The sequence below is a fragment of the Nocardioides euryhalodurans genome (assembly GCF_004564375.1).
Classification (GTDB): domain Bacteria; phylum Actinomycetota; class Actinomycetes; order Propionibacteriales; family Nocardioidaceae; genus Nocardioides; species Nocardioides euryhalodurans.
The window spans coordinates 1,275,100-1,387,074 of record NZ_CP038267.1 but is presented as its reverse complement, the minus strand read 5'-3'; the positions used below and the strand labels follow the sequence as shown (position 1 = coordinate 1,387,074).

Sequence of the window (111,975 nt, the reverse complement as noted above, 5' to 3'; positions counted from 1 at the left end):
GGCGAGCTGGTGGACCCGATCGTCGAGCTCGGCCTGACCCGCGACTTCGCCGTCGTCCTCAGCGGACCTGCCGGCGACTCGCGCATCGCCGACTCGGCGCAGTACACGCCCCGGCTGGACAAGACCAGCGTGCCGAGCGCCCTGGAGGAGCACTTCCAGGGCAACGCCACGACCGCGTTCACCTACACCGAGCTGCGTCGCGAGACCTCCGACGGCGACGTCGTCGCCGAGCCGGCGATCGCCGTCGGCTCCCAGGTGCGGCTGCCGGCCGACTCCCGGACGTACACGCTCTACTACCTGTTCCCACTGAGCGACGAGATCGCCACCCTGCAGCTGGTCGGACGGGCCATGCTCACCGCTGCCGGCCTGCTGCTGCTCCTCGTGGCCGGCCTGACCTGGCTGGTCACCCGGCAGGTCGTCACCCCCGTGCGGATGGCGCGCCGGGTCGCCGAGCGGCTGGCCGCCGGGCAGCTGCAGGAGCGGCTGCGCGTGAGCGGCGAGGACGACCTCGCCCGCCTCGCGACGTCCTTCAACCAGATGGCGACCAACCTGCAGCGCCAGATCCGCCAGCTCGAGGAGCTCTCCCGCGTGCAGCGCCGGTTCGTGTCCGACGTCTCCCACGAGCTCCGGACGCCGCTCACCACGGTGCGGATGGCGGGGGAGCTGCTCCACGACGCCCGTGGGGAGTTCGACCCCACGACGGCACGCGCGGCCGAGCTGCTGCTGTCCGAGCTCGACCGGTTCGAGACGCTGCTGGTCGACCTGCTCGAGATCAGCCGCTTCGACGCCGGTGCCGCGGTCCTGGAGATCGACGACCTCGACCTCGTCGACGTCGCCCACCGGATCGTCGACGCGACCTCCGCGCTCGCGGCGCAGAACGGCGTCATGGTGCGGATCGAGGCGGACGGCCCGTGCCGTGCGGAGGCCGACGTACGCCGGGTGGAGCGGATCGTGCGCAACCTCGTCACCAACGCCATCGACCACGCCGAGAGCGGGGACATCGTGATCCGGGTGGCCAGCGACGAGCACGCCGCGGCGCTCGCGGTCCGCGACCACGGGGTGGGGCTTGCGATCGGCGAGGCCGCGATGGTCTTCAACCGCTTCTGGCGGGCCGACCCGGCCCGCGCCCGCACCAGCGGTGGCACCGGCCTGGGCCTCTCGATCGCCATGGAGGACACCCACCTCCACGGCGGCTGGTTGCAGGCCTGGGGGCGGCCCGGTGAGGGGGCGCAGTTCCGGCTGACGCTGCCGCGGCGCAACGGGGGAGTGCTGCGGCGCAGCCCGCTGCCGCTGGTCCCCGTCGACGCGACGGAGCCGGTGGCATGACGCGGCGTCCGGTCGCGCTGGCGGCCTTCCTCGTCTGCCTGGCCCTCGCGGCGACGGGCTGCCTCGGCATCCCCGTCGAGGGGCCGGTCGTCGAGACCGAGACCGAGGTCGACCCCAACGAACAGCTCGGCTACTACAACGACCCGCGGCCCCCTGCTCCCGGCGAGCTCCCCGAGGACATCGTGAAGGGCTTCCTCGACGCGCTCACCGCGATCCCCGTGCAGACCAACACCGCGGAGCAGTTCCTGACCCGCGAGGAGGCGGCGTCGTGGCGGCCGCAGCGTCGGACCATCACGTACGCCGACGCGTCGGTGCCCGAGGGCAGCAACCGGATCACCGTCGAGCTCGGCGGTGCCAACCAGGTCGACAGCGGCGGCACCTGGCGAGGGCCGCTCCCCGCCGACGAGCGGCAGCTGACCTTCACCATGCAGCGTGAGGAGGGCGAGTGGCGGATCGCCGACGCGCCCGACGCCCTCGTCGTGCCGGAGTCGTGGTTCAGCCAGGCGTTCCGGCGGGTCTCGCTCTACTACCTCGACCCGAGCGCGCAGATCATGGTCCCCGAGCCGGTCTTCCTGCCGCGGGGTGACCAGCTCGCGACCGCGCTGGTGACGCGCCTGATCCAGGGACCCTCGCGACGGCTGCGCCGGGTGGAGCGCAGCTTCGTCCCCGAGGGCCTCGACGTGGAGCTCGGCGTCACCGTCTCCGACGAGGGGGTCGCCGACATCCGGTTGACCGGAGGGGCGCCGATGCCGGCGGAGCGCGACGCCTCGCTCATGGTCGCGCAGCTCGCGTGGACGCTGTCGCAGGACACCACGATCACGGGGATGCGGATCACGATCGACGGAGAGCCGCTGATCCTCTCGGAGGGATCGCCGGAGTTCGAGATGGACCGCGGCCGCTTCTACGACCCCACCGGCGTCCAGGCCACGTCGCTGCTCTTCGCGCTGCGCGAGGGGAGGCTGCTGGTCGGCGAGGCCGACGAGCTGCTCCCGGCCACGGGGCCGATGGGCACCGAGACCCAGGGCGTCTCCTCGATCGGCGTCGACCTGCCGGGCACGACCGTCGCGGGGGTGACCGAGGCCGGCGACCGGATCCTGCTGACCGACGTACGAGATGCGGAGGCGGGCGTCGCCGAGGTGGTCAGCGACGGGACCCGACTGCTGGCTCCCGCCTGGGACTTCGCCGACCGGATGTGGGTGACCGACCGGCCGGACGGCGGAGCAGTGCTGTCGGTCCGCTCCGGCGGCAGGCTGCGGCCGGTCACGATCCGCGGGATCTCCGGGAGGGACGTCTCCCAGCTGCTCGTCTCGCGCGACGGCTCGCGGGTCGTCGCGGTCGTCGACCAGCGCAACAACGACCGCATCGTCGTCAGCCGGGTGGAGTACGACGAGCGCGGCCGGGTGCTCGGCGGTACCCCGGCACGTGAGATCGCCTGGGCCGACCAGACCCGGATCTCGGTGCTCGACATCGGGTGGTCCTCGCCCACCTCGCTCACGGTGCTGCACCGCCTCGGCGGCGACCTGTCGCAGGTCCGGACGCTGCTGGTCGACGGTGCACCGGCCGGCAGCACGGCCATCGCGCTCACCCTGCAGGGGGTCGCACGCGACCTGGCGTCCTCGCCGCGGGCGACCGACCCGGTCCTGGTGCGCACCCGCGCCGGGCTGCTCGACGTCCTCGACAGCTCCGCCACCGAGATCAGCGGGACCGAGGGGCTCCGGTCGGTCACCTACGTCGGCTGAGGTGATCCACAGGCCCACCGGCCGCCCTTGTGCACGCGGAGGGGCCGGTGCTCCGATCGCGGCATGCGCGACGCCGTCCTCGACCTGCTGCTCGGCGGCCGGTGCGTGGGCTGCGGCGCGGCCGGCAGGTCGCTCTGCGCCGGGTGCCGCCCCGCGGCCGGCGAGGCGTGGCAGGCGTGGCCGACGCCCAGCCCGGAGGGGCTGGTGACGCCGTGGACCGCTGCGGTCTACGACGGGGTGGTCCGGGCCGCGCTGCTCGCCCACAAGGAGCGTCACGTCGCGGGGCTCGCGGGCCCGCTGGCAGGGCTGCTGGCCGCCGCCGCGGCCGCTGCCGCCCGGCCGCCGGTGCTCCTGGTGCCGGTCCCGAGCCGGCCCGGCGCGGTCCGCGCCCGCGGCCACGACCCGCTGCTGGCCGTCGTACGCCGGGCGGCGCGGTTGCTTCCCGGGGCCGAGGTCGCCCCGATGCTCCGGTCGCGGGGCGGGGTGGTCGACCAGGCAGGGCTGACGGCCGCCGAGCGCGCGGCCAACCTGGCCGGTTCCATGTGGTGCCCGTCGGCCTCGTTGCGGCACCGGGCCGGCCGCCCGGGACGGGTCGTCGTCTGCGAACGACGTGCTGACGACGGGGGCCACCGCGCGCGAGGCGCAACGCGCGCTGACCGCCTCGGGACTGCTCGTGGAGGGGGTCGCCACGGTCGCCGCGACCCACCGCCGCCTCGGCGGCGGAGGGGTCGGCGTCGAATTGTCGGGACCACGCCTTTCGCCGCGACCCCACCTCGACTAGCGTCACTCCATGGAGTCCGTCCGGGTCCGTGGTTGCGTCAGCGTGACGCCCCGGGTCACCGGAGCGTCATGTTGGCAAGCCGATGCCAGTCGCAGGCGAAGCGGTCCACGTAACCCCGCCCCCGGGTGGGGGATCACGGTGCGGCTTAGTCGTAAGTCCTGCCCCGGGCACGCCACCAGATGTGGTGTGTCCCGGGAGAAGGCCAGTAGTGGCAGAGAAGCTGCGAGAGCCTCAGCAGGCGGGTGTGGGGACGAAGACCAGGTCGGCCGGACGGACTCCACCCACGCCCCATCCATCACGAGGCAGCGGAGGTTCACATGGAAGTTGTCGTGACCGGTCGCCACATCGAGCTCTCGGACAGGTTCCGGGACCACGTCGCGGAGAAGCTCACCCGACTCGAGAAGCACGACCACCGCATCATGAGGGTCCAGGTGGAGGTGGAGAGTGAGCGCAACCCCCGCCAGCACGACCGGGCGATCAAGGTGGAGCTCACGGCCTTCTCCAAGGGCCCGGTGATCCGGGCCGAGGCCGCTGCCGACGACAAGATGGGGGCGCTCGACCTCGCGCTGGACAAGATGGCCGCGCAGATGCGCCGGGCGGCCGACCGCCGCCGCGTGCACCGCGGCCGGCCGCCGGCCTCGGTCGGCGAGGCGCTCGCCGGGATGGAGACCATCGACCCGTCGGCGGTCGACGACGAGCCCGACGGTGCGGCCGTCGAGGAGCGTCACGTCGGCCCGATCACCGTCACCGGCGACGGCCCGCTCGTGGTCCGCGAGAAGTCCCACGTGGCGCACCCGATGACCCTCGACCAGGCCCTCTACGAGATGGAACTGGTCGGTCACGACTTCTACCTCTTCGTCGACAAGGAGAGCGAGCGACCCTCCGTCGTCTACCGCCGCCGGGGCTACGACTACGGCGTGATCTCGCTGGACATCGACCTCGAGCCCTAGCGCCCACCGGGCCGCGTCTCGGCCCGCGAGGCGCATCGCCGTGTCATGATGCGTCCCGTGGAGCCGAACACGACCGAGTCCGGGGAGCCCATCCGGGTGCTGGTGGTCGACGACCAGGAGCTGTTCCGTCGCGGGCTGACGATGCTGCTGGCGAGCGAGGACGGCGTCGAGGTCGTCGGCGAGGCCGGTGACGGGGCCGAGGGCACCGCGCTGGCGGAGTCCGTCGCCCCCGACGTGGTGCTGCTCGACGTACGCATGCCCCGGCTCTCGGGCATCGAGGCGTGCCGGGCGATCAAGGAGCGGGTCCCCTCGGCGAAGATCATCATGCTCACCGTCTCCGACGAGGAGGCCGACCTCTACGAGGCGGTCAAGAGCGGCGCCTCCGGCTACCTCCTCAAGGACTCCTCGATCGAGGAGGTCGCGCAGGCGGTGCGGGTCGTGGCCGACGGCCAGTCCCTCATCAGCCCGTCGATGGCGGTCAAGCTGATCGACGAGTTCAAGCAGATGTCGCGCCCCGAGCGCACCAACGTCCCGGGCCTGCGGCTGACCGAGCGCGAGCTCGAGGTGCTGCGCCTGGTCGCCACGGGCATGAACAACCGCGAGATCGCCCGGCAGCTGGTGATCAGCGAGAACACCGTCAAGAACCACGTGCGCAACATCCTCGAGAAGCTGCAGCTGCACTCCCGGATGGAGGCCGTCATGTACGCCGTCCGCGAGAAGCTGCTCGACCTTCCTTGAGGTCCCTGACGCGCACCTGACGCCGGGACGACGGTGTCGGCGCGACGTGGTTGAGTTCGGTCCGTGATCGAGCTCAAGCGGGCCCAGGCGCGCCGGGTCGCCCTCGCCGCCCAGGGGTTCCTGGACCCCGTCCACGCCACGCCGACGATGCGGACCCTCGACCGGACGGTCGCGCGCACCGGCGTCCTCCAGGTCGACTCGGTCAACGTGCTGGCCCGGGCCCACCTGATGCCGCTCTACTCTCGGATGGGCCCCTACGACCCGGCGCTGCTCGAGCGGGCCGCGGCCGGGCGCGAGCGCCGCCGGCTCGTCGAGTACTGGGCCCACGTCCAGGCGCTGATGCCGGTGGACCTCTGGCCCCACATGCGCTGGCGCATGGAGTCCTACCGCGCCCAGCGGGGCAAGTGGGGCTTCACCGCCGACCCGACCCTCGAGCCGAGCGTGCTCGCCGCCGTGCGCGAGCGGGGTCCGGTCACGGCCCGCGAGCTGGACGCGGAGTTCAGCGGGCCGCGGACCAAGGAGCACTGGGGCTGGAACTGGTCCGAGGCCCGCCAGGTGCTCGACTTCCTGTTCATGGTGGGCGACGTCGCGATCGCGGGGCGTTCGAGCCAGTTCGAGGTGCGCTACGACGTCCCCGAGCGGGTGCTGCCCCGCGCCGTCGTCGAGGCGCCGACCCCGACGCCGCAGGAGTCGGCCGTCGAGCTGGTCCGTCGCGCGGCGCGCTCCCACGGCATCGCCACCGGCGCCTGCCTGGCCGACTACTACCGGATGCGCTACCAGCCCGCGACCGGTCCCGACCACGTCCCCAACGCCCGCGAGGCGATCGCCGTGCTGGTCGAGTCCGGCGAGCTCGAGCCGGCCCGCGTCGAGGGATGGGGCAGGCCGGCGTACCTCCACGTCGACGCGCGCCGGCCGCGCCGCGTGGCCGCGCGCACCCTGCTCAGCCCCTTCGACCCCCTCGTCTGGGAGCGCGCCCGCGCCGAGGCGCTCTTCGACTTCCACTACCGCATCGAGATCTACGTACCGAAGCCCCAGCGCCAGTACGGCTACTACGTGCTCCCGTTCCTGCTGGGCGACCGGATCGTCGGACGGGTGGACCTCAAGGCCGACCGGGTCGGCCGGCGGCTGCTCGTCCAGGGCGCGTACGCCGAGGCCGATGCGCCCGGCGAGACCGCCGAGGAGCTGGCCCTGGAGCTGCGCCGGCTGGCGGGCTGGCTCGGTCTCGAGGACGTCGTCGTGGCCGACCGGGGCGGGCTGGCCCCCGCCCTGTCCGTCCTGACCCGTTGATCCCTGCGGTTTGGCGAGGCGTGGGTAGCATGGCCGATGGCCCACCGGCCGACTGACGTCTCATTCCAGGAGTACATCCCCAGTGCCCGCCATCATCGACAAGATCCTCCGCATCGGCGAGGGCAAGATCATCCGCCAGCTGGAGTCGATCGCCCAGGCCGTCAACGCCATCGAGGACGACTTCGTCGCGATGACCGACGACGAGCTCCGCGGCATGACCGACGAGTTCCGCAGGCGGCTCGCCGACGGGGAGACCCTCGACGAGGTGATGCCGGAGGCCTTCGCGACCGTCCGCGAGGCGGCCAAGCGGGTGCTCGGCCTGCGCCCGTTCGACGTGCAGCTGATGGGCGCCGCCGCCCTCCACCTCGGCAACATCGCCGAGATGAAGACCGGTGAGGGCAAGACTCTCGTCGCGGTGCTGCCGTCCTACCTCAACGCCCTCGAGGGGAAGGGCGTCCACGTCGTCACCGTCAACGACTACCTCGCGCAGTTCCAGTCCGAGCAGATGGGCCGGGTCCACCACTTCCTGGGCCTCTCGGTCGGCGTGATCCTGCCGTCGATGAAGCCCGACGAGCGCCGCGAGGCGTACGCCTGCGACATCACCTACGGCACCAACAACGAGCTCGGCTTCGACTACCTCCGCGACAACATGGCCAGCGCGCTCGACGACTGCGTCCAGCGCGGCCACAACTTCGCCGTCGTCGACGAGGTCGACTCGATCCTCATCGACGAGGCGCGGACCCCGCTGATCATCAGCGGCCCCACCCAGGACGAGGTCCGCTGGTACGGCGAGTTCGCCAAGATCGCGGCCACCCTGGTCAAGGACACCGACTACGAGGTGGACGAGAAGAAGCGCACCATCTCGGTGCTCGAGCCGGGCATCACCAAGGTGGAGGACCACCTCGGGATCGACAACCTCTACGACTCGGTCAACACCCCGCTCATCTCGTTCATGAACAACTCCATCAAGGCCAAGGAGCTGTTCCGCAACGACAAGGAGTACGTCGTCATGAACGGCGAGGTGCTCATCGTCGACGAGCACACCGGCCGCATCCTCTCGGGTCGCCGCTACAACGACGGCCTGCACCAGGCGATCGAGGCGAAGGAGGGCGTGACGGTCCGCGAGGAGTACCAGACCCTCGCCACCATCACCCTGCAGAACTACTTCCGCCTCTACGACAAGCTCTCCGGGATGACCGGCACGGCCATGACCGAGGCCAGCGAGTTCGACAAGATCTACGGACTCGGCGTCGTGCCCATCCCGACCAACAAGCCGATGGTCCGCATGGACCAGGCCGACCTCGTCTACCGCACCGAGGAGGCCAAGTACGACGCCGTCGTCGAGGACATCGTCGAGCGTCACGAGAAGGGGCAGCCGGTCCTCGTCGGGACCGTCTCGGTCGAGAAGTCCGAGCACCTCTCCCAGAAGCTGCGCAAGCGCGGCGTCGCCCACACCGTCCTCAACGCCAAGCAGCACGCCGACGAGGCGAAGGTCGTCGCGCTCGCCGGCCACAAGGGTGCGGTCACGGTCGCCACCAACATGGCCGGCCGAGGCACCGACATCATGCTGGGCGGCTCGGTGGACTTCCTCGCCGACGCCGACCTGCGCAAGCAGGGGCTCGACCCCGTCGAGAGCCCCGAGGAGTACGACGCCGCGTGGCCGGCCGCCGTGGAGCGGATCAAGGCCCAGGTCGCGGCCGAGCACGACCAGGTCAAGGACCTGGGCGGCCTCTACGTCGTCGGCACCGAGCGCCACGAGTCGCGCCGCATCGACAACCAGCTCCGCGGTCGTTCCGGTCGCCAGGGCGACCCGGGCGAGTCCCGCTTCTACCTGTCCCTCGAGGACGAGCTGATGCGGCTGTTCAAGTCCGACTGGGTCGACCGGATCCTGCAGGTCATGCGGATCCCCGACGACGTCCCTATCGAGAACAAGCGGGTCACCAACGCGATCGCCAACGCCCAGGGCCAGGTCGAGTCGCAGAACTTCGAGTCCCGCAAGAACGTCCTGAAGTACGACGACGTGATGAGCCGGCAGCGCGAGGTCATCTACGGCGAGCGGCGCGAGGTGCTCGAGGGCGCCGACCTCGAGTCGCAGGTCCGTGGCTTCCTCGACGACGTCGTCGCCGAGTACGTCGCCACGACGACCCAGGACCTCCCCGAGGAGTGGGAGCTCGACGCGCTGTGGAGCGCGCTCGGCCAGCTCTACCCGCTGTCGGTGAGCGAGACCACGTACGTCGAGCAGCACGGTGGCCGCGAGGGACTGTCCCGCGAGAAGCTCGTCGAGGACCTCCAGGCCGACGCCCAGGCGGCGTACGACCGGCGCACGGCGCAGGTCGGCGAGGAGGTCATGCGTGAGCTCGAGCGGCGCGTCGTGCTCTCGGTCCTCGACCGGAAGTGGCGCGAGCACCTCTACGAGATGGACTACCTGCGCGAGGGCATCTACCTGCGGGCCTACTCCCAGCGCGACCCGCTGGTCGAGTACCAGCGCGAGGGCTTCGACATGTTCACCGCGATGATGAACGGGATCAAGGAGGAGGCAGTCGGCTTCCTCTTCAACCTCGAGGTGACGGTCGAGGAGGAGCCCGGGGACGACGTCGAGGGTGAGGTCGTGGAGGCGGTCGAGCCGATGCGGCAGCCGGTGCCGACCGCCGAGGAGGCCCGGGAGGCGCCGCAGATCCGCGCCCGCGGCCTCGAGGCGCCGTCGCGTCCGCAGAAGCTCACCTACGCCGGTCCCCAGGAGGGGGTCGCGGAGTTCGGCTCCGACGAGGTCGACGTGCGCAGCGAGCAGGCCGACGCCGACGACCCGTACGCCGGGATCGGTCGCAACGCGGAGTGCCCCTGCGGCTCGGGCAAGAAGTACAAGAAGTGCCACGGCGCGCCGGGTGGGCCGACCGGTCTGACGGCCCGCGCCAACGGCTGATCGCGGCGCCTGCCCGGCCGCGCGTCAGGGTCGGGTGGGCGACCAGTTGCCGTGGAACCCGGCCGGGACCCGGCCCGGCAGGTGCACGGCGGCCACGTCCTCCAGGGTCGCGGCGTCCAGCACCCGCAGGTCGCTGAGCCCCTCGGCCCGCCGGTGCACGTAGCCCAGGAGCACGCCGTCGTCCTCGGCGGTCCCGCCGGGGCGGGGCACGAAGCAGAACTCGCTGGCCTCGGCGCCTGCGCCGAGCCTGCGGACCTGCGTGGTGCCGGCGTCGAGGTCGTGCCGGAGCACCGTGTCCCCGAGGGTGCCGGCCTCGAAGCCGACGGCGTAGCCGTAGCGGTGCCGCCGCCCGGTCAGCCTCTCGTCGTGGCGCGGGAACTCCTGGGACCGCTGGTCGAGGCCCACCTCCCGGGCGGTCCCCGAGGCGAGGTCGAGGGTGAAGCGTGCCATCGTGGCGGCGCCCTCGTCGGGACCGTTGAGCACGGTCGCGAACATGCGGGGGTGCCGGATCACGTCGACCACGACCTGCTCGCCGTCGTCGTAGGCGTTGAGCGTGTGGAAGACGAAGCAGGGATCGATCTCGAACCACCGGATCGCCTCGCCGTCGGCGTCGCGGGGGAGCACCCCGATCCGCGCCGGGTAGTCGGGGTTCCACCGGTACGGCAGTGACGGTGAGCCGCCCCCACCGCGGGCGACCTGCGCGATCAGGCGCTCGGAGACCGGGTTGCGTCCGATGATCCGGTTCAGGACGCCTCGCACCACCGGGCGCACGGGGCGGGGGACGTCGGCGGTCGCCATGCCCACGTCGAAGGTGACGGGCAGGTCGAGGATGACGACGTGACGTTCGGTGAGGGCGAAGTCGTGCATCATCGGGCTGCCGTGGACCTGGATCTCGACGCTGCGGCGGATCCGCCCGGAGGTGTCGAGCACGGAGTAGTCGACCCGGTTTCCGCGCATCCAGGAGTACGACACGGCGTGCAGCTCGCCGGTGACCGGGTCCTCGTGCGGGTGGGCGGAGTAGCCCGGGCGGCCGGGGAGGCTGGGCAGGGTGCCGCCGAAGTCGCACGGGCCGACGGTGTCGAGGTCGTGGGTCAGCTCGTAGGGCGGCGACCCGCCCTCGACCAGCGCGAGGGTACGGCCGGCGTGCTCGAGCACGTTGGTGTTGGCGGCGAAGTCCGAGCCCCCGGGCCGGCCGCGGACCGGTTCGTCGAGCGCCGTCGCCACGTCGGCCGAGCGCACCCAGCGGTTGCGGTACCACTGGGCCTCGCCGTCGCGCAGCCGGACGCCGTGCACCATCCCCTCGCCGAGGAACCAGTGGTGCTGGTCGCCGGGGTCCCCGAGCGGGTTCGGCCCGATCCGCAGGTAGCGGCCGTCGAGGTGGTCCGGGAGGTCGCCGGTGACCGTGAGGTCCGTGGCGGTGAGCTCCTCCCGCACGGGCGCGAAGTTGTCGCGGAGGTAGCGGTTGGTGGTGCTGCGGGTGGTCGCGGTGAGGGACATGGTGTCTCCGGTGGGCAGTGACGGCCCCGAGAACCGATAACGTTGTTATCGCTCGACCATAACGCCGTTATGCCAGACTGTCCACCATGAGCACCGCGGTCGGTACCGGACAGCCCGACGTACGGCGTCGCCTGATCGAGGAGGCCGCGCGGATCCTGGGCGAGCAGGGGCCCTCGGCGCTCTCCGCCCGTCGCCTCGCCGCCACCGCCGGGACGTCGACGATGGCGGTCTACACGCACTTCGGCGGGATGTCGGCGCTGGTGGACGAGGTGGCGACCGAGGGCTTCCGGCGCCTGGTCGCCCTGGTGGACGCCGTCGGCACGACCGACGACACGCTCGCGGACCTGCGCCGGATGGCCGGGGCGTACCGCGAGAACGCCCTCGCGAACCCGCACCTGTACGCGGTCATGTTCGGGGCGATCAGCCTCCGCGGCCTCGGCGGGAGCGGACCCGACCGCGAGGTGAGCGGCGCGGCGTTCCAGCAGCTCGTCGCCGGGGTGTCCCGGGCGATGGCGGCCGGCGTCCTGCGGGAGGACGATCCTGCGGCGGTCGCCGCCCAGTTCTGGAGCGCGCTGCACGGCTACGTGATGCTCGAGCTCGCCGGCCTGGACCAGGTCGTCGAGGACCCGACCCACGCCGTGCTCTGGACGATGCTGGCCAACCTGCTGTCGGCGCTCGGTGGCTGAGGCCCGCGGCACGCGACCGGCGGATCAGGCGAACTGCATGGCGACGGCCTGCCAGCGCCCGGCCCGGTGCTCGAAGCGGATCGCGAGGGCACGTGAGCGGCGGCCGTGGCGCACGCGCGCGCTGACCTCCGCGACGGCGTCGTCGATCCAGCAGGTGTGCACGCTCTCGACCAGCGGACGGACCTGCTGCACCCGGCCGCCGTGGGCCTCGCGCTCGGCGGCGGCCCGGACCAGCAGGGCACGACGGGCGAGGTCGTCGTAGACGTCGGGCGCGGTCCAGCGCAGCAGCTGGCTGACGGGACGGTCGCCGCCGGCGATCTCTACCGCAGCCTGCGCGAAGCGGTGGGCCCACGACTCCAGCTTCCGGCGCTCCCGCACCTCGATCGCGTGCACGGTCGCCAGGGGTGGCGGCCAGGCGTCGTCGTGGCAGCCGAGGTCGAGGGCGAGCGTGCCCTGGACGGAGGCGACGGGCGTGGGGCCGCGAAGCGGGACCACCTTCTCGTGGAACGGCGACATGTCAGGTCTCCTCTCGGCCGGGTCAGGCGGGTGACGGTGGGTCCGGGGGCGGCAGGCGGAGCCACTGCCCGGGGGTGATCAGGTGGGGGTCGGGGCCGATCACGGCCCGGTTGGCGGCGTGGACCGCCCGCCAGTGCTCGTCGACCGCGGTCGCGGTGGCGCCCTGGTGCAGGTCGGCGGCCGCGATCGACCAGAGCGTGTCGCCGGGGGAGACGACCACCGTCCGGGTCCGGGCCGCCTCGGCGGCCGGCGTCGTCGAGGGTGGTTCCCCGGCCAGGTGCCCGAGCCGGAGCCCGGCGCTCGGCCGGTCGGGGAGCGGCAGCCCGGCGAGGCGGGTCGCCGGCGACTCCCCGGCGGAGCCCTGGCCGGCCAGCGCCGGCGAGGCCATCCCGCCGACGACCCCGAGGCCGCACGCGAGGAGCACGACGCGACGCAGCAGCGTGGGGGCCGCCGTGCGCCGCTCGGGGAGGCCGCGGGAGGCGTCCAGCGCGACGAGCGAGACCAGCGTCCACAGCCACGCGGCGCACACCGCAGCCGCCGCCTGGCAGCCGAGCACCAGCGCCGCCTCGAAGGAGGCGTGACCGGGGGAGTGCCGGAGCATGCCCGGCACCAGCCAGCCGAGCAGCGAGCCCGCGGCCACGGTCGCCGCTGACCAGACGGCGAGGCAGCGCGACACCGTCGCGGTCGTGCGTCCCCCGTGAACGGCCATCCCGACACTCCAAATCTTGCGTTTGCTTACGTTTGCCTGATTCAAACCCTCTTTGAGAGGCGTTGCAACCGTTGATCCACAAGGCCGCGAGATGTGGCAGGCTCACGGCGGTGAACTGGGACGAGCAGCTCTTCGCGGTGCTCGACGATCTCGAGCAGCAGGCCGAGGCGCTCTACGGCGCCGAACGGGACGCCGAGCTGGCCGACCGAAGCCGGGCCGAGTACGCATCGGTCACGCTCGCCAGTCGGCTGATGGCCTCGCTCGACCGCGACGTGGCGCTCTCCTTGCGCGGCGTGGGCCGCGTCGAGGGCACGCTGCAGCGGGTCGGCACCGGCTGGGCGCTGCTGCAGGGCGCCGGCGGCGACTGGGTGGTCCACCTCGACGCGGTCAGCGGGGTCGCGGGCGCCTCGCCGAGGTCGACCCCCGAGGTGGCCTGGTCACCCCTGACCCGGCTCGGCCTGGGCTCGGCGCTGCGCAGGCTCGGAGAGGCACAGGAGCAGTGTCTGCTCCACCTGCGCGACGGGGGCAGGCTCGAGGGCCGCGTCCGCCGGGTCGGCGCCGACTTCGCCGAGGTCGAGGTCGCGCCCGAGCGCGTGGAGCTGATCGCCTTCGCAGCGCTCGCCGCCATCCAGAGCCGCTGAGGTCGGGACCGGGTCAGGTAGCCTCGGCGTCGTACGGGGGGACCTCGCCGTCGGCGAGGGGGCGGGAGCCCTTCCGCTTGGGCCGCGACTCCTCCTCGGCCTCCTCCATCGCCTCGACGATGTGGCGGCGCACGACCGTGCGCGGGTCGAGGTCACGCAGCTCGAGATCGGCGTACGCCGGGCCGAGCTCGATGCGCAGCTCGTCGCGGGTGCTGGTCGCGAACGTGCGCAGCCGGTGCAGGAACCGTCCGGCCTGCCGGGCGAACTCCGGCAGCTTGTCGGGGCCGAAGACGACGACCGCGACCAGCGCGATCACTGCCATCTCGGGCAGCCCGACTCCGAACACAGGTCAGAACTTACTCGTCGGCGTGAGTCCCAGCTGCATTCCGGCAAGACCGCGTCCGCGGCCGGACAAGGTCGTGGCCACCTCGCGCAGCACCTGGGCGGCCGGAGCGGTCGGGTCGGCCTCGACGATGGGCTTGCCGACGTCGCCGCCCTCGCGCAGCCCGGTGTCGAGCGGGACCCGGCCGAGGACGGGGACGTCGTAGCCGAACCGCTGCGACAAGGTGCGGGCAACCCGGTCGCCGCCCCCGTTGCCGAAGAGCTCGAGCCGGTGGTCCTTGCCCTCCTCGGCGCAGTGGGGGCAGGCGAGGTAGCTCATGTTCTCGACCACGCCGACCACGCGCTGGTGCATCATCGATGCCATCGTGCCGGCGCGCTCCGCGACCTCGGCCGCAGCCTCCTGCGGCGTCGTGACCACGAGGACCTCGGCCCCGGGAAGATGTTGACCCAGCGAGATCGCGACGTCGCCCGTGCCGGGAGGCAGGTCCAGGAGGAGCACGTCGAGATCGCCCCAGTAGACGTCGGCGAGCATCTGCACCAGGGCCCGGTCGAGCATCGGGCCGCGCCACGCGACCACCTGGTCGCGGCGGGGCTTGAGCATGCCGATGGAGATGACCGAGACCCCGGAGGCCGTCGGCACGGGCATGATCAGGTCGTCGACCTGAGTCGGCCGAGAGTCGGCGACGCCGAGCATCGCCGGGACGCTGTGGCCGTAGATGTCGGCGTCGACGATGCCGACCTTGAGGCCCTGCGCGGCCATGCCGAGCGCGAGGTTGACCGTGACCGAGGACTTGCCCACGCCACCCTTGCCGCTGGCGATCGCGAACACCTTGGTGAGCGAGCCGGGCTGGGCGAAGGGGATCTCGCGCTGCGCCTGGCCGCCTCGCAGCGTCTCCTGCAGGCCGGCGCGCTGCTCGGCAGTCATGACGCCGAGGGTGAGGTCGACGCCCGTGACGCCGTCGAGGGCGGTGACCGCGGCGGTCACGTCGCGGTTGATGGTGTCCTTGAGGGGGCAGCCGGCCACGGTGAGCAGCACGGTGACCCGGACCAGGCCGTCGTCGCCGACCTCGACGGAGTCGACCATGCCGAGCTCGGTGATCGGGCGCTTGATCTCGGGGTCGTTGACCGTGGCCAGCGCTGCGTCGACCTGCTCGACCGTGGGGATGCTCATGATCACCAAGCCTAACGAGCAGGGCCAGAACGACCACGATCGGGACCGTTGCCCGGTACCGGCCCCGTGAGGTCCGGCACACAGATCGCGGTGCTGTCCCCCGGGAGCACCAGGTCCGCGAGGACGGCACGGTGGTTGGAGGCGGAGGAGGACAGCACCTGCGCGCTGGTCGCCTCCAGCGGCGGGGAGTACATCACGTAGTCGACGCGCAGCCGCGGGTTTCGGAGCGGGACCGTCAGCCCGGGCCCGCGTCCGGCGACGTCCCACGCGTCGGAGACGAAGCTGCGGAGCACCCCCAGCATCGGCGATCCGGGCTGCGAGTTGAGGTCGCCGCCGAGGATCACGGGGTGCCTGGTCTGGGCGACGATGCGACGGCTCGCCGACACCTGGCGCAGCCGCATCAGCTGCGACTTGTTCTCCAGGTGGGTGTTGTAGGTGCTGATGGTGGTGCCCGCCACGTCGATGTCGGCCCGCAGCAGGCCTCGCTGCTGGTAGCCGGGCGCGTTGGGGAGCAGGGTGTTGCGCTGCTCCACGATCGGGAACCGCGACAGGGTGGCGACGCCGTACTCACCGCCGTTGGGTCGCCAGTTCACCCCGTAGGCGAGGTCCATGCCGGTCTGCCGGGCCAGGATGGCCGGCATGTCGACGTAACGGCTGGCCCGGCGGCCGCGGTCGACCTCCTGCAGCAGGGCCACGTCGACGTCCCACTGCCGGAGCAGTCCGGCGATCCGGGCCACGTCGAGGCGGCCGTCGACCCCGCGGCCGGAGTGCACGTTGTAGCTGAGCACCCGCAGCACGCTTCCCTCCGCGGTGAGCTCGGGACACACGCTCGCGGTCGCCGAGGGCATCACGGGCGGCCGGGTCGGCCGGGGGGGACGGCTGCGGCCGGTGGGGGTCGCCGGCGGGGGAGTGGTGGCGGTCGGCGAGGACGGAGCCGTGGACGCCGGGGTCTCCGGCTCGGGCGCCACCACGTCGGGGGCCGGCGCCGTGCCGAGGAACGCGATGCCGAGGCCCGCGCCGACCAGCACCACGACGAGCGCGACGGTCAGCAGGACGTCGATCCTGCGGCCCCTCACTCGCCGTCCTTCCGGGGGCCGGTCTGGCGCAGCTCCTCGAGCTCGGCGAGCAGGGCGCGGATCTCCGAGCGGACGTAGTCACGGGTTGCCACCTCGCCGATCGCCATCCGCAGTGACGCCACCTCGCGGGCGAGGAACTCCATGTCGGCGTGGGCGCGCGCGTTGGCCTGCCGGTCGCGCTCGGCGATCACCCGGTCGCGGTCCTCCTGACGGTTCTGGGCCAGCAGGATGAGCGGGGCGGCGTACGACGCCTGCAGGCTCAGCATCAGGGTGAGGAAGATGAACGGGTAGGCGTCCCAGGCCCACTGCTCGGGGGTGGCCCAGTTCCACACCAGCCACACCGTGACGAAGAGCGTCATGTAGATGAGGAACCGGGCGGTGCCCATGAAGCGGGCGAACTGCTCGGCGAACGAGCCGAAGGCGTCGGCGTCGTACGCCGGCCGGCGCACGAGCGGCCGGCGGACGTCGGTCGGCGTGTCGAGGCGGTTGCGACGCGGCTCAGCCATGGGTCCCACCCGCCTCGTGGTCGCGCCAGTTCTCCGGCAGCATGTGGTCGAGCAGGTCGTCGACGGTGACCGCGCCGAGCAGGCGGCCCGCCTCGTCGACGACCGGTGCGGCGACCAGGTTGTAGGTCGCCAGGTGGGCGGCCACCTGGTCGATCGTGGCCTGGGGCCGCAGCGCGTCGAGGGCAGGATCGATCGCCGCGGCGGCCAGCGAGGAGGGTGGCTCGCGCAGCAGCCGCTGGATGTGGGCGCAGCCGAGCAGCCGGCCGGTCGGCGTCTCGAGCGGCTGCCGGCAGACGTAGACGACCGCAGCCAGCGAGACGGGCAGGTCGGGGTTGCGGACGTGGGCGAGCGCGTCTGCCACGGTCGCGTCGGGGCCGAGGATCACCGGCTCGGGCGTCATCATGCCGCCGGCGGTCTCCTCGGCGTAGGACATCAGCCGGCGCACGTCCTCGGCGTCCTCGGACTCCATCAGCCCCAGCAGTCGTGCGGCCGTCTCGGGCGGCAGGTCGGCGATCAGGTCGGCCGCGTCGTCGGCCGACATCTCCTCGAGCACGTCGGCGGCACGCTCGGAGTCGAGGTTGCCGACGATCTCGACCTGGTCCTCCTCGGGCAGCTCCTCCAGCACGTCGGCGAGGCGCTCGTCGTCCATGGCCGCGACCACGGCCGTACGCCGCTCGGCCGGCAGGTCGTGGATGACGCTGGCCGCGTCCGCGGGCTTCATCTCGGCGAGCTGGGCGATCAGGTGGGTGGCGCCCTGCCTCTCGTCGCGCCGGGTCAGGCCGTCGACCTCCCGCCACTCGAAGACATGGGTCTGGCCACGCCGGCGGAAGGTGCTCCCCGGCTCCTGGACGGCCACGCGGGACAGCACCCAGTCGCGGTTGCGCGCCTGCTCCATCCCGACGTCGTAGACCGCGCCTCGTACGTCGGTCCCGGGGACGGTCACCGAGCGGTCGAGCATCTGGCCCACCACGAGCGTCTCGGTCGGGCGCTGCTCGAAGCGGCGCATGTTGAGCAGACCGGTCGTGTAGACCTGCCCGCTGTCGATGTTGGTGACACGGGTCATGGGGACGAAGATGCGCCGCCGACCGAGCACCTCGGCGACCAGGCCGAGCACCCGCGGCTGGTTGACCTCGGAGCGCACCGCGGCGACCAGGTCGCGGACCTTGCCCACCTGGTCGCCCTGCGGGTCGAAGATCGGCAGGCCGACGAGCCGGGCGACGTAGACGCGCGTGGGGGTGGCGTTGCTCATCACACCTCCTCGACCGGGGAAGGGACGCACGGATCACGGTGCGCCCGCCGACGAAGGTTACCCGCTCCACGAGCCCCCGGAGACCGGTCGGTGAGCGGCGCGGCCGTGTCGCACCTGTCACTCGAGTGACCTAGACTCACACCATGTCGTCCACCTCCTTCTCGCGTCGCCTTCCGGCGGTCGCCGCGCTCCTGGTCGCCGTGCTCGTGACCGGCTGCGGCACCGACACGGGCTCCGAGGACCGAGCCGACGACCAGTCGCAGACGCCGACCTCCACCGCACCTGAGGCCACGGGCGCTGCCTGCTCCTCGGTGTGGGTGGACGGAGCCACGCTCCCGCGTGGCTACGACGGCTGTGACGACGGGGGTTCGTTCGTGACCAGGGACGTGCTGGAGTGCTCGTCGGGCCAGCGGATGGTCCGGTTCGACGACCACTACTACGCCGTGCTGGGTGGCACCATCAGCGAGACCGAATCGGTGCTGGACGACGACAGCGGGTACCGTGACGCGGTCGCCAGCTGCCGAGGCTGACGCCGTCCCCCGGCACCGGTGGGCCGCACCGCGGACCACCCGCACGATCGTCCAGCGACCACGTCGACCATGTATTGGGTGGATCACATGTTTCTCAGGCGAGTAGGCATCTGCCTGGCCGCAGCCATGCTGGCGTCCCTGCTGCAGGTGGCGACCGTGTCGTCACCGGCCGCCGCCGCGCGGGGGTTCACCCCCCAACCGGGCGTGACGTTCAACAGCGCCATCGGCAGCGAGGCGAAGCGTCGTCAGGTGATCACCAAGATCATCAAGACGATCAAGGCGACGCCGCGCCGCGAGGAGATCCGGATCATGACCTGGAACCTCCAGTCCACGGCCGCGGTCGACGCGATGCTGCGCGCCCAGCGGCGCAACGTCCGGGTGCAGCTGCTGATGGCGCGGACCAACGCGGTCCGGATCGAGAACGAGAGCTTCCGGCGGCTCCAGCGCGGCCTCAAGCGTGGCAACCGCGGCCGCCCGGCCGACCGGAGGAGCTGGGCCCGGCTCTGCGGCGGCTCCTGCCGCGGCGAGAACGGCACCGCCCACGCCAAGTTCTACCTCTTCTCGAAGTCCGGTCGCGCCCGCAACGTGCTGATCCAGGGCTCCGCCAACCTGACCGCGGCCTCGGCCCACAACCAGTGGAACGACATCTACACCACGACCCGCCGCAGCGGCCCCTACGGCTTCACCCGCAAGATCTTCACCCAGATGGCGAAGGACCGCCCGGTGCGGCCGCCGTACGCCTCGTGGCAGAACAACGGCGAGAAGCTCGCCTTCTTCCCGGGCGTGGGCCGTCGCAGCGGTGATCCCGTGATGCAGCTGCTCAACAAGGTGCGCTGCCGCGGCGCGACCAACACCGCGTCCGGCCGCACCCGGATCCGGATCGTCCCTGACGTGATCCGCGAGCAGCGCGGCATGGAGCTCGGCCGCAAGGTGCGTCGGCTCTGGCTCGACGGCTGCGACATCCGGATCGGCTACACCGTCATCGGGAAGGACGTCAGCCGGATGCTCCGGGCGCCGAGCCGGCGTGGCCCCGTCCCGCTGCGCCACATGGTCGAGGACGTCAACGGTGACGGCCAGTTCGACAACTACTTCCACATGAAGGCCATGACGATCGTGGGCAACGTCGGCGGTCGCCGCGCCAACCACGTGGTCCTCAACGGCTCGTCCAACTGGTCCACCGTCGCCGACCGCTCCGACGAGAACATCGGCGTCTACTGGCGCAAGGGCCTGACCAACCGCTACCAGGAGCACATCATCTACTGGCTGCGCCACTTCGACCGGCGCAACGCTGCCGCGGCAGCGGCGGACTCCCCGCTGGCCCGCACCACGGCCGCGCAGGGCGGACTGACCGACGACGGGCTCCTGTTCGGCACCGGCCCGGTCAACGGGGTCGACCCGTACGCCAACGTCGACATGGACTGACGGGTGGAGAGCTCCCTGCGCGTGCGTCGCGTCGACGAGCGCGGCGTGGCGGTGAGCAGGGCCGAGGACCGCCCGGTCGACGTCCTCTTCGACGGCCAGCGCGTGTGGTCGTTCCGGGTGGTGCGCGACACCCGGAACCACGGGCTCAGGGGGCGTCTCGCCCCCTGGCCCAGGCCGCTGGTTCGCTACCTCGACGGCCGTGCCAGGGTCGTGGTCCGCGACGCGTCGTCCGGTGAGGTCCACTTCGACGACGAGGTCCGCTTCGGCAGCTCCGAGGAGCGCGTCAGCGTGATCAACCGCGAGGGCATCGCCCTGGGGGTCGACAAGTCGGGGCGGCTGGTGCCGACCTTCGAGACCCGGGGCGCCGAGGACATCTCGGCCCTGGTCACCGCCACCCTCGCGGTGCTCGAGGCCGTCGCCGAGGGCGGTGTGCGCCCGTTCGTCGGCTACGGCACCCTGCTGGGTGCGGTTCGCGAGGGCGGGGTCCTCGGTCACGACAGCGATGCCGACATCGCCTACGTCAGCGAGCACCACACCCCGGTCGACGTGATCCGGGAGTCCTTCCGGCTGCAGCGGCAGGTGCGGCAGCGCGGCTTCGAGACCGTCCGCTACAGCGGTGCCGCCTTCAAGGTGCTGGTGCGCGAGGCCGACGGCTTCCGGCGCGGCATCGACGTCTTTGCCGGCTTCCTCGACGAGGGGCGCCTCTACCTCATGGGCGAGGTGGGGGTGCCGTTCGAGGAGGAGTGGCTCTACCCCCTCGGCACCGCCTCGTTCGAGGGCGCCGAGGTCCCGGTTCCGGCCCGGCCCGAGCGACTCCTCGAGGCGATGTACGGCCCGGGCTGGCGCCACCCCGACCCCGCCTTCAAGTTCGAGACGCCACGGGGGGTCACCAAGGCCCTCAACGACTGGTTCCGCGGACTGCGCCCCGGGTTCAACGACTGGCAGCGCCGCTACTCCGTGCGCAAGCGCCGTCCCGTCACGCGTGGGCCGGCCCACCTGGCCAAGCTCGCCCACGAGGAGGCGGTCCGTACGGGCGCGACGGTCCTCGACGTCGGTGCCGGCAAGGGCCCCGACGCGTGGTGGCTCGCCAGCAAGGGCGTCCCGGTGGTGGCCTACGAGTTCGTCCCGTTCGCACTCGACGGGGTCGCGGCCCAGGCTCGCGAGGGGGACCGGCCGCTCGAGGTCCGTCACCTCAACCTGACCGACACCCGCAGCGTCTTCTACGAGGGCGCCCGGCTCGCCCGTCGGCCGGGGCCCCGGATCGTGCTCGCCCAGCACGTCCTCGACGCGACCACGCCGGTCGGCCGTGACTCGTTCGCGCGGCTCTGCTCGATGGCACTGCGCGACGGCGGCACCGTCTACGCGCAGTTCCACACCGGCCCCACCACCAGCGAGGTGGAGTGGGCCAACGGGGTCGACCCGGAGGTGGTCGCCGACCTGCTGCGCAAGGCGGGCGCGCGGGAAGTGACGCTCACCGAGCACGGGCGGGGCGGTGCGCAGCACCCGGTCGTCCGAGTCGTGGCAGAGTGGTGACCGTGAACTTCAGGCAAACACTGAGCCTCTCGGGTCGCTCCGACTCGGTCGAGGACCTCGAGCAGCGGGTGGCCGACCTCGAGCTCGCCGTCGCCGAGATGCGACGGCACAACCTCCGGCTCGCGGAGCTGGCCGACGTCGTCCAGGAGCTGCTCGTCCCCCTGGCCTCCCGCGACGAGGAGCGGATCCGCGCCGCCATCGACGCGTTCGGCGAGAGCATCTGAGGCCGTGGGACCGAGAGGGGCGGCCTGATGGTCGACCGGGTCCTCGTCCACATCGGGCTGCCCAAGACCGCGACGTCCTACCTGCAGACCATCCTGTGGAGCAACCGAGACGCGCTGCGCGCCGCCGGGGTGGTCGTCCCCGGTGAGGAGCGGCGGGACCACCTCTGGTCCTCACGCGAGATCCGCCAGGACCCCGCCCACGCCCGCGCACCGCGCCGACACCAGACGGCCTGGCAGCGGGTCAGGGCGGAGCTGGAGTCCGCCGAGGGCACCGGCCTGATCAGCCACGAGTTCTTCGCGGCCGCCGACCCCGAGCAGGCGCAGCGCATGGTGGCCGACCTGGGGGTGGAGGTGCACGTCGTGGTCACGGCGCGCGAGCCGCTCGGGCTCTTCACCGCGAGCTGGCAGGAGAGCCTCAAGAACGGCTCGACGACGCACCTCGCCGACTACGCGCACGAGGTGTCCGACAAGCCGACGGCGATCTGGAACTGGCGCACGCTGGACCTCCGCCTGGTGCTGGAACGGTGGTCGCAGGCCGTGCCTCCCGAGCGGATCCACGTGCTGGTGCTCGACCCCGACGCGCCCCGTGACGACGTGTGGCGCCGGTTCGCCTCGGTGCTCGGCATCGACCCGGAGGTGTGCGACCTCTCCTCGTCCTTCCCCAACGCCTCCATGGGCGTCGCCGAGGCCGAGACGCTGCGCCGCATCAACGGTTCGCTCACCAACTTCACCCGCGGCTTCGACAAGGGCGTCTACATCCGCACCTTCCTGGCCGACGAGCGCCTGGTGCCGCGTCGGGGGGAGAAGTTCTGGCCGGAGCCGGGACAGGTCGCGGAGTGCCGCGAGCGCGGGCGCCAGCAGGTCGAGCACCTCGCGAGCCACCCGTACGCCGTCTCGGGCGACCCGGCCCACCTGCTGGTCCCCGAGGAGCTCGAGGAGCGGCGGGTGCCGGCGACCGTGACCGACGCCGAGGTGGCCGACGTCGCGGTGGCGCTGTCGGCGCAGATGCTCGGCGACGTCCGCGGCCTCCGCAACGACCTCGCCCGGCAGCGCCGACGTCCCCCGCCGGCGGCGGCCCCTCCCGCGACCGGACTGCTCGCGCGGCTGCGCAGTCGCCGCCGTCGCCGGCGACGCCAGCGGAACCCCCGCTAGGCCTGGCTTCGACCGATCCGGCGGCGCAGCCGGTCCAGCGTGCCGGCCTCCTCGGCCGCCTCGGGCTCGGAGTGGTTGATGTGGAAGGGCCGCTTCGGCTCCTCGCGCAGCCGGTCGAGACCCTGCTCGAGGGCGCTCCGGGTGGCGGCGCTCAGCTCGGCGGGGCGGTGGGTGCCCAGCGTGGGGTCGACCTGCTCCAGCAGCCGAAGGTCGGCCAGGGTCTCGACGGCGTCCTGGGTGGTGCGCTCGTAGACGGCCCGGAGGTAGGTCTCGGCGACCGCGGGGTCGAGGCCCTTGCCGACCAGGCTGCGCAGTGCCATCGCCACCGGCGCCCGGTCGGGACGGAGGCTCGTCGGGCCGGCCGCGACCATCGCCGTCCACTTGCGGATGAACTCCTGCCCGGACACTGCGTCGTAGTGCAGCACGGAGAGGCCGGGGTGCTCGAAGCGCTCGGGGGAGCGGAGCCGCCGGCCGTCGGGATGCACCGAGTCGTGGAGGGTGAGGTGGAGCCCCGCCCGCGGCCGGACCCCGGACTTCCCCAGCACGTGCCCGTGGAAGTAGGCCTGGTTGGTGGGGGCGTCCAGGACACCCAGCACCGTGAGCAGCTGCAGGTCCTCTGCTTCGAGGAGCCGCTTGAAGAGGGTGGGACGCTGCGGCGCCTCGAGGGTGCTGACGGCCTCGAGGGGTGAGAGCCACAGCGCTCCGGTGTCGGGAGGCACCGAGGCCAGGGCGTCGGCATCGGCGTGGACGACCTCGTCACCGTCCACGTGGACCACCCACTGCGCGTCCGGGACGTCGGCGAGGAGGGCGACGACGAGGTTGGCGTTGATCCGCTGCCGGACGTTCAGCCGGTTGGGACGGTCGCCCTGCCACCACGCACGGTCGGTGGGGATGCAGGTCACGTGGGGGTGGGCGGCCAGCTCGGCCGCCACGTCCTGCTGGACCGGATCCCGGGGGTCGTCGAGGAACACGACCATGTGGTCGACCCCCGACGCGAGGTTGGCGGCCACGAAGAAGCGGGTGTTCTCGGGCGAGTCCTTGACCGTCGAGGCCGTGAACAGCATGGGGCGACCCTAGCGACTCCCCGGCGCAGACCCGCGCCCACGTGCTAACTTGCCGCGGTGTCCTCCCCTCGCCACCAAGGCCCGCGCCGCCGTGCCCTGGGCGCGCTCGTCGCCCTCGGTGTGGTCGGTGCACTCCTGCTGACCTTCGCGGCCGTGATGACCCTGGACCAGCTGGTCCCGGTCGCCCGCGACACCGGCACGGTCGCCACCGAGCCGCCGGCTCCTGCGGCGGGCCAGCGCGACCGTGAGCCCACGCGTGCCGGCGCCCGGACGACGCCGGTCGTCGGCAAGGACCCCGCCCACGCCCGCATGGTCCGGGCGCGGGAGGAGAAGGCCGAGGCCGCGCGCCTGGCCCGGCTGGCGGCCGAGCGGGCCGAGGAGCGTCGTCAGCAGGCCGCCGCCGCACGGCGCGAGGCGCTGGAGCAGCAGCGTGAGGAGCGCGAGGCGCGCCAGGCGGCGATGAACGCCCCGGTCGACGTACGCATCGGCACGTTCAACGTCCTGGGCAGCCAGCACACCGATGCCGACGGCCCCCGCGACAAGTTCCCTCCGGCGTCCGTCCGCACCGCGCGGGCGGCCGGCCTGGTGGCCAAGCACGGCGTCGACGTCCTCGGGACCCAGGAGCTGCAGGACGACCAGCTGCGCGACCTCCAGTCACGCACCGGCATGGCGGCCTACCCGGGCTTCGCGTGGGGCGAGAAGGAGACCGACAACTCGATCCTCTGGGACCCCGGGGTCTACGAGATGGTGTCCGGCAGCCAGTTCACGATCACGTTCGTGGACCGTCCCCGACCGCAGCCGATCGTCAAGCTGCGCCACCTCGCCACCGGGCGTGAGATCTACGTCGTCAACACCCACCCCTCGCCGGGCGGGGGTCGCTACCTGACGCAGCGCCGCAACGCCCAGGCGACCCTGGTGTCGGTGGTCAAGGACCTGCGGGCCACCGGGCTGCCGGTGATGGTGACCGGTGACATGAACGACCGGGCGGAGTTCTACTGCCGCGTCGTGCCCGCCGCGAGCATGTCCGCCCCCAACGGGGGGAGCTACGGCGCGGGCTGCCAGCCGCCGCCCGAGCCGATGCCGGTCGACTGGGTCGTGGGCGGCGGCGTCGCGTCGTGGTCGGGCTACTGGCGCGACACCTCGCCGGTCGAGAACCGCACCAGCGACCACTTCTTCGTGAGCGCCACTGCCCGACTCCAGTGAGTCGGGTGGGGCCCGTGAGAATTACAGGTCTGTAGTTGTCCGGAACCTGTTGCCGGGTACTCGTGGGGCTGATGTGATGAATGGGATCAAGGCTCCCGGGTGGGGGCCTGTCGCCCCCCGATAGGAGTGCCCCATGCCGGCCCCCGCCAGCCCGCGCTCGCAGCGCCGACCTCGCCGACCGGTCCGCGTGGGCCTCGTGGCCGCCCTGGCCACGGCGTCCGCGATAGCGGTGCTCCCGGCCCTCTCCACGCCCGCCGTGGCGGCGACGGCTGCCGAGCCCAGCGACCTCACGGTCGTGCAGGCCAACCTGCTCTCGCCACAGACCTACCAGCGCTTCCAGCGGGACGCAGCCGAGGTGCTGCGCGAGGCCCCGGACCTGATCACCTACAACGAGGTGGCGTTCCGCAGCGACGAGTTCCTGGCCCCCCAGGGCTACGAGCTCTGGCGCTCCACCAAGGACCGTTTCACCAAGGCGACCCCGGTGGCGTGGCGCACCGACCGCTACACCGCGCTCGCCAAGGGCACCTCCATGATCAGCGACTGGCGGGGCCGTCCTCCGGGCCGCTCGATCGAGATCGGCCGCCGGCAGGCCAACTGGGTCACGCTGGAGTCGAACCAGGGCCGGGTGATCTCGCTGGTCTCGGTGCACATCGCGCCGAGGAGCACCGGCATGCCGGACCTGAACCGGCGTTCCGTACGCCGGCTGGGCGCGCTCGTCGGGCAGCTCGACGACCGCGGCCCGGTGCTGGTCGGTGGGGACTTCAACGTGCCGGTCGGCGGCAGCCGGTACCCGGCCGACCTGTTCGCCGCGGCCGGGATGAGGTCGACGTACGAGCTGCTGGGCACCCGGTTCGGGACCAGCGACCACGGTGACGGACGCGCCACCATCGACTACGTCTTCGTCAACGGCCAGGACCAGCTCGAGGTCGACCGTCACTACCCGCTGGAGCTGAACTCCGACCACGACGCGGTCGTGGCGAAGCTGTCGTGGACGACCGACCCCCCGTCGGCGTCGACCACGGTCGCCAACGACCCGACCGGCACCTACGGCGAGCGAAGGGCGGTCGCCTCGGCCGTCGTCGAGACGATCAAGGGGGCCTCGTCCGGTGACCTGGTGCAGGTGGCGACGCGGGGAACCGACCTGCGGCCCGTGGTGCGCGCGCTGACGCGGGCCGCCGACCGCGGCGTCCGGGTCCAGCTCACCACCCGTGGTCCGCGCCTCTCGGCCGCGGAGCGGCAGCTCGCCGAGCGGTTGCGGGGCGGGAACTGGGTGGAGCACTGCCAGCGGGAGTGCGCCCGTGAGTGGGAGGCGGCCCACCCGCCGTCGATGCTGCTGGTCTCCGACGCGAAGAACCGGCCGACGAAGCTGGTCACCGTGTCGCGACGACTGCGCCAGGCCGTGATCACGCAGCGGACCCGCGCGACGATCGACACCGGATCGGTGTCGTTGGAGGAGGCACGCGGCGCGTTCGCCGGCTGAGACGCCCCGGGTGTGGGAATGACCACGTCGGGGGCCGCAGCCGGGGACGGTGCGGAGGGACTACCATCCCAGCGTCGTCCAGATGAAGGAGCTGCCGATGGCGCGCCTGTGCCAGACCGAGGACCTCACCGAGGACCAGCGCGAGATCCTCAAGGCCGTACGGACGTTCGTGGAGGAGAAGATCCTCCCCGTCGCGACCGAGCTCGAGCACGCCGACGAGTACCCGACCGAGATCGTCGAGGGACTCAAGGAGCTGGGGATCTTCGGCCTGATGATCCCCGAGGAGTACGACGGCCTGGGTGAGTCCCTGCTGACGTACGCCTTGTGCGTCGAGGAGATCGCCCGGGGCTGGATGAGCGTGTCCGGTGTCATCAACACCCACTTCATCGTGGCCTACATGCTGATGCGTCACGGCACGCCGGAGCAGAAGAAGAAGTACCTGCCCAAGATGGCGACCGGCGAGGTCCGCGGGGCCTTCTCGATGTCCGAGCCCGGCCTCGGCTCCGACGTCTCGGCCGTCAAGACCAAGGGCGTCCGGACCGACGACGGGTACGAGGTCACCGGCCAGAAGATGTGGCTGACCAACGGTGGCTCCTCGACGCTGGTCGCGGTGCTCGCGGTGACCGACGAGGGCGACGACTCGGTCTACAAGAACATGACGACCTTCCTGGTCGAGAAGGAGCCGGGCTTCGGCGAGGTCGCGCAGGGGATCACCATCCCGGGCAAGATCGACAAGATGGGCTACAAGGGTGTCGACACCACCGAGATGGTGCTCGAGGGGCACAAGATCGGCGCCGACCAGGTGCTCGGGGAGGCCCCCGGGCAGGGCTTCTACCAGATGATGGACGGCGTCGAGGTCGGGCGCGTCAACGTCGCGGCCCGGGCCTGTGGGATCGCCAACCGCGCGTTCGAGCTCGGCATCGCCTACGCCCAGCAGCGCGAGACCTTCGGCAAGCCGATCGCGCAGCACCAGGCGATCCTCTTCCGCCTCGCCGAGATGGCGACGAAGGTGGAGACGGCCCACGCGATGATGGTCCGGGCGGCGCGGAGGAAGGACGACGGGCAGCGCAACGACGTCGAGGCCGGGATGGCCAAGCTGCTCGCCTCGGAGTACTGCAACGAGGTCGTCGAGGCGTCCTTCCGCATCCACGGCGGCTACGGCTACTCCAAGGAGTACGAGATCGAGCGGCTCTACCGGGAGTCGGCGTTCATGCTGATCGGCGAGGGCACCTCCGACATCCAGAAGATGATCATCGGCCGGAGCCTGCTCAAGGACTACGCTGCCCGCTGAACCGCCGCCGGCGTCCACCCCGAGGAAGTGCATGAATCCACGACCGACCCGTCGCCGCAAGGTGACGTTCCTGACGTTCAACGCCTTCGGCATCGGGGGAGTCGCGCGGGTGGTGGCCAACGTCGCGAGCGCGATGGCCGACCACCACGACGTCGAGATCCTGAGCATGCTCAAGTCCAACCCCGAGAGCACGTTCCCGATCGACGAGCGGGTCGCGGTGACCACGCTCTTCGACGCGACCAAGGCCGGGAAGAAGTGGCGGGCCAACCACCCGGACGACCCGCGGGCGCAGGAGGCCGAGCGGCCGCCCGTCACGCCGCTGCTGGAGCGTGACACCCGGCTCAACGCACTCGCCGAGCGCCGGCTCATGGAGCGGCTGGCCGACACGGACGCGGACGTCATCATCTCCTCGCGGCCGAGCCTGCACCGGATGGCGCTGGACATGGCCCGCCCCGGCGTCCCGATCGTCGGCTGGGAGCACCTCAACTTCGCGACCCGCTACGAGGGTCGCCACATGGGGCGGATGCTCGACGCGGTGGTCCCCGAGCTCGACGCCTGGGTGACGCTGACCGTGGAGGACGAGGAGGACTACCTCCGCCATCTCGGGGAGCGGGCGCCGTTGACCCGGACGATCCGCAACTCCTCCGGGATGGTCGGCGCCGCCACCAGGCCGCCGCGCGACAGCAAGATCGTGGTGGGGGCGGGCCGGTTGCAGGAACGCAAGGGCTTCGACCGGGCGATCGAGGCCTGGCAGCCGCTGGTCGAGCGCTTCCCCGACTGGCAGTTCCACATCTACGGGCACGGGCCCGACCAGGCCGAGCTCCAGCGGCAGATCGACGACGCGGGGCTCCACGACATCATCAAGATGATGGGGTACACCAGCGAGATCGAGCGGGTGCTCGCCGAGGCCGAGCTGTTCCTGCTGAGCTCGCGCGCCGAGGGCTTCGGGATGGTGCTGGTCGAGGCGATGAGCCAGGGCACCCCTGCGGTCAGCTTCGACTGCCCCCGCGGCCCCTCCGAGATCATCACCACCGGCCGCAACGGCGAGATCGTCCCCGACGGCGACATCCCCGGGCTCACCGACGCGCTGGCCAGGGTGATGGGCGACGACGAGCTGCGCCGCCGCTACGGCGAGCAGGCGCTCGTCGACTCCCGCGAGTACGAGATGGACCACATCGTCGCGCGATGGAACGAGCTGATCGACGAGGTGACCCGCACCGGTGCCGTACGGCGGGCGGCACGGCGGGTCGTGACCCGGCCGCTGCGCGTGCTGAGGCGCCGCCGCCATGGCTGAGCGCGTCTTCCTGCACGTCGGGGGTCCCAAGTGCGGCACCACCTACCTGCAGACCGTGCTCTGGTCCAGCAAGGCCCGGCTCGCCGAGGCAGGGGTCCTGGTCCCGGGCGAGAAGATGTTCCACCACAACCTCGCCGCGACCTGGGCCCGCACCCCGCGGCCGAGGCCGCGCGCCGCCCGCGCCTGGGAGCGGATGCACGCCCAGGTCGCCGACCATCCCGGCACGGCCGTCTTCAGCAACGAGTGGTTCACGATGGCGGACGCGGACGGCGCGACCCGCGTCCTGGACGCCTTCGGCGACTCCGAGGTCCACCTGGTCTTCACCGCCCGCGACCTGGTCGGCCTGGTGCCGGCGGCATGGCAGGAGGTGCTCAAGCTGGGCCTGGGTGGGTCGCTCGGCGCGTTCGTCGACGGGCTTGCCGACCCCGACCAGCGGTGGTGCTGGTGGACGCTCGACCCGGCCGAGGTCCTCGATCGGTGGGCGCTGCCGCCGGAGCGGATCCACGTCGTCACGATCCCGACGGTCCGGCGCGGACCGACCGACCTGTGGGACAACGTCGCGGGAGTGGTCGGCATCCCCGACGGGGTCGCCGACCTCGAGGCGGCCCGTCCCAACGAGTCGGTCGACGTCGTCAGCGCGCGGCTGCTCCAGGAGGTCGGACCGCGGCTGCGGGCCGCGATCGACCACGAGGGCGCCACCTGGCACGAGCCCTACCGCTGGCTGCGCCGCTACCTCGCCCACGAGCTGCTGGTGCCCCGCGGGGGCGCTCCCATCCGCCTCGACGAGGCGCGCTGGCAGCAGGTGCGTGAGCGGACGGTGTCCTCGGTCGACCGGCTGCGGAGCGCCGGCTACGACGTGGTCGGCGACCTCGCCGACCTGACCGCCCTCGAGCCCGACCCGCGGGCGGTGAGCCCCGACGACGTCACGGAGGCCGAGCTGCTCGAGGCGGCGTACGACGTCACCGCCGCGCTGCTCGGTCAGCTGCGCCGCACCGCCGACGACGGGGCGTCGGTGCCCGGCACCCTGTGACTGTGGGGGCAGCGGCGGGGTGTGACAGAATCCGCCGACGTGACCCCGCGACCCCTCTTCCTCCACATCGGGACCCGTAAGTCCGGCACCACCTCGCTGCAGGGGGCGCTCAAGACCTCCCGTCCCGCACTGCTCGCGGAGGGGGTCAACCACCCCTTCAACTCGCGGCCGCAGCACATGAAGAAGGTGCTCGCCCCGATGCTGGCGCTCGGCGTCGGCGACGGCGAGGAGGGCCGTCAGGGGATCCGCGAGCTGGTCCGCACCCTGCGGGACGCACCCGGTGACCGGCTGCTCCTCACCCTCGAGGACCTCGCCGAGATGCCCGAGGAGCCGGTGGCCCACCTCCTGGCAGCGCTCTCGGAGGACTTCGAGGTGCACGTGGTCATCACCGCGCGCGACTGGTCGAAGCAGATCCCCTCGGAGTGGCAGCAGCTGGTCAAGTCCCGGCTGACGCTGCCCTACGGAGACTTCGCGACCGCGGTGAGGGAGGAGCGGCCCGAGGTGGCCCTGTTCCGCCAGCGCCAGCACCTCCCGGGCATCGCCCGCCGGTGGAGCCAGGGCCTGCCGCCCGAGCACGTCCACGTGATCGCCGTCCCGTCGCCCAAGCGCGAGCCGATGGGCCTCTACGAGCTGTTCGCCGGCCTGGTCGGCTACGACCCCGCCGCCCTGGAGGTCTCCCGCGGCAGCTGGAACACCTCGCTGGGCTACGAGCAGGCCGAGATGCTGCGCCAGGTCAACGTCGCCCTGGGCGACCGGCTCTCCGACGTGCGGGGCGAGTACCGACCCGTCGTACGCCGGCTGCTGATCAACGGCGCCCTCCGCAAGCAGGAGCCCGGCCGGTCGCTCGGCCTGCCCGCGGGCGACGTGGCGTGGGTGACCGAGGAGTCGCAGCGGATGCTCGACGAGCTGCGGGCGGCCGGCCACGAGATCCTCGGCGACCCGCAGGACCTGCTGCCCGCGGAGGGTGGCCGGACCATGGACCTCGAGGTCGACCCCGACGAGGTCGCGCGGGTGGCCGTGCAGGCGCTCGCCGACGTGGTGGTCCGCAGCTCCCGCGCCGACGAGCCCGCCGCGCAGAAGCCGCAGCCCAAGGCGCGACCGAGGTCCGGCGCCAAGACCGCGGCACCGCGCCCGGCTCCGGCAGGCCCCGCCCGTCGGGCCGTACGCCGCGCCCGCCGGCTCGCCGGCCGGGTGAAGCGCCGCCTGGCCCGCTAGCGACGTCGCGAGATCCGGCGGAGCGCGCCGGCCAGGGTCGACCTCGTCCCGGGGCCCGGCGCAGCGGCGTCCAGCCGCCGCCTGAGGCGCCGCCGCTGGGCCTGCAGCTCCTCGATCCGGGCGCGCTGGTGGCGGTCGTGCACGACCATCCGCGCCAGCGCGGCGACCGCGACGTCCGCGACCTCGTCGGCGGTGACGTCGTCCGGCACCCGTCCCCGAGGGGCCGCGGCTGAGGGGACGAGGTCGTCGAGGTCGCCCACCACGTCGTGGCCGCGGTCCCGGAGCTGTTCGGCCATGAGGGTGCCGCGCTCGACCGCCCAACCGTGCACCTGCGCCGGAGGCACGAACCGGTCGCCGGGTCCGGAGGGGTGCAGCACGTCGCGGGTGAGGAAGCCCTTGGTGAGCCGCGACATCTCGAGCTGCTTCTCCTCCGCCGGCAGGGCGCCCTGGACCCGGCGCATCACCTCGATCTCGGCGATGCCGAGCGACTCGTTGGGGTTGCGCGCCTCGAGGTCGAGCCCGCCGACGTCGACGCCCATCAGGTCGGCGGTGTGCCGCCAGAGCCAGTCGCGCGGCGCACCCGGGGGGTTGACCACCACGTGGACCCGCTCGGGCGGCAGGCCCTGGCCCCAGCGGTCCGCCAGCGCCGGCACGTCGTGGAAGGTCCAGAACGGGTCGTCCGGGTCATGGCGGCGCACGTGCTCCCAGTAGTCGACCAGGGTGGCGTCGGAGTGGTGCTTGACCTGCTCCTGCCAGTGGGAGGGCAGCTGGCGGGCGAGGTCGCGCGCGGTCACGACCACGTGGACCTCGTCCGCGTGCTTCTCCAGCAGCCGCAGCGCCTGGCTCGCCTGCTCGGGGGTGGCGGGGGAGAAGAGCTCGTGGCTGACCAGGGCGTCGCCGGCCCACCGGCCGACCTCGGCGGTGAGGTCGCGCCAGGTCTCGTGCTCGGCGGGGGTCAGCTCGGCGAGGATCTGCTCCCGCCGGCAGACCAGGCTGGCGGAGACGAAGTGGTCGGCCAGCCGGGAACCGGGGAGCAGCAGGCCCCGCTCGGCCAGGATGTCGTGGTGCCGCCACCACAGCGACTGCAGGAACGAGGTGCCCGACTTCATCGTGCCCACGTGCAGGAACACGCGTCGTGCCATGGAGCGCCTCCCGGGTGGGGTCGTGCGGGTCGGCCCATTCTCGCACCGACGCCGCGAGACCGGCCGCACTGCCGCGCAGGGGTCGCCCCGTGTCCTCGGGACGTGACAGGGTGTGGGGACCAACCCCAGGAGGACGGCGTGGCGAACGAAGACCTGAAGGCGAAGATGCGCGATGCCCTCGAGAAGAAGAACGCGAAGGCCAAGGGCGTCGAGCAGGACGGCCCGCTGCACGAGAAGGCCCACGGCTCCGAGGTGGAGGGTGGTGCCGCCCCGCGGATGCACCGGCGCAAGGCCGGCGGCGGGGGCACCTGAGCTACGACGTCCCACGGTGCGACCGCGACCGTGAGGAAAGGCATACGGGCACCTGTGTCCTCGGCGAGTGCCGTCGGGCAGGATGTCCCGCATGCAGTTCGGGCGCACCTACGAAGAGTTCGAGGTCGGGGCGGTCTACCGCCACTGGCCGGGCAAGACGGTCACCGAGTTCGACGACCATATGTTCTGCCTGCTCACGATGAACCACCATCCGCTGCACCTCGACGAGCACTACGCCGGGGAGACGACCCAGTTCGGGCGCAACGTGGTGGTCGGCAACTACGTCTACTCGATCCTGCTCGGCATGTCGGTGCCGGACGTGTCCGGCAAGGCGATCGCCAACCTCGAGATCGAGTCGCTGCGCCACGTCGCGCCGACGTTCCACGGCGACACCCTCTACGGCGAGACGACCGTGCTGGACAAGTGGGAGTCGACCTCCAAGGACGACCGCGGGGTCGTCCACGTCGAGACGATCGGCTACAAGCAGGACGGCACGGTGGTGTGCATCTTCCGCCGCAAGGTGATGGTGCCCCGGCAGAGCTACCTCGACGCCCGCGGTGGCGAGCAGCCCGGACGCCCGGAGCCGCAGCCGGACCGGAACTGGCCCGGACGCCAGGAGCCGTGATCCGCTGATGGCCAGGCGCCTGTTCCTCCACGTCGGTACCCCGAAGTCCGGCACGACCTTCCTGCAGTCGGTCTGGTGGGCCAACCGCGACGCCCTCCTCGAGCAGGGCCTGCTGCTGCCCGGCCGGGGTGTCAACCACCACTACTGGGCCTCCTGCGTGGTGCGCGGCGGTCGCCAGGTCGACACCATCCCTGCCGCGGGCCTGGCCGCCTGGGACGAGCTGCTCGCCGAGGTGTCGGCCCACCCGGGCGACGCCCTGATCAGCCACGAGCTCTTCAGTCCTGCCCCGGACGAGCGGGCCGAGGCTGCGCTGCGTCGGCTGGAGGCCGTGGCAGACGAGGTCCACGTCGTGCTCACCGCTCGTGACCTGGTGCGCCAGATCCCGGCCGAGTGGCAGCAGCGGACCAAGCACGGGCGCTCCCAGACCTACGACGCGTTCCTGGACATGATCCAGAAGGACGAGCAGGCGAGGTTCTGGCGCGTCCAGGACGTGCCCGGCGTGCTGCGGCGCTGGGGTCAGGGGATCCCTCCGGAGCGGGTGCACCTGGTGGTCCTCCCGCCGCCGGGCGGACCGAGGACCTTCCTGTGGGACCGGCTCTGCGAGCTCACCGGCATCGACGGCACCGGCATGGCGGAGCGCGCGACGCGGAGCAACGAGTCGCTCGGTCTGGTCGAGGTGGAGACGCTGCGACGCCTGGCCGGGACGCTGCAGGACGACGGCATGCCGAAGTCGACCCAACGGCTGCTGAAGGACTTCGTGGCCGAGCAGGTCCTGCGGACGGCCGAGCCCGAGAAGATCGTCGTCCCGGCCCGCGCCTACCCGTGGGTGGTCGAGCGGGCGCAGCAGATGGTCGCGGAGCTCGACGGCCAGGGCTACGACGTCCTCGGCGACCTCGCCGGGCTCGTCCCCGGGTCCGAGCCGATCCCCGGCCGCGACGCCGCGGACGTGACCGACGCCGAGGTGGCCGACGCCGCCGTCGCGGCGCTGGCCCGGTTCGTCCGCCACGAGGAGCTGCAGCGTCGCCGGGGTCGCCGTCGGCCCCCGGAGAGCTCGCTGCGCTCCCGGGTGCGGCACGGCCTCGCCCGGCGCTGGACCGCCCTGCGGGCACGGGCCGGACGGAGCTGAGGAGGTCGCCGTGACGGACGTCGAGGTGTGGTTGGTGCGGCACGGCGAGACCGAGTGGAGCCGCGACCACCGGCACACCTCGACGACCGACCTCGAGCTGACCCCCTCCGGCGAGGAGGTTGCCCGGACCCTGGCGCCCCGTCTGGCCCGTCCCTTCGACCGGGTGCTGACCAGTCCCCGCCGTCGGGCGCGCGACACCGCGTCGCTGGCCGGCCACGCGGCGGCCGAGGTCGACGAGGACCTCGTCGAGTGGGACTACGGCGACTACGAGGGCATCACCACCCTCGAGATCCGCGAGTCCGTGCCGGGGTGGACGGTCTGGTCCCACTCCTCGCCCGGAGGCGAGACCGCCGACCAGGTCGCCACGCGACTGGACCGGGTCGTCGCGCGGCTCGCGGCCGGTGGCAGCACCCTGGTCTTCGGACATGGCCATGCCCTGCGGGCCCTCACGGCCCGCTGGCTGGGACTCCCCGTCGCCGACGGACGCCTGCTGCGCCTGGACACCGCGACGGTGTCGGTCCTGGCCCACGAGCGCGAGCAGCCCGTGGTGCTGCGATGGAACGCCTGACACGGCCGAGGCCGACCACCGACCCGGGGCCGGTGGCGACATGGGCCTGACCCCGTGGTGCCCGCGATGCCGTGAGCCGGTCGCCGACGGGGTGGCCGTGGCGGGGTGCGCCGGCCACGGGACCTGGCCGCCGCTGTGGCGGCCCGACGAGCCGACGTACGACGCGTTCGTGCTGCACCTGCGGACCGCCGCTGACTTCCCGACCTACCTGCCGTGGCCGCTGGGACCGGGCTGGGCGGTCTCGGACTTCGCGGTGGTGGCCGAGGAGGGTGGTCGTCCCTCCGCGACCCTGACCTGCGTGTCGGGCACCAGTGAGCTCGACGGGCCGGTCGATGCCCTCGTGGTGGCCGAGGAGGTCGGGGTCGGGCTGGGCGCCCGCTGCGCGGGGGTGCCGGGTGGCGACCCCGGTCGCGCCCTCGGCGACACGCCACCGGTCGTCCGCGTCCGGATCGGGTCGGCCTTGGTGCCGTTGTGGTCGGTCTCGACCAGCCAGGACGTCGAGGCGCCCGAGCTGGACCGGACGGTGCTCGCGGGGGAGGCGGCCGGTCGGTGGCTGTGGATCGTGCTCCGCCCGGCGACGGCGATGCTGCTGATGCGGGACGACTGGATCCTGCGCGACGTGTCCGGGCTCGGACCGTCCCTGGTCGCGATGCCCTTCGCAGGACCGGGGCCGGGCTGGTGACCACGGCACGGTCCTGCCGCCCGTAGGATCCTCCGGTGGACGTCGACGGCACCCGGGAGGTGGACGGGTGAGCGAGCTGGTCAACACCGTGCTGCTGATCGAGGTCTTCGTGACCCTGTTCGTCATCATGGACCCGGTCGGGACGATCCCGATCTTCCTGTCGCTGACCGGCGGCCGCTCGGCCTCGAGCGCCCGCCGCGCCGCCTGGCAGGCGGTGGCGGTCTCGTTCTTCGTGATCAGCCTGTTCGCGTTCTTCGGCCAGCAGATCCTCGGTTACCTCCACATCTCGCTGCCGGCCCTGCAGGGCGCGGGCGGCCTGCTGCTGCTCCTGGTGGCGCTCGAGCTGCTCACCGACAACGAGCAGGAGCCGACCGCCTCCGCCGGGACCAACGTCGCGCTCGTGCCGCTCGGCACCCCGTTGCTCGCCGGTCCCGGCGCGATCGTGGCCGTGATGCTCTTCGTCGAGTCCGTGGACGGCGTCGCCGACTTCGTCGCGGTCTCGCTCGGCGTGGTGCTCGTCCACCTCAGCCTCTGGGCGGCGATGCGCTACTCGCTGCCCATCCTGCGGCTGATCCGCGAGTCCGGCGTGCTGCTCGTGACCCGGATCGCCGGCCTGCTGCTGTCGGCGATCGCGGTCCAGCTGGTCGCGGACTCGGTCCGCGCCTTCGTCGCCGGCGAGGGCTGAGCCCCGGTCCGGCCTCAGCGGCGCCCGAGCGACTGCAGCCGTTGCAGGACGGGGGAGGGCACCAGCCGGGTGACGGCCACGATGGCGCGGTAGCGCCGCCCGGGGATCGAGAAGGCCCGACCCCGGTCGAAGTCGGCCAGCGCCTCGGAGACGAGGAAGTCGGCGTCGAGCCAGAGCGGCCCGCTGCCCCGGCGTACGCCCATGCGCTGGTGGAACTCGGTCTTCACGAAGCCCGGGCACAGGGTGGTCACCGTGACGCCGTGGGGGCGGTACTCGGCGGCGGCCCAGCGGCCGAAGCTGTTGACCCACGCCTTGGCCGCCGAGTAGCTGCCGCGCGGGAGGTACGCCGCCACGCTGGAGACGTTCAGGACGCCGCCGCGGCCACGGGACACCTGGGCGCCGAGCGCGGCGTGCGACAGCCGCATCACGGCCGTCACGAGGACGTCGAGCAGGCGCTGCTCGTCCGCGACCTCGTGGTCGAGGAACCGGCCCTTGAGCCCGAACCCGGCGTTGTTGACGAGGAGGTCGACCGGACGGGCGCGGTCGGCCAGCCGGGCCTCGACGGTCGCGAGCTGGTCGCGGTCGGCCAGGTCCGCGGCCAGCACCTCGACCGTCACTCCCGCGCGCCGCAGCGTCCCGGCGACGTCGTCGAGGCGCTGCCGGTCGCGGGCGACGAGGACCAGGTCGTGGCCGCGGGCGGCGAGCTGGCGGGCGAACTCCAGCCCGATGCCGGCGGTCGCGCCGGTGACGAGGGCGGTGCCGGGCGGGGAGGTCTGGGCGCTCACCCGGCCAGCAAACCGGTGTCGCCACGATTCCGGCAACTCGCTCGGGCATGATGGGAGCACCATGACCACCACACTCGCGGTCGCCAACCAGAAGGGCGGCGTCGCCAAGACGACCTCCGTCGCCTCCATCGGCGCGGCCCTCGCCGAGCAGGGCCAACGGGTGCTGCTGGTCGACCTCGACCCCCAGGCCTGCCTGACCTTCTCGCTCGGCATCGACCCGGAGGACCTCGAGGTCTCGGTCCACCACGTGCTGACGAAGGGGCTGGCGCCCGGCGACGTGATCCTGGAGACCGACGACGGCGTCGACCTGCTCCCCGCGACCATCGAGCTGGCCCGCGCCGAGGCGGACCTGCTGACCCGGACCGGCCGCGAGCACGTCATCAAGGCTGCCCTGGAGCTGCTCGAGGACGACGACCTCGCCTACGACTGGGTGCTCCTCGACTGCCCGCCCTCGCTCGGGGTGCTCACGGTCGCGGCGCTGACCGCGGCCGACGGCGTGCTGATCCCGCTCCAGTGCGAGACCCTCTCCCACCGTGGCGTCGGCCAGCTGCTCGACACCGTCCACGACGTGCGCCGTTTCACCAACCGGCGGCTCGCGGTGTGGGGCGTGCTCCCCACGCTCTACGACGGGCGCACCAACCACGCACGTACCGTCCTCGAGACGATCTCGGACACCTACGAGCTCGACGTCATCGAGCCGCCGATCCCCAAGACCATCAAGTTCGCCGAGGCGCCGGCCGCGGGCCGGTCGATCCTGGCGACGAGCCGCTCCAGCAAGGGCGCCAAGGCCTACCGCGAGGTGGCTGGAAACCTGATGACCCGGGCACGGAAGAAGGGCTGAGCATGGGCGCGCGCCGAGCCGAGGTCCGTCCCCGCTACGGGCGGCTGGCCGCCGCGGTCTCCTCGCTCGGCGTGACCGCCGTCGCCGTGCTCGGTGGCGTCGGGCTGCTGCCGTCCGCCGCGGAGGAGACCGCCGGCGCGCAGCCGGCGATCATGCCCGCCGGTGCCCGGGTCCAGCTCCCGGCCGCCACGGAGCGCCGGTCCGACGGGGGCGGGTCCACCGTCGAGAGCCCCGGCTCGACGCCGGGGGAGCGCGTCGTGACCTCCGAGCTGCTCCCGGCGGGGTCGGGCGAGGGTCGCCGCGTCGTCTTCAGCGAGGGCCGGCAACGGGTGTGGATCGTGACCGCCGACGGCCAGGTCCTGCGGACCTACCTCGTCTCGGGCAGCCTCCACGACAACCTCGACCCCGGCACGTACGAGGTCTACTCCCGATCGCTCGACGCCGTCGGCATCGACGACTCGGGGACGATGCGCTACTTCGTCCGCTTCACGCAGGGCGACTCGGGGGCCGCCATCGGCTTCCACGACATCCCCGTCGACGACGGGGAGCGGGTGCAGACGGCCGCGGAGCTCGGGACGCCCACGTCGCACGGCTGCATCAGGCAGCGCACCCGTGACGCCGAGCTGATGTGGGACTTCGCCCGGCTCGGCACCACGGTCGTCGTCGTGGCCTGACCCCGTCGCCGGGGCCGGGCCACGCGAGCGTCAGTCGCTGGTCGGCGCCTCGGTGGTGGACCCGCCGCCACCGGAGGAACGCCGACGGCGCCGGCGGTTGCGGCTGCGGTTGGCAGACCCGCCCTCACCGGGCTCCGAGGTCGCCGTCGCGGTGGCGGACTCGCCCTCGACCGGCTGGCCGCCGCGGGTGCGGCTGCGGTTGCGGTTCCGGTTGCGGGCCGGGCGCTCGCCGCGGTCGGAGGTCCGCTCGGGACGGTCGCGACGCTCGACGGGGGCGGGGTCGACGATCCGGCCCTTGGTGCCCGGCGGGATGCCCTGGTCGTGGAAGAGGTGCTCGGAGGTCGAGTAGGTCTCGGTGGGCTCCGGGAAGGGGAGGTCGAGCGCCTTGTTGATCATCTTCCAGCGGGCGACGTCGGCCCAGTCCACGAACGTGATGGCGATGCCGGTGGCGCCGGCGCGGCCGGTGCGGCCGATCCGGTGGACGTAGGTCTTGTCGTCCTCGGGGCAGGTGTAGTTGATGACGTGGGAGACGCCACGGACGTCGATGCCGCGGGCGGCGACGTCGGTGCAGACCAGCACCTGGATCTTGTCCTCGCGGAAGCGGGCCAGCGCCTTCTCGCGGGCGACCTGGGCCATGTCGCCGTGGAGCGGCGAGGCCTTGAAGCCACGCTCGGCGAGGTCCTCGGCGATCCGCTGCGACTGCCGCTTGGTGCGGGTGAAGACGATCATCTTGTCCGCGCCCTCGGCCTGGAGGATGCGGCCGATGATCTCGGGCTTGTCGAGGTCGTGGGCCTGGTAGATGAACTGGGCGGTCGCCGGCACGGTCGCGTTCTCGTACGACGACTCGGCGCGGATGTTCATCGGGTGGCGCATGTGGGTGCGCGCGAGCGCCACGATCGCGGCCGGCATCGTCGCCGAGAACAGCATCGTCTGCCGGGTCTCGGGCGTCTTGCTGATCAGCTTGACCACGTCGGGCAGGAAGCCGAGGTCGAGCATCTCGTCGGCCTCGTCGAGGACCAGCGCGTGCACGTGGGACAGGTCCAGCGCACGGCGGTCGGCCAGGTCGATCAGGCGACCGGGGGTGCCGACCACGATGTCGACGCCTGCGGTCAGCGCGTCGAGCTGGGTGTCGTAGCCGACGCCGCCGTAGACGGTCAGCACGCGCAGGCCGCGGTCGGCGCCGGCGAGCGCGAGGTCGCCGGAGACCTGGAGCGCGAGCTCGCGGGTCGGGGCGACGATCAGCGCCTGCGGCTTGCCCTGCGGCAGCTCGGCGTAGTCGGGGTCCTTCGGGGCGACCGAGCGCTGCAGCACCGGGATGCCGAAGGCGAGGGTCTTGCCGGTGCCCGTCCGGGCCTGGCCGATCATGTCGGTGCCGAGCAGGGCGACCTGGAGCGTCATCTCCTGGATGGCGAAGGGGGTCGTGATGCCGGCGCGTTCGAGGGAGTCACAAATCTCGGGCAGGACCCCGAGCTCTCGGAAGGTAGTCAGTGTTCTGTTCGCTTTCGGTGAGTGCTGTGTTTCCAGCCAGCGGCTGACACACACTCAGCCGCGCACATGCGGACTCGCGCCCGTGAGGAGCGAGTGGGGACGGTCAGAGGTGACGTCCCGCACTCCGAGCCTATCGCTACGCTGCGCGCATGACTGAATCCCGGGTGTCGGCGGCCTTCGAGGACGAGGACTACCGCCGCGCCGTGGTCGACCTGCTCGGGGCGATCGCGTACGGCGAGCTCGCGGCCTTCGACCGGCTCTCCGCCGACGCCAGGCTGGCTCCCACGCTGGAGGACAAGATCGCCATCGGGGCGATGGCCTGCACCGAGTTCCAGCACCTCCTCCAGCTGCGCGACCGGATCGCCGAGCTGGGCGACGACCCGTACGCCGCCATGGCGCCGTTCCGCCAGGCGCTCGACCTGTTCCACGAGCACACCGCGCCCTCGGACTGGTACGAGGGCCTGATCAAGGCCTACGTCGGGGACGGTCTCGCCGCCGACTTCTACCGCGAGATCGCGGCCTACCTCGACACCCGCACCCGCGACCTGATCGTCGCCTCGCTGGCCGATGCCGGCCACTCGGAGTTCGTCGTGGACCGTGTCCGCTCCGCGATCGCCGAGGACCCCCGCCTCGGCGGCCGGCTGGCGCTGTGGGGCCGCCGGCTGATGGGGGAGGCGCTCACGCAGGCGCAGCGGGTCGCGGCCGAGCGCGACGCCCTGTCCGCGCTGCTCGCGGGCGGCGTCGACAGACCCGCCCTCGACCTGGCCGCGATCGGGAGGATGTTCGCCCGGATCACCGAGCGTCACGCCGAGCGGATGGCCGTCCTCGGACTCGATTCCTGAGGGGCGGACGGCCCCCGCCGGTCAGACCTTCGTACGGCTGCGCCCGGTCACGGTCGCGGCGATCACCACGAGGATCGCCGCGAGGCCGACCTGCCACAGGTGGCGCCACCAGTCGACGCCCCGGGTGCAGTCGTTCATGTCGGCGCAGTCGAAGAGCGCGGCGTAGAGGTAGCTGCCGATCAGCATGCCGCCGATGCCGCACACGACGGTGAGCCAGAGCGGGATGTTGTCGCGGTGGCCGGGGGCGACGAACTTGCCGAGCAGTCCGATGATCGTGCCGCCGATGAGGGTGATGATGATCGTCCAGAGCATGGTGACTCCTCGTGACGTCCGGTGGCGGCCACGGTCGGCCGTCGCCCCCGAGCATCCTCCGCCGGAGGACGCGGGACAACGACCGCCGCGGCGTGGCGGTCAGGAGCGGAAGCCGACCTGACCGGTGACGCCGCCGCCGATCTCGATGTAGGCGAGCTTGGCGGCCGGGATCAGCACCTGGCGGCCCTTGGTGTCGACGAGGGACAGGATGCCGTCGCCGGAGCCGGAGACCGCCTCGGCCACCTTCTTCTGGACGTCGTCGCTGGACTCGTTCGTCTCCAGCACGAGCTCTCGCGTGACGTGCTGGACGCCGATCTTGATCTCCACAGGTGCTCCTACGTGGTCGTGGTCAGTGCTCGTCGGTGAGCGGGTAGCCGCGGATGCCCCGCCAGGCCAGTCCCGAGACCAGGGCGACGGCGTCTTCCTGGGTGATGCCGGCGGCGTCGGTCACCCAGAACCGCGCGCTGACCTGCGCCATTCCCACGAGGGACACGGCGAGCAGCCGGGACGCCTCGTCGGGGAGGCCGGTGTCGTCGTGGATCACGGCGGCGATCATCGATGCGCAGTCGTTGGTGACGCGGTCGATGGCAGCGCGGACGGCGGGCTCGTTGGTCAGGTCGGACTCGAAGACCAGGCGGAACGCGCCGTCGTGGCCGGCGATGTAGGTGTAGAACGCCTCCATCGCCGCGGCGACCCGCTGCTTGTTGTCCTGGGTGGCGTCGAGGGCGCGCCGGCAGTTGTCGATGATCGCGTCGCAGGAGGAGTCGAGCAGCGCGAGGTAGAGGTCGAGCTTGCCGGGGAAGTGCTGGTAGAGGACCGGCTTGGACACCCCGGCCCGCTCGGCGATGTCGTCCATCGCGGCGGCGTGGAAGCCCTGGGCGACGAACACCTCGAGCGCCGACTCCAGCAGCTGGGCCCGCCGCTCCTTGCGGGGCAGCCGGGCGCCGCGGACGGGGGCGTCGCCGGGGACGGTCACAGAGTTCCTCCAGGGGCTCACCGCCGGGGGATCCGGCGAGGTCCGAGCCTAGCGCCCGTGCCCCGGCCGGCCCGGCACCGGCCGTACGCCGGGCGAGGTCGGCGTGTCCGGGACGTGGACGGTCGGTCCGGATCGCGGGACGTGGCCGACGCCACCCCCGTCGCTGGGGAACATGGACCGTGCGTCCCGCGTTGCACCGGGACACCGCGCTTTTCCCCGACCCGAGGAGTCACCGTGTCGTTCGCCCCGCTCGTGGAGCCAGCCGACGAGCTGACCATCGACGAGGTCCGCCGCTACAGCCGCCACCTGATCATCCCCGACGTGGGCATGGACGGACAGAAGCGGCTCAAGAACGCCAAGGTGCTGGTCATCGGCGCCGGCGGGCTGGGCAGCCCCGCGCTGCTCTACCTGGCCGCGGCCGGCGTCGGCACCCTCGGCATCGCGGAGTTCGACGAGGTCGACGAGTCCAACCTGCAGCGCCAGGTCATCCACGGCCAGTCCGACATCGGCAAGTCCAAGGCGGTCTCCGCGAAGGAGTCGATCGCCGAGACCAACCCGTACGTCGAGGTCGTGCTCCACGAGGAGCGCCTCGACAACGACAACGTGATGCGGGTCTTCGAGGGCTACGACCTGATCATCGACGGCACCGACAACTTCGCGACCCGCTACATGGTCAACGACGCCGCGTACTTCCTGGGCATCCCCTACGTCTGGGGCTCGATCTTCCGCTTCGACGGCCAGGCGTCCGTCTTCGCGCCGATGCTCGGCGACGACCTGCCGTGCTACCGGTGCCTCTACCCCGAGCCGCCGCCGCCGGGCATGGTCCCGAGCTGCGCCGAGGGCGGCGTGCTGGGCGTGCTCTGCGCGAGCATCGGCTCCATCCAGGTCACCGAGGCGATCAAGCTGATCACCGGCATCGGCGACCCCGCCGCCGGCCGGCTGATGATCTACGACGCCCTGGAGATGGAGTACCGCAAGCTGGCCGTCCGCAAGGACCCCAACTGCGCGCTCTGCGGCGAGCATGCCACGGTCACCGGCCTGATCGACTACGACGCCTTCTGCGGCGCCGTGTCCGACGAGGCGGCCGAGGCCGCGGCCGACTCGACCATCTCGGTGGTGCAGCTCGAGCACATGCTCAAGGAGCGCGAGGAGGGCGCCCGCGACTTCGTCCTCATCGACGTCCGCGAGCCCAACGAGTACGAGATCAACCAGATCCCCGGCTCGGTGCTCATCCCCAAGGGGGAGTTCCTCAACGGCAACGCGCTCTCGCAGCTGCCGCAGGACAAGCAGATCGTCCTTCACTGCAAGGTGGGCGGGCGGTCCGCCGAGGCGCTGGCCGTCGTCAAGGGTGCCGGCTACGCCGACGCCGTGCACGTGGGCGGCGGCGTGGCGGCCTGGGTCAACCAGATCGACCCGTCGCAGCCGGCGTACTGAGCTGGCCGCTACCGGTCCGTAACCTCCCGCCCGAGCGGGCGTTGGTCCCCTTCGTCACCACTAGGCGTCGGGGGCCAGCCCCGACCGAGAGGGAGGGACCACCCATGCGCCTCGCGCAGACCACCACCCGCCGGCTCGCCGGCTCGGCCGCCGTCCTCGCCAGTGCGGTGCTCGCGACCGCACTGTCGACCTCGGCCCCCGCCACCGCCGTCGAGGCCGCTGCCTGGGCGCCGGCGGACACCGCCGAGATCACCCCGGGCGTGCAGATGTACACCGACGGGGCCCAGTGCACCGGGAACTTCGTCTTCTCCGACGGGGCCGGGAACACCTACGTCGGGTACGCCGCCCACTGCGCGGGCACCGGCGCCGCGACCGACACCGACGGCTGCGACGCCCAGTCGCTCCCGCTCGGCACCCGCGTCACCTTCGCCCGCGGCGGCTCGCTCGTCTCCGGCGGCACCGAGGTCGGCCAGGGCACGCTCGCGTACTCCTCGTGGCTCACCATGCAGCAGCGCGGCGAGACCGACGCGAACGCCTGTGCCTACAACGACTTCGCCCTGGTGAAGGTCGACGCCGCCGACGTGTCCAAGGTGAACCCCTCGATGCCGTTCTGGGGCGGCCCGGTCGCGCTGAACACCGACGGCAGCGCCGCCGGCGAGAGCGTCTACTCCTTCGGGAACTCCAGCCTTCGCGGGGGTGTCGAGGCGCTCTCGCCCAAGCAGGGGGCCAGCCTCGGTGCCGACGGTGAGGGCTGGACCCACCCCGTCTACACCGTGACGCCCGGCGTCCCCGGTGACTCGGGCAGCGCCTTCCTCGACGCCGAGGGCAACGCCCTCGGCACGCTGTCCACGCTGGCACTCGCGCCGCTCGCCGGCTCGAACGGCGTGGGTGACCTCAACCGCGAGCTCGGCTACGCGCAGCAGCACGGCGGCATCGGGGGCCTGGCGCTGGTGCCCGGCACCGAGCCCTTCTCGCCGCTGCTCTGAGCCCCTGAGCAGAGCCGCGGTGGCGAACCGCTGACAACCGGGGCCGCCCCGTCCGTGACCGGACGGGGCGGCCCTCGTTGTGCTGGTATGCGACCTCTCGGAGCACTGCTCGTGACCGCCCTCCTCGGCTCGCTGCTGCTGAGCGCCCCGGCCGGCCACGCCGCCGGGGACCGTCCGGCAGGCTGGCCACCCGTCGCGCGGGCGACCATCACGCCGGGCGTGCAGATGTTCACGCACGGGGCCCAGTGCACGGGCAACTTCGTGTTCCGCGACCGGGCCGGGCGGACGTACGTCGGCTATGCCGCGCACTGTGCCGGCAAGGGCGCGGCCACCGACACCAACGGCTGCGACACCCGATCGGTGCCGATCGGCACCCGCGTCCGCTTCGCCCGCGGGGCGACCGTGGCCGACCCCGGCACGACCGTCGGGCGCGGGCGGCTCGCGTACAGCTCGTGGCGCACGATGCGGGCGATCGGGGAGTCGCGCGGCCACGTGTGCGCCGCCAACGACTTCGCCCTGGTCCGCGTCGCCCGCGGGAGCGTCGACGAGGTCAACCCGTCGGTGCCGTTCTGGGGCGGGCCGACCGGGCTCGCCGGCACCGCGGCCGCGGGCAGCCAGGTCCACTCCTACGGCAGCTCCAGCCTGCGGCCCACCGACGTGCTGTCGCCGAAGACCGGCGCCACGCTGGGGGGAACCTCCCGCGGGTGGGGGCTGGAGGTCTACACCGCCACGCCCGGCGTCCCGGGCGACTCGGGCAGCGGCTTCCTCGACGAGCAGGGCCGGGCGGTCGGAACGCTCTCGACCGTCGCGCTCGCCCCGGTTCCCGGCTCCAACGGCCTGGGCAACCTCGCCCGGGAGCTGGCGTACGCGCAGCGGCACTCCGGCATCGCGGGCCTGCGGCTGGTGCGGGGCACGCGGGCGTTCAGCGCCCTCCCCTGACCGGACCTGGTCCGCGAGTCTCCTGCTTCGCCACTCATGCCTGCGTGACGAACCAGTGGTTTCCCCGGCCGGCCGGGGAAACCGACCGCGCAGTCACGCCTACCCTGACGCCGTGGCCCGCATCGACCCCGAGGAGTACGCCGAGCTGGTGCTGCGCTGCGTCGAGCAGGTGCCCCGCGGGCGGGTGACGACGTACGGCGCGGTCGCCGAGGTGGTCGGTGAGCTGGCCGGCGGGGGCGGTCCGCGGCAGGTCGGGTCGGTGATGGCGGCGTACGGCGGGTCGGTGCCGTGGTGGCGCGTGGTCCGCGCCGACGGCTCGCTGCCGCCCAGCCACCAGGACGAGGCGCGGCAGGCCTACCTCGAGGAGGGCACGCCGATGCGGCCGTCGGGGGCGATCGACCTCAGGCGGGCGTTCTTCCGGCCAGCTCCGCCAGCCGCGCCAGGGCCCGGGGGAAGATCTCGGCCGGAGGTGTGACCAGACCGGCGCCGACCTGTCCCACGCCGGCCCGCCGGCCGGCCATGCCGGTGTTGATCTGGGGGAGGATCCCGGTCCGGCACACGCGAGTGACGTCGATCCCGGTCGGGACGCCGCGGAAGTCGAGCACCGGCACCGACCAGCGCGGGTTCTCGCCCAGCGTGATCTCGTGCATCCGTCGGGTCGTGGCCAGCGCGTCGGGGACGGTCCCGCCCACCAACCGCACGATCGCGGGGGCGGTGGCCATCGCGAAGCCACCGATCCCGGCGGTCTCCGTGATCGCGGAGTCCCCGATGTCGGGATTGGCGTCGTCGGGACCGTAGTCACCGAGGAAGAGCCCGTCGGCGACCTGGGCGGGGCCGGTGAACCACTCGTCGCCGGTGCCGGCGGTCTGGATCCCGAAGTCGGTCCCGTTGCGGGCCATCGCGACCACCATCGTGGAGCCCTCGGTCCCGCGCGCCGCGTCCAGCGCGAGCTTGCACGCCGGCATCGCGAGGTTGAGGAAGAAGTGGTCGTTGCCGCCGACGAAGGCGAGCGCCTCGGCGACGTCGACGCTGTCGCCGCCGCCGGTCACCATCGAGGGGGAGAGGTCGCGCAGCAGCATCAGGGTGCCTGCGCGGTTGCGGTTGTGGGCCTCGTCGCCCATCTGCAGCATCTGGGTCAGGATCCCGGTCACGTCGACCGGGCCGTGGCTGTCACGCACCGCCCGGACCGCGCCCTGCAGCAACGGGCCGAGCACGTCGCCCATCCAGCGCAGTCGGGTCAGCACCTCCGGGCCGTACGCGCCGTAGCGCAGCACCTTGCCGAGTCCCTCGTTGAGGGTGCAGTGCGTCCGTCGCCCGGTGGCGAGGTCCTCGAGGACGAACATCCACATCGACGGCGTGACCACGCCGGCCATCGGTCCGACCGCGCCGTGGTGGTGGCACGGGTCCAGGGAGACCGAGCCACCGGACTCGAAGAGTCGGACGGCGTCCTCGGGGTCCTCGACCAGGCCCTCGAGGGCGGCGCCACCCATCAGCGCCCCCCGCAGCGGCCCGGCTGCCCGGTCCCACGTGATCGGTGGGCCTGCGTGGAGGAACTGGCCGGGCTCGAGGCCGAGCAGCTCGGAGGCGGGAGCGACGTCGACGAGGTGGGCGGTGACCCCCAGGACGGCGGCCAGCGCCGCCTCGTTGGCCGTACGCCGGCGCGGGTCGCCCGCCACGGTGGCCAGGTCCGCCTCGGTGCCGGCCATCGGCGGCCGCCAGTCGACCCGCTCGACGGGAACTGCCTGGGCCGCCACGGCATCGGCGAGCAGGTCGGCCCCGGTGGTCACGACGCGGTCGGGCACGGCAGTCATCGGGCGCCTCCGGCGAGCTCGACGGCACGGCGGGTGGCCGTGGCGTTGGACAGGTGGACCTCGGCCCCGGCTGCGACCAGGGCCCCGACCTGGCGGTCGCGGTCCTGGGGGTCGAGACCGGTGCCGACGACGGTGACGACGACGGGGACGTCGAGGCCCGTGATCGCGGGCGCGAGCGTCGCCGCGGGGTCGGGGTCGGCGCCGTGGCCCAGCACCACGTCGAGCAGCACGACACCGGTGCCCGGGTCGGCCGCGACCTGGCGCAGGTGCTCCAGGCGCAGCGTGGGGTCGATCATGGGGTGTGCGCGGCCCGAGGTGTAGTCGTCGGCCCCGAAGTCGGTGAAGCTGCTCCCTGCGGAGGGGACCCCGGCCTCCGCGGCGATCAGCCGTGACTCCTCGCAGAGGGTGCCGCCGGCGAAGAGGCCGTGCAGCCGACCACCGCGCCCGGCGGCGGCCGCACCGTCGACGGGCCAGGCGGGGGGAGTGGTCCCGAGTCGGTCGAGCACGGCCTCGGCGGCGACCGTCAGGTCGGGGCGGCCGGGCCCCAGCAGGGCGAGCTGGACCGGGGTGCCCAGCCCGGCGGCGTACTCCTCGATCCGGGTGGCGACCTCGTCGGCGGGTGGCTTCGATACCAGCACGACGAGCTCGACGGCGTCGTCCTCGTCGAGCCGCCGCAGCGCCTCGGTGGTGGAGAGACCACCGACCTCGGCCGACAGGTCGCGGCCGCCGACCCCGAGAGCGGTGCCGACCCCGACACCGGCGTGGTCGAGCAGGGCCAGCAGCTGCTGGCAACCGGTCCCGGAGGCCGCGACGATGCCGACCGGTCCCGGGCGGGTGGCGTTGGCGAAGCCCAGGCCGAGCCCTCCGACGACGGCAGTACCGCAGTCGGGACCCATCACGAGGCGCCCCCGCTCGGCGGCGGTCCGCTTGAGGGTGACCTCCTGCTCGACGGGGACGTTGTCGCTGAAGACCATCACGTCGCAGCCCGCGTCGAGGGCGTCCATCGCCTCGACGAACGCGCTGGCACCGGGGACGGACACGAGGGCGAGGCCGGGGGCCTCGGCCAGCGCCGAGGCAGTGGTGCGGTGCGACTCGACGGCGCCACCGCCCGCAGCGGGTCGGCGGGGAGCCAGAGCCGCGTCGACCGCCGCGAGGGCGGCCGACAGGTCACCGTCGGGTGCGGTCCTGACCGCGACCACCATGTCGTTGGGGGTGGCCGCGCTGGGCACGTCGAACCCCATCGAGGCCAGCACCTCGAGGTTGAGGGGCGTCGCCATCGCCACCTGGGCGGTCGCCACACCGGGCACCGCCTGGACGTCTCGGCTGACCTGGAGCAGGGCGACCGAGTCGGCGTACGCGCTGCGGAGCTCGACGTGGTCGGTGGGGTCGCTCATGCTGCCTCCCGGAGCTGGTCGAGGGCGATCGTGCCGCCCCGGTGGAGCCCGGCGCCGGAGCTGCTGCCGACGGCGTGCAGGGCGCGGACGGCGGCGGGCTCGGCGGGCGTGCCGAGCGAGCGCACCCAGGCGGCGTACTGCGGCAGCACCTCGCCGTGGCCCGCGCAGTCGAGCAGCGTGGCCGAGAGCAAGGTGGTGCGCGTGGGCGCGGTGAGGAGGACCTCGTCGACCTCGGGCGTGGGCACGCGTGCGGCGCGGTGCATCGCGAGCCAGCCGGCGAGCAGGTCGTCCCCGAGGGGAGTGAGCCCCTCACCCCGGCCGAGGACCCGGGCGGCCACGGCGGCGTCGACCCGGCCGTCGGGGAGGTGGGAAGCGACGAACCCGGCCACCGTGGCCGGGGGGGTGGCCTCAACGGTGACCGGGCTCGTCTTCGTGGGAACCCCCTGACCGAGCAGCGGTACGTACGGTGACACCACCCGACCGATCGACAGTGGCCTACCGTCGACGTGGAGCTTCCCCCCACCAAGGTACGCGGTGATCCCGGCTCGCGGGAACTCTCCGCCCAATTCTCCGAGGTCGGTGACCCGCAGGGCGCAGGGCACCTGCGCGGCGGCCGGTCCGACCACGCCGACGCACCAGCCGGCGACGTCGACGTAGAGGGCGTCGGCGCCGCCGTGCACCACCTCGACCGGGCCCGCGGGGGCGGCGCGCAACAGGTCGCGCACGCGGGGCGGGGCGCTCGCGGGGGTCACGGCACCCGACGCTAGTGCCTGTCGCTACGTTGGGCGATGTGAGGTTGTGCCAACGTCCACCGGGATCCGGGACACATCGTGACAACGCAGCGTGAGGCCCGCGACGCGCTCGCCCGTGCCGACGCCCTCCACACCGCGCTGACCGACGTCGTGCTCGAGGGTGGTGACCTCCCGCGCATCGCCGGCGAGGTCGCCGGGGTCCTGGGGTGCGGCGTGCTGGTCACCTCCACGGACGGCCGGGAGCGGGCCGGGCACGCGAGCCCGGAGGACCGGGCCGCGCTCGAGACGGGAGAGCTGCTGGACCCGTCCGGCCGCGTCCGGGTGGAGCGGATCGTCGAGGAGGGCCACCGGATCGGCGACGGCGAGGTGCGGTTGCTGCGCGTGGCCGCGGGCGGGAGCGACCTGGCCCGGCTCGTGTGCGTCCGGGGAGACAGCGGCATCCCGTCGGAGGACGTGCACGCGCTGGAGCGTGCGGCGCTGGTGGTGGCGCTGCTGATCACGCGGCAGGAGGCGATCACCGCCGTCGAGAACAAGTACCAGGGCGACTTCCTGCGCGAGCTCTTCGCCGGCCGTGCCCGCGACGAGCACTACGTCGAGGAGCACGCGGCCGCGTTCGGCTGGGCGCTCGACCGTCCGGTCGTCGTCGTGGTCGCCGAGATCGACCCGGCGCCGGCGGACGAGGCGCCCTCGCGTGGCCAGTGGCGGCTGTGGCAGGAACGCTTCTCGGCGGCGTGGCGGCAGGTGTGCGACGGCGTGGGCACGGGCATCCCCGCGGTCGACTTCTCCTCCGAGGTGGTCGCGCTGCTCCCGGCCGGGGTGCCCGGCCCCCCGGCCGGCGCCGACGTCGTACGACGCGCGGTGGCCGACGTCCGCGGCGACCGCGGGGGAGGGCGCCGCTCGTTCACCGTCGGGGTCAGCCGGGTCGCGTCCACGCTCGCCGACCTCCCGGACTGCTACGGCCAGGCCCGCCGGGCGGTCGAGGTGGGGCGACGCGTCCACGGACCGGGGTCGACGACGTTCTTCGACCAGCTCGGCCTGCACCGGTTGATCGCCCTGGTGCCCGACACCGGGGAGCTGCGGGCCTTCGCCCACGACGTCCTCGGACCCCTGGCCGAGCCGGAGGGCGCAGAGCTGCGCGAGACGCTGCAGGTGCTGCTCGACACCAACTTCAACCTCGCCGAGGCGGCGCGGCTGCAGTTCTTCCACTACAACACGATGCGCTACCGCGTCGGCAAGCTCGAGCGGTTGCTGGGGCCGCTCTCCTCCGACCCCCACCTGCGGCTCGACGTCGCCGTGGCGCTGCGGGTGCTCGAGATCAGCGGCTGAGGATCACAGCAGGCCGAGGCCGCTCGCGTGCCGGCGTACGGCGTCGGTGTCGGGGGCCAGCACGAAGGGGACGTCCGCGGACCAGCCGTCGGTGACCCGCTCGACCCTGCCGTCGCCGGGGTCCAGCCGCACCTCGCGGATGTAGACGGCCAGGATCCGCCCGGGGTGCTCGCGCACGGTCTCGGCGTAGATCTCGGGGTCCTTCTCGCCGGAGTCGCCGATCAGCACGAAGGGCAGGCGCGGGTGCAGCTCGAGGATCTCGCGGATCCGCCCGGCCTTGTGCTCGCGACCCGCGGTGGTGCCGAGCAGGTCCCGCAGCAGCACCGGCCCCTCGGGGAAGCGGCGGTGGCGCAGGAACGCGTCGAGGAACGGGTGCAGGTTCCACGGGCTCGACGAGACGTAGAAGAGCGGGTTCCCGCCGGCGCCGAGGTCGCGGTAGAGCTCGGGTGCCCCCGGGAACGGCGTGCGCGTGAGCGCAGAGCCCGCCAGGGTCTGGCGCACCATCCGGCTCACCTTCTGGACCCCGGTCTCCAGGATGGTGTCGTCGATGTCGGAGAGGACGCCGAACCGCGCCTCCTCGCCCGGGACCCGGACGCGCACCGGAGTCGTGTGGCTCCCGGTGAGCCCGCGGTAGTCGCCGGCCAGCTCGACGGTCCCGCTGGTCCACGGGCTGGTGAGCACGGCCGGGTCCGGCGACAGGCGGGTGAGGAAGTAGCCCTCGCGGTCGGTGACCACGTCGGCGGTGGCGCCCGCGACCGAGATCCGCAGCGGCACGCCGGGCAGCTCGTCGGTCAGGAAGTGGCTCAGCGTGCGGCTCACTGCCGCGCGGAGTCCCTCGCCCTCGACCGCCTCGGACGGCGGCGGGTTGTCGAGCACCCGGCCGCGGACCACGATCCCGTCCGCGCCGCCGTGGCCGGCGTACACCTCGATCCGGAAGTGCTGCGGCGTTCCGGGACCCTTCCTGCGGAGGCGGGCGCTGTCCCACGCGTGCTCGAGCTGCACGATCCAGCGGCGTGGGTCCATGGGTGCACGGTATGACGAGCAGGCTCCTCGCCGATGGGTCTGCGGGCCGTGTCCGGTCTTCTCGGCGTGGCAGCGGGAGGAGACCTGGTGGGCGACGTCTGGCCGTGGGTGCACGCGGAGCGCGAGGCCCTGGTCAGGGACCTCGACGGCCGCACGGCCGAGGAGTGGGAGCGACCGTCGCTCTGCGAGGGATGGACGGTGCACGACGTGGTGTCCCACCTGCTCGACACGGCACTGACGACCCGGCTCGGCTTCGTCCTCGGGCTGGCCCGGGCGCGCCTCGACTTCGACCGCCAGAACGCGCGCGGTGTCCGGCGGCAGCGGGGCGACTCCCCGCAGGACACGTTGGCCCGCTTCCGCCGGGTCGTGGGACGCACCTCCACCCCGCCGGCACCGTTGGACAGCCGGCTGGTCGAGGCGATCGTCCACGGCGAGGACGTCCGTCGCCCGCTGGGCCTCATCGGCGACTACCCGCAGGCCGCCGTCCGCCGGGCGCTGCGCCTGCAGGCGCGGACTCCCTCGTCGTTCGGCGGTGCCCGCGAGCTCGTGGCGCAGGTGCGGCTGGTGGCCGTCGACGCCGACGTCGCGGTCGGCACCGGCCCGGAGGTGCACGGGCCGGTGCTCTCGCTGCTGCTGGTCGCGACGGGCCGGTCGATCGCGCTCGACGACCTCGACGGTCCCGGGCTCGCGGCGCTGGGCAGCGTGGTGGGATGAGGTCCGTGGAGCTCTTCGCCGGCATCCCGGTGACCGACTACGAGCGGTCGCTGCCGTGGTACGAGCGCCTCCTCGGATCCCCACCCGACTTCCTCGCCACCGAGACCGAGGCCGTGTGGCAGGTGGCCGGGCAGGGGTGGGTCTACGTCGTGCAACGACCCGAGCGCGCCGGCCAGGCGCTCCTCACGATGCTGGTGCCCGACCTCGACCGCAGGGTCGCCGAGATCGCCGGGCGGGGGATCGAGCCGGCCGTCTCGGAGACCTATGACAACGGCACCCGCAAGGTCACCTACCGCGACCCAGACGGCAACGAGGTCGGCTTCGGCGGCGTGCCCGGCGGGTGAGGGGGAGGTCGGCGGTCGGCCGTGGCGTGCCGCCCGCCTGTGGCGCGGTGGCGACCGCGACGAGGGGACCCGCGAGGACTCGGTCGATGGGGCCAGCCGACGCAACCACGTGGCGCCAGCGACCCACTGGGCGGAACGAGGCTGCGAGCGCGGCGCGCCCGCCAGCCTGACGCTGCCTCGACGCGGGGGCTGCCAGCATGCGGCGGAGGACATCCGGACGAGGGCTCGCTGGAGGGTGGCGATGGCAGGGTCGGCGCGGCACGACTGGCGCATCGAGGAGCGGGAGTACGAGCGTCACCGCGCCCGCCGCGGCCGGCGGCACGCCTTCGAGTCCGTCGACCCGTCGACGACGGCCCTGGTCGTGGTCGACCTCGTGGACTTCTTCTTCGCTACCGGCAATCCGTACCTCCACGGCATCGTGCCCCAGGTCAACACGCTCGCCGGCGGCGTCCGAGAGGCAGGCGGGGTCGTCGCGTGGGTGGTCCCGGGTGAGACGGAGCCGACGGCGGTGCAGCGCGAGCTCTACGGCGCGGAGGCGGCAGAGACGTACGCCAGGTCTGGCGGGAGCGGTGTCGTCCGCGACCGCGTGTGGCACGAGCTGGACATCGACGACTCCGACCTGTTCGCCGAGAAGACGGCAGCGAGCGCATTCTTCCCGGGGGCCAGCGACCTGCCCGCCCGGCTGGGTGAGCGCGGCATCGAGACCGTGGTCGTGGCCGGCACGGTGACCAACGTGTGCGTGGAGGCCACCGTGCGCGACGCGTCGACCCTCGGCCACCGGGTCATCCTCGTGGCTGACGCGTGCGCCGCCGTCCGCGACCGCGACCACAACGCCACGCTCCACACCGTCTACCGCACCTTCGGCGACGTACGCACGACGGCAGAGGTCCTCGGGCTGCTCCGGGGACAGGTCGCGCCGGACGACTGACGGCTGGTGCCCGGCGCGCGGCAAGGCTTGCCAGCGGGTACGGCGTTCCTTCGGCAGATCTCGCCGTCGAGGGTGTCTGATGGGGTCACTACGTTGAGCAGCCTCGGGCAGGACCGTCGCCAAGGAGGGGCCCGTCATGTCGATGTTCAAGTGGGAGGTCGTCGATCCCGCACCCGGTGAGGCCGTTGCTCCTCACCAGCGCCTGGCCTGGGGGAAGACCGTCGGACTGGGCGCCCAGCACGTCGTCGCCATGTTCGGCGCGACCTTCGTCTTCCCGCTCATCATGGGCCTGAACGCCAACCTCGCGATCATGATGAGCGGCATCGCGACCATCTGCTTCCTGCTGATCGTGAAGGGTGCGGTGCCGAGCTACCTCGGCACCTCTGCGTCCTTCGTCGGCGGCGCCGCCGCCATCTACGCCCAGGGCGGCGGCCCGGCCGACGTGACCGGCGCGATCATGGTGTCCGGAGTCGTGCTGGCGGTCGTCGGTGTGGCGATCCACTTCGCCGGACCCGGCTTCGTCAACACCCTGCTGCCCCCCGTGGTGACGGGCGCCGTCGTCATGCTGATCGGCTTCAACCTGGCGCGGGTGGCGACGGGAATCTACATGCCGGCCGACCGCTGGGTCGCGCTGATCACGATGGTCGCGGTGATCCTGATGGCAGTGGGCCTGCGTGGCTTCCTCGGCCGGATCGCGATCTTCCTCGGCCTGCTCTTCGGGTTCCTGCTCTCGCTGCTCTTCGACGTCCTGGGCGTGCCGGGAGTCGAAGGCGACCGCGTCGACTGGACCAACGTCAAGGCGGCCGACTGGTTCGGCTTCCCTCCCCACACCGTCGATGGGCTCATCGGCAACCAGTCGCCCTTCGGGGGCGCCAACAACATGGCGGAGGTGGGTTGGCACCTTCCCAACCTCTCCCTCACCTTCACCCTGCTCGCGTTGCCGGCCGTGATCGCCCTGGTGGCCGAGAACATGGGGCACGTCAAGGCGGTGTCCGGCATGACCGGCACCGACCTCGACCCGGTGATGGGCCGGGCGGTGGCCGCCGACGGTGTCGGCACCGCGCTCGCCTCGGCCGTCGGAGGGTCGCCGACCACGACGTACGCCGAGAACATCGGTGTCATGGCGGCCACCCGCGTCTACTCGACCGCTGCCTACTTCGTCGCCGCTGTCGTGGCGATCCTCTTCGGCTTCGTGCCCAAGTTCGGAGCCCTGGTCGCGACCACACCGTCCGGCGTCCTGGCCGGCATCACCCTCGTGCTCTACGGGATGATCGGCCTGCTGGGCGCCAAGATCTGGGTCGAGAACCAGGTGAACTTCGCCAATCCGGTGAACCTGGTCCCCACGGCCGCGGGTCTGACGATGGGCATCGGCCTGGCTGACAACGCGTTCTTCAACATCACCGACGACTTCCCGCTGGGCGGCATCGCCATGGGTACCGTCATCATCGTGTTCGGCTACCACCTCGCCCGGGCCATCGCCCCGAGCGACGCCGAGGGCACGATGATGGCCGTCGGCCGCACCGGGGCCCACTCCGACGAGCAGCCGCCATCTCCCGGACGCCGCGCCAAGGAGGACTGACCCCGCGTGAAGCCCGCTCCTTTCGCCTACCGGCGCCCGGAGACGGTCGAGGAGGCCCTCGAGGCCCTCGCCCGTGAACCGGGGGCCAAGGTGCTGGCGGGCGGTCAGAGCCTGGTGCCGCTGCTGTCGATGCGGCTGGCGTCGCCCGGGACGCTGGTCGACGTCAACCGGCTGCCCGGGCTCGACCAGGTCACGGTGTCCGACGACGAGGTCCGGGTCGGGGCGCTGGTCCGCCACGCCGACCTGCTCGCCCACGCCCCGGCGGGGGAGCGGCAGCCACTGCTCGCGATGGCGCTCGCCCACGTCGCCCACGCGACGATCCGCAACCGCGGCACCACCGTCGGGTCGATCGTCCACGCCGACGCCGCCGCCGAGATGCCGACGGTGCTGGCCCTCCTCGGCGGCTCGGTCGAGGTGGCCTCCGTGCGCGGGCGCCGGACCATCGCCGCAGCCGACCTGTTCGCCGGGCCGCTCGAGTCGACGATCGCCGCCGACGAGCTGGCGCTGTCGGCCGGCTTCCCGGTGCTCGGCCCGGGGGAGGGCGTCGGCTTCGCCGAGGTCGCCAGGCGCCACGGCGACTACGCCCTCTGCGGAGTGGCCGGGCTGGTGCGGGTCGAGGACGACGCCGTGACCGAGGCCAGGCTCGGCTACCTCTCGGTCGCCGACGTGCCGACGGTCGTCGACGTGACCGGCTGCGACCCGGCCGAGGCCGCCGCGCGGGCACTCGAGCGGATCGAGCCGGGCGACGACATCCACGCGAGCGCTGCCTACCGCGCCCAGCTGGTGAAGGTCCTCACCCGCCGGGTGCTGACGGCCGCCACCGACGACGCGAGGTCCCGAGACGCGAGGAGGACTGGATGACCGAGGAGGTCCATGACGTACGGCTGCAGGTCAACGGCGCCACCCACGCGGTGACCGTGCCGGCGCGACGACTGCTCTCCGACGCGCTGCGCCACGACTGCGGGCTCACCGGCACCCACGTCGGCTGCGAGCACGGCGTCTGCGGCGCCTGCACGGTCCTCATGGACGGGCGCCCGGTCCGCTCCTGCCTGGTGCTCGCGGTCTCCGCGGAGGACACCGAGGTCACCACCGTCGAAGGGCTCGCAGAAGACACGGGGGAGGACGACACCGTCCTCTCGCCGGTCCAGCAGGCGTTCTCCGACTGCCACGGCCTGCAGTGCGGCTTCTGCACCCCGGGATTCCTCACCACCATCACCGCCGGGCTGCGCGCCAACCCCGACCCCACCGAGGACGAGGCCCGGGACATGATCGCCGGCAACCTCTGCCGCTGCACCGGCTACCAGAACATCGTCAAGGCCGTGCTGCGTGCCGCCGAGCTCACCCGGGAGGGCCGATGACGACGAAGCTGTTCGGCACGAGGGTCCCGCGTGTCGAGGACCAGCGGCTGCTCCGCGGCCGCGGCACGTACGCCGACGACGTGCTGGTCGGCCAGCGCGTGCTCCACGCCGCCGTCCTCCGCTCGCCCCACGCGCACGCCCGGATCCTCGACATCGACGTCAGCGAGGTGCTCGACGTCGAGGGCGTCCACGCGGTCTGGACCTTCGACGACCTCACCGGCCCGATGGCCGAGCCGTTGCCCCTCCTCATCCCGCACCCCGCGCTCACCCACGGTCGCACCCAGTTCGCGCTCGCGAAGGACGAGGTCAACCACGTCGGCGAGGCGATCGCCTTCGTCGTCGCGGAGGACCGCTACGTCGCCGAGGACGCGGTCGGCCGGATCCGCGTCGACTACGAGTTCCTCGAGCCGGTCGTCGGCATCGACGCCGCCCGCGCCGCCACCCGGCTGGTCCACGACGACGTCCCGGGCAACGTCGGGGCCAGGCTGGAGCAGGAGAACGGCGACGCCCGCGCCGCCATCGCGGCCGCCCCCCACACGCTGAGCCTCGACCTCACCGTCGAGCGCTCGGCCTGCCAGCCGCTGGAGGGCCGCGGCACCGTCGCCCGCTGGGACCCCGACCTCGGCCGGATGACGGTGTGGACCTCCACCCAGACCTCCACCGGGGTGCGGGGATGCGTCGCCGCCAAGCTCGGGCTCGACCTGGGCCAGGTCGACGTGATCACCCCCGACGTGGGGGGCGGCTTCGGCGTCAAGATCAACCACCCGTGGCCCGAGGAGCTGCTCGTCCCCCTCGCGGCAAGGATCCTCGGCGTCCCGGTCAAGTTCACCGAGGACCGCCGCGAGCACTTCATCTCCTCCGCCCACGAGCGCGGCCAGCAGCACCACGTCGAGGTCGGGTTCGACGACGGGGGCCGCGTGCTCGGGCTCGACGTGCAGTTCTGGCACGACCACGGCGCCTACACCCCGTACGGCCTGATCGTCCCGATCATCACCTCGACCCAGCTGCTCGGCCCCTACAAGCCCGGCGCCTACCGCGTGGTCTTCGAGAGCCTCTACACCAACACCGTCATGGTCACCCCCTACCGCGGCGCGGGGCGCCCGCAGGGCTGCTTCGTCATGGAGCGGACCATGGACGCCATCGCGGCGACGCTCGGCAAGGACCGGACCGAGGTGCGGGCCGCCAACTTCATCCAGCCCGACGAGTTCCCCTACGACCAGGGGCTGGTCTTCCAGGACGGCCGCGAGCTCGAGTACGACTCGGGCGACTACCCCGCCTCCCTCGAGAAGCTCAAGGCGCTGGTCGGGTGGGACGAGTTCGAGGCGTTCCGAGCCGAGATGGCGGCCGAGGGACGGCGGGTCGGGATCGGCCTCGCCTGCTACGTCGAGGGCACCGGGGTCGGCCCCTACGAGGGCGCCCACGTGCACGTCGAGACCTCCGGCAAGGTCAAGGTCGCCACCGGCCTCACGACCCAGGGCCAGGGCCACCAGACGGCCTTCGCGCAGATCGTGGCCGACGAGCTCGGGGTGCCCTTCGAGATGGTGGAGGTGACGACCGGCGACACCCGCCGGATGCCGTACGCCGTCGGCACCTTCGCCTCCCGCGCGGCGGTGATGAGCGGCTCGGCCGTCCACCTCGCGGCGAAGGCCGCCCGGGAGAAGGCGTTCCGGATCGCGGCCGAGGCGCTCGAGGCCTCGGTCGACGACCTCGAGATCAGCGACGGCGTGATCCGGGTCGCCGGAACCGACTCCGCGATCGACCTCGGCACCGTCGCGGTGCTCTCCAACCCGTTGCGCTACGCCTTCGACGAGGCGTCCAAGGCCGCCACCCAGTTCTCGGTCGGCGACCCCGGCAAGCCCCCGGTCGCCGAGGACGACGAGCCTGGCCTGGAGGGCAAGGACTTCTACTCTCCGGAGCGGTCGACGTTCGCCTCGGGGATGCACGCGGTGATCGTCGAGACCGACCCCGACACCGCCGAGATCACCATCCTCAAGTACGCCGTCGTCCACGACTGCGGCCACCTCATCAACCCGATGATCGTGGAGGGCCAGATCCACGGCGGCGTCGCGCAGGGAGTGGGCGGCGCCCTCTACGAGCGGATGGCCTACGACGAGTCGGGCCAGCTCCTCAACGCCTCGTTCATGGACTTCCTGATGCCCTACGTCACCGAGGTGCCGGCCGGCATCGACATCGACCACCTCGAGACGCCCTCACCGCTCAACCCGCTCGGCATCAAGGGTGCGGGCGAGGCCGGCGTGATCCCGTCGGCGGCGGTGTTCGCGGCGGCGATCGAGGACGCCGAGGGCATCCCGATCACGGCGATGCCGATCTCGCCGTCGGAGCTGTTCACCCTGCGCGAGGCGCACCTCCCCGAGGAGACCGCATGAAGTTCACCGGCCAGAACATCCTCCACGCCCCGGTCGCGGTGGTCTGGGACGCGCTGCTCGACCCGGCGGTCCTGGTCCGCACCATCCCCGGTTGCGAGCGGCTCGAGGCGACGGGGGAGAACGCCTACGCGATGACCGTGACCGCGGGGGTCGCGGCGATCAAGGGGACCTACTCGGGGTCGTGCACCCTCTCCGACCTCGTGCCCCACGAGTCGCTGGTGATGCGGCTCGACGGGGCAGGCGCCCCGGGGACGATCGGCGCGAGCGTGCAGGTCCGGTTCTCCGACGCCGGCGAGGGGACGACCGCCGTCGCCTACGACGCCGACGCGATCGTCGGCGGCATGGTCGGCGGTGTCGGCCAGCGGATGCTCACCTCGGTCTCGAGGCGGATGGCGGGGGAGTTCTTCGGCAACGTCGACGGCATCCTCACCGGGGCCACGACCGCGCCCGCGGTGCCGGGGGCCGCCCCTGGTCCGCAGCCGGCGCCGGGCGTCTACACCGCGCCCGCCGCTCCGGCGGTGTCCTCGCAGGGCGACTTCCTGACGGGCATCGCAGTGGGCGCGGGCCTGGTCCTCCTCGGGGTGCTGCTGGGCCGTCGGCGATGATGGCCGCGTGACGATCACTGTCGAGTCCAGCGCCCGCGAGCAGGCCGACGCCGTACGCCGGCGCGTGATCTCGGCCCGGGAGCTGCTGGACCTCCACCTGACCCGGATCGCCGAGCGCAACCCGGAGCTGACCGCGATCGTGTCGCTCGACGTCCAGCGCGCCCACGAGGGTGCGGCAGCTGCGGACGACCACCTCGCGCGGGGCTGGCCGGTCGGCCCGCTGCACGGGCTGCCGTTCGCCCCGAAGGACACCCACGACGTCGCCGGGTGGCGGACGACGTACGGATCACCGCTCTTCGCCGACCACGTGCCCGACCGCGACGACCTCGTCGTGGAGCGGATCCGGCGGGCAGGGGCGGTGCTGATCGGCCGGACCAACGTGCCGGAGTTCGCGGCCGGCTCCCACACCTTCAACCGGGTCTTCGGCACCACCCGCAACCCGGTCGACCCCAGCCGCTCGGCGGGCGGGTCCAGCGGCGGCGCGGCGTGCGCCCTGGCGACCGGGATGGTCCCGCTGGCCGAGGGCTCCGACATGGGCGGCAGCCTGCGCAACCCGGCGTCGTTCTGCGGGGTCGTGGGGCTGCGGCCCTCGCTCGGGCGGGTGCCGTCGTGGCCGGCGGCCAACCAGTGGGAGACCACCTCGACCAGTGGCCCGATGGCCCGCGACGTGGGCGACCTGGCGCTGCTGCTCTCCGTGATCGCCGGACCCGACCCGCGCGTCCCGCACGCGCTGGGCGACCCCGGCCAGACGTTCGCGCCGCCGCTGCACGGCTCGCTCGTGGGGCTGCGCGTCGGGTGGACCGCCGACCTCGGTGGCGCCCTCGAGGTCGACGAGCGGGTGGCGGCCGTCGTCGAGGAGGCCGGCCGGCTGATGGTCCGCGCCGGTGCCCACGTCTACGCCGGCCACCCCGACCTGTCGCTGGCCGACGACACCTTCCGGACGCTGCGCGCCTGGCACTTCCAGGCGACCTTCGGCGACCTGCTGCGCGAGCACCCTGACGGGCTCAAGCCCTCCCTGGCCGACAACGTCCGGGCGGGAGAGCGGTTGACGGGCGCCGACGTCGCGCGGGCCTACCAGCAGCGCAGCGCGCTGTCCGAGACGATGCGGGCGTTCTTCGAGCAGTACGACCTGCTGGTGCTGCCGACCTCGCAGGTGCCGCCGTTCCCCGCGGACCAGGAGTTCCCGAGCGAGGTCAACGGCTCGCCGATGCCCGACTACCTCGCCTGGATGAAGTCGGCGTACTTCATCACGGTCACCGGCTGCCCGGCCATCTCGCTGCCTGCCGGCGGCACCCCGGAGGGGTGGCCGGTCGGCGTCCAGCTCGTCGCGCCGCACGGGCAGGACCGGCGGCTCCTCGAGATCGCCGCCGCCTTCGAGTCGGCACGCGCGGCTGGTGTCTGACGCGCACCGCCCCTCCACAGCACCTGTGGAGATCGTGTGGACGAGAGGCGCGCGGCTGGGGACGAAACCGGTTCCGGCTGGGGACGACACGCCGGAACCCGGAGTATGTGAAGAAATCTCGTCGGAGCCCCTTGCGGACCCCCGGCGCGGGGACATAGAACTTCTCCCACGCGGTCCTGCAAGGGAACGCGGGACAGCTCGGAGACGAGGGTCCGTACGACGGGAACTGGTTCGCCCAGGGAACGTCGCAGCCGCCGGGTGATGAGGTGGCTGGGGCCGGATGTCGAGGAGCGGTCGACCGGGAGCATCACCAGTACCGGTCGCCTGGTGCGAGTCCGGCTCCGGCCGGTCGCGTGCCACCCGAAGGGCCCTTGTAGCTCATACCTGCGAGGGCCCTTCACCTATTTCGGTGGCCGGCCGGGCCGCCCACTGCCTACCGTCGGGCCCATGCTCCCGCCCACGCTCCGCGACCGGCTCCACCACGAGCTGCTCGCCGCCCGCCGCGGCGGCGACCGTGCGGTGGCGGCCGCGCTCCGCTCGACGCTCGCGGCGCTCGCCAACGCGGAGGCGGTCGCGGTCGAGGACGACGCCACGACGGTCACGAGCGAGTACGTCGCCGGCCTCGGTGCGGGTGCGACCGACGTACCGCGCCGGCTGGTGACCGAGGCCGAGCAGCGGGCCCTGGTCGAGGCCGAGATCGCCGAGCTGCGGCAGGCCGCGACGGCCTACGCCCCGGCCCATCCGGAGCGTGCGGCGGAGGCGGTGGCGGGCATCGCGGTGCTCGAGCGCGTGCTCGGGGAACCGACCCGCTGAGTCCGGTCCCGGACGGGTGACGCGGCCGGTCGCCGGAGACGGCACAATGACCGGCGTGCTGTACGAGGTGGTGCACCGGATCATCCCTCCCGTCGCGCGCACCCTGTGGCGCCCGACGGTGGAGGGGCTGGAGCGCGTCCCCGGCACCGGTCCGGTGATCCTCGCGAGCAACCACCGCAGCTTCGTCGACAGCATCGTGATCCCGTGCGTCGTGCCGCGGAAGGTCGTCTTCCTGGCCAAGTCGGACTACTTCACCGGGACCGGCCTCAAGGGGGCGGCCCAGCGGGCGTGGTTCGAGGGGCTCGGGATGCTGCCGGTCGACCGGGACGACACCAAGGCCGCGCTCGCCAGCCTCGACACCGCGCTCGACGTGCTCGGCAGGGGCGAGGCGTTCGGGATCTACCCCGAGGGGACCCGCTCGCGCGACGGCCGGCTCTACCGCGGCCGCACGGGCGTGGCCCACCTCGCGCTCACGGCCGGCTGCCCGGTCGTCCCCGTGGGCCTCCTCGGCACCGAGGACATCCAGCCCGTGGGCTCGAACCGGCCGCGGCTGGCCGACGTGACGGTCCGCTTCGGGGAGCCGCTCGACTTCGCCGGTCGCTTCGACGGCGTGCCGTCCGGCCGCGCCCGGCGCGAGGTGACCGACGAGATCATGGCCGCGATCCAGGAGCTGACCGGCCAGGAGCAGGCCGGCGCCTACAACGACCGCCCCGTCGACGCCTGAGCGCTGCGGGTCCGACCTCGGCGTTCCGGGGTTCGTCCGCGAGTCGTGGGGTTCGTGGCCGGTGCCAACGCTACGAACCCCCGGTTTCCCCGGCCGACCGGGTGAACCACGGCGCCACCCGCTGGCACCACTTGCCAACGACCCGGCACCCGGTTGGCAGGTCGTGCCCTCGCCGGGCCGCGGCCGGGCCGGTTGAATCGGGGGCATGGCGCAACGGATCCGGATCGGCATCGACACCGGCGGCACCTTCACCGACGTCGTGGCGGTCGACGAGGAGACCGGCCACCTGGTCACCACCAAGACCCCGTCGACGCCGTCGAACCCCGCCGACGGCTTCCTCACCGGCATCGAGAAGGTGCTCGAGCTGATGGGCGCCGGGGGTGACGCGATCGCGGCCGTGAGCCACGGGACCACGGTCGCGACCAACCAGCTGCTCGAGGGCAAGGTCGAGCGGCTCGGCTTCGTGACGACCGCCGGCTACGAGGCGATGCTCGAGATCGCCCGGCAGTCGGTCCCGGACGGGTACGGCAACTCCTACTTCTGGGTCAAGCCCGACCGGATCGTCCCGCGCCACCTGGTCCGCGGCGTCGAGGGCAGGCTCGACTTCACGGGCGCGGAGGTACGGCCCTTCGACGAGGACGGCGCCCGCGAGGTCGCCCGCTGGTTCCGGGACCGCGGGATCGACACCCTCGGCGTCTGCTTCCTCCACGCCTACGCGGACCCCTCCCACGAGGAGCGGATGCGGGAGATCCTCCGTGAGGAGCACCCTGCGGCCGTGGTCTCGATCTCGAGCCAGGTGCTGCGCGAGTACCGCGAGTACGAGCGCGCCATGACCACCCTCGTCGACGCGGCGGTCAAGCCACGGCTCTCGGCGTACGTCACCAACATCCGGCAGCGACTGACCGAGTACGACGACCGCGAGGTGCCGTTCTACGTCATGAAGTCCAACGGAGGCGTCCTCAGCGCCGACGAGGTGGTCCACCAGCCGATCACCACCGTGCTCTCGGGACCGGCCGCCGGGGCGCTCGGCGCCGCGCTGATCGCGCAGGTCGCGGGCTTCGACAAGGTCCTCACCAGCGACGGCGGCGGCACCTCGACCGACGTCTGCGTGGTGATCGACGGCGAGCCGACGCTCACCACCGAGGGCAGCGTCGGCGCCTACCCCTCCAAGATCCCGATGATCGACGTCGTCACCGTCGGTGCCGGCGGTGGCTCGATCGCCTGGCTCTCGCCCGAAGGCACCCTCAAGGTGGGTCCGCAGTCGGCGGGAGCCGACCCCGGTCCGCTCTGCTACGGCAGGGGAGGCGACGGCGGAGCGGTGACCATCACCGACGCCCACCTCGTGCTCGGCCGGATCCCGCCCCACCTGCTCGGTGGCGAGATCCCGCTCGACGCCGAGGCGGCGCGCGCCGGGGTGGAGGCGCTGGCAGCGCAGCTGGACATGACGCCCGCTGCCGCCGCCGCCGGCGTGCTCGAGATCTCCGCGTGGAACCAGGCCAACGCGCTGCGCCAGGTCACCGTCAAGCGCGGGCTCGACGTCCGTGACTTCGCGCTCACGACCTTCGGCGGCTCTGGCTCGCTGCTGCTCTGCCGGCTGATGGACGTCCTCGGCATCCCGACCGTGCTGGTGCCGCCGGACCCGGGCAACGTCTCGGCCTTCGGCCTGCTGACGGTCGACGTCCGCAACGACTACGTCCAGACCCACGTGACCCTCGCCGACCGGCTCGACCCGACCGAGGTGGCGGCGACGTACGACGGGCTCACGGGTCGGGCCCGGCAGGCGCTGCTCGGTGAGGGCTTCCCCGAGGGGCAGCACGTCTTCGCGCGCACCGCGGACCTGCGCTACTTCGGCCAGGCCTACGAGGTGCGGGTCGCCGTGCCCGAGGGTCCCTTCGACGCCGAGCGCGCCCAGGCGGTCGCCGAGCGGTTCCACGCCGAGCACCGCGCCCTCTACGGCTACGACTTCGCCACCGACCCGAGCCAGCAGGTGGAGTGGGTCAACCTGCGGGTCACCGGCATCGGCCCGATCCAGCGCCCCGAGATCCGGAGGACCGAGGTCTCGACCGGCTCGACCTCCGACCCCTCGTCCCGGCGTCCGGTCTGCTTCGACCCCGACGACGGGTACGTCGACACCCCGGTCCACTGGCGGCCGGACCTCGGCCCGGGCGCGACCGTCGTCGGCCCGGCGATCATCGAGGAGTACGGCTCGACCGTCCCGATCCACCCGGGCTTCACCGTCCGCGTGGACGACTTCCGGAACCTGATCGTGACGAGGAGTCAACGATGAGCAGGAAGGCCCCCACCGACTTCCCCTTCGGCCCGCTCACCGCCGACGCAGGCGCGAGCGCAGACCCGGTGCTGACCGAGATCGTGCAGGGCTCGCTGGCCAGCGTCGAGATGGAGGTCGAGACCGCGATCGCGCGCACCAGCCGCAGCCCGATGATCCGCGATGCCCACGACTTCCGGGCCGGCATCCACGACCGGCTGCTGCGCAAGCTGACCGGCCGCTCGTACTCCGCGCTCGTGCACCCCGTCGCCCGCGACTTCCCGATCGAGGAGATGCGCGAGGGCGACGTCTTCTTCCACAACGACGTCTACCGCTCCGAGGGTGGCATCGGCCACCTGCCCGACCTCTGCGTGACCGTGCCGGTGTTCAGCGAGGGACGCGTGGTCGCGTTCGTCCAGGCCTTCGGCCACCACGACGACATCGGAGGCGCCGTGCCCGGCTCGATGCCGAGCAACGCCACCAGCGTCTTCGAGGAGGGGCTGATGGTGCCGCCCATCAAGCTCTGGGACGCCGGCGTCCCCAACCGCGCGGCCCTGGCGATCATGACCCGCAACTCCCGGATGCCCGAGTCGCTGGCCGCCGACCTCGACGCCGAGTGCTCGGCCTGCCTGATGGGGGCGCGCCGCCTCGGAGAGATGTTCGACCGGTACGGCGTCGACACGGTCGAGTCGTGCTTCGACGCGATCATCTCGCGCACCACCGAGACCTACCGCCGCGAGATCCTGTCGCAGGTCCCGGTGGGCTCGTGGACGTGGGAGGACTACGCCGAGCACGACGGCGTCGACGAGCCGATGCTCCACACCCAGCGGATCACCCTCACCCGCACCCCGGCCGACGACCCCGACGGCGAGCGGCTGGTGCTCGACTTCGACGGGACCGGCCCCCAGGCCAAGGGACCGATCAACCACTGCGGCGACTACAGCGACGGTGTCTTCCTCAAGAAGTGGCTGGCTCCGATCCTCCGCAACCTCGCCGCCTCCCCGGAGCGGATGGCCGAGCTCGACGTCAACGAGGGGGTGGTGCCGCTGATCGAGATGCGGTTCCCCGAGCCCGGCACGCTGCTGACCCCGGTCTTCCCGGCCCCCACCAACGCCCGGACCTTCGTGATCCTGCGGCTGCTCGGCGTCCTCGCCGGGGTGGTCGCCAAGGCGGTCGACGGCCGGATGCCGGCCGACCAGGAGACGATCCGCTACACCGGCGTCTACGGCGAGGACCGCGACGGTCGGCCGTACCTGATGCGGGAGGTCCTCGGCGGTGGCTCCGGCGGCCGCTACTACGCCGACGGCGAGGACACCATCCACGTCGTGCCCGACTCGCGGAACCTGCCGACCGAGTTCACCGAGTCCCGTTTCCCGTTCCTCGTGGAGTCGCTCTCGCTCGCGGTCGACTCCGGCGGGGCGGGGGAGTTCCGGGGCGGGCTCGGCTACGAGAAGCAGATCCGGATGCTCAAGGACGCCCACTTCATGTCGATCGCCGACCGGTCGATCCTGGCCTGCTGGGGGGTCCGCGGCGGCAAGGCCGGGTCGCCCTTCCAGGTCACCGTCGACCCCGGCGGCCCCGCCGAGCGGGAGGTCGACGCCCTCGCCGACGCCGAGCCCGTACGAGCCGGTGAGCTGATCCGGATCCGCACGACGGGCGGTGGCGGCTGGGGCGACCCGCTGCGCCGTGACCCGACGCTGGTGGTCCGCGACGTCGTCTGGCGCAAGGTCTCGGCCGAGGCGGCCCGGCGCGACTACGGCGTCGTGCTGACCGGGTCGCTCGACGACGACACGCTCGCCCACGACGCGGCCGCGACCGACGCCGAGCGCGCCGGGCGGCCACGCGACCCCGAGGAGCCGTTCTTCGACCGCGGACCGGGCTACGCCGCCCTGGCGGGCGGTGCTGCCCACGCCGAGGTCGACCGGCTCGACCGATGAGCCGACCCCTCACGCTGGTGACCGGCGGCACCCGCGGCATCGGGGCCGCGACCGCGCGACTGCTGGCCGGGGCGGGGCACGACCTGGTGCTGGGCCACGCCCGTGACGACGCGGCCGCCGAGGAGGTCAGGGCAGCCTGCGCCGACCTCGGGGCCGCGTGCCGGGTGGTGCGCGCCGACCTGACCGCCCCGGACGGGCCGGCCTCGCTGTTCGCCGCGGCCCGCGAGGCCGGCGTGCTCACGGGCGTGGTCAACAACGCCGGCGCGACCCTCCACATCGCCACCCTCGCCGAGACGCCGGTCGACGTCGTCCGGCGCTCCGTCGACCTCAACCTGACCGCGGCGCTGCTGGTGGCACGCGAGGCGGTACGGGTGATGGGGCGCTCCCGTGGTGGCGTCGGCGGCGTGCTGGTCAACATCAGCTCGGGCGCGGCCACGCTGGGGGCGCCGGGGGAGTACGTCCACTACGCTGCCGCGAAGGCCGGGATCGACGCCCTGACGGTCGGCCTGGCGCAGGAGGTCGCGCACGACGGGGTGCGGGTGGTCGGCGTCGCACCGGGCATCGTCGAGACCCGCATCCACGAGGACGCGGGCGAGTCCGGCCGGGTGGAGCGGGTCGGGCCGCTGGTGCCGCTGGGCCGTGCCGGCCGGCCGGCCGAGATCGCCGAGGCGGTCGCCTGGCTGCTGTCCGGCGCGGCGTCGTACGTCACGGGGACCACGCTGCGGGTGGCCGGCGGTCGCTAGCGCGCCGGAAATCCGTCCGGACGGGTCTGGTCAAGATCGCTCGGCGGTGCGATGGTCGATCCCACACACTGAGCGGGTCGCAGAAAGGCACCATCGTGAGACTCTTCCGTCCCCTCGCCGGGATCTCCTCACTCCTCCTCGCCGCCACGCTCGTCGCCCCGTCGGCGGCGGCTCCCCGGGATCCAGCGAGCCCCGACGGGCGCGGACCCGAGGCCCGGCAGAACGCCGTCGGCCTCGACGAGGTGACCAGGGTCGCGCCCCAGGCGCGCGGCGCCCGTGCGACCGCCGGGCTGGAGATGCCGACGTCGTACCCCTACCAGCCGGACCTGCGGATCTACCCGCCCAACGTGCCCGACGCCTCCGACTCCGGCAACCTGCTCTCCCACGACGACCTCGCACCCCAGCTGATGGAGTGGATGGCGCAGAGCGACCGGATCTCCACCCAGGTCGTCGGCCAGTCCACGCAGGACCGCGACCTCTACCTGGTCACGATCACGGCTCCCGAGGACCGCCGCGAGACCAAGCGCCAGACCGGGTGGCGCGAGGAGATCCGCGACCGCCCCGAGAGCGCGGCGCGCGACCGGGGCCTCGCCCGTGACTACAAGTCGCCGGTCTGGTTCAGCTCCAACATCCACGGCAACGAGTGGGAGGGCACCGACGCCTCGATGCAGGTCATCGAGGACCTCGTCGAGGCGCCCTGGAGCGAGGTCAGCGAGCTGCTCGAGACGCACCGCCTCTACTTCTCGCTGACCCTCAACCCCGACGGGCGCACCGCCGGCACCCGCAACACCGCGCTGGGCCTCAACGAGAACCGCGACATGATCACCAACACGACGCCCGAGGCGAGGTCGTTCGTCAAGACCGCCGCCGCGATCCAGCCGCTGCTGGCCGCGGACCTGCACGGCTACACCGGCGTGCTGCAGGTCGAGCCGTGCGGACCGCCGCACGGTGAGAACTACGAGTACGACCTGTTCATCCCGCACGGATACGCGATGGCGCGCCAGGTCGAGGACGACGTGGTGGCCGCGGACATCCCGGGCAACACCTACTACGACATCGTCAACGACGAGGTCGTGCCCGAGAACACCGGCCCCGACACCGCCCACATCGCCATCCCGTACCGCGACATCCCGTCCGGCTGGGACGACTACCCGCCCATCTTCACCGCGCAGTACGCCGCGTTCTTCGGGGCCATCACGAGCACCGTCGAGCTGCCGCTGTCGCGTCCCTCGGGCTCGACCCAGTCGCCGGAGCGCGCGATCGTCAACACCGCGGTCGCGAAGCGCACGATCGAGAGCATGGTCGACTACGTCGACGACAACAGCGCCGACCTGGTCGACAACCAGATCGAGATGTTCCGTCGCGGCGTGGCCGGCGAGCCCAAGGACTCGCTCACCGAGGCCGACGTCGCCGCCGTCGAGGGTCCCGACGAGTGGAAGCCGCTGTGGGACGTCGTCGACGACCAGGACCCGGTCGACCTGCCCCGCGCCTACGTCATCCCGAAGGGTGACGCCCAGCGCTCGGCCGGAGACGCCGAGAACCTCGTCCGCCAGCTGATCCTCCACGAGATCGAGGTCGGGGTGCTGCAGAAGGACACGGCCGTCGGCGGGACGACGTACCCGCGCGGCTCGTACGTCGTCGACATGCACCAGCCGCTGCGCGGCCTGGCCAACTCGCTGCTCGACCTCGGGACCGACATCTCGGCGAAGGTGCCGACGATGTACGACATCTCGGCGTGGAGCTACTCCTACCTCTGGGGTGCGACGGTCGACAAGGTGGGCTCGACCACCGACGGGCCGATCGGGCAGGTCAAGCCGGTCCTCAAGCCGCTGTCCGACGCTCGCGTCCCCGGCGGCAAGGGGCTGGTGACGCTCGACCTCGCGGGGATCGCCGACTACCAGGCGCTCAACGCGCTGCTCGAGGCCGACGTCGACGTGTCGCTGCTCGAGGACGGCACCGCCGTCGTCGACGCGTCCGACCGTGGCGTGGTCACCGACGTGGCGACGACCTACGACGTCCCCTTCGGCAAGGCGACGCAGGCCGACCTCGACGCGCTCGACGACGAGGGGACTCGGGGGCTCGACGACCTGACCGTCGCGGTCTCCGGCACCCAGGACGACACGCTGTCGCTGACCGAGCTCGGGTTCGACGACCTGATCCCGGTCAGCTCGGCGTCGCTGACTGCCGACCCGACGCTGCTCGACGACGCGGACGTGCTCTGGGTGGCCTCCGGGCTCGGCTTCACGGCGGCCCAGGCTGCCGGCCGGGCCGCGGTGCAGGCGTACGTCGACTCGGGTCGCTCGATCGTCGGCGCCGGTGCGGCCGGCTTCAACGCGGCGTCCGGCTTCGGACTGGTCGCGGCGACGCGGGTCGCGGGCAACGGCTCCGGCAACGGGATCGTGGCCGTGGACACCCCGGACGGGTCGGTGCTCGCGCCGTTCGCCCAGGACTACGGGTTCATCTACCCCGCCAGCGCCTTCACCGGGCTGGGTGCCGGGACCACGACCGAGCAGTCCTACGACGCCGACCCGTTCCTCGCCGGCCACTGGGTGGCCTCCGGCAGCGGGGTCGGACCCGCGGGCGTCGCGGGGCTGGCCTCCGCGATCTCCGGCGAGGCCGCGTCGGGCGCGAAGGGCTTCGTCTTCGGCACGTCGGTCTTCTTCCGGACCCACATCAAGGGCGGGGCGAGCCAGGGAGCGCGGGCGCTGTTCTGGGCCGGCCCGGACGCCGAGGGGGTGTCGGCGCCGTAGCCCCGATGAGCATCACGGAGACCGACCTCGGTCACCTCCGTCGGTGCGTCGAGCTCGCTCGTGAGGCGCTCGACGCAGGGGACGAGCCCTTCGGCTCCCTGCTCGTGGACGACTCGGGTGCGGTCCGGTTCGAGGACCGCAACCGGGTCGCCGACGGCGACGAGACCCGTCACCCCGAGCTGGAGATCGCACGCTGGGCGGCCGCTCACCTGTCACCGGGTGAGCGGCGGGCCGCGACGGTCTACACCTCGGGCGAGCACTGCCCGATGTGCGCGGCCGCGCACGCGTGGGTGGGGCTCGGCCGGATCGTGTACGCCGTGTCGTCGGCGCAGCTGACGGACTGGCGGTCCGGCTGGGGCGCTGCCGCCTCGCCGGTGCTGCCGCTGCCGATCGGCTCGCTCGCCCCCGGCGTACCGGTCGACGGGCCGGCACCCGAGCTGGAGGGCGAGATGCGGGAGCTCCACGAGCGGCACGTCCGGTCGGCGTCGGGCTGAGCTCGACCTGGTGGGCGAGTCGGGCGGTCGGAGGGGATGCTTCGGCCGCCAGGCGTCGTCTTCCCCGCTCGAGCGGGGAAGACGACACCCACGCCGTTACGGCTCGATCAACCCCGCCCGGATCGCATACCGCGTCAGCTGCGTCCGGTCCCGCATGCCCAGCTTGGCGAGGATGTTCTCGCGGTGCCGCTCCACGGTCCGCGGGCTGATGGTGAGCGCCCGGGCGATCTCGCGCGAGGACATGCCCTCGGCGACCAGCTTGAGCACCTCGTCCTCGCGCTCGGTCAGCACCGTCTCGGGCACCCGCTCGCCGCGCCGCAGCCGGTCGAGGTAGTCCCGCGCCAGCGCGCCCATCGCGCCGGGGTAGACGAAGGCCTCGCCGCGCATGGCCGCCCGCACCGCTGCGACGAGGTCCTCGTCGGCGACCGACTTGAGCACGTAGCCGCTGGCGCCGGCCCGCAGCGCCGAGAAGAAGTACTGCTCGTTGTCGTGCATCGACAGCATCAGCACCCGCGGCGGGGTGCGGTGCCGGGCGATCTCGCGGGCGGCCTGCAACCCGGTGGTGCGAGGCATCGCGATGTCGAGGATCGCCAGGTCCACCTCGGTCCGGCGGAGCAGCTCGACCGCCTCCGCGCCGTCGCCGGCCTCGGCCACCACCTCGATGTCCGGCTCCTGCTCCAGGATCAGGCGCACCCCGCGGCGTACGAGGCGATGGTCGTCGGCGAGCAGCACGCGGATCACGGGGCGACCTCCGGGAGCGGGACGACCAGCCGGACGGTGGTACCGGCCGGGCCGCCGTCGACGGAGACGGTGGCCCCGACGAGCACGGCCCGCTCGCGCATCCCGCGCACGCCCGAGCCGGGGACGACGGCGGTGGCGCCGCGGCCGTCGTCGGTGACCTCGAGCAGCGCGTTGCCACCCACCCTGGCCAGCGACAGCGTGACCTCGGTGGCACCTCGGGCGTGCCGCGCGGCGTTGGTCAGCGCCTCCTGGGCGACGCGGTAGACGACCAGCTCGCGCTCCGGGCCGAGGTCGGGGAGGCCCGGGGCGATGGTCCGCCTGACCGGGAGGCCACCGTGGGCGGTGAAGTCCGAGCAGAGCGCGGCCAGGGCGCTGCCGAGCCCGAGGTCCGCGAGCACCCCGGGACGCAGCTCGCGCGCCACCCGGCGTACGTCGTCGAGGCCGGTGCGCGCGCTGTCGCGCAGCAGCTCCAGCTCCTCGACCAGCTCGGCGGGAGCGCGTGCGGCCAGCTGCTTGAGCCCCAGCAGCACCACGGTGAGGTCCTGACCGACCTGGTCGTGCAGCTCCTGGGCGATCCGGTGCCGCTCGGCCTCCTGGGCGGCGAGGGCGCGGGCGTTGCTTGCGCTCCGCTCGGCCTCCAGCCGGTCGAGCATGGCGTTGTAGCTCCCCACCAGACGCGCACCCGGTCCGGTGGCCGGCGTGGTGAGCCGCTGCCCGTCGTGCAGCTCGACGACCTGCATCTCGCGGACCACCCGGTCCACGGGAGCCAGGCTCCGGCGCAGCAGCAGCGCGTTGACGACCAGCACCAGCGCGAGGCCGCCGACGAGGACGACCGCCTCGGAGACGAGCACCTGACGCGAGACGGTCGCCGGCGAGAGCAGCAGCGCCACCGCGCCGAGCGCGAAGACGGCCCCGTTGATGAGCAGCACCTGCCAGTAGAGCGGGAGCCGGGAGAGCCGCTGCAGGGGGTGCACCCCGACAGCGTCCCTGATCGCCGGAGGTGGTGTCACCTCGGGCGAGATGGGTGGCGGTCCCCATGGGCTGCGGCGGTTCCTGCCAGCAGACTCGGAGGTGCCGGTCGAGCGGGGTGAGGAGGTGGCCGATGGTCGGGCAGACCCCCCCGGGTGTGCACCACAGTCCGACTGCCGCCCTCCTCGCCCCGCTCGCGGTCCACGCAGCGGTACGGGCCGATGGAGCCCGCTGACCTCAGCTCGGTCGTCCTCGTGGGCTCGGCCGTGCTGCTCGCCGCGGTCGCGGCGGTCCGCGTGTCCACGCGGGCGGGACTGCCGAGCCTCCTGGTGTACCTCGCGATCGGGCTGGCGCTGGGGGAGTCCGGCATCGGGCTGCCCTTCGAGGACGCCGACCTGACCCAGGTCCTCGGCACGTTCGCGCTCGCCGTGATCCTTGCCGAGGGAGGCTTCACGACCCAGTGGTCGGTGATCCGGCCGGTCGCCCCGCTCGCGGCGGTGCTCGCCACGGTCGGGGTGTTCGTGAGCGTGGCGGTCACCAGCGGACTGGTCTGGCTGGTGCTCGACGTCGACGTCCGCACCGCGATCGTGCTCGGGGCAGTCGCCTCGTCCACGGACGCGGCAGCGGTCTTCTCGGTGCTGCGCCAGCTGCCGATCCGCGGGCGGCTGCGTGCGACGGTGGAGGCGGAGTCGGGCTTCAACGACCCGCCGGTGATCATCCTGGTCACGGTGGTGACCTCCGACGCGTGGGACCGCACCGGGGTCGTCGGCATCGCCGGCGAGATCGGCTACCAGCTGCTCGCCGGCGTGCTGGTGGGCGGCCTGGTGGCGGCGGCCGGCGTACGCCTGCTGGCGCGCAGCGCCCTGCCCGCCTCGGGGCTCTACCCGTTGGCGACGCTGGCGATCGCGTTCCTGGCCTTCGCCACGGCGGGGCTGGCGGGGGCGAGCCCGCTGATGGCGATCTACGTCGCCGGGCTGGTGCTCGGCAACGCGCACCTGCCCCACCGCCGCGCCACCGACAGCTTCGTGGAGGGCCTGGCGTGGCTGGCGCAGATCGGCCTCTTCGTGCTGCTCGGGCTGCTGGCCAGCCCGGACCGGTTGCTGGAGGCGCTGCCGACCGCGCTGGTCGTGGGGGCGGCCCTCACGCTCGTCGCACGGCCGTTGTCGGTGGCGGTGTGCGCGACCCCGTTCGGGATGGCCTGGCGCGACCAGGCGTTCGTCAGCTGGGCCGGCCTGCGCGGAGCGGTGCCGATCGTGCTCGCGACGATCCCGATGAGCGTCGGGCTCCCCGGCGCGGAACGGATCTTCGACGTGGTGTTCCTCCTGGTGGTCCTCTTCACGCTGCTGCAGGGGCCGACCCTGCCGTGGGTCGCCCGGGTCACCGGTGCCGCCGAACCGGTCAACGCCCGTGACGTCGGGATCGACTCCGCACCGCTCGACGACCTCGACGCGATGCTGCTGCAGTTCACCGTGCCGGCGGAGTCACGGCTCGCGGGGGTCGAGGTGCGTGAGCTCCGGCTGCCCCGCGGGGCGGTGCTGTCCCTGCTGCTGCGGGAGGGCGAGCTCTTCGTCCCGAACGAGCGGACCGCCCTGCGCGCCGGCGACCACGCCCTGGTCGCGAGCGCGCGCGTGCACCGCTCGGAGATCGAGCGGCGGCTGCGGCGGGTGAGCCGGGACGGCCGGCTCGCCGAGTGGTACGCCGCCATCGGGCGTGGCGCCGACTCCTGAGTCGCGGAGCGGACCAGGCACGCCTGTTGGCAACAACTGCCAGCAGCACGGCCGCGCGTTGGCCGCTGTTGCTGGTGTGGGGCACCGGCCCGGTCACTAGATTCACCGCATGAGGGTCCTGCTGGCGCTGGGTGGCAACGCCATGACCAACGCCGAGGGCCGCGCACGTGTCGAGGACCAGCAGGCGGCGGCCGCGGTCGCGATGCGGGCCGTGGCGGAGCTGATCGAGGCAGGTGCCGATGTCGTCATCACGCACGGCAACGGTCCCCAGGTCGGCAACCTGCTGGTGAAGAACGAGATCGCCGCGGCCGTCGTGCCGCCCGTGCCGCTGGACTGGTGCGGCGCCCAGACCCAGGCCACGCTCGGCTTCACGCTCATGAACGCCCTCGACAACGAGCTCGCCCGGCGCGGGATCGCACGCCCCACCGCGACGCTGGTGACGCGGGCCCTCGTGGGCGCCGACGACCCCGGGCTGCACCGGCCGTCCAAGCCGATCGGGCGCCACCTGCCCGAGGGGGAGGCGCGCGCTCTCATGGACCACGGCCAGGTGTGGGAGGACCGAGGCCCGAAGGGGTGGCGCCGCATCGTGGCGTCCCCCGAGCCGCGCGAGATCCTCGAGGCCGGCGCGGTCCACACCCTGGTGGCAGCCGGGTACGTCGTCGTCGCCAACGGGGGCGGCGGGGTGCCCGTCGTCCGTGGGGCCGACGGGCTGCGCGGGATCGAAGCCGTGATCGACAAGGACCTCGGCGCCGCGCTGCTCGCGGTCACCGTCGACGCCGAGGTGCTCGTCGTCGCGACCGACGTACCCTCCGCGGTGCTGCGGTACGGACAGCCCGACGCCGAGCCGATCGGTCGCGTGACGGTGTCCGAGATGCGGGGCCACCTGGCGGAGGGGCACTTCGCGAGCGGCTCGATGGGGCCCAAGGTGGAGGCTGCCTGCAGGTTCGTCGAGCACGGCGGCCTCCGCGCCGTCATCACGACCATCGACCAGATCATCGACGCCGTCGCCGGCGAGACCGGCAGCGTCGTCGTGCCCGACCGACCCTGACCCCCAACCCGAGAGGAACCAGCTGATGCCCAGTGCCATCGAGGTCCGCAAGGTGCCGATCCACTCCGTGGCGGACGCCTCGGAGCTGACGAAGCTCATCGACGAGGGGGTGCTCGCGGCCGACCGGGTGATCGCCATCATCGGCAAGACCGAGGGCAACGGCGGGGTCAACGACTACACCCGGATCATCGCGGACCGCGCCTTCCGCGAGGCGCTGGTCGAGAAGGGCGCCGACCCCGAGGCCGTGCAGCAGGTGCCGATCGTGTGGTCCGGCGGCACCGACGGGGTGATCAGCCCCCACGCGACGATCTTCGCGACCGTGCCCGACGAGGACGTCGTCCCGAGCGACGAGCCGCGCCTCACGGTCGGCTTCGCCATGAGCGAGCAGCTGCTGCCCGAGGACATCGGGCGCACCGCGATGGTCACCAAGGTCGCCGACGCCGTGAAGGTCGCGATGGAGCGGGCGGGGATCCAGGACGCCGGCGACGTCCACTACGTGCAGACCAAGACCCCGCTGCTGACCCTCGGCACCATCGCGGACGCCAAGTCGCGGGGGGAGACGGTCTTCACGGAGGACACGCTGTACTCGATGGACGTCTCCAACGGCGGCACCGCCCTCGGGATCGCGGTCGCGCTCGGCGAGATCGACATGCCGACCGACGAGCAGGTGCTCAAGGACCGCACGCTGTTCTCGTCCGTCGCGTCGTGCTCGAGCGGCGTCGAGCTCGACCGGGCCCAGGTGGTCGTCGTCGGCAACGCACCCGGCGTCGGCGGTCGCTACCGGATCGGGCACTCGGTGATGAAGGACGCCCTCGACCAGGACGGCCTCTGGGAGGCGATCCGCGACGCCGGCCTCGACCTGCCGGAGCGGCCGCACCACACCGACCTCGACGGCCGGCTAGTCAACCTGTTCCTCAAGTGCGAGGCGTCCCAGGACGGCGAGGTGCGCGGCCGGCGCAACGCCATGCTCGACGACTCCGACGTCCACTGGCACCGCCAGATCAAGGCTGCCGTCGGCGGCGTCACGGCGGCCGTCACCGGTGACCCGGCCGTCTTCGTGTCCGTGTCGGCAGCCCACCAGGGGCCGGAGGGCGGCGGGCCGGTGGCCGCCATCGTCGACCTCGGCTGAGCCGGCGGAGGACGGCTGGTTCCTCAGTCGACCGGGCGCCCGGCGTACGCCGCCAGCCGCTCGTAGGGGCCGGCGCCCTCGGGTGCGGGCTGCTCGGGGGCGAAGACGTCGCCCCGGTTCTCCGGCGTGAGGCCCTGCGACATGAACGCCAGCGCGCGCTCCGCGACGTCGGGGTCCAGGCCGGAGCTCGGCCGGCCGAGCCCGCGGGCGAGGTCCCAGCCGTGGACGGCGAACTCGGCCGTCATCCAGTCGGCCGACCCGGCGCTCTCGTCCTGCTGGTGCCAGTGGTGCACGAGGTCGTCGGCGGCCTCGCGGAACGCCTCGGCCCACCCGGACTCCGGAGGGGCCGGGTCGGTCGACCAGTCGACGTCCTGCCCCTGGGCTGCCGCGAGGAACTTCCGCGGCGCGGCGAGCAGGTGCGTCGCCAGCCGGCGCACGTCCCAGTCCGTGCAGGGCGTCGGACGGTCGAGCTGGCCCTCGTGGACGGCGGCGACCAGGTCCCCGGCCTGGTCGAGCGCGCGTTGCAGGACGGTGACGGACTCGGTGGTCTCGGACATGGCTCTCGCCTCCTCTCCGTCCAGCGTGCCACGACACACACCCGACCGCGACCGGTGCGGCCACGGCCCCCGTGTCGGTGCCGCATGATGGGGTGGACCCATGACGACCTACCGGCTGGTGACCGAGCGCGTGGCTGCCGCGCGCCCGGTGCTCGACGAGCACCAGCAGGCGGTCGTCGACCACCCCGGCGGGCCGCTGCTGGTGCTGGCCGGCCCCGGGACGGGCAAGACCACGACCCTGGTCGAGGCGATCGCGCGGCGCATCGACGACGGGGCCGACCCGGCGTCGATCCTGGCCCTGACGTTCTCCCGCAAGGCCGCCGAGCAGCTGCGCGACCGGGTGACCGCGCGGGTCGGGCGGACCGTCTCGACGTCGATGAGCTCGACCTTCCACTCCTTCGCGTTCGGCCTGATCCGGCGCTTCGCGCCGCCGGAGCTCTATGCCACGCCGCTGCGGCTGCTCAGCGCCCCCGAGCAGGACGTGGTGCTCCAGGACCTCCTGACCCACGCCCCCGAGTCGGTGCGCTGGCCCGACACGCTGCGGGAGGCGGTCGGCACCCGCGGCTTCGCGCGCGAGGTGCTCGACGTCCTGGCGCGCGCCCGCGAGAAGGGGCTCGGCCCCGAGGAGCTGCGCCGCATCGGCCGGGAGGAGGGCGTGGCCGAGTTCGAGGCCGCGGGCCTGTTCCTCGACCAGTACCTCCTCAACCTCGACCTGCAGGGCGCCACCGACTACGCCGACCTGATCCAGCGCGCCGTGCTCGACGCCGAGGAGCACCGCGCGGAGCTGCGGGCCCGGTTCGCGCACGTCCTCGTGGACGAGTACCAGGACACCGACCCCAGCCAGGTCCGCCTGCTCCGGGCGCTCGCCGGCGACGGCCGCGACCTCACGGTCGTGGGCGACCCCCACCAGTCGATCTACGCCTTCCGCGGCGCCGACGTGCGCGGCATCCTCGAGTTCCCGACCGAGTTCCCCCACGCCGACGGTCGACCCGCCGACGTGGTCGCCCTGCGCACCACCCGACGCTTCGGTCCCCGGCTGCTGCTGGCCTCCCAGCGGGTCGCGGGCCGGCTCTCGCTCCCCGGCAGCATCCCGCCCGAGGTCCGCGAGGCGTTCGCACGCCCCGAGGCCGCAGCCGAGGACCGGCCGGGCGACGGCGTCGAGGTGGTCACCTACGACACCGCCCGTGCCGAGGCCGAGCACCTCGCCGACCGGCTCCGCCGGGCCCACCTCGAGGACGGCCTGCCGTGGTCGCAGATGGCGGTGCTGGTCCGCTCCGGCCGCTCGGTCCTCCCCGCCGTACGCCGCTCGCTGGCCGCGGCGGGTGTGCCCGTCGAGGTCGCGGCCGACGACCTCCCGCTCGGCCAGGAGCCGGCCGTCCAGCCGCTGCTGACCGCCCTGCGGCTCGTCGTCCACCGCGGGATCGACGACCCCGCCTCGCCCCACCACGTCGACGCCCCGACCGTGAGCGGTCTGCTCACCTCGCCGCTCGTCGGCCTCGACGCGACCGAGCTGCGGGCCCTGGCGCGGCAGGCCCGGCTCCGCGAGAAGGCCGTGGCGGCCGCCGAGGAGCGGGTCCCGCGACCCTCCGACGCCCTGGTCAGGGCCGCCGTGCTCGACCCCGCCCTGCTCGAGGGCCTGACCGGCGAGGCCGTCGCCCGCACCGCCTCCTTCGCCCGGCTGCTGGTGCGGGCGCGGGAGGTGCTCGAGGGCGACGGCACCGCCGAGGGCGTCCTCTGGACGCTGTGGGACGGCACGAGCTGGCCGCGACTGCTCCGGTCCCGCGTCGAGGCCGGGGGCCAGGGGGCGCGGCTGGCCCACCGCGACCTCGACGCCGTCGGTGCGCTGTTCGAGGCCGCGGCGCGCGCCGACGAGCAGCGGGGCCACCGGGCCGTGGGCGAGTTCCTGGCGACCCTGCGCGCCCAGCAGATCCCCGGTGACACGCTCGCCGAGGAGGGCGTCCGCGGTGACGCGGTCCGGCTGCTGACCGCCCACCGCGCCAAGGGCCTGGAGTGGGACCTGGTGGTCGTCGCCCACGTCCAGGAGGAGGCGTGGCCCGACCTCCGGCGCCGGGCCTCGCTGCTGGCGCCCGACCGGCTCGGCGGGGACGGGCTGGTGCCCCCGGTCTCGACGCGGGCGATGCTCACCGAGGAGCGGCGGCTCTTCTACGTCGCCTGCACCCGGGCCCGACGGACACTGCTGGTGACCGCGGTGGCCTCGCCCGACGACGACGGCGAGCAGCCGTCCCGGTTCCTGGCCGAGCTCTTCCCGCCCGGCGACGAGCGGCGCATCCGTCACGAGTCCGGCCGCCCGCGCCGCCCGCTGTCGTTGGCCGGGCTGGTCGCCGAGCTGCGGCGTACGGTCTCCGACCCGGCGACCGCCGAGCCCCTGCGCCTGGCGGCCGCGCGACGCCTGGCCCGGCTCGCGACCGAGCGGATCGGCGACCGCTCGCTCGTGCCGGCGGCCGACCCGGCGACCTGGTGGGGCACCCGCGCCCTGACCGCCAGCGACCGCCCTCTGGTCGCTCCCGGGCGTCCGGTGCCGGTGACCGCCAGCATGCTCTCCTCGATCACCGAGTGCCCGGCCAAGTGGTTCCTCGAGCGCGAGGCAGGCGGAGCGCGCGCCACCAGCGCCTCGCAGGGCTTCGGAAACGTCGTCCACGCCATCGCCGACGGCGTGACCCGAGCCGACCTCGGCGACGACACCGGGGTGGTGCTCGACCCCGGCGCGGGCGACCCCGTCGACGGCCTGATGGGCCTGGTCGACGACGTCTGGCGGCAGCTGACGTTCCGCACTCCCTGGTCGGCCACGCGCGAGCGCGAGCAGGTGCGGGCCGCGCTCGCCCGGTTCCTCGACTGGCACCGGCTGGAGCGGGGCCGCAGCGTCGTCGCGTCCGAGGCCGACTTCCGGGCGGAGGTGGTGCTCCCCGACGGCGAGCAGGTGCTCCTGCGAGGCCGCGCCGATCGGCTCGAGGTCGACACCGACGGCCGGGTCGTCGTCATCGACCTCAAGACCGGCAAGTACCCCCTGCCCGACAAGGAGATGGTCGAGCACCCGCAGCTCGGCCTCTACCAGTACGCCGTCGACCACGGCGGCTTCGCCGACCGCCTCGGCCCCGGCGCGGAGGCGGGAGGCGCCGAGCTCTGGCAGCTGCGCAAGGGGACCAAGGCCCTCAAGGTGCAGTCGCAGGAGCCCCAGCGGCCAGGGGAGTCGGGCACCCTCCCGATCGAGGAGCAGCTGATGGCCGCGGTGCAGGTGGTCCGCAAGGAGGCCCTCGAGGTCCGCCCCGGCAAGGTCTGCGACCACTGCGACTTCCAGCTGCTCTGCCCCGCCCAGCAGTCCGGGACGGTGCTGTCGTGACCCCCGTCGAGATCCATACCCCCGCCGACCTGCAGGCGGTGATGCAGGCCAGGTTCCCCGTCAGCGAGGAGCAGTGGCCGGCCGTCAGCGCGCCGTTGGAGCCGACGGTCGTGATCGCCGGCGCCGGGTCCGGCAAGACGACGCTGATGGCGGCCCGGGTCGTCTACCTCGTCGCCACCGGCCAGGTGCGCGCCGACGAGGTGCTGGGCCTCACCTTCACGTCCAAGGCCGCCGGCGAGCTCGCCATCGACATCCGGGTCGCGCTCTCCCGGGCCGGGCTGCTGCCCGAGGTCGCCACCGAGGACGAGGAGCGGCTCGAGCCGACCGTGGCGACCTACAACGCCTACGCAGCCTCCCTGCTCACCGAGCAGGGCCTGCGGATCGGCCACGAGCCCGACACCCGGGTGATGGCCGACGCCTCCCGCTACCAGCTCGCCGGACGCGCCGTGGCTCGCCACACCCACGAGGTCCAGCTCCTCACGGACAGCCCCAAGCACGTCATCGGCAACCTGCTGGCCCTCGACGGCGCGATGAGCGAGCACCTCGTGGCGCCCGACGACGTCCGGGCGTTCGACGCGCGCGAGCAGCGCGCGATGGAGGCGGCGCTCGCGACGGAGAAGGCCAAGGCCGACCTCCAGAAGGTGCTCGACAAGATCGCCGAACGCGCCGAGCTGCTCCGGCTCGTCGAGGACTACCGCCGGCTCAAGCGGGAGCTGGGGCTGATGGACTTCTCCGACCAGATCGAGCTCGCCACCCGGCTCGCCCGCGAGCACCCCGACGTGGGGGCGGGGGAGCGGGCCAAGTTCCGGATCGTGCTGCTCGACGAGTACCAGGACACCTCCGTCGCGCAGTCGATGCTGCTCGGCGCGCTCTTCTCCGGCCCCGACGCCGGGCAGGGGCGCGGTCACGCCGTGACCGCCGTCGGAGACCCCAACCAGGCGATCTACGGCTGGCGCGGAGCGTCGGTGTCCAACATCCTCCACGTCGGGCGCACCTTTCCCCGGGCCGACGGCTCACCCGACATCCCGCGCCACCAGCTCACGGTGAGCCGACGGTCCGACGCCTCGATCCTGGAGGCGGCCAACCACCTCGCGCGGCCGCTCTACGCCGACCCCGCCGTGCCGCTCACGCCGCTGCGACCGGCCGAGGGTGCCGCACCGGGCGAGGTGCGCGCCAGCCTCCACCCGAGCGTGGCCGCGGAGCTGGCGTGGCTGCCCGGCCAGGTGCACGCCGCCCAGCGGGACATCGCAGCCCTCCCCGAGGATCCCCGCGAGCCCGGGACCTGGCGCCGGATCGGTGTGCTCACGCGTGACAACGCCACGGCGGCCGAGGTCTTCGACGCCCTGACCGCCGACGGGATCCCGGTCGAGATCGTCGGACTCAACGGCCTGCTCCGCCTGCCTGAGGTCTCGATGGTGGTCTCGACGCTCACCCTGCTCCACGACCTGACCGCCAACGCCGACCTGCTCAACCTCCTCACGGGTCCCCGGTGGGCGATCGGGCCGCGTGACCTGGCGATCCTGGGCCGTCGCGCCCGCGACCTGGCCGCCGACCCCGAGGGGCGCTCCTCCCGCGGGCGGCTCATCGACGAGCTCGAGCAGGCCGTCGCCGGGGCTGACCCGACCGAGATCCTGTCCCTCTGCGACGCCATCGACGACCCCGGTGACGCCACCTACCCCTACTCCGCGGCCGCGCGGGAGCGGTTCGCGCTGCTCTCCGGGGAGCTGCGGATGCTCCGTCGTCACGGCGGGGAGTCGTTGCTCGACCTGGTGCGGCTGATCATCGACACCACCGGCATCGACGTCGAGCTGGCCTCCTCCACCTCGGCGGCGGCCTCCGCCCGGCGCGACAACCTCGACCTCTTCGTGAAGGCCGTCGCGGAGTTCCAGGCCATCGACGGCGACCACTCCCTCGGGTCCTTGCTCGCCTACCTCGAGGCCGAGGACGAGCTCGGGACCGGCCTCGACGTCGCCACCCCGACCGAGGCCGACTCGGTGAAGCTGCTGACCGTCCACCGCGCCAAGGGGCTGGAGTGGGACGCGGTGTTCCTGGTCGGGGTCAGCGAGAAGAAGTTCCCCACCGAGCGCTCCCGCAGCCTGTGGACCTCGGTGGGCTGGGTGCTGCCCTCACCACTGCGGGGCGACGCCGTGGACCTGCCGCAGCTCACCGAGCGCACCCGCGCCGGGCTCGAGGACTTCAAGAAGCGGAGCCGCGAACACGAGGCGGTCGAGGAGCTCCGGCTCGGCTACGTCGCGGTCACCCGCGCCCGCAGCCTGCTCAGCGTCTCCTCCCACTGGCGCCTCTACCGCGCGGCGCCGATCGGCCCCTCCCGCTACCAGCAGGCGGTGGTGGAGGCGATCGCTGCCCGCGGCGCGTCACCGGAGCCGTGGACGCCGGAGCCCGAGGTGGCGGAGCTCGCCGCCATCGGTCCCGAGCCGCAGCCCTGGCCGGTCACCGAGCACACCGCCGAGGCGCTGCGGCGGCTCGAGGCCTCCGAGCTCGTGCGCGAGGTCGACCCGGCCGCCGACGACGACGAGCTCGACCTCGCCTCGCTGGCGGAGGTGCAGGCGTGGGACGACGCGATCGAGCGGCTGCTCGACGAGGCGCGGGCCGACCGGGCCGACGTCGTCGACGTACCCCTGCCGTCGAGCCTGTCCGCCACGGCACTGGCGCGGTTGCGGGACGACCCCGAGGGCTTCGCCCGCGACCTGGCCCGGCCGATGCCGAGGCCGCCGGCTCCGGCGGCCCGCTTCGGCACCCGCTTCCACGCCTGGGTGGAGGCGCGCTTCGGGCAGCAGCAGCTGATCGACGCCGACGAGCTCCCCGGACGCGCCGACGCCGAGATCGACGACGCCGACGACCTCGCCGCGCTGGTCGCCGCCTTCGAGTCAGGGCCTTTCGCCGACCGTGCCCCCCACGCCGTGGAGGCGCCCTTCGCGCTGGTGCTGGCCGGCCAGGTGGTGCGCGGCCGGATCGACGCCGTCTACGCCGAGCCCGACGGGAGCTTCCTCGTCGTCGACTGGAAGACCAACCGCCGGCGCACCGCCGACCCGCTCCAGCTCGCCCTCTACCGCCTGGCGTGGGCCGAGCTCACCGGCGTGCCGCTCGACCGGGTCCGCGCCGGCTTCTTCTACGTCCGCCACGGCGAGCTCGTGGAGCCGGAGGCCCTGCCCGGTCGTGAGGAGCTCGAGGGCCTGGTCAGCCCGGCTGCGACGCCGTGAGCGCGACCTCGACCATCCGGCCGAAGGTCTGCTCCCGCTCCTGAGAGGTGGTCTCCTCGCCGGTGACGATGTGGTCGGAGACGGTGCAGATCGCCAGCGCCCGGCGGCCGTGCTTCGCGGCCAGCGTGTAGAGCGCGCTCGCCTCCATTTCGACGGCCAGCACCCCGTAGTCCACCATCCGCGCGACCAGCTCGGGTCGGGCGGCGTAGAAGGAGTCGCTGGAGAAGATCAGCCCCACGTGGGCCTCGGGAGCGGCCGCGGCAGCGTCGCGGAGCAGCCCGAAGTCGGCGACGGGGGCGTAGTCGAGTCCCTCGAAGGCGATGTGGTTCATCGAGGAGTCGGTGCACGCGCCGGAGGCGATGACCAGGTCCCGGATGGCGAGCTTCTCGGTGAGCGCGCCGCACGAGCCGACCCGGATGGCGGTCTGCACGTCGTAGTCGCGGAAGAGCTCGTTGGCGTAGATGGCCAGCGACGGCTGCCCCATGCCCGACCCCTGGACCGAGACCGGGCGGCCCTGCCAGGTGCCCGTGAAGCCGTACATCCCGCGCACCTCGCTGTAGCAGCGGGCGTCGTCGAGGAAGGTCTCGGCGATCCACTTCGCCCGGAGCGGGTCGCCGGGCATCAGGACGGTGGGTGCGATGTCGCCGGGTGCGGCGCCGATGTGGGTGCTCACAGGGGTGGAAACTACCGGCGACGCCGCGCGTTAGCCTCATCGACGTGACCGACGAGCTGCTGCCCCACGTCGCCCTCTCGCGGCACGCCCACAACCGCCTGGGCCTGCAGCGCACGGACGAAGCGTGGCTCGAGGAGCGCTGGGCCGACCCGGCCACGCGGGTCCTGGTCGTGGCCGGGACCCGGCTGCGGGTCCTCGGCGGGGAGGTGCCGCTCGTCCCGGCGGCCGAGGCCCCGGACGGCACCCGGGTGCTGCTGGGCGAGACCGACGGGACGACCTGGTTCGCCTCGATCGTGGCGCCGGAGGCGGCGCCGGGCGACCCCGAGGAGTGGGTACCGCTGCGCGGGCTGCTGCCCGCGCTGCCGGGACGTCCCGAGCTGGCCCCGCTGCTCTTCCACGCGATCGGGCTCGCCGAGTGGCACCACGCCACCCGCTTCTGCCCCCGCTGCGCGACCCCACTGGTCTCGCGGGCGGCGGGTCACGAGCTGCGGTGCCCGCGGTGCGACCGCGCGCAGTTCCCGCGGACCGATCCGGCCGTGATCATGGCGGTGCGCCACGGCGAGGAGCTCCTGCTCGGTCGGCAGCCGCGCTGGCCAGCGGACCGCTGGTCGACCCTGGCCGGGTTCTGCGAGCCGGGCGAGACGCTCGAGGACGCCGTACGCCGGGAGGTCGACGAGGAGGTCGGCGTCCGGGTCGGCGAGGTGACGTACTTCGGCAACCAACCCTGGCCGCTGCCGGCCAGCCTGATGCTGGGGTTCGTGGCCCACGCAGAGACCCGTGAGATCGATGTCGACGGGGCGGAGATCGAGGCCGCGCGGTGGTTCTCGCGAGAGGAGTTCGCGGCCGCCGTCGCCGCCGGTGAGATGCAGGTGCCGCGCGGCGTCTCGATCTCGTCGTCGCTGATCGCCGACTGGTACGGCGGCCCGCTTCCCGGCTCGGACTGACCGGGCCTGACCCCCTGTCGCGGCCGTCGTCGCGGTGTCACGATGGGCCATGGCCGGCGCAGTGGTGCGGTGTGCGGCCGTCGCGGCGACGACCGGCGGCCTTGCCTGGGTCGGCAAGGGCGCGATGATCCTCGCCGGGAGGCCCCAGCCCCCGCTGCTGCTGGAGCTGGGCCTGCCCTGCTTCGGCCTCGCCCTGCTGCTGCTGGCGCTCGAGGCCGGGTCGCGGACCGCGACCGCCCTCGGAGTCGTGGCGACCGGCGGCGGAGCGGTCGCCCTCGCTCTCGACCTGTTCGACCGGTGGCCCGACCCGGCGATCACGACGGCTGGCCTGGCCCTCGTGGTCGGGCTCGTGCTGCTCCGCCCGTCCGATCAGCCCGGACGCTGGGGCCCTCGCGCGATCGGCCTGGCGACGGTGCCGGTCACGGCTGCGGGAGGTCTGCTGGCGCTCGTCGACGAGGCGCTGCTCGAGGTGTCGACGGTCGTGCTCGGCCTGGCCTGGACCTGGCTCGGCGTACGCCTGTGGCGCGCGCCGGCAGCGGTGCGCGAGCCCCGGACGGTCAGGCCAGGGCCGCGAGCTTCTGCTTGACCTGCGAGACCGAGGGGTTGGTCTGGCTGGTGCCGTCGGTGAACACCAGCGTCGGCACGGTCTGGTTGCCGCCGTTGGCCGCCATCACGATGTCGGCGGCGTCCGGCTGCTGCTCGATGTCGACGATGTCGAACTCGATGCCCTCGCGGTCCAGCTGGCCCTTCAGCCGCACGCAGTAGCCGCACCAGGGGGTGGTGTACATCGTGAACGAACTCATCTGGGGGGTGTCCTCGCTCGCGTCTAGGGTGTGATCCGTCCCGGATAACCAACGACGCCACGGAGTTGTTCCCTGCATGCCCGCTCCCGACGACCTGCTCGCCGCGCTCGACCCCGAGCAGCGCCGGGTGGCCGAGGCGCTGCGCGGTCCGGTGCGCGTGCTGGCCGGGGCCGGCACGGGCAAGACCCGCGCCATCACCCACCGGATCGCCTACGGCGTGGCGACGGGCGTCTACCAGCCGACCGAGGTGCTGGCCGTCACGTTCACGACGCGCGCAGCGGGGGAGATGCGGACCCGGCTGCGCCACCTCGGGGCCGGGGGAGTCCAGGCGCGAACCTTCCACTCCGCGGCGCTGCGCCAGCTGCGCTTCTTCTGGCCGCGCGTCCACGGCACGGAGCTGCCGACCCTGACCGAGTCCAAGCTCGGGCTGCTGGCCGGTGCCGCCCGCCGCTGCCGGGTCCCGGGCGACCAGGCGCTGCTGCGCGACCTGGCCTCGGAGATCGAGTGGGCCAAGGTCAGCAACGTCCACCCCGACGACTACGCCCGGGTGGCGCCCGCCCGCGGCCGGGAGGTGACGGGCCAGGACCCCGAGACCGTCGCGAGGGTCTTCTCCGCCTACGAGGACGGCAAGCGCAGCCAGGGCCGGATGGACATGGAGGACGTGCTCCTCTTCACCGCCGGGATGCTGGCCGACGACGAGCGGGTCGCCGCCCAGATCCGTTCCCAGTACAAGCGCTTCGTCGTCGACGAGTTCCAGGACGTCTCGCCGCTGCAGTCGGCGCTGCTCGACCTCTGGCTCGGCGGCCGCGACGAGCTGTGCGTGGTCGGTGACCCGGCCCAGACGATCTACTCCTTCGCCGGAGCCCGGGCCGACTTCCTGCGCGACTTCCCTGCCAAGTACGACGCGACCACCTCCGTCGAGCTGGTCCGCAACTACCGCTCCTCCCCGCAGGTCGTCGACACCGCCAACCAGCTGCTGGCCGGCACGTCGAGCCAGGGCGTCGCTCTCCGCGCGCAGCGTCCCGCCGGCCCCGAGGTCACCTTCACCGGTCACCCCGACGAGGTCGCCGAGGCGGCCGAGGTCGCCGACCAGCTCAAGCGGCTCGGAGCCTCCGGGGTGCCGTGGTCGGAGATGGCCGTGCTGTTCCGGATCAACGCCCAGTCCGAGCACCACGAGGAGGCGCTGGCCGAGCGCGGGATCCCCTACGTCATCCGTGGCGCCGCACGCTTCTTCGACCGCCCCGAGGTCCGCCAGGGAGTGACCCTGCTGCGCGGCACCGCCCGCGGCGGGGAGGCCACCGGCGAGATGGTCGACACCGTCCGGGCCACGCTGGCGGGGCTCGGCTGGAGCCCGGAGCCGCCGTCCTCGCGTGGGCAGGTCCGTGACCGGTGGGAGTCCTGGCAGGCCCTGGTCGACCAAGCCGTGGAGTTCGCGGCGGGGGAGGGTGGTGACCTCGGCGCCTTCGTCGACGAGCTCGACCGCCGGGCCGCCGAGCAGCACGCCCCGGTGGCCGACGGCGTCACCCTCACCACCTTCCACGCGGCCAAGGGGCTCGAGTGGGACGCCGTGATGCTCACCGGCATCCAGGACGGCACGCTGCCGTTCAGCCACGCCGACACCCCTGCCGAGATCGAGGAGGAGCGCCGCCTCCTCTACGTCGGCATGACCCGGGCCCGGCTCCACCTCGCGGTCTCGTGGAGCCTCGCCCGCAACCCAGGCGGCCGCCCCAACCGGCGCCCCTCCCAGTTCGTGACCGCCATGCTCCCCGCCCAGGAGCGGCCGCAGGCCGCGCCCAAGCGGCGGCGGGCCGTCCACTGCCGTGAGTGCGGCAAGCCGCTCTCGACCGCCGCCCAGAAGAAGCTCGGCCGTTGCGACGACTGCCCGGCCTCCTACGACGAGGAGCTCTTCGAGCGGCTCCGTGACTGGCGCCGCACGCGTGCCGGCGAGGACGAGGTCCCCGCCTACGTCGTCTTCACCGACGCCACCCTGCAGCTCATCGCCGAGCACAAGCCCACCTCGGAGAGCGCCCTGCTCGCGATCAGCGGGGTGGGTCGCAGCAAGCTGGAGCGCTACGGCGACGAGGTCCTGGGCCTGCTCGCCTGACCGCCGGGTCGCTGGCGGAGAGTGGCAGGAGGTCGACGGAAAAAGTCAGGAAATGCCCAGAAAATAGTTTGCCCCTTACGCGGATGAACCGGTAACTTCTCTCTCACAACCCGTCGCGCACAGGACCTTGGCACGGTTCGCGCCCTACACGCCGAAGGAGGTGGCACGCATGATCAACACGATGATCCCGATGACGGCTCAGATCCCGTCCGGTTCTGCCCTGCCCACCTCCGCCTCGACGACGGCTGCCCTCGCTGGCACCCGCGCCGACGCGGCCTTCGGCATGGCGCCCGCCGGCGCGATCTGCATCGCTCCCACGTACGTCGTTCGCGACCGGCACGTGGCCGGCGATGTCCTCGCCCAGGGCACGTTCCCGGGTTCCACCGCCTGGAGTCCACCGACCAGCTGACACCACCAGCATCGGCAGCCTCCAGGCCGCGGACCCGAGACCCGGGATCCGCGGCCTTTCTGTTTCCGCACCACACCAGCGATCAGACTCAGTAGGAGGTGACCAACGATGACCATCAGCGTTCTCGACCGCACTGATGGGATGACCGATGCCACCCTCAGCAACGGACTCGGCGGCCTGCACGACGCCGCCGGGGAGGTGGACGAGGAGCAGCTGCCCTGCCGGGTGAACGACCCGGAGCTGTGGTTCGCCGAGTCCCCGCAGGACGTGGAGTTCGCCAAGATCCTCTGCACGGACTGTCCCGTGCGCGACCTCTGCCTCACCGGCGCCAAGCAGCGCCGTGAGCCGTGGGGGGTCTGGGGCGGCGAGCTCTTCCTGCAGGGAGTCGTGATCCCGCGCAAGCGGCCTCGCGGCAGGCCCCGCAAGAACCAGGCAGCCTGACCCACCCGCCGAGCCGAGAGGCATCCAGCACCACACCATGACCACATCGAAGAACCGGAGCAATGAGATGGACCTGATGAACGAAGACCTGGCACGGGCACAGATGTCCGTGCGCCTGGGAGAGGCGCAGCAGATGCGACGGGCCCACCACGTGGCCCATGCCCGTCGCGTGAGCCGCAAGGCCGAGAAGGCCGCGCGGCAGGCACGCCTCGCCCTCGCCCGCGCGATCTGAGGGAGCCGGCGGCCGACCGTACGACGGGGGCCACCTCCACCCTGATCGCTGGGTGAGTCGAGAGGCAGGAGCCGGACCGGCGCCGAGAGGCGCCGTGTCCGGCTCCTGTCATGTCCGGAGTTGGTCGCCCGCGCAGGGTTACCCTGAGTGGCGTGACCACCTGCGACTTCTGTGGCCGCCACGAGACGGACGAGGCCAACACGCTCACGTGGAGCTTCGCCGTGGAGAACGGACGCCCGCGGACCTACTGCGAGGAGTGCTCGCGCGCCAACTTGCGCGCGATGGAGGGCAAGCTCGACAGCGAGTGGTGGTGAGCCGGTCGCTCAGCCGGCCACCAGGTCGCCCCAGGCGCAGCCGCAGCGCGGGTGTCGCCGCCAGCCATGGGTCCGGGGGCCGTCGTCGCACAGCTCGACCGTCGCCGACCAGGTGACCGGGCGGCCGCCGTCGACCCAGGTGGCGAGGTCACGCACCGCCCAGCCCAGCGCCAGCTGCAGGACCTCGGGCGCCGGGACGTCGCCGGGATCGGGGTCGTGGTGCTGCTCCAGCACCAGGGGATGACGAGGGTCGCGGTCGGTGAGGTGCTCGTCGACGCAGCGCACGCAGGCCGTCAGACCAGGCACGACCAGCGGGCCGAGTCGAGCGCGCCCGGCCACCACCGTCACGGGCAGGTGGGCGCGGTCGGTCTGCACCGCGTGGTCGAGGTCCGCGCGCCGGGGCTCGGCGCCGGTCCGGACGAGCAGGGTCATGGTCGGCGGCTCGTGGGGACCGGGTGGGGCGAGCCCGGCGACGGCCAGCGCCGCCCGGACCGCTGCCGCACGCACCGGGTCCTCGGCCACGACCGCCACCCCGGCGGTCTCGCGGAGCCGCCGCCGCACCACGGCGGCGTCGACGGTCTCGAGCAGGTCACGGTCGAGGAGGCAGCCGACCGTGGCCACCGACTCCGGGTCGACGTGGGCGGGGTCGAGGCCCTGGCCGAGGCTGCGCAGCAGCCGACGCACGGGATCGGTGTCGGGCAGCACCAGCCGTCGGTCGGCGTGCAGGCCGACCTGGAGCTGGCCGGCGCCGCGACGGCTGACGCGCACCCCGGGCCGGAGTCGCAGCGGGGCTCGCGAGGCGTGCTCGGGCATGCCGGCACCTTGGCACAGCCGGGCGAGACGTGGCGCCCGTCGTCCACAGGGCCCGGGCGTGCGAACGGCGACCCCTGCCCGGGTGCCGGGCAGGGGTCGCCGTCGACGAGAAGATCGGCGGGCGTCAGCCCTTGCCGAGGATGCGGTTGAGGTTGGTGCCGCAGACCGGGCACACGGCCTTCGCCATGCGGGTGCCCTTGTCGTTGACCTTGACCTCGCCCTCCGCCTCGCGCTTCTCCTTGCACTTGACGCAGTAGAACTCGCCGCTCCAGGTCTCCGCCATGACGGCCTCCTTGCTCTTCGTTTGTACGGTCGTCGCGGCGGGAGGCCCTGGGGGAAGCCCGCCGGGGGCCGGGGCGCACCCCGGACCGTTTCCGACCCTACGGCACCGAGGCCCCCGAGGGGGCCCACCGCGCGTCCGGGCGTGGCTCACTACCCTCGGCCCATGCCTGACCTCACCCACCTGCGACTCGAGCGGCCCGCCGAGGGCGTCGCCGTCCTGACCCTCGACAACCCGGACCAGCGCAATGCCATGTCCGAGCCGATGACGACCTCGTGGGTCGCCGCCGTGGACGAGCTCGCGGCCGACCGTTCCCTCCGCGCCGTCGTGGTGACGGGGGAGGGGTCGGCGTTCTGCTCGGGCGGCGACACCTCCTGGATCGCCAGCGAGCCGGACGCGACCGTCGACGAGCTGCGGACGCGGATGCTGCCCTTCTACCGCGCCTGGCTCTCGATCCGCCGGCTCGAGGTGCCGACCATCGCGGCCGTCAACGGAGCCGCGATCGGAGCGGGACTGTGCCTGGCCCTGGCCTGCGACCTGCGGTACGCCGCGGCCGGATCGCGACTGGGCGTGCCGTTCGTCCGGCTGGGGATGCACCCCGGCATGGCCGGCACCTGGCTGCTGCCCGAGGCGATCGGCCACGCCCACGCGCGCGACCTGCTGCTGACCGGCAGGGTGGTCGACGCGGACGAGGCGCTGCGGCTGGGGCTGGTCTCGCGGGTGCTCGCCCCGGAGTCCCTGCTCGACGAGGCGGTCTCGGTCGCCACCACCATCGCGGGCAACGCACCTATCCCGACCCGGTTGACGACCCTGGCGCTGCGCGACGGCGGCCACGCCGACGCCGAGGCGGCGCTGCAGTGGGAGGCGATGGCGCAGCCGCTGACGCTCGCCACGGCCGACCTGCAGGAGGGGATCGCCGCCGCCCGCGAGAAGCGTGCGCCTCGCTTCACCGGTCGCTGAGCCCCGGTCCTGCATGAGAAGAGGCCCCTGGCCCGCCTCGACGACACGTGCCTTCCCCTTGCCCGTGTCGCGTCGACGGGCCCGGGGCCTCATCTGGTCCCCACGCTAGGAGAGCGGTCGGTCGCCGGTCAACGGATCCGGGCGGGCTGGCGTCCCCTGCTGTGGACAAGCCTGTGGACAAGGGTGTGGGCGAAGGTGGCGTACCCGTGGAGAGGCGGGGGAGGAGGCTGTGGAGAGCCGGAGCGCCGCCCCTCGCGACCCCCGCTGAGCAGCCACAATGGTGTCCACCGGGTGTGGACGAAAGATTGTCGAGGACGGGAGCAGCGTGAGCGAGACCTACACGGCCGGTCCGGTGGCCGCCCTGCGCCGGATCGCGTTCCTGATGGAGCGTGGGCGCGAGGAGACGCGGCGGATCGAGGCGTTCCGGGCCGCCGCCGCGGCGATCCTGCCGCTGCCGGCCGACGAGGTCGCCGACCGGGTCGAGTCGGGGACCATCACCGAGCTCGCCGGGATCGGGCCGAGCACGGGCGCCGTGATCTCCGACGCGGTCCGGGGTGTGGTGCCCGAGCGGCTCGCCAGGCTCGAGGCCGAGCACGACGGGCCGCTGGCCCCTGGCGGCCGGGCGTTGCGCGCGGCGCTCCGGGGCGACCTCCACTGCCACTCCGACTGGTCCGACGGTGGGTCGCCGATCGAGGAGATGGCCTTCACCGCCATCGAGCTCGGCCACGACTACCTCGTCCTCACCGACCACTCGCCCCGGCTGAAGGTCGCGCGGGGGCTCAGCGCGGAACGGCTGGCCCGCCAGCTCGACGTCGTCGACGCCGTCAACGACCACCTCGGCGGGGCGTTCACGCTGCTCAAGGGGATCGAGGTGGACATCCTCGACGACGGGTCGCTCGACCAGACCGACGAGATGCTGGCCCGGCTCGACGTGCGGGTCGCCAGCGTCCACTCCAAGCTCCGGATGGAGTCCGCGGCGATGACCCGCCGCATGGTGGGGGCGATCCGCAACCCCCGGACCAACGTCCTGGGTCACTGCACCGGACGCCTGGTCACCGGCAACCGCGGCACCCGCCCGAGCAGCGACTTCGACGCCCGTGCCGTGTTCGAGGCGTGCGTGGAGCACGACGTCGCCGTCGAGATCAACTCCCGTCCCGAGCGGCGCGACCCGCCGACCCGGCTGCTCGAGCTCGCCCGTGACACCGGTTGCCTCTTCTCGATCGACAGCGACTCGCATGCGCCCGGCCAGCTCGACATGCTCGACTACGGCTGCGAGCGGGCCGAGGAGGCGGGCATCGACCCCGACCGGATCGTCAACACCTGGCCGCAGGAGCGGCTGCTGGCCTGGGCCAACGGCTAGATTTCGGCCATGGAGGTCCGACCCGAGGTGGAGGTGCGACGGTCCAAGCGGCGCCGTCGTACGGTCTCGGCCTACCGCGAGGGCGACCGGATCGTGGTGATGATCCCCGCGACGCTGACCCGTGCCGAGGAGCGGGAGTGGGTCGCGACGATGCTCGCCAAGCTGGAGCGCTCGGAGAAGCGCCGCCGCCCCAGCGACGACGACCTCGTGCGACGGGCCCACGAGCTCTCCAACCGCTACCTCGGCGGCATGGCCGAGCCCGAGTCGGTCCGGTGGGTCGACAACCAGATGTCCCGCTGGGGCTCCTGCACGCCCGGTGACCGCACCATCCGGCTGTCGGCCCGGCTGCAGGGGATGCCGGCTTGGGTGATCGACTACGTCCTCGTCCACGAGCTCGCCCACCTGCTGGAGTCCGGGCACGACGCGCGCTTCTGGGCCTGGGTCGACCGCTACCCGCAGGCCGAGAAGGCCAAGGGCTACCTGCTGGGCTGGTCGGCCGCGGCGCGGCTGGACCCGCCACCCGGCGGCGACGTCGACTGAACCCGGAGCCGGGCGTGGGCGAGCGCGATCGCCTCGTCCCACGCGTGCCCCTCACCCGGGATCCCGTCCACCGGCCACCAACGGACGTCGAGCGACTCGTCGCTCACGGCATGCTCGGCACTGGCGGGGGCCACCGCGAGGAACCACACGTCGAGGTGGTGCACGTCCCCGCCGTCACCGCAGAACGGGACGGCGTGCTCGTCGAGCCGCAGCGGCACCGGGTCGAGCGCCAGGTCGGCGATCCCGGACTCCTCGACCGCCTCGCGCCGGGCGGCACCCAGGAGCGTGCGGTCCGCGGGCTCGCAGTGCCCCCCGAACTGGAACCACTGCCCGGCCTTGGCGTGCAGCGTCAGCAGCACCAGCCGGCCGTCGGTCGACAGCACGAGGGTGCTGGCGGTGAGGTGGTCGGGCCGACAGTCGCGCTCCATGCCGTCCGGTCGGTCGGTGAGGTGGGTGACGTAGCGGTCGCGCAGGCGTGCCTGCGGCGCGGACGGCGGCGTCCAGGCCCGCAGGGTGGCCAGGGCGTCGGCGTGGAGCTCGGCGGTCACTCCCCGGTCGGCCGACCGTCGCCGGGCTCGCCCTGCTCACCGTCGAGCAGTCCGCGCAGACCGGCCTCGAACTCCTCGTCGCTGAGCTCCTCGGGCGCGGCGGCGTCCTCGCGGAAGCCGAGCGGGTCGTCGAGGTCCGCGTCGGTCGGCAGCAGGTGGGGGCTCATCCAGACACCGTCGCGCGCCTCGGCACCCTGCCGGGTCCGCAGCGACCCCCACAGGACGGAGGCGTCACGCAGTCGGCGCGGCCGCAGCTCGAGGCCCACCAGCGACGCGAAGGTCTGCTCGGCGGGACCGCCCGACGCCCGGCGACGGCGTACGGCCTCCTGGAGCCTGGTGGCGGCGGGCATCCGCTCGCCGGCGGCCTGGCCGACGACCTCGTCGACCCAGCCCTCGACGAGGGCGAGGGTGACCTCGAGCCGCTGCAGAGCCGCCTGCTGCTCGGGCGTCTGGTCCAGCTCGAACATGCCGCCCTCCATCATCCGCTGCAGCGCCTCGGGGTTGGACGGGTCGAGGCCGCGCATCTGCTCCTCGATCGAGGACTGCAGGTTGGCGGTGTTGATCTCCAGCCCGCGCGCGTAGTCGGTGACCGCGCCGATCAGGTGCTCGCGCAGCCACGGGACGTGGGCGAAGAGGCGCTGGTGGGCCGCCTCGCGCAGCGCGAGGTAGAGGAGCACGTCGTCCTCGGTCACGTCGAGCCCCTCGGCGAACGCGGCGACGTTGACCGGGACCAGCGCGGCCTTGCCGGGCTCGGTCAGGGGCAGGCCGATGTCGGACCCGGTCAGCACCTCGCCGGCGAGCGCCCCCAGACCGGAGCCGATCTGGGAGGCGAGCATCGCGCCGACGGCCTTCTGGAGCATCCCGATCAGCGGGCCGCCCATGCCCTGGGCCTGCTCGGGGAGCGCGGAGGAGAGGGCGTTGACTGAGGAGGCCGCGATCGGCTCGACCAGTCCCTTCCACACGTCGGTGGTGCCGACGATCCACTCGGCGCGGCTCCAGGCCACGGACGAGGTCACGCCGGAGGGGAAGTCGGTGGCCCCGTCAAGCCAGTGGTCGGCCAGCCGGAGCGCGTCGGCGACGGCGTCGCGCTGCTTCTGGGTCGGCGTCGGGTCGGCCTCCGAGGCCGCCTGCTTGCGGGCCATGTCGAGCGCGACGTCCCAGTTGAGGGGTCCGTCGTACGGCTGCATCATGGCCTGCAGCTGGCTGAAGAGCTGGCTCAGGTCGGGGGTCCCGCCCCCGCCGCCGCCGAAGAACTGCTCGAACGGCGTTCCCTTGAAGGGGTTCTGGCCGTCGTCGGGGTCGTTGCTCATCTCGGGGTCCCTGTTCGAAGTGGAGCGCAGCGAGCATTCGAATGGGGTGAGTTCATGGTGTCCACGGTACGCGGATCGGGCAACCGGCGTCGTGCCCCGTCGGCCGGGCTAGGGTCGACCTGTGACCGACGCCCAGACCGGCCCCGCCACGGGGTCCGTGATCCGCCTGGTCGACCTGCGCGAGACGCCGCTCGACGTCACCGAGGTCGTCGACGCGCTCGACGACGACGCCTCCGGGGGGCTGACGCTGTTCGTCGGCAGGGTCCGCGACCACGACGGGGGCAAGGCGGTCGACGGCCTCGACTACTCCGCCCACCCGACGGCGAGCGAGCGGCTCCACGCCGTGTGCCGCCGGGTCGCCGAGCAGTACGACGTCACCGGGGTCGCCGCGGTCCACCGGGTCGGGTCGCTCGCGATCGGCGACATCGCCGTGGTCGTCGCCACCACGGCGGCCCACCGCGGCGAGGCGTTCACCGCCTCCCGCGCCCTCATCGACACCCTCAAGGCCGAGGTGCCGATCTGGAAGCACCAGCGGTTCGGCGACGGCACGGAGGAGTGGGTCGGCGCGCCCTGACGCGGTGGGGCCCCTCACGCGCCTACGCTCGTGCCCGTGGAGATCCTGCTCTGGCTGGTGCCGTCGGCCGTGGTCACGGTCGTGGCGATGCTCTGGGTCGCCTGGCTCGGCCGCGAGGGCCGGGGTGAGGTCGACCGCGACGTCGCCGTGGCGCGGCTCGCCGCGGCCATGCAGCGCGACCACGCCGCCGCCGGTCGCGAGCGACCGACCGCACCTCGTGACCGCAGCACCGGGATCGCCGTACGTCCCTCGCGCGCGCAGCAGCCGGATCCGGCTCGCACCCGCCGCAGCGCCTGATTTCCCCCGGGTGAGAGGCTTGGCGCCATGACCCAGCGCACCCTCGCCGGCCTGTTGGCCGTGCCGTTGCTGGTCGCGCTGTGGGTCGCTGCCCTGCTGGCTCCGCTCCCGTACGTCACCTACAGCCCGGGGTTCACGATCGACGTGCTGGGCAAGGAGGGCGGCAAGGAGGTCATCCAGGTCTCCGGGACCGAGGCCTTCCGCGACGAGGGACAGCTCCGCTTCACCACCGTGTTCGTGACCCAGCCCGACACCGACGTCAACCTCTTCGAGCTGATGGGCGCCTGGCTCGACCCCGATGCCGCGGTCTATCCCTACGACTCGGTCTACACCCCCGAGGACACCGACGAGTCGAGCCGGGAGGAGGGCGCGGCCGAGATGGCCTCCTCCCAGGACACCGCGATCGCGGTGGCGCTCACCAAGCTCGGCTACGACGTGCAGACACCCGTCGTCGCGCGCGTCACCCCCGACTCGCCCAGCGTGGGCGTGATGCGCAAGGGCGACCGGATCCTGGCCGTCAACGGCGACGACGTGTCGACGACCACCGCGATCGGGGAGGCGGTCAGCTCCACCCCCGACGGCGAGCCGGTGGAGGTCCGCTACGAGCGCGACGGCGAGGTACGCACCGCCTCCGTCGATCGGGAGGTGATCGACGGCTACCCCCGCATCGGGATCGAGATGACGACCGACTTCGACTTCCCCTTCGACGTCGAGGTGGGCATCGACCCCGACATCGGCGGACCCAGCGCCGGCCTGATGTTCTCGCTCGCGATCTACGACACGCTGACCGAGGGTTCGCTCACCGGCGGCGAGATCGTGGCCGGCACCGGCACCATCCAGCCCGACGGCAGCGTCGGCCCGATCGGGGGGGTCGACCAGAAGATCGCAGCCGCCCGTGACGACGGGGCGCTGCTGTTCCTGGTGCCACCCGACAACTGCGCCGACGCCCTGGACGCGCCCAACGGCGACATGCGGCTGGTCCGCGCCGAGACCATGTCCGACGCGGTCGACGCCATCGAGGCCTGGACGGCCGACCGGGACGCCGAGCTCCCGGAGTGCACCGACGAGACGGGGAGTGCCCGTGGCTGACGACCTGGACGTGGACCCGGCCCTGGCGGCGGCCGTGCTCGAGATCGAGGGGCACGTGTCCGGCAACGGCTGGGACCAGCCCGCGCAGCTCTACGCCCTGGTCGAGACCGCCAGGATCGTCGCCCACGAGCCCGACCTGGCCCGGGCGATGGGACTCGACGACGCCGCCGAGGCCGGGTCGTTGACGCCGGTCGAGCAGGACCAGCTGCGCCCCGACCAGCCGCTGGAGCAGGTGCTCGAGACGATCGTCTGGCCCGACGGGGTCTACGGCTGCGCCGCCGTCGTCGAGCGGTTGGTGCTGCCACCGGACGCCGACGCGCGGATCCCCGACGACGCGGCCGAGGCCGAACGCTTCGCCCGGGAGCATCCCGAGCGGCAAGAGGTGCGGATCGTGGCCGGAGCCACCCGCGCCGGATCGACGTACTGTGCACTGCGACTGCGGGCCCACGACGACGACCAGTCCGTCGTGGCCGGCGTCGACATGGTGCCTGCCCTGCTGCAGCTGCTGCGGGCGACCCTGGAGGAGGACCAGTGAGCGACGTGTTCGACGAGGGCGACGAGAAGGGCCGAGCGGCCCAGCGCCCCCAGGCAGACGTGGCGCCGCGCCGCTCGCGGGCGCTGCTGATCACGGCCGGGGTGCTGATCGTCGGCTTCTTCGCGCTCACGACCTTCTCCGCCTTCTGGACCGACAAGCGCTGGTTCGACGAGGTGGGCTTCGAGAAGGTCTTCACCACCCTGATCTGGACCCGGGTCGGGCTGTTCACCTTCTTCGCGCTGCTGATGGCCGCCTTCGTCGGCGTCAACATGGCCCTCGCCTACCGCTTCCGGCCGCTCTTCCGGATGCCGTCCCCCGAGCAGACCGGTCTCGACCGCTACCGCCAGGCGGTGACCCCGATCCGGGTGTGGCTGCTGGTCGGGACCTCGCTGCTGCTGGGCCTCTTCGCCGGTACGTCGGCCTCGGGCCAGTGGCGGCAGTTCATGCTCTGGCGCAACGGCGGCGAGTTCGGCAGCGAGGACAAGTACTTCAAGCAGGACATCGGCTTCTACGTCTTCGACCTGCCGTGGCTGCACTACCTCGTCGACTCGCTGATGGCCTTCGCCATCGTCGGGCTGCTGATGGCGGCGCTGGTCCACTACCTCTACGGCGGCATCCAGCTGCAGACCCGCCACGACCGGGTCAGTGGCGCGGCGCAGGTGCAGCTCTCGGTGATGCTCGGGATCTTCGTGCTGGCCAAGGCCGCCGACTACTGGCTGGACCGGTTCGACCTCGTTACCGACTCCGGCCAGCTGATCACCGGCATGACCTACACCGACAAGGAAGCGGTGCTGCCGGGCAAGAACATCCTGATGGGGATCGCGGTCATCTGCGCCATCCTGCTGTTCCTCAACGTCTGGCGGCGGACCTGGATGCTGCCCGGCGTCGGGCTGGCGCTGCTGGCGCTGAGCGCGGTGCTGATCGGCATGATCTGGCCCGCGATCGTGCAGCAGTTCCGGGTCAACCCGAGCGAGCCGGACCGCGAGGCCCCGTTCATCAAGGCGAACATCGACTCGACGCGGGCGGCGTACGACCTCGAGGACATCGAGGTCGAACCCTTCAGTCCACAGCTCACGGCAACGGGCGAGCTGGCGGACCTCGAGGCGCAGACCTCGTCGGTGCCGCTGGTGGACCCGCAGGTCGTCAACCAGACCTTCGAGCAGGTGCAGCAGGTGAGGGCCTACTACTCCGTGGCCGACGTGCTCGACGTCGACCGCTACGACTTCGACGGGGACGACCGCGCCCTCGTGCTCGGCGTCCGCGAGCTCGACCAGTCGGGCATCAACGAGAGCGACCGCAACTGGAACAACCTCCACACCGTCTACACGCACGGCAACGGGATGATCGCGGCCTACGCCAACCAGCGGGGCGAGGACGACACCCAGGAGACCAGCGACCTGCAGTGGGCAGAGGGGCAGCAGGCCGACGAGACGGCGCTGACCGACCTGTTCGAGGACGGCTACGAGTCGCGCGTCTACTACGGCGAGCTGAGCCCCAGCTACTCCGTCGTGGGCAAGCCCAGCTCGGACGCAGGCGACGTCGAGCTCGACCTCGGCAACCCCGGCAGCACCGACGAGGGCCAGACCACGACGTACGACGGGGAGGGCGGGGTGCCGGTCGGCGACGTGTTCTCCAAGCTGATGTATGCGGTCCGCTTCGGCGAGCCGAACTTCCTGCTCTCCGGCCGCGTCCACGAGAACAGCCGGGTGCTCTACCACCGCACCCCGCAGGAGCGGATCGAGCGGGTGGCGCCGTGGCTGACCGTGGACAGCGACGCCTACCCGGCGGTGATCGACGGCCGGATCGTGTGGATCCTCGACGGCTACACCAGCACCGACCGCTACCCGCAGGCACAGGCCGAGTCGCTCGAGACGATGACCGAGGACTCCCTCGCGCCGGACAACGTCTTCGGCACGCTGCCGACCGACGAGGTCAACTACATGCGCAACGCGGTCAAGGCGACCGTCGACGCCTACGACGGGACGGTCAGGCTCTACGAGTGGGACGAGGAGGACCCGCTCCTCAAGGCGTGGAGCGAGGCCTTCCCGGGGACCGTCCTGGAGAAGAGCGAGATCTCCGAGGAGCTCATGGAGCACCTGCGCTACCCCGAGGACCTCTTCAAGGTGCAGCGCTACCAGTTCGCGCGCTACCACGTCACCGACCCGGGCGAGTTCTACCAGAACAACGACCGGTGGGAGGTGCCCGAGGACCCGTACGCCAGCGCGCCGACGTACCAGCCGCCCTACCGGCTCTTCGTGGACGACCCGACCATCCCCGGTGACGAGACCTGGTCGCTGACGTCGGTCTTCACGCCGTACCAGAAGAACAACCTGGCGGCCTTCGTGTCGGTCAACTCCGACGCGACCTCGGACGACTACGGCCGGATGCGTGCCCTGCAGCTGCCGAACGAGCAGACGCCGGGCCCGGGCCTGATCGCGAACGAGATGGCCAACAGCGACAACGTCCGACGTGAGCTGCAGGCCTTCAACCTCGGCGAGATCGATCCGACGTTCGGCAACCTGCTGACGATGCCGGTCAACGAGGGCCTGATGTACGTCCAGCCGGTGTACGCCGTCCGGCAGGAGTCCGAGGCCAGCTATCCGATCCTGCAGTTCGTGATCGTCTCCTACGGGGACAGCGTCGGGATCGGCGACTCGCTGGTCGAGGCGCTGGCCGACGTGCTCGGCGTCGACGTGGACGAGGGTGCCGACCCGCTGCCCGAGGAGCCACCCGGCGAGGGCGGCGGCCAGCAGGACCCGCCGGACAACCAGACCCGCGAGGAGCAGATCGCCAGCCTGCTGCGGCAGGCCCAGGCAGCCTTCGACGCTGCTGACGCGGCGTACCGCGCGGGCGACCCGGTGGAGGCCGCCCGGCAGCAGGCGCGGGCGCAGCGGTTCGTGTCCGAGGCCGTCACCCTCTACGACGAGGGCCGGGCCGGAGGCGGTGGCGCCACGGAGGGCACCGGGAGCGGCCGCTGAGCCTGCCCGGCGCCGTGACGGAGGCCACGGCCCCCCGATTTGGGTGGGCCGGACCCGTGCCGTAAGGTTCTGTTCACCGACGCGGGGTGGAGCAGCTCGGTAGCTCGCTGGGCTCATAACCCAGAGGTCGCAGGTTCAAATCCTGCCCCCGCTACCAAATTCAGGCTCGGTTCCCTCTGGGGAACCGAGCCTGAAAGCTTTTGAACTTGACTCGGTCATCAGAAAGTCATCACCTACCCGTCCTGCAGGTGCGTCTCGCCGCACAATCCAGCAGCCGACATGGACTGTCTCGGAACGTCTCGGAGCCGCTCGGGGCGGTGTGGCCACCTAGTTGGCATGAAGACCCAGCTCGAACCGACCAGCGGGCTCGACCCGTTGCTGAGCATCGAGGACCTTGCCGAGTACCTCGGCGTACCGGTCACGACCATCTACGACTGGCGCGTGGACGGCAAAGGCCCCTGTGGCGTGCGGGTGGGGCGCCACGTGAAGTTCACCCAGCGCGACGTCCAGGCGTGGATCGAGGCACATCGCGAATCCAGGCCGGGAGCACCTCCGGAAGGCAGGTGACCTGACATGGGACGCCCACGCACCGCCGTTGGCACGTTCGGCGAGTTCACGTACTTGCCGGCCGGGAACGGGAAGGTGAAGGCACGCGTGCGTTTCCGCGACGACGACGGCCAGCTCCGGCTGGTCCAAGCCACCGGGGACTCGCGCAAGGCCGCCGAGCGCGCCCTGAAGTTGAAGGTCTCCCGCAGGGACAACTTCTCCGCGGGGTCCCGTGACTTGTCCGCTGACAGCACCTTCGGGCGACTGGTTGATGTCTGGCTCGCCGACCTCGACGTCGTGGGCAAACTTGCGCCGAGCACCCGTTCGCTCTACGAGCGCAACATGCGCCAGCTGGTGATGCCCGCGTTCGAGAACTACACGCTGCGGGAGATCGATGTCCGCAAGGTCGATCAGTTCATCAAGAAGCTCACGGCCGCCAAGAGCTACAGCACCGCCAAGCAGGCCCGGACGGTGCTCAGCCTCGCGCTCGGCCTCGCTGTCCGATACGGCGCTTTGAAGGAGAACCCGGTTCGCGGGATCGCCAGGATGCACAAGCCGCCGTCGGAGACGATGGCCCTGACTCTGGACCAGGTCGAGGCTATCCGGGCGGCGGTGCGCAGCTGGCGCCGTGCCCCGGGAACGCCGGGTCCACCGCCAGACGGCCAGTTGGAGCAGATCATCGAGGTCATGCTGGGCACGTCCGCGCGGATCGGGGAGGTTCTGGCGATCAGGCGGTGCGACGTCGATGTCACGGTCTCGCCGGCGACGGTGCGGATCTGCGGCACCATCGTGTCGCCGGCCGGCAAGCCCACCTACCGGCAGCCGCACCCGAAGACCCAGAAGTCGACGCGGGTGGTCTCGGTGCCGAGTTTCGTGGCTGAGGTCATTCGGCAGCGGTTGGTGCTGATCGGACACGAGGACCCCGAGCACCTGCTGTTCTTCACGCGTAACGAGACGCCGCTGACGACCAATAACGTCCGTCGCCGCCTCCGTGCGGTCTTGTCGGATGCTGGCATCGAGGGCGTCACGCCGCATGCGTTCCGTCGCACCGTTGCGACCGTGCTTGACAGGGCCAGCGGTCCGGACCTGGCAGCAGAACTGCTGGGCCACAGCTCGTCGAAGATCACCAAGGAGCACTACATAGAGCCGGACGAGGCGGTGGACCCCGTGACAGCCGAGATCCTTGAGTCGCTGGCACCTAAGCGCGATGACGGTCTGAGGTAGCCGTGCCGTGGTCACCTGGGTGGCCGTGTTTCCTGCGGTCAACTCATAGACGCGGGGTGTCGCGGCGCGACGCCTTTGCGGGTGGGCGGTGGACGAGGGCCGCGTGGAGGTCGGCCCGGCTGGTGCCAGCCGACGAGACGGTGGGCTCATCCGGTGGTCGTAGGTGCTCGCGCGCTGTTTGGATGACCTCGAGATCAGCGGCTCGGGCGACGGGGACGAATCGTTCGCGGACCGGGTGGACGAGGCGTCCGTCGCCGCTGACCAGCCGGGGGACGGTCACGCGCTGGACGAAGGCCCCTCGCTCGACTCCGGATTCGAGGATGTCCATGATGCGCGAATCGACTCGATGGAAGAGCGTCTGGAAGCCTCGCAGCATCCTCGGTTCGATGACCGTATCGGGGTGCAGGGCCCTCAATCGGCCCACGGCGTTCGCGGCCTCGCCCGCGGCAGCCGTGCCGTTGCCGAGCCGCCCTCCGATGTTGCGGAGTTCGCGCTGGATGCGCGAGTAGGTCTCTGCACGGGCACCCCACTGCCCAGCGAGGTTCGGGTCGATCCGCTCGGCGTACGGCACGAGTCCTGCGCTGAGCAGTCGCTGCGAGTCGACGACCAGGCGCAGGTTCATGGCATCGGGGAATGATGCCAGTCTCACGAGGAGGTTGTGCTCGGCTTGGAGGACGCCGAGCACACCGGGTTTGGCTGGCCCTCCGATGGGTTTGGTCCGGGGGCGCCAGCCGGTCTGGTCGACGGTGTAGTCGGGCTGGCCGAGGCTGACGTCCAGGGCCGTGGCCAGTGCTGCCCAGCCGAGCCGATCGCACCCGGCAATGGACTCCCAGTCGGGGGTGTTGCGATACCTGCGGTCGAGTACGACGAGTGCCTCGCTGATCGCCGCGACGTCTCCTGCGATCGTTCGCGCCTGTGCTGCGGTGAGGTGGATCGCCTGGTCGGGCGCGGTGTCGTGCTCGGCGAGTGCTGCAGCTCGTGCTGCGAGGCGCCAGTGCTCGACGACGTTGTTCGAGTTCGGGGTCGTGAGATCCGCGCTTGAGGCTGGCCGCGTCGTCGCTTGATCGCGAGCCGCCCCCAGGGCTCGAGCGAGTTCAGCTACTGCGGCGCCATGGTCGCTCGCGGCGCGGAAGGGGTCGGCCGGCTTCTGCGGGACGTTTGGAAAGGTCAGGGGCCGCGCCACTCCTATCGCTTGCGCGCACCAGACGAGAACGGTCTGTCGGAATCGTAGGATCTGTCGGCCCGCCGAGGCCCGCTCAGCGGACGAGTCCTCGGCGAGGCGGCGCATGATCCGGTGCTGGCGAAGCAGTGCAGCCAGTTCCGTGCGCATCTGGGACCCGTTCTCGCCGTACATCAGCCGATGTCCAGATCGTGTGCTTCGACGAGCATCGCGAGGATCAGCTCGACCGCCAGGGGGTCGATGCCGTGGGTCTCGAGTTCCTCGATCGCGCTGCTCGCGACGGCGAGCGGGATGTCGCCGTCGTCGGTCAGGTCCTCGCTGTCGAGTGCCGGGCAGTCGTCCCCATGCACGCGATCGAGTTCGAGCAGGACGCGCTCGTACGCGGAGGAAGCATCGAGGGTCAGTGCGCTGTCGGCCAGGGCGGCGACGTAGGACCTCGCCTGCGCGAGCGTCTGTGCGTGCGGGAGAAGCATCGTCGGTCCTTTCAGTAGGTCGTCGGAGTCCGACCCTGTGCTGGCAACCGCCGTCGGGGGAGGCCTGCTCGGACTTCTGTGGATGAGTCCGAGGCGCAGCCGGCCATGGCGCGCTCGTGGCTTAGCCGATGAGTTGCTGGTTGGCGATGGCCGCGATTCGGCGTCGCCGTAGGACGTCCTCTCGAACGAACTCGGCAAAGTCCTCGTCGCGATGCCGGATCTCGACCTCGGTCGCGGCCGTGGCCGGCGATTCGCCCGGCCACGTCGTCTGCCGCGTCGGGCGGTCTCGGTCGAGCCGCGTGCCGCAGATCGAGACCCAGTCCCGCAGCCGGTAGCGGGCGTCGGAGAACTCCCGCATCCACCCGATGGGAGCCGAGGGCGACGCTGACTCGTGATAGCAGCTCAGCCAGTGGCAGTGAAGCGCCGAGAGCTCCCAGACGAGCTCGTCGTGGCGGTGCCAGTACGGCGGCAGGATGTTCGGCGGCAGACCGAACGTGCTCTTGAGCCACTTCACCCACTGGTCCAGGTCCTGCCACTCGCTCTCCGCCTGGTCGGCGTCGAGTAGGTTCCAGTTGATCGGGGCCGGTGGGCGTTCGAGCATGTCGGTCACGCGGCGCCAGGCATCACCGTCGTCCGGCTCGTCCGGGAACGGACTCATCGCAGGGTCCGGTCAGAGGCCGACGGCGGGCGGCTGCGGGACAGCTGTCAGAGACCGATCGGCGGCATGCCGGCCGCGCTGGACGACGTACTCGGTCTTGTTGGCGTTGTGGCCGATCTTGCGAGCGACGAACTCCTCCTTGATGACGCTGCCCTCGCGGCCGTCGACCTCGTATTCGTGGACGTAGCCGCTGGCGACGAAGCAGTCGCCCTTGCGGAAGCGGGCGTAGGTCTCACGGGCGGTGCTCTCGAAGGCGACCATGTCGTGGAAGGTGGGGTCCATCTTTGTGAAGCTGCCGTCGAGCTCTTTGCGCCACTGCTCGATGCCGACACGCAGACGGCAACACTCGGCGCCTTGCTTGGTGAAGTGAAGCTCCGGCGCGGACGCGACGAAGCCGACCAGGCTCATCTGGGTGGGGATGGACATGTGTCTCTCCTGATCTCGTTGTCGCCAGGGTGACGGCGCTTTCAGGAGTTAGGTGCGCCGGCGAACCCGATGCCCGCGGGACTCGACGCGATGGGCGTTGCCCCAGTCCGGGCCTGGCGAGGGGCGAAAGGCACACGTGTCGTGGGGCCTATCGATTGGCTGTGAGAGGAAGGTGCTATTTCGCGGATGTGTCGCCGGTTACGGCTACCTTGAGTAGGTGACTGCACCCGACGAGAGCTCGGCGCTCGCGCAGCGTTACCGCGATGCCACCGCTGCCCTGGATGCGGTCAGCACAGATGCGTTCGAGAAGTTCCTAAAGCCGTTCGCGCACGCATTCGCGGAACTGCACGAGGTGACCCTAGAAGAACTGCCCACGAGCGAAGCCGTGCCCGAGCTCGACGAAGTCGAGGCCGGGGCCCGTGAGACAGCTGAAGCCGTGGTCGTGGACCTGGTCGATGGCAGCACGGGTCGAGTTCTGCATGCGGCGCTGATGCTCGGTATCCAAACCGTTTCCACGAACCCGAAGCTGGTCACCTCAGTGATCCGAGTTCTGCCAGGAGGCTGGTCGGGGAATGTGGCCGAGTACTGGGCAAAGGGCGTGGCCAGAAGTCGAGTTGCGCGTCCCCAGATCGCAGTGTTCTTGCGTCAGACCAACCGGAACCTGAGCAAGAACCGGAAGACGCTCATCTTTGGCGGTCTCAGCGCTGCCGCGGTAGCGGGTCTGACCTGGGCTTGGAGGGCAGACCAAGCCGACTACGAAGCGAAGATCGAACAAGAGCGCCGTCAGAAGCTTCTCGAAGTCGCTGACCGTCGATCCGAACTGCTCGAAGACCTGAACCTCGAACGTCTGCTCTTCGCGAGCGAACGGGCTGAGGAAGCGGCGCACACGTTGACGAACCTGGTCGACCTCGGCCTCAACCGTCTTCCCGCTCTTCGTGCCTTGGTCGACACAAGCACCGAGTACGGCACGTACGCTCAACATGACCGGCTCTTGGTCGCCGAGCTCGCCGGCTTGGCGCAGACCACGGCGGCGGTCGTTGCCGCCTCCGTCGCCGCCCCACAGCCGAAAAGGCCCGGGGAGGACGACAGCCAACGCCCGACGCTGGATGCTGCTCGCCACGTTTTGTCCCGCTACGCCCGCGACCGGAACCCGGGTGCCGACGCTGCGTCCGCCATCCCCTGGGTGGCCGGGGTCATCAACACCACCCAGCAGCGCAAGCAGCTGGCATACCTGGCGGAGCAGTCCGAGTACGTTCAGCGCCTCGCCAAGCGGTGCGGGAACTCGCATCAGCGCGTCCGGGAGGGGTTTCACTTCGAGTGGCTGCATGAGCTGGGGTTCAACCTCGATGCACTCGGCAAGGACTCGGCGCATCGGGCCTACGTGACCGAGTGGCTCGGCCGGCCCGCCGATGCTGCGGACATCGTCATTCAGTCACCGGACGGCAAGGTCGTCCGTGAGGTCCAGGCGAAGGTCGTCGAGTCGCCGTACCAGCGTGCATATCTGAAGAACGGCGTCACTGACAGCAAGTACGACGGTAAGGACCTGCTGGTTCCGACTGAGCACACTCCAAGCGTCGACAAGAAGTTCGACGACATCCTCAACAGGCCCGAGGGCAACATCTTCAAGGACCGCTACTACGACGCCCGCGAACGGCTCACCGACAGGATCTCCGTCGACGGCGTCGCCTCAGACCCCATCGCCACAGGGAAACTCACTGAGGCAGCCAACGACCCCCAGGGCTACCTTCAACAACTTGCCCACGACATCCAGCTGCGCCGGACCGTCACAGCCGCGGTCACTGCCGGTGGAACCGCCATGGTGACGTCCCTAGCCACCGACCTGACAACCCACCTCGTCACCGAAGGCACATTCGACGGGTTCAACTGGGTCCAGGCCGGCGTCGCAGGCGCCCGCACGAGCGCCGCAACAACCGTGGCCGCCGCAGCCGGCACCTACCTCCAAGTAGCCGGCGAGAAGGCCGTCGCAGGCGGCTCCACCAACCGCATTCACGACTCCTGGGCGAACGGCGACCATGGCCCCGCTATCGCACAAGCGGCGATCGAAATCGCCGCCATCGCCCACGGCCTGGCGACTGGGCGCCTGACGGCGGCCGAGGCAGCGGAAGCCACCGGCGAGGCCGTCATCCAGTCCGCAATCACCTGGATCTGCACCGCCATCGCCCGCAACGCCATCCCCGACGCTGAAGTCGCTGCACTCGTCGGCGGGTTCGTCGGCCAATACGGCGGCAAGCTCGTCACCTACGGCATCCGGGTCGCCATCCTCGGTCGCGATCCCGACCCCAGGTGGGACGACGCCTACGAAGCGCTGCTCACCGACACCGCCGACCTCGAACTCGCCTGCGCGGTCGAATGCGAAGAGCTGGCCGCACTCGGCCGACAGCACCACGTCGCCTTCACCGAGTACGTCCTGCCGGCGCTGGAGAACATCACCGCCGGCTTAGGTGCGCATCTCGAGGCAGGGCGGGACATTGACCCGGATGCGGGCCTAAACGCGCTCGCAGCCATCGCCGACCATTTCGCCGGCACCCCGCTGTTCGACAGCCTCGAGGCATTCGACACCTTCATGGCGGACCCGAACAGCACCCTCGTTCTGAACATCAGTCGCGAGTAACCTCCGCGCTACATCCTCGCGCCGGGCCGGGTGGTCCGCTCATGCTTACTGGGCGGAACGAACGCGCCCGGCGACTGCCTACCGAGCCGTCCAGCGGCGGAGGTCGGTAACGATCGGTGGGGCGCTTCGGAGCAGCACGAGTCCGGTACCGAAGGGAAGCGTGCGGGTTCGCTCCGGCGGCAGGACCGCGACCCGCCGGCTCGACCGCTGGAGCGAGCGTTGTCCGTAGTCGCCGATGCTCACTGTGTAGGAGTGCTCGTCGCGCTCCCCGATCAGCACCGACAGCTCTTGCAGGTCCTTCGAGGCTGAGGAGCCCCCGAAAATGACCTTGACGATCGAGGCGTCCCAGATGGTGCTGGCCGCATGGTCGCCCCACTTGTTGCGCGCCTGAGCCAGAGATTGGAGGACGGGCATTGTCGTGATCCCGGTCCCGCCTCCCTCGGCCATGAGGACCGGGAGCGAGGGAAGCGGCGCGAGGTTGCCGATCTCGTCGAGTGCCATGAGCACGGGAGGGTCCAGGCGTGAGCCGGGTGAGCAGGCGGCAAGGTGGCGTGCGACCTCCGTGAGGTCTTCCATGAACGCGGCGACGAGCGGCCACGAGGCTCCAGCACCACCTCCCGTGGCGAGCAGGTAGAGCGTGCCGTTCTGGGTGAGGAAGTCACGCGGGTCGAACGCCTCGCCGGCCTTGGGGCTGACGGCGTCAAGCACGGCAGGGTCGGCGAGGCAGGAGAGGGCTTGGGCGACGGCCATCCATATGGAGTCACGGGTGCGAGGGTCGGAGTTGATCATGCCCTCGAGCGAGTCCGACCATCCCGCTGCGGCTTGCGGGTGACTGGCGAGGATGCCGACGGCGTCGGTTGCGGCAGAGGCGGACAGCGACCACTCGAAGAGGGCCCGCGTCGGCAGCTTCTCGAGCGCGGCCGCGTGGAGGAGCGCCTGAAGGGCAGAGCGGGCCTTGCCTTCCCAGAAGCCGCCGGACTCCGTGCCACCGGACGAGAGTCCGGTCGACGACGCCAGGCCTGAAGCGCGGATCATCGCGGTCAGGGGCTGCTCGCAGCCGCGGATTGGCGACCATCGAACGCCACACCTGTCGACGACGGACAGGCCCGCAGTGAGGTGCTGCGGATCGAAGACGGCGACCGGCCCGCGTTCCCGCCGGGCGCCGATGGTGGCGGCGATGTTGTCTGGCCGTGTGGAGGTGGTGGCGACGGCGCCAGGCGCGTCGAGGATGGCATTGATGACGAGGTGGAGTCCCTTGCCGGAACGTGGTGGACCGATCACCAGGATCGAGTCCTCGACCGAGGCCCAGATCTCACGACGGCAGCTGCGCCCGATCAGGTAGCCGACATCGTTAGCGCGAGGGTGGCGGATCGAGGGACGGAGGGAGGCGGCGCGTCGTACCAGGGCCTTCTTCGACGCGGTCGCATCGATGTCCCGCGCTGTTGCCGTGCCCTGGATCCGGTGGGGATCTCGAGCAGTCCGGTGGCGGAGCCGAGCCACCACTCGACACACGCACCCGACCATCCCTGCGACGACGCCGATGAGCAGCGACACCACGCTCCAGTACGCGATCGCCGACAACCCGGGCGCCTCGAACGCCCGCGCCGGTCGGCTCGGATCGGCGAGCACGCGCAGTCCGCTCGCGATCCCACCCTCAGGTGTGGCCGCGCCCGTCACGACCGCGGCGGCAGTGGCAGCGGCGCGGAGCACCAGCGCCAGAGCGCACGCCGCCACCAGCCCGATGAGTGCAAGGTTCACGAGCTCGTCGTTCGCGCCACGTCCTGCTGGGTTCACGCCGGCGCCTCGAATGGGGCCACTGTCCGTGAGGTCATCCCGAAGAGCACGAGTCCGCCGCGCGCTGCAGCGAGCAGTGCGGGAGGGAGGTTGAGTGACGCGTTGCCTTCCGCATCGGCGTTCTGGCGTACGACGACGTACGCCAGCGCGACCTCCTCGCCGGGCTGGAACCCGGAACCAGCGAGCGCAGGACTTGGCGAGTTGGGTGACGACTCCGCGGCGGCTGGTGCCGAGCTCCCTGGGGGAGTCGCGATGTCGGCGTACGTCGAGCCGTCGGCCTCGCGCACCTCGACGCGCACGGGCGCGCCGATATCGGAGGTGATCTCGTCGATGACAGCGCGAAGGTCACCGCGAGTTCTGCCCTGCTCAGATTCGCGCGGGACACCGTCGACGTCGACCGTCATGACGCCGTCGGCGTCGATGGCGACGTGAACGACACTGAGGACGACTGGGATCTTCATAGCTCGAGAGCCGATCCATGGCGCCGCGCGGCGGTGACGACCGGAGCCCTCCCGGTCCGGTGGCTGAGGGCTTCGCGGTCGAGCCCAGGCGGGTTGCCGTCGCCGACCTGCTGTGTGTCGACATTGTCGAGGATGCCGAGCGCCGTCGCGCGGACGCGCTCGGCGGTCGACTGCACGACCTCGACCGGGTTCTTGCCCGGGACACTCGCTGCCCAGGTCGACACGTACGGCACCGTGTAGGAGGAGGTGTCGAGCCCGTGTGCGGCACCGACCATGAGCGCGACGGATTCGGCTTCCACCTCGGCGATCCCACGGTGCAAGGTCGCGTCGGCGGCCACCTCGGTTGACAGGGCGCTCTCAGGGGGCGCGTGGAGAAGAACATGGCCGAGCTCGTGGGCGAGCGTCTTCACCTGGGCCGCCTCGTCCATGTCCATGCGAATCGACACCTCGCGGGAGAGGAAGTCGGTCAGCCCGTTGGCGCCGCCGATCGCCGCGGCTGAGGAGACCAGACGGAGCTCGAAGCCTGCGCCTGTGATCTGGTCGGCGAGCCCGTCCCACAGCCCGGTCGGGGCCTGGCCATGCAGCAGGGAGGGGCGGGGAAGTTCGGGCACAGGGTCACCTGTGGTCTGGGAGATGTCCCAGACGTAGGTCGGCTTGACCCCGATCATCCGGGTGCGGGCGTACTCGCCAGACAAAGGCTTCTCGTGGCGCCCCAAGCGTCGCCAAGAGTTCGGGTCGTCAGGCGTCAACGAGGCGAACCGGCCGGTGACGGGGGCGAGGATGCCGTAGCCGCGTTGGCCTTTCGCGACGCTGCGGCCGAGCGAGAGCCACTGGTGGAAGCCGGCCACGTACGTCGGCGTCGGCTCGGGCACCCTGCTCTCCTTGTACGCCGCGAAGTGCTGCGCCGCGATCAGCATCGAGTTCCCGAAGCTGCGCCCGCGGAACTGGGCGGCGAAGGTCAGGGCGCGCTTCCAGTCCTCACCGGTCACCAGCGCAGCGACGGACTCGGACAACTGCTCCTGGAGCGCTTCGAGCTTCGCTTCGCGACCCGCTCGTCCTCGAACCTGAGTGGTCATGACGCCGCTCCTGTCATGCGACCGGTTGTGTCGAAGAGTTCGAGCTCGGCGGGGTGCATCTGGTGCTGTACGACGAAGGAGCGGTTCTTGATCCGCCACAGTCCCTGGCCGGTGCCGAGCGTGGGGATCAGTGACTGCTCGATGCCAGTGAGGCCCAGTGCCGCTGACGTTGCGACGAGCTGGTCAGCTTCCTGGCGATAGACGATGCGGGT

General features: G+C 72.4%; 109 protein-coding genes and 1 tRNA gene (2 of these 110 cut by a window edge). 73 read left to right on the top strand and 37 right to left on the bottom strand.

Translation table 11 applies throughout. The features are described 5' to 3' along the window. On the top strand, window positions 1-1,326 hold the 3' portion of the coding sequence (gene mtrB, locus EXE57_RS06490) for an MtrAB system histidine kinase MtrB (protein WP_135075293.1). It extends 306 nt beyond the left edge of the window; 1,326 of the gene's 1,632 nt are visible here — the last part of the coding sequence; its start codon lies beyond the left edge, outside the window; the stop codon is at window positions 1,324-1,326. Continuing rightward, entirely contained in the window at window positions 1,323-3,065 is a 1,743-nt protein-coding gene (locus tag EXE57_RS06485) for an LpqB family beta-propeller domain-containing protein (protein ID WP_135075290.1), read from the top strand. Before mtrB ends, EXE57_RS06485 begins: the two co-directional genes overlap by 4 nt. Window positions 3,066-3,337: 272 nt before the next feature. Here EXE57_RS06485 and EXE57_RS19675 read toward each other — a convergent pair whose 3' ends face one another. Then, the gene (locus tag EXE57_RS19675; protein ID WP_167305840.1) at window positions 3,338-3,607 is read right to left on the bottom strand and encodes a hypothetical protein; all 270 of its coding nucleotides are present in this window, start codon (window positions 3,605-3,607) and stop codon (window positions 3,338-3,340) included. 556 nt (window positions 3,608-4,163) lie between these two features. On the opposite strand from EXE57_RS19675, the gene hpf reads away from it, so the two are divergent. From hpf to secA, 4 genes are all read left to right on the top strand, one after another. Beyond that, complete coding sequence (gene hpf / locus EXE57_RS06475) at window positions 4,164-4,796, top strand: ribosome hibernation-promoting factor, HPF/YfiA family (protein ID WP_135075287.1); 633 nt, start codon at window positions 4,164-4,166, stop codon at window positions 4,794-4,796. A gap of 57 nt (window positions 4,797-4,853) precedes the next feature. Continuing rightward, complete coding sequence (locus EXE57_RS06470; protein WP_244247026.1) at window positions 4,854-5,534, top strand: response regulator; 681 nt, start codon at window positions 4,854-4,856, stop codon at window positions 5,532-5,534. A gap of 63 nt (window positions 5,535-5,597) precedes the next feature. Continuing rightward, window positions 5,598-6,821 carry a winged helix-turn-helix domain-containing protein gene (locus tag EXE57_RS06465; protein WP_244247025.1) on the top strand — a complete coding sequence of 408 codons (1,224 nt, stop codon included), beginning with the start codon at window positions 5,598-5,600 and terminating at the stop codon, window positions 6,819-6,821. An 82-nt stretch (window positions 6,822-6,903) separates the two neighbouring features. Then, window positions 6,904-9,741, top strand: coding sequence for a preprotein translocase subunit SecA (gene secA / locus EXE57_RS06460; protein ID WP_135075281.1), 2,838 nt, complete (start codon window positions 6,904-6,906; stop codon window positions 9,739-9,741). A gap of 24 nt (window positions 9,742-9,765) precedes the next feature. On the opposite strand, the gene EXE57_RS06455 is transcribed toward secA, so the two are convergent. After that, entirely contained in the window at window positions 9,766-11,238 is a 1,473-nt protein-coding gene (locus EXE57_RS06455) for a carotenoid oxygenase family protein (RefSeq protein ID WP_135075278.1), read from the bottom strand. 86 nt (window positions 11,239-11,324) lie between these two features. Here EXE57_RS06455 and EXE57_RS06450 point away from each other — a divergent pair, with 86 nt between their 5' ends. Further along, window positions 11,325-11,924 (top strand): TetR/AcrR family transcriptional regulator, encoded by a 600-nt coding sequence (locus EXE57_RS06450; protein ID WP_135075275.1) that lies wholly within the window; start codon window positions 11,325-11,327, stop codon window positions 11,922-11,924. A gap of 24 nt (window positions 11,925-11,948) precedes the next feature. On the opposite strand, the gene EXE57_RS06445 is transcribed toward EXE57_RS06450, so the two are convergent. Continuing rightward, on the bottom strand, window positions 11,949-12,440 hold the full coding sequence (locus EXE57_RS06445) for an Rv3235 family protein (protein ID WP_135075272.1): 492 nt from the start codon (window positions 12,438-12,440) through the stop codon (window positions 11,949-11,951). Between the two features lie 22 nt (window positions 12,441-12,462). After that, a complete protein-coding gene (locus EXE57_RS06440) occupies window positions 12,463-13,149 on the bottom strand; it encodes a LysM peptidoglycan-binding domain-containing protein (RefSeq protein WP_135075269.1) in 687 nt (228 codons plus the stop codon). A 110-nt stretch (window positions 13,150-13,259) separates the two neighbouring features. On the opposite strand from EXE57_RS06440, the gene EXE57_RS19670 reads away from it, so the two are divergent. Next, window positions 13,260-13,790: a hypothetical protein gene (locus tag EXE57_RS19670; RefSeq protein WP_167305839.1), complete on the top strand. Its 531-nt coding sequence runs from the start codon at window positions 13,260-13,262 to the stop codon at window positions 13,788-13,790. Window positions 13,791-13,803: 13 nt separating this feature from the next. Here EXE57_RS19670 and EXE57_RS06435 read toward each other — a convergent pair whose 3' ends face one another. From EXE57_RS06435 to EXE57_RS06415, 5 genes are read right to left on the bottom strand one after another with little or no spacing between them, the layout of a single operon-like run. Then, window positions 13,804-14,136 carry a sec-independent translocase gene (locus tag EXE57_RS06435; RefSeq protein ID WP_135075266.1) on the bottom strand — a complete coding sequence of 111 codons (333 nt, stop codon included), beginning with the start codon at window positions 14,134-14,136 and terminating at the stop codon, window positions 13,804-13,806. Window positions 14,137-14,139: 3 nt separating this feature from the next. Continuing rightward, window positions 14,140-15,303, bottom strand: coding sequence for an Mrp/NBP35 family ATP-binding protein (locus tag EXE57_RS06430; RefSeq protein WP_135075263.1), 1,164 nt, complete (start codon window positions 15,301-15,303; stop codon window positions 14,140-14,142). 11 nt (window positions 15,304-15,314) lie between these two features. Then, window positions 15,315-16,379, bottom strand: coding sequence for an endonuclease/exonuclease/phosphatase family protein (locus EXE57_RS06425; protein ID WP_135075260.1), 1,065 nt, complete (start codon window positions 16,377-16,379; stop codon window positions 15,315-15,317). Next, on the bottom strand, window positions 16,376-16,885 hold the full coding sequence (locus EXE57_RS06420) for a DUF1003 domain-containing protein (protein ID WP_135075257.1): 510 nt from the start codon (window positions 16,883-16,885) through the stop codon (window positions 16,376-16,378). Before EXE57_RS06420 ends, EXE57_RS06425 begins: the two co-directional genes overlap by 4 nt. Next, the gene (locus EXE57_RS06415; RefSeq protein WP_135075254.1) at window positions 16,878-18,134 is read right to left on the bottom strand and encodes a magnesium transporter MgtE N-terminal domain-containing protein; all 1,257 of its coding nucleotides are present in this window, start codon (window positions 18,132-18,134) and stop codon (window positions 16,878-16,880) included. The genes EXE57_RS06420 and EXE57_RS06415 overlap by 8 nt, the downstream gene beginning before the upstream one ends. Before the next feature lie 143 nt (window positions 18,135-18,277). Here EXE57_RS06415 and EXE57_RS06410 point away from each other — a divergent pair, with 143 nt between their 5' ends. The 5 genes from EXE57_RS06410 (at window position 18,278) to EXE57_RS06390 (ending at window position 22,995) form a co-directional block, all read left to right on the top strand. Further along, on the top strand, window positions 18,278-18,664 hold the full coding sequence (locus EXE57_RS06410; protein WP_135075251.1) for a hypothetical protein: 387 nt from the start codon (window positions 18,278-18,280) through the stop codon (window positions 18,662-18,664). An 87-nt stretch (window positions 18,665-18,751) separates the two neighbouring features. Further along, entirely contained in the window at window positions 18,752-20,086 is a 1,335-nt protein-coding gene (locus EXE57_RS06405; RefSeq protein ID WP_167305838.1) for a phospholipase D-like domain-containing protein, read from the top strand. A 3-nt stretch (window positions 20,087-20,089) separates the two neighbouring features. Continuing rightward, entirely contained in the window at window positions 20,090-21,619 is a 1,530-nt protein-coding gene (locus tag EXE57_RS06400; RefSeq protein WP_135075246.1) for a class I SAM-dependent methyltransferase, read from the top strand. 2 nt (window positions 21,620-21,621) lie between these two features. Further along, window positions 21,622-21,843: a DUF6752 domain-containing protein gene (locus EXE57_RS06395; RefSeq protein WP_244247024.1), complete on the top strand. Its 222-nt coding sequence runs from the start codon at window positions 21,622-21,624 to the stop codon at window positions 21,841-21,843. Between the two features lie 27 nt (window positions 21,844-21,870). Further along, entirely contained in the window at window positions 21,871-22,995 is a 1,125-nt protein-coding gene (locus tag EXE57_RS06390; protein ID WP_135075240.1) for a hypothetical protein, read from the top strand. Here the strand turns inward: EXE57_RS06390 and EXE57_RS06385 are convergent. Next, window positions 22,992-24,059, bottom strand: a complete 1,068-nt coding sequence (locus EXE57_RS06385) for a glycosyltransferase family 2 protein (protein WP_135075237.1) — start codon at window positions 24,057-24,059, stop codon at window positions 22,992-22,994. The genes EXE57_RS06390 and EXE57_RS06385 overlap by 4 nt on opposite strands. Before the next feature lie 57 nt (window positions 24,060-24,116). On the opposite strand from EXE57_RS06385, the gene EXE57_RS06380 reads away from it, so the two are divergent. The 6 genes from EXE57_RS06380 to EXE57_RS06355 all read left to right on the top strand — a co-directional run bounded on the left by EXE57_RS06380 (window position 24,117) and on the right by EXE57_RS06355 (window position 31,572). Further along, window positions 24,117-25,262, top strand: a complete 1,146-nt coding sequence (locus EXE57_RS06380; RefSeq protein WP_135075232.1) for an endonuclease/exonuclease/phosphatase family protein — start codon at window positions 24,117-24,119, stop codon at window positions 25,260-25,262. A 133-nt stretch (window positions 25,263-25,395) separates the two neighbouring features. Continuing rightward, window positions 25,396-26,742, top strand: a complete 1,347-nt coding sequence (locus tag EXE57_RS06375; RefSeq protein ID WP_135075229.1) for an endonuclease/exonuclease/phosphatase family protein — start codon at window positions 25,396-25,398, stop codon at window positions 26,740-26,742. A gap of 97 nt (window positions 26,743-26,839) precedes the next feature. After that, complete coding sequence (locus tag EXE57_RS06370) at window positions 26,840-28,033, top strand: acyl-CoA dehydrogenase family protein (protein ID WP_135080670.1); 1,194 nt, start codon at window positions 26,840-26,842, stop codon at window positions 28,031-28,033. A gap of 31 nt (window positions 28,034-28,064) precedes the next feature. Further along, a complete protein-coding gene (locus tag EXE57_RS06365; protein ID WP_135075226.1) occupies window positions 28,065-29,327 on the top strand; it encodes a glycosyltransferase family 4 protein in 1,263 nt (420 codons plus the stop codon). Continuing rightward, on the top strand, window positions 29,320-30,357 hold the full coding sequence (locus EXE57_RS06360) for a hypothetical protein (RefSeq protein ID WP_135075223.1): 1,038 nt from the start codon (window positions 29,320-29,322) through the stop codon (window positions 30,355-30,357). The genes EXE57_RS06365 and EXE57_RS06360 overlap by 8 nt, the downstream gene beginning before the upstream one ends. 39 nt (window positions 30,358-30,396) lie before the next feature. Continuing rightward, window positions 30,397-31,572: a hypothetical protein gene (locus tag EXE57_RS06355; protein ID WP_135075220.1), complete on the top strand. Its 1,176-nt coding sequence runs from the start codon at window positions 30,397-30,399 to the stop codon at window positions 31,570-31,572. On the opposite strand, the gene EXE57_RS20155 is transcribed toward EXE57_RS06355, so the two are convergent. Further along, window positions 31,569-32,714, bottom strand: coding sequence for a hypothetical protein (locus EXE57_RS20155; protein ID WP_135075217.1), 1,146 nt, complete (start codon window positions 32,712-32,714; stop codon window positions 31,569-31,571). The two genes, EXE57_RS06355 and EXE57_RS20155, sit on opposite strands and share 4 nt — an antisense overlap. A 138-nt stretch (window positions 32,715-32,852) precedes the next feature. Here EXE57_RS20155 and EXE57_RS20150 point away from each other — a divergent pair, with 138 nt between their 5' ends. The 6 genes from EXE57_RS20150 to EXE57_RS06325 all read left to right on the top strand — a co-directional run bounded on the left by EXE57_RS20150 (window position 32,853) and on the right by EXE57_RS06325 (window position 36,712). Next, window positions 32,853-33,026 (top strand): DUF5302 domain-containing protein, encoded by a 174-nt coding sequence (locus EXE57_RS20150; protein WP_244247022.1) that lies wholly within the window; start codon window positions 32,853-32,855, stop codon window positions 33,024-33,026. Between the two features lie 91 nt (window positions 33,027-33,117). After that, window positions 33,118-33,651: a MaoC family dehydratase gene (locus tag EXE57_RS06345; protein WP_135075214.1), complete on the top strand. Its 534-nt coding sequence runs from the start codon at window positions 33,118-33,120 to the stop codon at window positions 33,649-33,651. 7 nt (window positions 33,652-33,658) lie between these two features. Beyond that, window positions 33,659-34,777, top strand: a complete 1,119-nt coding sequence (locus EXE57_RS06340; protein WP_135075211.1) for a hypothetical protein — start codon at window positions 33,659-33,661, stop codon at window positions 34,775-34,777. Window positions 34,778-34,787: 10 nt separating this feature from the next. Then, window positions 34,788-35,345, top strand: coding sequence for a histidine phosphatase family protein (locus EXE57_RS06335; RefSeq protein ID WP_135075208.1), 558 nt, complete (start codon window positions 34,788-34,790; stop codon window positions 35,343-35,345). Window positions 35,346-35,385: 40 nt separating this feature from the next. After that, window positions 35,386-36,027, top strand: a complete 642-nt coding sequence (locus EXE57_RS06330; protein WP_244247021.1) for a DUF6758 family protein — start codon at window positions 35,386-35,388, stop codon at window positions 36,025-36,027. 67 nt (window positions 36,028-36,094) lie between these two features. Continuing rightward, a complete protein-coding gene (locus tag EXE57_RS06325) occupies window positions 36,095-36,712 on the top strand; it encodes a MarC family protein (protein WP_135075206.1) in 618 nt (205 codons plus the stop codon). A gap of 14 nt (window positions 36,713-36,726) precedes the next feature. Here the strand turns inward: EXE57_RS06325 and EXE57_RS06320 are convergent, their stop codons facing one another. Next, window positions 36,727-37,497, bottom strand: coding sequence for an SDR family NAD(P)-dependent oxidoreductase (locus EXE57_RS06320; RefSeq protein ID WP_244247020.1), 771 nt, complete (start codon window positions 37,495-37,497; stop codon window positions 36,727-36,729). A gap of 61 nt (window positions 37,498-37,558) precedes the next feature. Between EXE57_RS06320 and EXE57_RS06315 the strand changes: the two genes are divergently transcribed. Together EXE57_RS06315 and EXE57_RS06310 are read left to right on the top strand one after the other, a co-directional pair. Next, entirely contained in the window at window positions 37,559-38,338 is a 780-nt protein-coding gene (locus EXE57_RS06315) for a ParA family protein (protein ID WP_135075200.1), read from the top strand. Between the two features lie 2 nt (window positions 38,339-38,340). Further along, window positions 38,341-39,012, top strand: coding sequence for a L,D-transpeptidase (locus EXE57_RS06310; protein WP_135075197.1), 672 nt, complete (start codon window positions 38,341-38,343; stop codon window positions 39,010-39,012). A 30-nt stretch (window positions 39,013-39,042) separates the two neighbouring features. On the opposite strand, the gene EXE57_RS06305 is transcribed toward EXE57_RS06310, so the two are convergent. Next, window positions 39,043-40,410: a DEAD/DEAH box helicase gene (locus EXE57_RS06305; protein WP_244247019.1), complete on the bottom strand. Its 1,368-nt coding sequence runs from the start codon at window positions 40,408-40,410 to the stop codon at window positions 39,043-39,045. A 239-nt stretch (window positions 40,411-40,649) separates the two neighbouring features. On the opposite strand from EXE57_RS06305, the gene EXE57_RS06300 reads away from it, so the two are divergent. After that, complete coding sequence (locus tag EXE57_RS06300) at window positions 40,650-41,342, top strand: ferritin-like fold-containing protein (protein ID WP_135075194.1); 693 nt, start codon at window positions 40,650-40,652, stop codon at window positions 41,340-41,342. 21 nt (window positions 41,343-41,363) lie between these two features. On the opposite strand, the gene EXE57_RS06295 is transcribed toward EXE57_RS06300, so the two are convergent. The 3 genes from EXE57_RS06295 to EXE57_RS06285 form a co-directional block, all read right to left on the bottom strand. After that, complete coding sequence (locus tag EXE57_RS06295) at window positions 41,364-41,654, bottom strand: hypothetical protein (RefSeq protein WP_135075191.1); 291 nt, start codon at window positions 41,652-41,654, stop codon at window positions 41,364-41,366. Between the two features lie 99 nt (window positions 41,655-41,753). Continuing rightward, complete coding sequence (locus EXE57_RS06290; RefSeq protein ID WP_135075188.1) at window positions 41,754-41,981, bottom strand: DUF3107 domain-containing protein; 228 nt, start codon at window positions 41,979-41,981, stop codon at window positions 41,754-41,756. 22 nt (window positions 41,982-42,003) lie between these two features. Continuing rightward, on the bottom strand, window positions 42,004-42,630 hold the full coding sequence (locus EXE57_RS06285) for a TetR/AcrR family transcriptional regulator (RefSeq protein ID WP_135075185.1): 627 nt from the start codon (window positions 42,628-42,630) through the stop codon (window positions 42,004-42,006). 234 nt (window positions 42,631-42,864) lie between these two features. Between EXE57_RS06285 and moeZ the strand changes: the two genes are divergently transcribed. From moeZ to EXE57_RS20140, 4 genes are all read left to right on the top strand, one after another. After that, window positions 42,865-44,064 carry an adenylyltransferase/sulfurtransferase MoeZ gene (gene moeZ / locus EXE57_RS06280; RefSeq protein WP_135075182.1) on the top strand — a complete coding sequence of 400 codons (1,200 nt, stop codon included), beginning with the start codon at window positions 42,865-42,867 and terminating at the stop codon, window positions 44,062-44,064. A 104-nt stretch (window positions 44,065-44,168) separates the two neighbouring features. Continuing rightward, the gene (locus tag EXE57_RS06275; protein ID WP_135075179.1) at window positions 44,169-45,050 is read left to right on the top strand and encodes a hypothetical protein; all 882 of its coding nucleotides are present in this window, start codon (window positions 44,169-44,171) and stop codon (window positions 45,048-45,050) included. A 111-nt stretch (window positions 45,051-45,161) separates the two neighbouring features. Further along, the gene (locus EXE57_RS20145; RefSeq protein WP_244247018.1) at window positions 45,162-45,989 is read left to right on the top strand and encodes a hypothetical protein; all 828 of its coding nucleotides are present in this window, start codon (window positions 45,162-45,164) and stop codon (window positions 45,987-45,989) included. Between the two features lie 112 nt (window positions 45,990-46,101). Beyond that, window positions 46,102-46,464, top strand: a complete 363-nt coding sequence (locus EXE57_RS20140) for an MGMT family protein (RefSeq protein WP_341869447.1) — start codon at window positions 46,102-46,104, stop codon at window positions 46,462-46,464. Here the strand turns inward: EXE57_RS20140 and EXE57_RS06265 are convergent. Genes EXE57_RS06265 through EXE57_RS06255 form a run of 3 tightly spaced genes read right to left on the bottom strand, consistent with a single transcriptional unit; the run spans window position 46,391 to window position 49,946 of the window. Beyond that, complete coding sequence (locus tag EXE57_RS06265; RefSeq protein WP_135075177.1) at window positions 46,391-47,800, bottom strand: YlbE family protein; 1,410 nt, start codon at window positions 47,798-47,800, stop codon at window positions 46,391-46,393. The two genes, EXE57_RS20140 and EXE57_RS06265, sit on opposite strands and share 74 nt — an antisense overlap. Beyond that, window positions 47,797-49,194 carry an FdrA family protein gene (locus EXE57_RS06260; protein ID WP_135075174.1) on the bottom strand — a complete coding sequence of 466 codons (1,398 nt, stop codon included), beginning with the start codon at window positions 49,192-49,194 and terminating at the stop codon, window positions 47,797-47,799. The genes EXE57_RS06265 and EXE57_RS06260 overlap by 4 nt, the downstream gene beginning before the upstream one ends. Continuing rightward, a complete protein-coding gene (locus tag EXE57_RS06255) occupies window positions 49,191-49,946 on the bottom strand; it encodes an oxamate carbamoyltransferase subunit AllH family protein (protein ID WP_135075171.1) in 756 nt (251 codons plus the stop codon). The genes EXE57_RS06260 and EXE57_RS06255 overlap by 4 nt, the downstream gene beginning before the upstream one ends. A gap of 78 nt (window positions 49,947-50,024) precedes the next feature. Between EXE57_RS06255 and EXE57_RS06250 the strand changes: the two genes are divergently transcribed. Next, entirely contained in the window at window positions 50,025-51,272 is a 1,248-nt protein-coding gene (locus tag EXE57_RS06250) for a PucR family transcriptional regulator (protein WP_208542989.1), read from the top strand. Between the two features lie 3 nt (window positions 51,273-51,275). Here EXE57_RS06250 and EXE57_RS06245 read toward each other — a convergent pair whose 3' ends face one another. Further along, window positions 51,276-52,295, bottom strand: a complete 1,020-nt coding sequence (locus tag EXE57_RS06245) for an App1 family protein (RefSeq protein ID WP_135075165.1) — start codon at window positions 52,293-52,295, stop codon at window positions 51,276-51,278. Window positions 52,296-52,382: 87 nt separating this feature from the next. Between EXE57_RS06245 and EXE57_RS06240 the strand changes: the two genes are divergently transcribed. The 16 genes from EXE57_RS06240 to EXE57_RS06165 all read left to right on the top strand — a co-directional run bounded on the left by EXE57_RS06240 (window position 52,383) and on the right by EXE57_RS06165 (window position 71,339). After that, window positions 52,383-53,009 carry a maleylpyruvate isomerase family mycothiol-dependent enzyme gene (locus EXE57_RS06240; RefSeq protein ID WP_135075162.1) on the top strand — a complete coding sequence of 209 codons (627 nt, stop codon included), beginning with the start codon at window positions 52,383-52,385 and terminating at the stop codon, window positions 53,007-53,009. Then, complete coding sequence (locus EXE57_RS06235) at window positions 53,006-53,353, top strand: VOC family protein (RefSeq protein WP_135075159.1); 348 nt, start codon at window positions 53,006-53,008, stop codon at window positions 53,351-53,353. The genes EXE57_RS06240 and EXE57_RS06235 overlap by 4 nt, the downstream gene beginning before the upstream one ends. Before the next feature lie 241 nt (window positions 53,354-53,594). Further along, entirely contained in the window at window positions 53,595-54,281 is a 687-nt protein-coding gene (locus EXE57_RS06230; RefSeq protein ID WP_135075156.1) for a cysteine hydrolase family protein, read from the top strand. 136 nt (window positions 54,282-54,417) lie between these two features. After that, a complete protein-coding gene (locus EXE57_RS06225; protein WP_135075153.1) occupies window positions 54,418-55,860 on the top strand; it encodes a uracil-xanthine permease family protein in 1,443 nt (480 codons plus the stop codon). A 6-nt stretch (window positions 55,861-55,866) separates the two neighbouring features. Further along, entirely contained in the window at window positions 55,867-56,721 is an 855-nt protein-coding gene (locus EXE57_RS06220) for an FAD binding domain-containing protein (RefSeq protein ID WP_135075150.1), read from the top strand. Continuing rightward, on the top strand, window positions 56,718-57,218 hold the full coding sequence (locus EXE57_RS06215; protein ID WP_135075147.1) for a (2Fe-2S)-binding protein: 501 nt from the start codon (window positions 56,718-56,720) through the stop codon (window positions 57,216-57,218). Before EXE57_RS06220 ends, EXE57_RS06215 begins: the two co-directional genes overlap by 4 nt. Further along, on the top strand, window positions 57,215-59,605 hold the full coding sequence (gene cutA / locus EXE57_RS06210; RefSeq protein WP_135075144.1) for an aerobic carbon-monoxide dehydrogenase large subunit: 2,391 nt from the start codon (window positions 57,215-57,217) through the stop codon (window positions 59,603-59,605). Before EXE57_RS06215 ends, cutA begins: the two co-directional genes overlap by 4 nt. Then, a complete protein-coding gene (locus EXE57_RS06205; RefSeq protein WP_135075141.1) occupies window positions 59,602-60,210 on the top strand; it encodes an SRPBCC family protein in 609 nt (202 codons plus the stop codon). Before cutA ends, EXE57_RS06205 begins: the two co-directional genes overlap by 4 nt. 7 nt (window positions 60,211-60,217) lie before the next feature. Continuing rightward, a complete protein-coding gene (locus EXE57_RS06200; protein ID WP_135075138.1) occupies window positions 60,218-61,612 on the top strand; it encodes an amidase in 1,395 nt (464 codons plus the stop codon). Window positions 61,613-62,059: 447 nt separating this feature from the next. Beyond that, window positions 62,060-62,425, top strand: a complete 366-nt coding sequence (locus tag EXE57_RS06195) for a hypothetical protein (RefSeq protein ID WP_135075135.1) — start codon at window positions 62,060-62,062, stop codon at window positions 62,423-62,425. Between the two features lie 55 nt (window positions 62,426-62,480). Continuing rightward, a complete protein-coding gene (locus EXE57_RS06190) occupies window positions 62,481-63,149 on the top strand; it encodes a lysophospholipid acyltransferase family protein (RefSeq protein ID WP_244247017.1) in 669 nt (222 codons plus the stop codon). Between the two features lie 205 nt (window positions 63,150-63,354). Then, window positions 63,355-65,436: a hydantoinase/oxoprolinase family protein gene (locus EXE57_RS06185; RefSeq protein ID WP_135075129.1), complete on the top strand. Its 2,082-nt coding sequence runs from the start codon at window positions 63,355-63,357 to the stop codon at window positions 65,434-65,436. Beyond that, entirely contained in the window at window positions 65,433-67,352 is a 1,920-nt protein-coding gene (locus EXE57_RS06180; RefSeq protein ID WP_135075126.1) for a hydantoinase B/oxoprolinase family protein, read from the top strand. Before EXE57_RS06185 ends, EXE57_RS06180 begins: the two co-directional genes overlap by 4 nt. Continuing rightward, window positions 67,349-68,095 (top strand): SDR family oxidoreductase, encoded by a 747-nt coding sequence (locus EXE57_RS06175; RefSeq protein WP_135075123.1) that lies wholly within the window; start codon window positions 67,349-67,351, stop codon window positions 68,093-68,095. The genes EXE57_RS06180 and EXE57_RS06175 overlap by 4 nt, the downstream gene beginning before the upstream one ends. Before the next feature lie 95 nt (window positions 68,096-68,190). Beyond that, entirely contained in the window at window positions 68,191-70,845 is a 2,655-nt protein-coding gene (locus EXE57_RS06170) for a M14 family zinc carboxypeptidase (RefSeq protein WP_135075120.1), read from the top strand. Window positions 70,846-70,850: 5 nt separating this feature from the next. Continuing rightward, window positions 70,851-71,339, top strand: coding sequence for a nucleoside deaminase (locus EXE57_RS06165; RefSeq protein ID WP_135075117.1), 489 nt, complete (start codon window positions 70,851-70,853; stop codon window positions 71,337-71,339). A gap of 96 nt (window positions 71,340-71,435) precedes the next feature. Here EXE57_RS06165 and EXE57_RS06160 read toward each other — a convergent pair whose 3' ends face one another. After that, window positions 71,436-72,080, bottom strand: coding sequence for a response regulator (locus EXE57_RS06160; RefSeq protein ID WP_135075114.1), 645 nt, complete (start codon window positions 72,078-72,080; stop codon window positions 71,436-71,438). After that, window positions 72,077-73,054, bottom strand: a complete 978-nt coding sequence (locus EXE57_RS06155) for a sensor histidine kinase (protein WP_135075111.1) — start codon at window positions 73,052-73,054, stop codon at window positions 72,077-72,079. Before EXE57_RS06155 ends, EXE57_RS06160 begins: the two co-directional genes overlap by 4 nt. A 216-nt stretch (window positions 73,055-73,270) precedes the next feature. On the opposite strand from EXE57_RS06155, the gene EXE57_RS06150 reads away from it, so the two are divergent. The 3 genes from EXE57_RS06150 to bar all read left to right on the top strand — a co-directional run bounded on the left by EXE57_RS06150 (window position 73,271) and on the right by bar (window position 76,953). Continuing rightward, window positions 73,271-74,776 carry a potassium/proton antiporter gene (locus EXE57_RS06150; protein WP_135075109.1) on the top strand — a complete coding sequence of 502 codons (1,506 nt, stop codon included), beginning with the start codon at window positions 73,271-73,273 and terminating at the stop codon, window positions 74,774-74,776. A gap of 109 nt (window positions 74,777-74,885) precedes the next feature. After that, window positions 74,886-75,824, top strand: coding sequence for a carbamate kinase (locus EXE57_RS06145; protein WP_135075107.1), 939 nt, complete (start codon window positions 74,886-74,888; stop codon window positions 75,822-75,824). Window positions 75,825-75,849: 25 nt separating this feature from the next. Next, the gene (gene bar, locus EXE57_RS06140; protein ID WP_135075104.1) at window positions 75,850-76,953 is read left to right on the top strand and encodes a barbiturase; all 1,104 of its coding nucleotides are present in this window, start codon (window positions 75,850-75,852) and stop codon (window positions 76,951-76,953) included. A gap of 23 nt (window positions 76,954-76,976) precedes the next feature. Here bar and EXE57_RS06135 read toward each other — a convergent pair whose 3' ends face one another. Beyond that, window positions 76,977-77,510, bottom strand: a complete 534-nt coding sequence (locus EXE57_RS06135; RefSeq protein WP_135075101.1) for a TIGR03086 family metal-binding protein — start codon at window positions 77,508-77,510, stop codon at window positions 76,977-76,979. Window positions 77,511-77,610: 100 nt separating this feature from the next. Between EXE57_RS06135 and EXE57_RS06130 the strand changes: the two genes are divergently transcribed. Both EXE57_RS06130 and EXE57_RS06125 read left to right on the top strand, forming a co-directional pair. Next, window positions 77,611-80,868 carry an ATP-dependent helicase gene (locus EXE57_RS06130; protein WP_135075098.1) on the top strand — a complete coding sequence of 1,086 codons (3,258 nt, stop codon included), beginning with the start codon at window positions 77,611-77,613 and terminating at the stop codon, window positions 80,866-80,868. Beyond that, complete coding sequence (locus EXE57_RS06125; protein WP_244247016.1) at window positions 80,865-84,089, top strand: ATP-dependent DNA helicase; 3,225 nt, start codon at window positions 80,865-80,867, stop codon at window positions 84,087-84,089. The genes EXE57_RS06130 and EXE57_RS06125 overlap by 4 nt, the downstream gene beginning before the upstream one ends. Here the strand turns inward: EXE57_RS06125 and deoD are convergent. Further along, window positions 84,067-84,762 (bottom strand): purine-nucleoside phosphorylase, encoded by a 696-nt coding sequence (gene deoD / locus EXE57_RS06120; protein WP_135075095.1) that lies wholly within the window; start codon window positions 84,760-84,762, stop codon window positions 84,067-84,069. The two genes, EXE57_RS06125 and deoD, sit on opposite strands and share 23 nt — an antisense overlap. A gap of 44 nt (window positions 84,763-84,806) precedes the next feature. Here deoD and nudC point away from each other — a divergent pair, with 44 nt between their 5' ends. Then, on the top strand, window positions 84,807-85,706 hold the full coding sequence (gene nudC / locus EXE57_RS06115) for an NAD(+) diphosphatase (protein WP_244247015.1): 900 nt from the start codon (window positions 84,807-84,809) through the stop codon (window positions 85,704-85,706). A 49-nt stretch (window positions 85,707-85,755) separates the two neighbouring features. Next, window positions 85,756-86,292: a hypothetical protein gene (locus EXE57_RS06110; RefSeq protein WP_135075092.1), complete on the top strand. Its 537-nt coding sequence runs from the start codon at window positions 85,756-85,758 to the stop codon at window positions 86,290-86,292. Here the strand turns inward: EXE57_RS06110 and EXE57_RS06105 are convergent. After that, window positions 86,264-86,509, bottom strand: a complete 246-nt coding sequence (locus tag EXE57_RS06105; RefSeq protein WP_135075089.1) for a mycoredoxin — start codon at window positions 86,507-86,509, stop codon at window positions 86,264-86,266. The genes EXE57_RS06110 and EXE57_RS06105 overlap by 29 nt on opposite strands. 76 nt (window positions 86,510-86,585) lie before the next feature. Here EXE57_RS06105 and EXE57_RS06100 point away from each other — a divergent pair, with 76 nt between their 5' ends. The 5 genes from EXE57_RS06100 to EXE57_RS19655 all read left to right on the top strand — a co-directional run bounded on the left by EXE57_RS06100 (window position 86,586) and on the right by EXE57_RS19655 (window position 90,009). Beyond that, entirely contained in the window at window positions 86,586-88,613 is a 2,028-nt protein-coding gene (locus EXE57_RS06100; protein WP_135075086.1) for an ATP-dependent DNA helicase UvrD2, read from the top strand. Window positions 88,614-88,782: 169 nt separating this feature from the next. After that, a complete protein-coding gene (locus tag EXE57_RS06095; RefSeq protein WP_135075083.1) occupies window positions 88,783-89,022 on the top strand; it encodes a hypothetical protein in 240 nt (79 codons plus the stop codon). A 108-nt stretch (window positions 89,023-89,130) separates the two neighbouring features. Then, window positions 89,131-89,463 carry a WhiB family transcriptional regulator gene (locus EXE57_RS06090; protein ID WP_135075080.1) on the top strand — a complete coding sequence of 111 codons (333 nt, stop codon included), beginning with the start codon at window positions 89,131-89,133 and terminating at the stop codon, window positions 89,461-89,463. Window positions 89,464-89,500: 37 nt separating this feature from the next. Next, on the top strand, window positions 89,501-89,695 hold the full coding sequence (locus tag EXE57_RS06085; RefSeq protein ID WP_135075077.1) for a hypothetical protein: 195 nt from the start codon (window positions 89,501-89,503) through the stop codon (window positions 89,693-89,695). A 152-nt stretch (window positions 89,696-89,847) separates the two neighbouring features. Then, window positions 89,848-90,009 carry a hypothetical protein gene (locus tag EXE57_RS19655; protein ID WP_167305835.1) on the top strand — a complete coding sequence of 54 codons (162 nt, stop codon included), beginning with the start codon at window positions 89,848-89,850 and terminating at the stop codon, window positions 90,007-90,009. Window positions 90,010-90,018: 9 nt separating this feature from the next. On the opposite strand, the gene EXE57_RS06080 is transcribed toward EXE57_RS19655, so the two are convergent. Together EXE57_RS06080 and EXE57_RS19650 are read right to left on the bottom strand one after the other, a co-directional pair. After that, window positions 90,019-90,822 carry a hypothetical protein gene (locus tag EXE57_RS06080; RefSeq protein ID WP_135075074.1) on the bottom strand — a complete coding sequence of 268 codons (804 nt, stop codon included), beginning with the start codon at window positions 90,820-90,822 and terminating at the stop codon, window positions 90,019-90,021. 124 nt (window positions 90,823-90,946) lie between these two features. Next, the gene (locus EXE57_RS19650) at window positions 90,947-91,105 is read right to left on the bottom strand and encodes a DUF5679 domain-containing protein (RefSeq protein WP_167305834.1); all 159 of its coding nucleotides are present in this window, start codon (window positions 91,103-91,105) and stop codon (window positions 90,947-90,949) included. 162 nt (window positions 91,106-91,267) lie between these two features. Here EXE57_RS19650 and EXE57_RS06075 point away from each other — a divergent pair, with 162 nt between their 5' ends. The 3 genes from EXE57_RS06075 to EXE57_RS06065 all read left to right on the top strand — a co-directional run bounded on the left by EXE57_RS06075 (window position 91,268) and on the right by EXE57_RS06065 (window position 93,962). Continuing rightward, a complete protein-coding gene (locus EXE57_RS06075; RefSeq protein ID WP_135075071.1) occupies window positions 91,268-92,062 on the top strand; it encodes an enoyl-CoA hydratase/isomerase family protein in 795 nt (264 codons plus the stop codon). 325 nt (window positions 92,063-92,387) lie between these two features. Next, a complete protein-coding gene (locus EXE57_RS06070) occupies window positions 92,388-93,422 on the top strand; it encodes a PHP domain-containing protein (RefSeq protein WP_244247014.1) in 1,035 nt (344 codons plus the stop codon). Between the two features lie 9 nt (window positions 93,423-93,431). Further along, window positions 93,432-93,962 carry a M48 metallopeptidase family protein gene (locus tag EXE57_RS06065; RefSeq protein ID WP_135075065.1) on the top strand — a complete coding sequence of 177 codons (531 nt, stop codon included), beginning with the start codon at window positions 93,432-93,434 and terminating at the stop codon, window positions 93,960-93,962. On the opposite strand, the gene EXE57_RS06060 is transcribed toward EXE57_RS06065, so the two are convergent. Continuing rightward, the gene (locus tag EXE57_RS06060; RefSeq protein WP_135075062.1) at window positions 93,899-94,510 is read right to left on the bottom strand and encodes an NUDIX hydrolase; all 612 of its coding nucleotides are present in this window, start codon (window positions 94,508-94,510) and stop codon (window positions 93,899-93,901) included. The two genes, EXE57_RS06065 and EXE57_RS06060, sit on opposite strands and share 64 nt — an antisense overlap. After that, window positions 94,507-95,820 (bottom strand): zinc-dependent metalloprotease, encoded by a 1,314-nt coding sequence (locus tag EXE57_RS06055; protein ID WP_135075059.1) that lies wholly within the window; start codon window positions 95,818-95,820, stop codon window positions 94,507-94,509. Before EXE57_RS06055 ends, EXE57_RS06060 begins: the two co-directional genes overlap by 4 nt. Window positions 95,821-95,941: 121 nt before the next feature. Here EXE57_RS06055 and EXE57_RS06050 point away from each other — a divergent pair, with 121 nt between their 5' ends. The 8 genes from EXE57_RS06050 to EXE57_RS06015 all read left to right on the top strand — a co-directional run bounded on the left by EXE57_RS06050 (window position 95,942) and on the right by EXE57_RS06015 (window position 103,063). After that, window positions 95,942-96,394, top strand: coding sequence for a molybdenum cofactor biosynthesis protein MoaE (locus tag EXE57_RS06050; protein WP_135075056.1), 453 nt, complete (start codon window positions 95,942-95,944; stop codon window positions 96,392-96,394). A 36-nt stretch (window positions 96,395-96,430) separates the two neighbouring features. Continuing rightward, window positions 96,431-96,691 carry a hypothetical protein gene (locus tag EXE57_RS06045; RefSeq protein ID WP_244247013.1) on the top strand — a complete coding sequence of 87 codons (261 nt, stop codon included), beginning with the start codon at window positions 96,431-96,433 and terminating at the stop codon, window positions 96,689-96,691. Between the two features lie 27 nt (window positions 96,692-96,718). Next, window positions 96,719-97,780 (top strand): YlbL family protein, encoded by a 1,062-nt coding sequence (locus EXE57_RS06040; RefSeq protein WP_135075050.1) that lies wholly within the window; start codon window positions 96,719-96,721, stop codon window positions 97,778-97,780. Beyond that, on the top strand, window positions 97,773-98,315 hold the full coding sequence (locus EXE57_RS06035) for a PPA1309 family protein (RefSeq protein WP_244247012.1): 543 nt from the start codon (window positions 97,773-97,775) through the stop codon (window positions 98,313-98,315). The genes EXE57_RS06040 and EXE57_RS06035 overlap by 8 nt, the downstream gene beginning before the upstream one ends. Next, complete coding sequence (locus EXE57_RS06030; RefSeq protein WP_244247011.1) at window positions 98,312-101,293, top strand: UPF0182 family membrane protein; 2,982 nt, start codon at window positions 98,312-98,314, stop codon at window positions 101,291-101,293. Before EXE57_RS06035 ends, EXE57_RS06030 begins: the two co-directional genes overlap by 4 nt. Window positions 101,294-101,373: 80 nt before the next feature. Continuing rightward, window positions 101,374-101,450: transfer RNA gene (locus EXE57_RS06025), tRNA-Met, on the top strand. 179 nt (window positions 101,451-101,629) lie between these two features. Further along, window positions 101,630-101,860, top strand: a complete 231-nt coding sequence (locus EXE57_RS06020) for a helix-turn-helix transcriptional regulator (RefSeq protein ID WP_135075047.1) — start codon at window positions 101,630-101,632, stop codon at window positions 101,858-101,860. 6 nt (window positions 101,861-101,866) lie between these two features. Beyond that, entirely contained in the window at window positions 101,867-103,063 is a 1,197-nt protein-coding gene (locus EXE57_RS06015; RefSeq protein WP_135075044.1) for a tyrosine-type recombinase/integrase, read from the top strand. A 43-nt stretch (window positions 103,064-103,106) separates the two neighbouring features. On the opposite strand, the gene EXE57_RS06010 is transcribed toward EXE57_RS06015, so the two are convergent. From EXE57_RS06010 to EXE57_RS05995, 4 genes are all read right to left on the bottom strand, one after another. Next, window positions 103,107-104,393 (bottom strand): hypothetical protein, encoded by a 1,287-nt coding sequence (locus EXE57_RS06010; protein WP_135075041.1) that lies wholly within the window; start codon window positions 104,391-104,393, stop codon window positions 103,107-103,109. A 23-nt stretch (window positions 104,394-104,416) separates the two neighbouring features. Continuing rightward, on the bottom strand, window positions 104,417-104,716 hold the full coding sequence (locus EXE57_RS06005) for a hypothetical protein (protein ID WP_135075030.1): 300 nt from the start codon (window positions 104,714-104,716) through the stop codon (window positions 104,417-104,419). 121 nt (window positions 104,717-104,837) lie between these two features. After that, window positions 104,838-105,374 carry a hypothetical protein gene (locus EXE57_RS06000; protein ID WP_135075027.1) on the bottom strand — a complete coding sequence of 179 codons (537 nt, stop codon included), beginning with the start codon at window positions 105,372-105,374 and terminating at the stop codon, window positions 104,838-104,840. 12 nt (window positions 105,375-105,386) lie between these two features. After that, window positions 105,387-105,800, bottom strand: a complete 414-nt coding sequence (locus EXE57_RS05995) for a single-stranded DNA-binding protein (RefSeq protein ID WP_135075024.1) — start codon at window positions 105,798-105,800, stop codon at window positions 105,387-105,389. 217 nt (window positions 105,801-106,017) lie between these two features. Between EXE57_RS05995 and EXE57_RS19645 the strand changes: the two genes are divergently transcribed. Then, window positions 106,018-108,432: a hypothetical protein gene (locus tag EXE57_RS19645; protein ID WP_167305833.1), complete on the top strand. Its 2,415-nt coding sequence runs from the start codon at window positions 106,018-106,020 to the stop codon at window positions 108,430-108,432. A 78-nt stretch (window positions 108,433-108,510) separates the two neighbouring features. On the opposite strand, the gene EXE57_RS05985 is transcribed toward EXE57_RS19645, so the two are convergent. The 4 genes in view from EXE57_RS05985 to EXE57_RS05970 are tightly spaced (each overlapping or abutting the next) and all read right to left on the bottom strand, a layout consistent with a single transcriptional unit that may run on beyond the window. Then, window positions 108,511-110,226: a type IV secretory system conjugative DNA transfer family protein gene (locus EXE57_RS05985; RefSeq protein ID WP_135075021.1), complete on the bottom strand. Its 1,716-nt coding sequence runs from the start codon at window positions 110,224-110,226 to the stop codon at window positions 108,511-108,513. Then, complete coding sequence (locus EXE57_RS05980; RefSeq protein ID WP_135075018.1) at window positions 110,223-110,687, bottom strand: hypothetical protein; 465 nt, start codon at window positions 110,685-110,687, stop codon at window positions 110,223-110,225. The genes EXE57_RS05985 and EXE57_RS05980 overlap by 4 nt, the downstream gene beginning before the upstream one ends. Then, entirely contained in the window at window positions 110,684-111,763 is a 1,080-nt protein-coding gene (locus tag EXE57_RS19930; protein WP_208542987.1) for an ArdC-like ssDNA-binding domain-containing protein, read from the bottom strand. Before EXE57_RS19930 ends, EXE57_RS05980 begins: the two co-directional genes overlap by 4 nt. Further along, on the bottom strand, window positions 111,760-111,975 hold the final stretch of the coding sequence (locus EXE57_RS05970) for a TraC family protein (protein WP_135075015.1). 1,278 nt of this gene lie beyond the right edge of the window; 216 of the gene's 1,494 nt are visible here — the last part of the coding sequence; the start codon falls outside the window, past its right edge; the stop codon is at window positions 111,760-111,762. Before EXE57_RS05970 ends, EXE57_RS19930 begins: the two co-directional genes overlap by 4 nt.

What these genes read in the sequence shown, in the direction of transcription:
- EXE57_RS06485 (WP_135075290.1), top strand. Translation starts at nt 1,323, where the DNA reads ATGACGCGGCGTCCGGTCGCGCTGGCGGCCTTCCTCGTCTGCCTGGCC.
- EXE57_RS19675 (WP_167305840.1), bottom strand. Translation starts at nt 3,607, where the DNA reads ATGGAACCGGCCAGGTTGGCCGCGCGCTCGGCGGCCGTCAGCCCTGCC.
- hpf (WP_135075287.1), top strand. Translation starts at nt 4,164, where the DNA reads ATGGAAGTTGTCGTGACCGGTCGCCACATCGAGCTCTCGGACAGGTTC.
- EXE57_RS06455 (WP_135075278.1), bottom strand. Translation starts at nt 11,238, where the DNA reads ATGTCCCTCACCGCGACCACCCGCAGCACCACCAACCGCTACCTCCGC.
- EXE57_RS06450 (WP_135075275.1), top strand. Translation starts at nt 11,325, where the DNA reads ATGAGCACCGCGGTCGGTACCGGACAGCCCGACGTACGGCGTCGCCTG.
- EXE57_RS06445 (WP_135075272.1), bottom strand. Translation starts at nt 12,440, where the DNA reads ATGTCGCCGTTCCACGAGAAGGTGGTCCCGCTTCGCGGCCCCACGCCC.
- EXE57_RS06440 (WP_135075269.1), bottom strand. Translation starts at nt 13,149, where the DNA reads ATGGCCGTTCACGGGGGACGCACGACCGCGACGGTGTCGCGCTGCCTC.
- EXE57_RS06430 (WP_135075263.1), bottom strand. Translation starts at nt 15,303, where the DNA reads ATGAGCATCCCCACGGTCGAGCAGGTCGACGCAGCGCTGGCCACGGTC.
- EXE57_RS06420 (WP_135075257.1), bottom strand. Translation starts at nt 16,885, where the DNA reads ATGGCTGAGCCGCGTCGCAACCGCCTCGACACGCCGACCGACGTCCGC.
- EXE57_RS06415 (WP_135075254.1), bottom strand. Translation starts at nt 18,134, where the DNA reads ATGAGCAACGCCACCCCCACGCGCGTCTACGTCGCCCGGCTCGTCGGC.
- EXE57_RS06410 (WP_135075251.1), top strand. Translation starts at nt 18,278, where the DNA reads ATGTCGTCCACCTCCTTCTCGCGTCGCCTTCCGGCGGTCGCCGCGCTC.
- EXE57_RS06405 (WP_167305838.1), top strand. Translation starts at nt 18,752, where the DNA reads ATGTTTCTCAGGCGAGTAGGCATCTGCCTGGCCGCAGCCATGCTGGCG.
- EXE57_RS06390 (WP_135075240.1), top strand. Translation starts at nt 21,871, where the DNA reads ATGGTCGACCGGGTCCTCGTCCACATCGGGCTGCCCAAGACCGCGACG.
- EXE57_RS06385 (WP_135075237.1), bottom strand. Translation starts at nt 24,059, where the DNA reads ATGCTGTTCACGGCCTCGACGGTCAAGGACTCGCCCGAGAACACCCGC.
- EXE57_RS06375 (WP_135075229.1), top strand. Translation starts at nt 25,396, where the DNA reads ATGCCGGCCCCCGCCAGCCCGCGCTCGCAGCGCCGACCTCGCCGACCG.
- EXE57_RS06370 (WP_135080670.1), top strand. Translation starts at nt 26,840, where the DNA reads ATGGCGCGCCTGTGCCAGACCGAGGACCTCACCGAGGACCAGCGCGAG.
- EXE57_RS06365 (WP_135075226.1), top strand. Translation starts at nt 28,065, where the DNA reads ATGAATCCACGACCGACCCGTCGCCGCAAGGTGACGTTCCTGACGTTC.
- EXE57_RS06360 (WP_135075223.1), top strand. Translation starts at nt 29,320, where the DNA reads ATGGCTGAGCGCGTCTTCCTGCACGTCGGGGGTCCCAAGTGCGGCACC.
- EXE57_RS20155 (WP_135075217.1), bottom strand. Translation starts at nt 32,714, where the DNA reads ATGGCACGACGCGTGTTCCTGCACGTGGGCACGATGAAGTCGGGCACC.
- EXE57_RS06345 (WP_135075214.1), top strand. Translation starts at nt 33,118, where the DNA reads ATGCAGTTCGGGCGCACCTACGAAGAGTTCGAGGTCGGGGCGGTCTAC.
- EXE57_RS06340 (WP_135075211.1), top strand. Translation starts at nt 33,659, where the DNA reads ATGGCCAGGCGCCTGTTCCTCCACGTCGGTACCCCGAAGTCCGGCACG.
- EXE57_RS06330 (WP_244247021.1), top strand. Translation starts at nt 35,386, where the DNA reads ATGGGCCTGACCCCGTGGTGCCCGCGATGCCGTGAGCCGGTCGCCGAC.
- EXE57_RS06315 (WP_135075200.1), top strand. Translation starts at nt 37,559, where the DNA reads ATGACCACCACACTCGCGGTCGCCAACCAGAAGGGCGGCGTCGCCAAG.
- EXE57_RS06310 (WP_135075197.1), top strand. Translation starts at nt 38,341, where the DNA reads ATGGGCGCGCGCCGAGCCGAGGTCCGTCCCCGCTACGGGCGGCTGGCC.
- EXE57_RS06305 (WP_244247019.1), bottom strand. Translation starts at nt 40,410, where the DNA reads ATGACGCTCCAGGTCGCCCTGCTCGGCACCGACATGATCGGCCAGGCC.
- EXE57_RS06300 (WP_135075194.1), top strand. Translation starts at nt 40,650, where the DNA reads ATGACTGAATCCCGGGTGTCGGCGGCCTTCGAGGACGAGGACTACCGC.
- EXE57_RS06295 (WP_135075191.1), bottom strand. Translation starts at nt 41,654, where the DNA reads ATGCTCTGGACGATCATCATCACCCTCATCGGCGGCACGATCATCGGA.
- EXE57_RS06275 (WP_135075179.1), top strand. Translation starts at nt 44,169, where the DNA reads ATGCGCCTCGCGCAGACCACCACCCGCCGGCTCGCCGGCTCGGCCGCC.
- EXE57_RS06265 (WP_135075177.1), bottom strand. Translation starts at nt 47,800, where the DNA reads ATGACTGCCGTGCCCGACCGCGTCGTGACCACCGGGGCCGACCTGCTC.
- EXE57_RS06260 (WP_135075174.1), bottom strand. Translation starts at nt 49,194, where the DNA reads ATGAGCGACCCCACCGACCACGTCGAGCTCCGCAGCGCGTACGCCGAC.
- EXE57_RS06245 (WP_135075165.1), bottom strand. Translation starts at nt 52,295, where the DNA reads ATGGACCCACGCCGCTGGATCGTGCAGCTCGAGCACGCGTGGGACAGC.
- EXE57_RS06235 (WP_135075159.1), top strand. Translation starts at nt 53,006, where the DNA reads ATGAGGTCCGTGGAGCTCTTCGCCGGCATCCCGGTGACCGACTACGAG.
- EXE57_RS06230 (WP_135075156.1), top strand. Translation starts at nt 53,595, where the DNA reads ATGGCAGGGTCGGCGCGGCACGACTGGCGCATCGAGGAGCGGGAGTAC.
- EXE57_RS06225 (WP_135075153.1), top strand. Translation starts at nt 54,418, where the DNA reads ATGTCGATGTTCAAGTGGGAGGTCGTCGATCCCGCACCCGGTGAGGCC.
- EXE57_RS06215 (WP_135075147.1), top strand. Translation starts at nt 56,718, where the DNA reads ATGACCGAGGAGGTCCATGACGTACGGCTGCAGGTCAACGGCGCCACC.
- cutA (WP_135075144.1), top strand. Translation starts at nt 57,215, where the DNA reads ATGACGACGAAGCTGTTCGGCACGAGGGTCCCGCGTGTCGAGGACCAG.
- EXE57_RS06205 (WP_135075141.1), top strand. Translation starts at nt 59,602, where the DNA reads ATGAAGTTCACCGGCCAGAACATCCTCCACGCCCCGGTCGCGGTGGTC.
- EXE57_RS06195 (WP_135075135.1), top strand. Translation starts at nt 62,060, where the DNA reads ATGCTCCCGCCCACGCTCCGCGACCGGCTCCACCACGAGCTGCTCGCC.
- EXE57_RS06185 (WP_135075129.1), top strand. Translation starts at nt 63,355, where the DNA reads ATGGCGCAACGGATCCGGATCGGCATCGACACCGGCGGCACCTTCACC.
- EXE57_RS06180 (WP_135075126.1), top strand. Translation starts at nt 65,433, where the DNA reads ATGAGCAGGAAGGCCCCCACCGACTTCCCCTTCGGCCCGCTCACCGCC.
- EXE57_RS06175 (WP_135075123.1), top strand. Translation starts at nt 67,349, where the DNA reads ATGAGCCGACCCCTCACGCTGGTGACCGGCGGCACCCGCGGCATCGGG.
- EXE57_RS06165 (WP_135075117.1), top strand. Translation starts at nt 70,851, where the DNA reads ATGAGCATCACGGAGACCGACCTCGGTCACCTCCGTCGGTGCGTCGAG.
- EXE57_RS06150 (WP_135075109.1), top strand. Translation starts at nt 73,271, where the DNA reads ATGGAGCCCGCTGACCTCAGCTCGGTCGTCCTCGTGGGCTCGGCCGTG.
- EXE57_RS06145 (WP_135075107.1), top strand. Translation starts at nt 74,886, where the DNA reads ATGAGGGTCCTGCTGGCGCTGGGTGGCAACGCCATGACCAACGCCGAG.
- bar (WP_135075104.1), top strand. Translation starts at nt 75,850, where the DNA reads ATGCCCAGTGCCATCGAGGTCCGCAAGGTGCCGATCCACTCCGTGGCG.
- EXE57_RS06135 (WP_135075101.1), bottom strand. Translation starts at nt 77,510, where the DNA reads ATGTCCGAGACCACCGAGTCCGTCACCGTCCTGCAACGCGCGCTCGAC.
- EXE57_RS06130 (WP_135075098.1), top strand. Translation starts at nt 77,611, where the DNA reads ATGACGACCTACCGGCTGGTGACCGAGCGCGTGGCTGCCGCGCGCCCG.
- EXE57_RS06110 (WP_135075092.1), top strand. Translation starts at nt 85,756, where the DNA reads ATGGCCGGCGCAGTGGTGCGGTGTGCGGCCGTCGCGGCGACGACCGGC.
- EXE57_RS06105 (WP_135075089.1), bottom strand. Translation starts at nt 86,509, where the DNA reads ATGAGTTCGTTCACGATGTACACCACCCCCTGGTGCGGCTACTGCGTG.
- EXE57_RS06100 (WP_135075086.1), top strand. Translation starts at nt 86,586, where the DNA reads ATGCCCGCTCCCGACGACCTGCTCGCCGCGCTCGACCCCGAGCAGCGC.
- EXE57_RS06095 (WP_135075083.1), top strand. Translation starts at nt 88,783, where the DNA reads ATGATCAACACGATGATCCCGATGACGGCTCAGATCCCGTCCGGTTCT.
- EXE57_RS06090 (WP_135075080.1), top strand. Translation starts at nt 89,131, where the DNA reads ATGACCATCAGCGTTCTCGACCGCACTGATGGGATGACCGATGCCACC.
- EXE57_RS06085 (WP_135075077.1), top strand. Translation starts at nt 89,501, where the DNA reads ATGACCACATCGAAGAACCGGAGCAATGAGATGGACCTGATGAACGAA.
- EXE57_RS06080 (WP_135075074.1), bottom strand. Translation starts at nt 90,822, where the DNA reads ATGCCCGAGCACGCCTCGCGAGCCCCGCTGCGACTCCGGCCCGGGGTG.
- EXE57_RS19650 (WP_167305834.1), bottom strand. Translation starts at nt 91,105, where the DNA reads ATGGCGGAGACCTGGAGCGGCGAGTTCTACTGCGTCAAGTGCAAGGAG.
- EXE57_RS06075 (WP_135075071.1), top strand. Translation starts at nt 91,268, where the DNA reads ATGCCTGACCTCACCCACCTGCGACTCGAGCGGCCCGCCGAGGGCGTC.
- EXE57_RS06065 (WP_135075065.1), top strand. Translation starts at nt 93,432, where the DNA reads ATGGAGGTCCGACCCGAGGTGGAGGTGCGACGGTCCAAGCGGCGCCGT.
- EXE57_RS06055 (WP_135075059.1), bottom strand. Translation starts at nt 95,820, where the DNA reads ATGAGCAACGACCCCGACGACGGCCAGAACCCCTTCAAGGGAACGCCG.
- EXE57_RS06040 (WP_135075050.1), top strand. Translation starts at nt 96,719, where the DNA reads ATGACCCAGCGCACCCTCGCCGGCCTGTTGGCCGTGCCGTTGCTGGTC.
- EXE57_RS06020 (WP_135075047.1), top strand. Translation starts at nt 101,630, where the DNA reads ATGAAGACCCAGCTCGAACCGACCAGCGGGCTCGACCCGTTGCTGAGC.
- EXE57_RS06015 (WP_135075044.1), top strand. Translation starts at nt 101,867, where the DNA reads ATGGGACGCCCACGCACCGCCGTTGGCACGTTCGGCGAGTTCACGTAC.
- EXE57_RS06010 (WP_135075041.1), bottom strand. Translation starts at nt 104,393, where the DNA reads ATGCGCACGGAACTGGCTGCACTGCTTCGCCAGCACCGGATCATGCGC.
- EXE57_RS06005 (WP_135075030.1), bottom strand. Translation starts at nt 104,716, where the DNA reads ATGCTTCTCCCGCACGCACAGACGCTCGCGCAGGCGAGGTCCTACGTC.
- EXE57_RS06000 (WP_135075027.1), bottom strand. Translation starts at nt 105,374, where the DNA reads ATGAGTCCGTTCCCGGACGAGCCGGACGACGGTGATGCCTGGCGCCGC.
- EXE57_RS05995 (WP_135075024.1), bottom strand. Translation starts at nt 105,800, where the DNA reads ATGTCCATCCCCACCCAGATGAGCCTGGTCGGCTTCGTCGCGTCCGCG.
- EXE57_RS05980 (WP_135075018.1), bottom strand. Translation starts at nt 110,687, where the DNA reads ATGAAGATCCCAGTCGTCCTCAGTGTCGTTCACGTCGCCATCGACGCC.
- EXE57_RS19930 (WP_208542987.1), bottom strand. Translation starts at nt 111,763, where the DNA reads ATGACCACTCAGGTTCGAGGACGAGCGGGTCGCGAAGCGAAGCTCGAA.